At 58.2% G+C, this 115,343-nt stretch carries 100 protein-coding genes and 1 riboswitch (1 of these 101 running past the window's edge); of the genes, 57 read left to right on the top strand and 43 right to left on the bottom strand.

Annotated elements, in window-relative coordinates:
• From ASF69_RS16235 to ASF69_RS16180, 12 genes are all read left to right on the top strand, one after another.
• On the top strand, positions 1–990 hold the 3' portion of the coding sequence (locus ASF69_RS16235) for a sugar ABC transporter ATP-binding protein (RefSeq protein ID WP_156462091.1). The gene continues 561 nt to the left of window position 1, outside the view; the window shows 990 of its 1,551 coding nt (coding positions 562–1,551); the start codon falls outside the window, past its left edge; the stop codon is at positions 988–990.
• The gene (locus ASF69_RS16230) at positions 980–2,002 is read left to right on the top strand and encodes an ABC transporter permease (RefSeq protein ID WP_062589239.1); all 1,023 of its coding nucleotides are present in this window, start codon (positions 980–982) and stop codon (positions 2,000–2,002) included. The genes ASF69_RS16235 and ASF69_RS16230 overlap by 11 nt, the downstream gene beginning before the upstream one ends.
• Before the next feature lie 125 nt (positions 2,003–2,127).
• Positions 2,128–3,069, top strand: coding sequence for an ABC transporter substrate-binding protein (locus ASF69_RS16225; protein ID WP_062589320.1), 942 nt, complete (start codon positions 2,128–2,130; stop codon positions 3,067–3,069).
• 67 nt (positions 3,070–3,136) lie between these two features.
• Positions 3,137–4,156, top strand: coding sequence for an aldo/keto reductase (locus ASF69_RS16220; protein ID WP_062589238.1), 1,020 nt, complete (start codon positions 3,137–3,139; stop codon positions 4,154–4,156).
• Complete coding sequence (locus ASF69_RS16215) at positions 4,153–4,974, top strand: amidohydrolase (RefSeq protein WP_062589237.1); 822 nt, start codon at positions 4,153–4,155, stop codon at positions 4,972–4,974. The genes ASF69_RS16220 and ASF69_RS16215 overlap by 4 nt, the downstream gene beginning before the upstream one ends.
• 3 nt (positions 4,975–4,977) lie before the next feature.
• The gene (locus tag ASF69_RS16210) at positions 4,978–5,988 is read left to right on the top strand and encodes a zinc-binding alcohol dehydrogenase family protein (protein ID WP_062589236.1); all 1,011 of its coding nucleotides are present in this window, start codon (positions 4,978–4,980) and stop codon (positions 5,986–5,988) included.
• 60 nt (positions 5,989–6,048) lie between these two features.
• Entirely contained in the window at positions 6,049–7,326 is a 1,278-nt protein-coding gene (locus ASF69_RS16205) for an L-fuconate dehydratase (RefSeq protein WP_062589235.1), read from the top strand.
• A 127-nt stretch (positions 7,327–7,453) separates the two neighbouring features.
• Positions 7,454–8,356 (top strand): diaminopimelate epimerase, encoded by a 903-nt coding sequence (gene dapF, locus ASF69_RS16200; protein ID WP_062589234.1) that lies wholly within the window; start codon positions 7,454–7,456, stop codon positions 8,354–8,356.
• Positions 8,353–9,627: a tRNA (N(6)-L-threonylcarbamoyladenosine(37)-C(2))-methylthiotransferase MtaB gene (mtaB, locus tag ASF69_RS16195; RefSeq protein ID WP_062589233.1), complete on the top strand. Its 1,275-nt coding sequence runs from the start codon at positions 8,353–8,355 to the stop codon at positions 9,625–9,627. The genes dapF and mtaB overlap by 4 nt, the downstream gene beginning before the upstream one ends.
• Before the next feature lie 20 nt (positions 9,628–9,647).
• Positions 9,648–11,093: a signal recognition particle-docking protein FtsY gene (ftsY, locus tag ASF69_RS16190; protein ID WP_062589319.1), complete on the top strand. Its 1,446-nt coding sequence runs from the start codon at positions 9,648–9,650 to the stop codon at positions 11,091–11,093.
• A 2-nt stretch (positions 11,094–11,095) separates the two neighbouring features.
• Positions 11,096–11,746 carry a septation protein A gene (locus tag ASF69_RS16185; protein WP_062589232.1) on the top strand — a complete coding sequence of 217 codons (651 nt, stop codon included), beginning with the start codon at positions 11,096–11,098 and terminating at the stop codon, positions 11,744–11,746.
• Positions 11,743–12,330, top strand: coding sequence for a DUF2585 domain-containing protein (locus ASF69_RS16180; RefSeq protein ID WP_062589231.1), 588 nt, complete (start codon positions 11,743–11,745; stop codon positions 12,328–12,330). Before ASF69_RS16185 ends, ASF69_RS16180 begins: the two co-directional genes overlap by 4 nt.
• Positions 12,331–12,378: 48 nt before the next feature.
• Here ASF69_RS16180 and ASF69_RS16175 read toward each other — a convergent pair whose 3' ends face one another.
• The 5 genes from ASF69_RS16175 to ccmA all read right to left on the bottom strand — a co-directional run bounded on the left by ASF69_RS16175 (position 12,379) and on the right by ccmA (position 15,347).
• Positions 12,379–12,981 carry a DsbE family thiol:disulfide interchange protein gene (locus ASF69_RS16175; RefSeq protein WP_062589230.1) on the bottom strand — a complete coding sequence of 201 codons (603 nt, stop codon included), beginning with the start codon at positions 12,979–12,981 and terminating at the stop codon, positions 12,379–12,381.
• A complete protein-coding gene (gene ccmD, locus ASF69_RS16170) occupies positions 12,978–13,151 on the bottom strand; it encodes a heme exporter protein CcmD (protein ID WP_062589229.1) in 174 nt (57 codons plus the stop codon). Before ccmD ends, ASF69_RS16175 begins: the two co-directional genes overlap by 4 nt.
• Positions 13,148–13,918 (bottom strand): heme ABC transporter permease, encoded by a 771-nt coding sequence (locus tag ASF69_RS16165; protein ID WP_062589228.1) that lies wholly within the window; start codon positions 13,916–13,918, stop codon positions 13,148–13,150. The genes ccmD and ASF69_RS16165 overlap by 4 nt, the downstream gene beginning before the upstream one ends.
• A gap of 45 nt (positions 13,919–13,963) precedes the next feature.
• Positions 13,964–14,623 carry a heme exporter protein CcmB gene (ccmB, locus tag ASF69_RS16160; protein ID WP_062589227.1) on the bottom strand — a complete coding sequence of 220 codons (660 nt, stop codon included), beginning with the start codon at positions 14,621–14,623 and terminating at the stop codon, positions 13,964–13,966.
• Between the two features lie 82 nt (positions 14,624–14,705).
• Complete coding sequence (ccmA, locus tag ASF69_RS16155; protein ID WP_062589226.1) at positions 14,706–15,347, bottom strand: heme ABC exporter ATP-binding protein CcmA; 642 nt, start codon at positions 15,345–15,347, stop codon at positions 14,706–14,708.
• Positions 15,348–15,618: 271 nt separating this feature from the next.
• Here ccmA and acnA point away from each other — a divergent pair, with 271 nt between their 5' ends.
• From acnA to ASF69_RS16140, 3 genes are all read left to right on the top strand, one after another.
• Complete coding sequence (gene acnA / locus ASF69_RS16150) at positions 15,619–18,312, top strand: aconitate hydratase AcnA (protein ID WP_062589224.1); 2,694 nt, start codon at positions 15,619–15,621, stop codon at positions 18,310–18,312.
• 257 nt (positions 18,313–18,569) lie between these two features.
• Positions 18,570–19,259, top strand: a complete 690-nt coding sequence (locus ASF69_RS16145) for a thioredoxin family protein (RefSeq protein WP_062589318.1) — start codon at positions 18,570–18,572, stop codon at positions 19,257–19,259.
• A gap of 293 nt (positions 19,260–19,552) precedes the next feature.
• Positions 19,553–19,945 carry a DUF2794 domain-containing protein gene (locus tag ASF69_RS16140; protein WP_062589223.1) on the top strand — a complete coding sequence of 131 codons (393 nt, stop codon included), beginning with the start codon at positions 19,553–19,555 and terminating at the stop codon, positions 19,943–19,945.
• 76 nt (positions 19,946–20,021) lie between these two features.
• On the opposite strand, the gene ASF69_RS16135 is transcribed toward ASF69_RS16140, so the two are convergent.
• The 3 genes from ASF69_RS16135 to ASF69_RS16125 form a co-directional block, all read right to left on the bottom strand.
• Complete coding sequence (locus ASF69_RS16135) at positions 20,022–20,759, bottom strand: Bax inhibitor-1/YccA family protein (protein WP_062589221.1); 738 nt, start codon at positions 20,757–20,759, stop codon at positions 20,022–20,024.
• A gap of 310 nt (positions 20,760–21,069) precedes the next feature.
• Positions 21,070–23,628 (bottom strand): ABC transporter permease, encoded by a 2,559-nt coding sequence (locus ASF69_RS16130; protein WP_062589220.1) that lies wholly within the window; start codon positions 23,626–23,628, stop codon positions 21,070–21,072.
• Positions 23,625–24,335 (bottom strand): ABC transporter ATP-binding protein, encoded by a 711-nt coding sequence (locus ASF69_RS16125; RefSeq protein WP_062589219.1) that lies wholly within the window; start codon positions 24,333–24,335, stop codon positions 23,625–23,627. Before ASF69_RS16125 ends, ASF69_RS16130 begins: the two co-directional genes overlap by 4 nt.
• A gap of 107 nt (positions 24,336–24,442) precedes the next feature.
• Between ASF69_RS16125 and ASF69_RS16120 the strand changes: the two genes are divergently transcribed.
• The 9 genes from ASF69_RS16120 to ASF69_RS16080 all read left to right on the top strand — a co-directional run bounded on the left by ASF69_RS16120 (position 24,443) and on the right by ASF69_RS16080 (position 31,846).
• Positions 24,443–25,087, top strand: a complete 645-nt coding sequence (locus ASF69_RS16120) for an arylesterase (protein WP_062589218.1) — start codon at positions 24,443–24,445, stop codon at positions 25,085–25,087.
• Between the two features lie 74 nt (positions 25,088–25,161).
• Positions 25,162–25,755: an RNA 2',3'-cyclic phosphodiesterase gene (gene thpR / locus ASF69_RS16115; protein WP_062589217.1), complete on the top strand. Its 594-nt coding sequence runs from the start codon at positions 25,162–25,164 to the stop codon at positions 25,753–25,755.
• Positions 25,756–25,956: 201 nt separating this feature from the next.
• Positions 25,957–26,259, top strand: coding sequence for a 4a-hydroxytetrahydrobiopterin dehydratase (locus tag ASF69_RS16110; RefSeq protein ID WP_062589216.1), 303 nt, complete (start codon positions 25,957–25,959; stop codon positions 26,257–26,259).
• 55 nt (positions 26,260–26,314) lie between these two features.
• On the top strand, positions 26,315–26,692 hold the full coding sequence (locus tag ASF69_RS16105) for a YkvA family protein (RefSeq protein ID WP_062589215.1): 378 nt from the start codon (positions 26,315–26,317) through the stop codon (positions 26,690–26,692).
• Positions 26,693–26,972: 280 nt separating this feature from the next.
• Positions 26,973–27,476 (top strand): invasion associated locus B family protein, encoded by a 504-nt coding sequence (locus ASF69_RS16100; RefSeq protein ID WP_062589214.1) that lies wholly within the window; start codon positions 26,973–26,975, stop codon positions 27,474–27,476.
• Between the two features lie 268 nt (positions 27,477–27,744).
• Positions 27,745–28,920 carry a 23S rRNA (adenine(2503)-C(2))-methyltransferase RlmN gene (gene rlmN, locus ASF69_RS16095; protein ID WP_112964585.1) on the top strand — a complete coding sequence of 392 codons (1,176 nt, stop codon included), beginning with the start codon at positions 27,745–27,747 and terminating at the stop codon, positions 28,918–28,920.
• A gap of 99 nt (positions 28,921–29,019) precedes the next feature.
• Positions 29,020–29,973, top strand: a complete 954-nt coding sequence (locus tag ASF69_RS16090) for an ABC transporter substrate-binding protein (RefSeq protein ID WP_062589212.1) — start codon at positions 29,020–29,022, stop codon at positions 29,971–29,973.
• Between the two features lie 200 nt (positions 29,974–30,173).
• A complete protein-coding gene (locus ASF69_RS16085; protein WP_062589317.1) occupies positions 30,174–31,055 on the top strand; it encodes an ABC transporter permease in 882 nt (293 codons plus the stop codon).
• On the top strand, positions 31,052–31,846 hold the full coding sequence (locus ASF69_RS16080; protein ID WP_062589211.1) for an ABC transporter ATP-binding protein: 795 nt from the start codon (positions 31,052–31,054) through the stop codon (positions 31,844–31,846). The genes ASF69_RS16085 and ASF69_RS16080 overlap by 4 nt, the downstream gene beginning before the upstream one ends.
• 26 nt (positions 31,847–31,872) lie before the next feature.
• On the opposite strand, the gene ASF69_RS16075 is transcribed toward ASF69_RS16080, so the two are convergent.
• Positions 31,873–32,520 (bottom strand): LysE family translocator, encoded by a 648-nt coding sequence (locus ASF69_RS16075; RefSeq protein ID WP_062589210.1) that lies wholly within the window; start codon positions 32,518–32,520, stop codon positions 31,873–31,875.
• 101 nt (positions 32,521–32,621) lie between these two features.
• Positions 32,622–33,476: an SDR family NAD(P)-dependent oxidoreductase gene (locus tag ASF69_RS16070; RefSeq protein WP_062589209.1), complete on the bottom strand. Its 855-nt coding sequence runs from the start codon at positions 33,474–33,476 to the stop codon at positions 32,622–32,624.
• 241 nt (positions 33,477–33,717) lie between these two features.
• On the opposite strand from ASF69_RS16070, the gene ASF69_RS16065 reads away from it, so the two are divergent.
• Positions 33,718–34,941, top strand: coding sequence for an argininosuccinate synthase (locus ASF69_RS16065; protein ID WP_062589316.1), 1,224 nt, complete (start codon positions 33,718–33,720; stop codon positions 34,939–34,941).
• Between the two features lie 42 nt (positions 34,942–34,983).
• Here ASF69_RS16065 and ASF69_RS16060 read toward each other — a convergent pair whose 3' ends face one another.
• Positions 34,984–35,448: a MarR family winged helix-turn-helix transcriptional regulator gene (locus tag ASF69_RS16060; protein WP_062589208.1), complete on the bottom strand. Its 465-nt coding sequence runs from the start codon at positions 35,446–35,448 to the stop codon at positions 34,984–34,986.
• A gap of 159 nt (positions 35,449–35,607) precedes the next feature.
• Between ASF69_RS16060 and ASF69_RS16055 the strand changes: the two genes are divergently transcribed.
• From ASF69_RS16055 to leuB, 5 genes are all read left to right on the top strand, one after another.
• Positions 35,608–37,668 (top strand): M3 family metallopeptidase, encoded by a 2,061-nt coding sequence (locus ASF69_RS16055; protein ID WP_062589207.1) that lies wholly within the window; start codon positions 35,608–35,610, stop codon positions 37,666–37,668.
• Positions 37,669–37,861: 193 nt separating this feature from the next.
• A complete protein-coding gene (gene typA, locus ASF69_RS16050; protein ID WP_062589206.1) occupies positions 37,862–39,682 on the top strand; it encodes a translational GTPase TypA in 1,821 nt (606 codons plus the stop codon).
• Positions 39,683–39,920: 238 nt separating this feature from the next.
• On the top strand, positions 39,921–40,427 hold the full coding sequence (locus ASF69_RS16045) for a GNAT family N-acetyltransferase (protein ID WP_062589205.1): 507 nt from the start codon (positions 39,921–39,923) through the stop codon (positions 40,425–40,427).
• A 153-nt stretch (positions 40,428–40,580) separates the two neighbouring features.
• Positions 40,581–41,186, top strand: a complete 606-nt coding sequence (gene leuD, locus ASF69_RS16040) for a 3-isopropylmalate dehydratase small subunit (RefSeq protein ID WP_062589203.1) — start codon at positions 40,581–40,583, stop codon at positions 41,184–41,186.
• Positions 41,187–41,462: 276 nt separating this feature from the next.
• Entirely contained in the window at positions 41,463–42,575 is a 1,113-nt protein-coding gene (gene leuB / locus ASF69_RS16035) for a 3-isopropylmalate dehydrogenase (protein ID WP_062589201.1), read from the top strand.
• On the opposite strand, the gene ASF69_RS16030 is transcribed toward leuB, so the two are convergent.
• From ASF69_RS16030 to ASF69_RS16015, 4 genes are all read right to left on the bottom strand, one after another.
• Positions 42,556–43,794, bottom strand: coding sequence for a cytochrome-c peroxidase (locus tag ASF69_RS16030; RefSeq protein WP_062589199.1), 1,239 nt, complete (start codon positions 43,792–43,794; stop codon positions 42,556–42,558). The genes leuB and ASF69_RS16030 overlap by 20 nt on opposite strands.
• 102 nt (positions 43,795–43,896) lie before the next feature.
• A complete protein-coding gene (locus ASF69_RS16025) occupies positions 43,897–44,277 on the bottom strand; it encodes a hypothetical protein (protein ID WP_062589197.1) in 381 nt (126 codons plus the stop codon).
• Between the two features lie 10 nt (positions 44,278–44,287).
• Positions 44,288–45,184: a glutathione-dependent disulfide-bond oxidoreductase gene (yghU, locus tag ASF69_RS16020; RefSeq protein WP_062589195.1), complete on the bottom strand. Its 897-nt coding sequence runs from the start codon at positions 45,182–45,184 to the stop codon at positions 44,288–44,290.
• Between the two features lie 104 nt (positions 45,185–45,288).
• A complete protein-coding gene (locus ASF69_RS16015) occupies positions 45,289–46,602 on the bottom strand; it encodes a cobyrinate a,c-diamide synthase (RefSeq protein WP_062589193.1) in 1,314 nt (437 codons plus the stop codon).
• A gap of 112 nt (positions 46,603–46,714) precedes the next feature.
• Between ASF69_RS16015 and ASF69_RS16010 the strand changes: the two genes are divergently transcribed.
• On the top strand, positions 46,715–47,845 hold the full coding sequence (locus ASF69_RS16010) for a cobalt-precorrin-5B (C(1))-methyltransferase (protein ID WP_062589191.1): 1,131 nt from the start codon (positions 46,715–46,717) through the stop codon (positions 47,843–47,845).
• On the opposite strand, the gene cobM is transcribed toward ASF69_RS16010, so the two are convergent.
• Genes cobM through ASF69_RS15995 form a run of 3 tightly spaced genes read right to left on the bottom strand, consistent with a single transcriptional unit; the run spans position 47,800 to position 50,200 of the window.
• The gene (gene cobM, locus ASF69_RS16005) at positions 47,800–48,573 is read right to left on the bottom strand and encodes a precorrin-4 C(11)-methyltransferase (protein ID WP_062589189.1); all 774 of its coding nucleotides are present in this window, start codon (positions 48,571–48,573) and stop codon (positions 47,800–47,802) included. The two genes, ASF69_RS16010 and cobM, sit on opposite strands and share 46 nt — an antisense overlap.
• Complete coding sequence (locus ASF69_RS16000) at positions 48,570–48,965, bottom strand: cobalamin biosynthesis protein (protein WP_062589187.1); 396 nt, start codon at positions 48,963–48,965, stop codon at positions 48,570–48,572. Before ASF69_RS16000 ends, cobM begins: the two co-directional genes overlap by 4 nt.
• Positions 48,944–50,200 carry a bifunctional cobalt-precorrin-7 (C(5))-methyltransferase/cobalt-precorrin-6B (C(15))-methyltransferase gene (locus ASF69_RS15995; protein ID WP_062589185.1) on the bottom strand — a complete coding sequence of 419 codons (1,257 nt, stop codon included), beginning with the start codon at positions 50,198–50,200 and terminating at the stop codon, positions 48,944–48,946. The genes ASF69_RS16000 and ASF69_RS15995 overlap by 22 nt, the downstream gene beginning before the upstream one ends.
• Between ASF69_RS15995 and ASF69_RS15990 the strand changes: the two genes are divergently transcribed.
• Entirely contained in the window at positions 50,199–50,966 is a 768-nt protein-coding gene (locus ASF69_RS15990) for a cobalt-precorrin-6A reductase (RefSeq protein ID WP_062589183.1), read from the top strand. The genes ASF69_RS15995 and ASF69_RS15990 overlap by 2 nt on opposite strands.
• Here ASF69_RS15990 and ASF69_RS15985 read toward each other — a convergent pair.
• From ASF69_RS15985 to ASF69_RS15955, 7 genes are read right to left on the bottom strand one after another with little or no spacing between them, the layout of a single operon-like run.
• Positions 50,933–51,694, bottom strand: coding sequence for a precorrin-3B C(17)-methyltransferase (locus ASF69_RS15985; protein ID WP_062589182.1), 762 nt, complete (start codon positions 51,692–51,694; stop codon positions 50,933–50,935). The genes ASF69_RS15990 and ASF69_RS15985 overlap by 34 nt on opposite strands.
• Positions 51,691–52,473, bottom strand: a complete 783-nt coding sequence (locus ASF69_RS15980) for a precorrin-2 C(20)-methyltransferase (protein WP_062589180.1) — start codon at positions 52,471–52,473, stop codon at positions 51,691–51,693. Before ASF69_RS15980 ends, ASF69_RS15985 begins: the two co-directional genes overlap by 4 nt.
• Positions 52,470–53,102 carry a precorrin-8X methylmutase gene (locus ASF69_RS15975; RefSeq protein WP_062589179.1) on the bottom strand — a complete coding sequence of 211 codons (633 nt, stop codon included), beginning with the start codon at positions 53,100–53,102 and terminating at the stop codon, positions 52,470–52,472. The genes ASF69_RS15980 and ASF69_RS15975 overlap by 4 nt, the downstream gene beginning before the upstream one ends.
• Positions 53,099–54,460 carry a precorrin-3B synthase gene (gene cobG, locus ASF69_RS15970; RefSeq protein WP_062589177.1) on the bottom strand — a complete coding sequence of 454 codons (1,362 nt, stop codon included), beginning with the start codon at positions 54,458–54,460 and terminating at the stop codon, positions 53,099–53,101. The genes ASF69_RS15975 and cobG overlap by 4 nt, the downstream gene beginning before the upstream one ends.
• Positions 54,457–57,804 carry a cobaltochelatase subunit CobN gene (cobN, locus tag ASF69_RS15965; RefSeq protein WP_062589175.1) on the bottom strand — a complete coding sequence of 1,116 codons (3,348 nt, stop codon included), beginning with the start codon at positions 57,802–57,804 and terminating at the stop codon, positions 54,457–54,459. Before cobN ends, cobG begins: the two co-directional genes overlap by 4 nt.
• Positions 57,805–57,807: 3 nt before the next feature.
• The gene (cobW, locus tag ASF69_RS15960) at positions 57,808–58,842 is read right to left on the bottom strand and encodes a cobalamin biosynthesis protein CobW (RefSeq protein ID WP_062589174.1); all 1,035 of its coding nucleotides are present in this window, start codon (positions 58,840–58,842) and stop codon (positions 57,808–57,810) included.
• Positions 58,839–59,258, bottom strand: coding sequence for a DUF1636 family protein (locus ASF69_RS15955; RefSeq protein ID WP_062589172.1), 420 nt, complete (start codon positions 59,256–59,258; stop codon positions 58,839–58,841). The genes cobW and ASF69_RS15955 overlap by 4 nt, the downstream gene beginning before the upstream one ends.
• A gap of 118 nt (positions 59,259–59,376) precedes the next feature.
• Positions 59,377–59,586: riboswitch (cobalamin riboswitch) on the bottom strand.
• A 106-nt stretch (positions 59,587–59,692) separates the two neighbouring features.
• On the opposite strand from ASF69_RS15955, the gene cobO reads away from it, so the two are divergent.
• Together cobO and ASF69_RS15945 are read left to right on the top strand one after the other, a co-directional pair.
• A complete protein-coding gene (gene cobO, locus ASF69_RS15950) occupies positions 59,693–60,310 on the top strand; it encodes a cob(I)yrinic acid a,c-diamide adenosyltransferase (protein ID WP_062589170.1) in 618 nt (205 codons plus the stop codon).
• A gap of 4 nt (positions 60,311–60,314) precedes the next feature.
• Positions 60,315–61,772, top strand: coding sequence for a cobyric acid synthase (locus tag ASF69_RS15945; RefSeq protein WP_062589169.1), 1,458 nt, complete (start codon positions 60,315–60,317; stop codon positions 61,770–61,772).
• Here the strand turns inward: ASF69_RS15945 and cbiB are convergent.
• Entirely contained in the window at positions 61,759–62,724 is a 966-nt protein-coding gene (gene cbiB / locus ASF69_RS15940) for an adenosylcobinamide-phosphate synthase CbiB (RefSeq protein ID WP_062589167.1), read from the bottom strand. The genes ASF69_RS15945 and cbiB overlap by 14 nt on opposite strands.
• On the opposite strand from cbiB, the gene cobD reads away from it, so the two are divergent.
• A complete protein-coding gene (cobD, locus tag ASF69_RS15935; protein ID WP_062589166.1) occupies positions 62,723–63,775 on the top strand; it encodes a threonine-phosphate decarboxylase CobD in 1,053 nt (350 codons plus the stop codon). The two genes, cbiB and cobD, sit on opposite strands and share 2 nt — an antisense overlap.
• Here the strand turns inward: cobD and ASF69_RS15930 are convergent.
• Entirely contained in the window at positions 63,772–64,848 is a 1,077-nt protein-coding gene (locus tag ASF69_RS15930; protein ID WP_062589163.1) for an MBL fold metallo-hydrolase, read from the bottom strand. The genes cobD and ASF69_RS15930 overlap by 4 nt on opposite strands.
• 318 nt (positions 64,849–65,166) lie before the next feature.
• On the opposite strand from ASF69_RS15930, the gene ffh reads away from it, so the two are divergent.
• From ffh to trmD, 5 genes are all read left to right on the top strand, one after another.
• On the top strand, positions 65,167–66,735 hold the full coding sequence (gene ffh, locus ASF69_RS15925; RefSeq protein ID WP_062589162.1) for a signal recognition particle protein: 1,569 nt from the start codon (positions 65,167–65,169) through the stop codon (positions 66,733–66,735).
• A gap of 8 nt (positions 66,736–66,743) precedes the next feature.
• The gene (locus ASF69_RS15920) at positions 66,744–67,061 is read left to right on the top strand and encodes a chorismate mutase (RefSeq protein WP_062589160.1); all 318 of its coding nucleotides are present in this window, start codon (positions 66,744–66,746) and stop codon (positions 67,059–67,061) included.
• 31 nt (positions 67,062–67,092) lie between these two features.
• The gene (gene rpsP / locus ASF69_RS15915; protein ID WP_062589159.1) at positions 67,093–67,470 is read left to right on the top strand and encodes a 30S ribosomal protein S16; all 378 of its coding nucleotides are present in this window, start codon (positions 67,093–67,095) and stop codon (positions 67,468–67,470) included.
• 119 nt (positions 67,471–67,589) lie between these two features.
• Complete coding sequence (gene rimM / locus ASF69_RS15910; RefSeq protein ID WP_062589157.1) at positions 67,590–68,162, top strand: ribosome maturation factor RimM; 573 nt, start codon at positions 67,590–67,592, stop codon at positions 68,160–68,162.
• A 1-nt stretch (position 68,163) separates the two neighbouring features.
• Positions 68,164–68,865, top strand: a complete 702-nt coding sequence (trmD, locus tag ASF69_RS15905) for a tRNA (guanosine(37)-N1)-methyltransferase TrmD (RefSeq protein ID WP_062589155.1) — start codon at positions 68,164–68,166, stop codon at positions 68,863–68,865.
• On the opposite strand, the gene ASF69_RS15900 is transcribed toward trmD, so the two are convergent.
• A complete protein-coding gene (locus tag ASF69_RS15900; RefSeq protein WP_062589153.1) occupies positions 68,847–69,593 on the bottom strand; it encodes a sulfite exporter TauE/SafE family protein in 747 nt (248 codons plus the stop codon). The genes trmD and ASF69_RS15900 overlap by 19 nt on opposite strands.
• 272 nt (positions 69,594–69,865) lie before the next feature.
• Here ASF69_RS15900 and rplS point away from each other — a divergent pair, with 272 nt between their 5' ends.
• The 7 genes from rplS (at position 69,866) to leuC (ending at position 78,911) form a co-directional block, all read left to right on the top strand.
• Positions 69,866–70,411 carry a 50S ribosomal protein L19 gene (gene rplS, locus ASF69_RS15895; RefSeq protein ID WP_062589152.1) on the top strand — a complete coding sequence of 182 codons (546 nt, stop codon included), beginning with the start codon at positions 69,866–69,868 and terminating at the stop codon, positions 70,409–70,411.
• Positions 70,412–70,658: 247 nt separating this feature from the next.
• Positions 70,659–71,411 carry a transporter substrate-binding domain-containing protein gene (locus ASF69_RS15890; RefSeq protein ID WP_162238092.1) on the top strand — a complete coding sequence of 251 codons (753 nt, stop codon included), beginning with the start codon at positions 70,659–70,661 and terminating at the stop codon, positions 71,409–71,411.
• A gap of 18 nt (positions 71,412–71,429) precedes the next feature.
• Positions 71,430–72,254, top strand: a complete 825-nt coding sequence (locus tag ASF69_RS15885) for an amino acid ABC transporter permease (protein WP_062589150.1) — start codon at positions 71,430–71,432, stop codon at positions 72,252–72,254.
• 121 nt (positions 72,255–72,375) lie between these two features.
• Complete coding sequence (locus tag ASF69_RS15880; RefSeq protein ID WP_244475502.1) at positions 72,376–73,404, top strand: HlyD family efflux transporter periplasmic adaptor subunit; 1,029 nt, start codon at positions 72,376–72,378, stop codon at positions 73,402–73,404.
• Positions 73,401–76,118 carry a ribosome-associated ATPase/putative transporter RbbA gene (rbbA, locus tag ASF69_RS15875; RefSeq protein ID WP_062589144.1) on the top strand — a complete coding sequence of 906 codons (2,718 nt, stop codon included), beginning with the start codon at positions 73,401–73,403 and terminating at the stop codon, positions 76,116–76,118. Before ASF69_RS15880 ends, rbbA begins: the two co-directional genes overlap by 4 nt.
• 1 nt (position 76,119) lies before the next feature.
• Positions 76,120–77,241 (top strand): ABC transporter permease, encoded by a 1,122-nt coding sequence (locus ASF69_RS15870; protein ID WP_062589142.1) that lies wholly within the window; start codon positions 76,120–76,122, stop codon positions 77,239–77,241.
• A gap of 260 nt (positions 77,242–77,501) precedes the next feature.
• Positions 77,502–78,911 (top strand): 3-isopropylmalate dehydratase large subunit, encoded by a 1,410-nt coding sequence (gene leuC / locus ASF69_RS15865; protein WP_062589313.1) that lies wholly within the window; start codon positions 77,502–77,504, stop codon positions 78,909–78,911.
• A gap of 58 nt (positions 78,912–78,969) precedes the next feature.
• On the opposite strand, the gene ASF69_RS15860 is transcribed toward leuC, so the two are convergent.
• Entirely contained in the window at positions 78,970–79,518 is a 549-nt protein-coding gene (locus ASF69_RS15860; protein WP_200939100.1) for a L,D-transpeptidase family protein, read from the bottom strand.
• 191 nt (positions 79,519–79,709) lie between these two features.
• Between ASF69_RS15860 and ASF69_RS15855 the strand changes: the two genes are divergently transcribed.
• Positions 79,710–80,393, top strand: coding sequence for a response regulator transcription factor (locus tag ASF69_RS15855; RefSeq protein WP_062589139.1), 684 nt, complete (start codon positions 79,710–79,712; stop codon positions 80,391–80,393).
• Positions 80,394–80,506: 113 nt separating this feature from the next.
• On the top strand, positions 80,507–80,962 hold the full coding sequence (locus ASF69_RS15850) for a cyclic nucleotide-binding domain-containing protein (protein ID WP_062589137.1): 456 nt from the start codon (positions 80,507–80,509) through the stop codon (positions 80,960–80,962).
• A gap of 2 nt (positions 80,963–80,964) precedes the next feature.
• Here the strand turns inward: ASF69_RS15850 and ASF69_RS15845 are convergent, their stop codons facing one another.
• The 6 genes from ASF69_RS15845 to tesB form a co-directional block, all read right to left on the bottom strand.
• A complete protein-coding gene (locus ASF69_RS15845; RefSeq protein WP_062589136.1) occupies positions 80,965–81,768 on the bottom strand; it encodes an exodeoxyribonuclease III in 804 nt (267 codons plus the stop codon).
• Positions 81,769–81,910: 142 nt separating this feature from the next.
• Positions 81,911–82,576 (bottom strand): outer membrane lipoprotein carrier protein LolA, encoded by a 666-nt coding sequence (locus ASF69_RS15840; RefSeq protein WP_244475501.1) that lies wholly within the window; start codon positions 82,574–82,576, stop codon positions 81,911–81,913.
• A gap of 142 nt (positions 82,577–82,718) precedes the next feature.
• The gene (locus ASF69_RS15835; RefSeq protein ID WP_156462090.1) at positions 82,719–85,343 is read right to left on the bottom strand and encodes a DNA translocase FtsK; all 2,625 of its coding nucleotides are present in this window, start codon (positions 85,341–85,343) and stop codon (positions 82,719–82,721) included.
• Between the two features lie 195 nt (positions 85,344–85,538).
• On the bottom strand, positions 85,539–86,960 hold the full coding sequence (locus ASF69_RS15830; RefSeq protein WP_062589134.1) for an ammonium transporter: 1,422 nt from the start codon (positions 86,958–86,960) through the stop codon (positions 85,539–85,541).
• 28 nt (positions 86,961–86,988) lie between these two features.
• Complete coding sequence (locus tag ASF69_RS15825; protein WP_062589132.1) at positions 86,989–87,339, bottom strand: P-II family nitrogen regulator; 351 nt, start codon at positions 87,337–87,339, stop codon at positions 86,989–86,991.
• Positions 87,340–87,551: 212 nt separating this feature from the next.
• Positions 87,552–88,436, bottom strand: a complete 885-nt coding sequence (tesB, locus tag ASF69_RS15820) for an acyl-CoA thioesterase II (protein ID WP_062589130.1) — start codon at positions 88,434–88,436, stop codon at positions 87,552–87,554.
• A gap of 59 nt (positions 88,437–88,495) precedes the next feature.
• Here tesB and ASF69_RS15815 point away from each other — a divergent pair, with 59 nt between their 5' ends.
• The 4 genes from ASF69_RS15815 (at position 88,496) to fdxA (ending at position 94,162) form a co-directional block, all read left to right on the top strand.
• Positions 88,496–89,737 (top strand): ubiquinone biosynthesis hydroxylase, encoded by a 1,242-nt coding sequence (locus ASF69_RS15815; RefSeq protein ID WP_082469759.1) that lies wholly within the window; start codon positions 88,496–88,498, stop codon positions 89,735–89,737.
• Positions 89,738–90,007: 270 nt separating this feature from the next.
• Positions 90,008–93,079: a helicase-related protein gene (locus ASF69_RS15810; protein ID WP_062589127.1), complete on the top strand. Its 3,072-nt coding sequence runs from the start codon at positions 90,008–90,010 to the stop codon at positions 93,077–93,079.
• A gap of 96 nt (positions 93,080–93,175) precedes the next feature.
• Positions 93,176–93,589, top strand: a complete 414-nt coding sequence (locus ASF69_RS15805) for an RNA-binding S4 domain-containing protein (RefSeq protein ID WP_162238091.1) — start codon at positions 93,176–93,178, stop codon at positions 93,587–93,589.
• Between the two features lie 234 nt (positions 93,590–93,823).
• Entirely contained in the window at positions 93,824–94,162 is a 339-nt protein-coding gene (fdxA, locus tag ASF69_RS15800; protein WP_062589308.1) for a ferredoxin FdxA, read from the top strand.
• A 202-nt stretch (positions 94,163–94,364) separates the two neighbouring features.
• Here fdxA and holA read toward each other — a convergent pair whose 3' ends face one another.
• Genes holA through leuS form a run of 3 tightly spaced genes read right to left on the bottom strand, consistent with a single transcriptional unit; the run spans position 94,365 to position 98,581 of the window.
• A complete protein-coding gene (holA, locus tag ASF69_RS15795; RefSeq protein WP_062589125.1) occupies positions 94,365–95,402 on the bottom strand; it encodes a DNA polymerase III subunit delta in 1,038 nt (345 codons plus the stop codon).
• A gap of 10 nt (positions 95,403–95,412) precedes the next feature.
• Positions 95,413–95,961: a hypothetical protein gene (locus ASF69_RS15790; RefSeq protein ID WP_244475500.1), complete on the bottom strand. Its 549-nt coding sequence runs from the start codon at positions 95,959–95,961 to the stop codon at positions 95,413–95,415.
• On the bottom strand, positions 95,951–98,581 hold the full coding sequence (gene leuS / locus ASF69_RS15785) for a leucine--tRNA ligase (RefSeq protein WP_062589122.1): 2,631 nt from the start codon (positions 98,579–98,581) through the stop codon (positions 95,951–95,953). The genes ASF69_RS15790 and leuS overlap by 11 nt, the downstream gene beginning before the upstream one ends.
• Before the next feature lie 203 nt (positions 98,582–98,784).
• Here leuS and ASF69_RS15780 point away from each other — a divergent pair, with 203 nt between their 5' ends.
• On the top strand, positions 98,785–99,444 hold the full coding sequence (locus tag ASF69_RS15780; RefSeq protein WP_062589120.1) for a YggS family pyridoxal phosphate-dependent enzyme: 660 nt from the start codon (positions 98,785–98,787) through the stop codon (positions 99,442–99,444).
• Positions 99,445–99,609: 165 nt separating this feature from the next.
• On the opposite strand, the gene ASF69_RS15775 is transcribed toward ASF69_RS15780, so the two are convergent.
• Positions 99,610–108,102, bottom strand: coding sequence for a glucoamylase family protein (locus ASF69_RS15775; protein ID WP_062589118.1), 8,493 nt, complete (start codon positions 108,100–108,102; stop codon positions 99,610–99,612).
• Positions 108,103–108,166: 64 nt separating this feature from the next.
• Between ASF69_RS15775 and ASF69_RS23140 the strand changes: the two genes are divergently transcribed.
• Positions 108,167–108,502, top strand: coding sequence for a hypothetical protein (locus tag ASF69_RS23140; RefSeq protein WP_156462085.1), 336 nt, complete (start codon positions 108,167–108,169; stop codon positions 108,500–108,502).
• A gap of 168 nt (positions 108,503–108,670) precedes the next feature.
• Positions 108,671–109,858: a M20 aminoacylase family protein gene (locus ASF69_RS15765; protein WP_062589307.1), complete on the top strand. Its 1,188-nt coding sequence runs from the start codon at positions 108,671–108,673 to the stop codon at positions 109,856–109,858.
• Positions 109,859–109,930: 72 nt separating this feature from the next.
• On the opposite strand, the gene ASF69_RS23395 is transcribed toward ASF69_RS15765, so the two are convergent.
• Positions 109,931–110,074: a hypothetical protein gene (locus tag ASF69_RS23395; RefSeq protein WP_162928033.1), complete on the bottom strand. Its 144-nt coding sequence runs from the start codon at positions 110,072–110,074 to the stop codon at positions 109,931–109,933.
• 227 nt (positions 110,075–110,301) lie between these two features.
• Between ASF69_RS23395 and ASF69_RS15760 the strand changes: the two genes are divergently transcribed.
• Positions 110,302–111,402 carry an NAD(P)/FAD-dependent oxidoreductase gene (locus tag ASF69_RS15760; RefSeq protein WP_062589306.1) on the top strand — a complete coding sequence of 367 codons (1,101 nt, stop codon included), beginning with the start codon at positions 110,302–110,304 and terminating at the stop codon, positions 111,400–111,402.
• On the opposite strand, the gene ASF69_RS15755 is transcribed toward ASF69_RS15760, so the two are convergent.
• From ASF69_RS15755 to ASF69_RS15745, 3 genes are all read right to left on the bottom strand, one after another.
• Positions 111,399–112,376 carry a threonine/serine dehydratase gene (locus ASF69_RS15755; RefSeq protein ID WP_062589115.1) on the bottom strand — a complete coding sequence of 326 codons (978 nt, stop codon included), beginning with the start codon at positions 112,374–112,376 and terminating at the stop codon, positions 111,399–111,401. The genes ASF69_RS15760 and ASF69_RS15755 overlap by 4 nt on opposite strands.
• 102 nt (positions 112,377–112,478) lie before the next feature.
• Complete coding sequence (locus tag ASF69_RS15750) at positions 112,479–113,912, bottom strand: aldehyde dehydrogenase family protein (RefSeq protein ID WP_062589113.1); 1,434 nt, start codon at positions 113,910–113,912, stop codon at positions 112,479–112,481.
• A gap of 196 nt (positions 113,913–114,108) precedes the next feature.
• Entirely contained in the window at positions 114,109–114,999 is an 891-nt protein-coding gene (locus ASF69_RS15745; RefSeq protein WP_062589112.1) for an NAD(P)-dependent oxidoreductase, read from the bottom strand.
• Positions 115,000–115,343 lie beyond the last annotated feature (344 nt).

Genomic DNA, 115,343 nt, shown 5'->3' with positions numbered 1-115,343 from the left:
GAAACCCGGCTCCTTTTCAAGGTCATCAGGGACCTCAAGGCCTCAGGCGTCGGCATCGTCTATATCTCGCACCGCCTTGATGAAATGGCAGAGATCGTTGACCGGGTTACCATCTTGCGGGATGGCCGTTATATTTCGACGGACGATTTTTCGGCAGTGACGGTGGACAATATCGTGACGCGCATGGTGGGGCGTTCGCTTGAAGAGAAATTCCCGGAGCGGATGTCGAAACCGACGGATGAGGTAATATTTTCGGTAAAGGGTCTGAGCCGGAAGGGCGTGTTCCACGATATCAGCTTCGATCTGAGGCGCGGAGAAATTCTTGGCTTCGCCGGATTGATGGGCGCGGGCCGTACGGAGGTGGCAAGGGCTATCTTCGGTGCAGATGGATTTGATGCCGGCACAATTACATTCGAAGGTCGTGAGCTTGCCATCTCATCACCGCAGGACGCCATCGCCGAAGGAATCGCCTATCTTTCGGAGGATCGCAAAAGCGATGGTCTTGCCATCAAAATGTCGGTGGCCGCCAACACGTCGCTCGCCAACATGGATGCAGTCTCCAACCGCTTCGGCCTTATCGATTTCAAGAAACACGATGATGCGGCCAGGCGTTATGTCGATCTTCTCAACATCCGGACCCCGTCGATAAAGCAGACTGTCCGGCTGTTGTCGGGTGGCAACCAGCAGAAGATCATCATCGGCAAATGGCTGTTTCGGCAATCACGCATCCTGTTTTTCGATGAACCGACCCGCGGCATCGATGTCGGCGCCAAGTTCGCAATCTACAAGATCATGGACGAACTTGCCGCCAAAGGCATCGGCGTCATTCTCATCAGTTCGGAGTTGCCGGAAGTGCTTGGCCTCACGGACCGCATTGCCGTTTTTCACGAGGGCCGAATTACCGGCATCGTTGAAACGGCCAGGACCAATCAGGAAGAAATCATGCGCTATGCCTCCGGCTATAGCAGCGGAGACAGACATGTCAGATAATACGCCCGCGCCAAAGAGCTTTTCCTTCAGCGACCGGCAGAAGGATATCATCCAGAAATTTGCGGCCCTTGGCAGTCTTGTCGTGCTGACAATGGTGTTTTCCGCCACAAGCGATGCGTTTTTTACCGTCAACAACGCTATGACGATAGCGCTGCAGGTAACGTCGATTGCCCTTCTTGGTATCGGTGCGACATGCGTCATCATTACCGGAGGGATCGATCTCTCGGTTGGTTCGGTTCTGGCATTGGCGGGTGTCGTTGCGGCGCTGGCGGTCAAGGAACTGGGGATGCCGGTTCCCGTCGGCATGTTCTTTGGTATCCTGACCGGTTCCCTGTGTGGCCTGATCAACGGAGTGCTGGTCACGCGCTTCAAGCTGCCACCCTTTATCGCCACTCTTGGCATGATGCTGATTGCACGTGGCGTTGCCCTGCAGATCACCGGCGCCCGCGCTGTGTCCGGCCTTGGAGAATCCTTTGGCGAACTCGGCAACGGTTCACTTTTCAAAGTGGTGACCATTGGTGATGATGGTTTCCCGAATGTCGTCTTTCCCGGCATTCCCTACCCGGTCATATTGATGATCGTCATCGCCATTGCGGTGGCCTTCATGCTCAACCGATCCGTGCTGGGGCGTCACATCTATGCGGTTGGCTCGAATGCCGAAGCGGCGCGTCTGTCGGGTGTCAATGTTGCCCGTGTGACCAACTTCACCTACGTGCTTTCCGGCACGCTTGCCGGGCTGACGGGCTGCGTTCTGATGTCGCGCCTTGTCACCGCCCAGCCCAATGAGGGTGTCATGTACGAGCTCGACGCGATTGCCAGTGCCGTAATCGGCGGCACCTCGCTGATTGGCGGTGTGGGTACCATTTCCGGTACGGCAATCGGCGCTTTCGTTATCGGCATCCTGCGCAATGGCCTTAATATGAACGGCGTTTCCGCCTTCACACAGCAGATCATCATCGGTCTCGTCATTCTCGGTACGGTCTGGATCGACCAGCTCCGTAACCGCCGCTGACGCAGTTTTGATGGCGTATGGTCTCTTTCGCGAGAAGAGAAACATATGAGAGGGTGCGGACCCATTCCGCGGGATGACCGGCGCGCGACGAGGAGATATCGCCTGCCGGTACTATGGAGGACATCATGAAAAGACTGACAACTGCCCTTTTGACGTCGGTTATCGCTCTGTGGAGCGTCTCGACGGTACAGGCTGGCGAAATCGCCGTCATCGTCAAGACCGTCAATTCCACCTTCTGGCAGAACGTCCAGAAGGGCGCAGATGCGGCGATGAAAAACTCATCCGGCAATACCATGACCTTCCAGGGCCCGGCGTCGGAATCCGCCATCGCAGATCAGGTCAATATGGTCGAAAATGCCGTCAACCGAAAGGTGTCCGGCATCGTGCTTGCCCCTTCTGATCCAGACGCACTTGTCCCAGCCGTCAAGAAGGCGTGGGAAGCCCGCATCCCTGTTGTGATTGTCGACTCGCAGCTCGCCAAGGGTGCCGAGCAGTATTACCAGTCATTTCTGGCCACCGACAACAAGAAGGCGGGTGAACTGGCGGCCCAGGCACTGATCGAGAAGGTTGGCAAGGAAGGCAAGATTGCCGTCATGTCCTATGTCGCCGGTGCTGGCTCTGAAATCGGCCGCGTTGGCGGTTTCACTGACTATATCAAGGCCAATTCCAAGCTTGAGATTGTTGGCCCCTACTACTCGCAGTCGCAGATGGCCACCGCCCTGAACCAGACGACAGACGTTCTCGCCGCCAATGCTGATCTCAAGGGCATCTTTGGCGCAAACGAGCCGACGGCCATCGGTGTCGGTCGCGCTCTGGCGCAATCCGGAAAGGCAGGAAAAGTCGTTGCCATGGGCTTCGACGGCAATCAGGATCTGCAGGGCTTCGTCAAGGACGGAACGTTGGCTGGCATCGTCGTTCAGGGCTCGTACCAGATGGGCGAAAAGGGCGTGGAAACCGTCACCAAGCTCATCAAAAAGGAAAAGGTCGAGAAGTTCGTCGATACCGGCGTCGTCGTTGTCACGAAGGACAATATCGACAAGCCGGAAGCCAAGAACGTCCTTTACTAAACAACAAACCTTGGGAGGGCGACTGCGGTCGCTCTCCCTGCCCTGATCCAGATGTGAGAGTAGCGCGATGAAAGTCTCCGAAAAACGTAAAATTCCGCGCCGGGATGTGGATGTCACAGTCATGGGCCTTGGTTGCGCGCAAATGGGAAACCTGTACCGCGTCACGCCCTATGAAGAATCGAAAGGTGCTTTCGATACGGCCTGGGAACACGGGATACGATATTTCGATACCGCTCCCTTTTACGGCTACACGCGCTCGGAGCGCCGCCTCGGCACCATGGTGACGGAGCATGAGCGTTCAGACTATACGCTGAGCACCAAGGTTGGACGTGTCATGGTGCCGGATGATACCGTAGGTCCGGAGGAAGATGCCTATGTCGCCCCCCTGCCCTTCCGTCCGGTCTATGATTATTCCTACGACGGAATTCTTCGGTCCTTTGAGGCCAGTCAGCAGCGTCTTGGTATTCTGAAGCCGGATATTCTCTACATTCACGACATCGGTACCGTCACACATGGGGACAGGCACGCGCATTACTGGGACCAGTTGACGAGTGGCGGAGGTTTCAAGGCGCTTGCGAAACTTCGGGATGAAGGCTCCACCGGAGCCGTCGGGTTGGGCGTCAACGAATGGGAAGTCGTCCGCGATGCTTTGGAGATTTTCGATATCGACGTGGCGATGCTTGCCGGTCGCTATACGCTGCTGGAGCAGGATAGCCTGGCTTTCATGGATACCTGTGCAGCGCGGGGCGTCGCCATCGTCGCAGCCGGTGCCTTCAATTCCGGGATTCTCGCGGGAAATCGCAAGTTCAACTATGCCGATGCGCCCTCCGATATCCTTGCAAAGGTCGATGCCCTGCATGACGCCTGCGATGAAATGGGGGTTTCGCTGCAAGCTGCCGCATTGCAATTCCCGTTGGCGCACCCTGCCTGCGTTACGGTTGTCTCCGGCGCGCGCAACGCGGCCCAGCTCTCCTCAAACATTGAATGGTTTGAGCAGGACATTCCCGCCGAGTTCTGGAGCGAACTGGAGAAGCGGGGATTGATTGCCGAAGGGGCACCCGTACCACGGGCCAGGGCGTCATCATGATCATCGATGCCCACCAGCATTTCTGGCGTCTTAAGGACCGTGATGGCCAATGGCCGCCCGCGTCTCTGGACGCGATCTATCGTGACTTTCTGCCCGACGACCTCCTGCCGCTGATCGGAAAGGCCGGGGTGGATGGAACGGTGCTGGTGCAGACAATGGAGACGGATGCCGACACCGACTTTATGCTGGACCTGGCGGACGGCCATAGCTTCATCAAGGCTGTTGTCGGCTGGGTAGACCTGAAGGCCGAGGATGCGCCGGAGCAGATAGCGCACCGTTCGTCCCATCCGGCCTTCAAGGGTGTTCGACCCATGCTGCAGGACATTGCAGACATAGGCTGGATCTGTGACGCTGCGTTGGAACCTGCCATCACGGCCCTGATCAAGAGCAATCTTGTCTTCGATGCACTGGTTCGCCCGGCGCAGCTGGAAGACCTCCTCCGCTTTGCCCGCCGTTACCCAGCGCTGCCGGTCGTTATCGACCACGGCGCCAAGCCCCTGATTGCAAGCGGGCATTATAGCGCCTGGCGTTGCGATATGGCGGCGCTTGCAAGTCTTCCCAACGTTTACTGCAAGCTTTCAGGGTTATTGACGGAACGGGGAGAACAAAAGCTTGAGGCCGTACGTCCTTACGCTGAAACCATTCTGGATCTTTTCGGCCCGCAGCGTGTGATCTTCGGGAGTGACTGGCCGGTGTTGCGTCTGGCTGGCGACTATCAGGACTGGCTGAATTTCTGCCGGGACATCATTCCCCCTATCCATCACGAAGCAATTTTTGGCGCAAATGCCGTTCGATTTTATTCTCTTTCTGACAGGTGACCTATGCTGGCGATTTTTTGCGATAAACCCGGACTGCTTTGCGCGAAGGAACTGCCAAAGCCCCATCGTGGCGAAGGTGAGGTTCTCGTGCGCATCCGCCGCATCGGCGTTTGCGGAACAGATCTGCACATTTTCACCGGCAACCAGCCTTACCTCTCCTACCCGCGCATCATGGGGCACGAACTCTCCGGCACGGTAGAGGAAGCTCCACAGGGTAGCGCGCTATCTTCAGGTGATGTCGTCACCATCATGCCCTACATTTCTTGCGGAACGTGCAGCGCCTGCATCAAGGGCAAGAGCAATTGCTGCCGCAATATCGGTGTCCTGGGTGTCCACCGTGACGGCGGCATGGTGGAATATCTGAGTGTACCCCAGCAATTCGTCCTCAAGGCTGAAGGCCTCAGTCTCGATCAGGCAGCGATGACCGAGTTCCTTGCCATTGGCGCGCATGCGGTGCGGCGTGCGTCGGTGGAAAGGGATCAGTCCGTTCTTATCGTCGGTGCTGGCCCCATTGGCATGGCGGTTGCGGTCTTTGCCGTGCTGAACGGCGGTGTTGTGACCATGATCGACAGTCGCAGCGACCGGCTGGACTTCTGCAAGGAACAGTTGGGTGTCGCCCATATCGTCCAGCTGGGCGATGGCGACAGGGACGCGCTTTCCGATATCACCGGTGGAGATTTCTTCGACGTGGTTTTCGATGCCACGGGCAATCCGAAGGCCATGGAACGCGGCTTCTCCTTTGTTGGCCATGGTGGCTCCTATGTGCTTGTGTCCATCGTCGCCAGCGACATCACCTTCAACGACCCGGAATTCCACAAGCGCGAAACGACGCTGCTTGGAAGTCGCAATGCGACGATCGAGGACTTTCAGACAGTGCTCGCGGCGCAGCGTGCGGGCAACGTGCCCGAGAGCTTGATTACCCACCGCATGGCGCTTGCCGATGTTCCCTCCCGTTTTGCTGACCTGACGAACCCGAAAGCTGGCGTCATCAAGGGCATGGTTGAAGTGGCCTGATCCATTCACCCTGCCTGCCAGGCATCAGAATTATGACCTCCAGACCGCGAGTAAACGGCCATGACCAAAATCACAGACCTGCGCGTTTTTGACTTGCGCTTTCCCACCTCACAAAGCCTCGATGGTTCCGATGCGATGAACCCGGACCCCGATTATTCGGCGGCCTATGTCATTCTGGATACGGACGACGAGACCCTGAAGGGTCATGGCCTGACATTTACCATCGGACGCGGGAACGACATCTGCTGCATGGCTATCGAGGCGATGCGTCATCTCGTGGTCGGCACCGAGCTCTCAACGGTGCTCGACAATCCCGGCCAATATTGGCGGCACCTGACCAGCGACAGCCAGCTTCGCTGGATTGGACCGGACAAGGGCGCAATGCATCTGGCGACAGGCGCGGTTGTGAATGCGGTGTGGGATCTCTTGGCAAAAAGCGCCGGCAAGCCGGTGTGGCAACTGGTAGCCGACATGGGCCCGGAAGAGATCGCCGATATCGTTGATTACCGTTACCTCACGGATGTGCTGACGCGGGATGAGGCTGTTGCCATCCTCCGCAAGGCTGAGGGCGGCAAGGCGCAACGTGTTGAAACCCTCAAAAACGAAGGTTATGCCTGCTATACGACCTCTGCCGGTTGGCTGGGCTATGATGACGAGAAGCTGCGTCGTCTCTGCCAGGAGGCGATTGATGCCGGATTCAACCACGTCAAGATGAAGGTCGGCCGGGATCTGGCCGACGACATCCGCCGGCTGACCATCGCGCGCGAGGTCATCGGGCCGGACCGGTATCTGATGATCGACGCCAATCAGGTTTGGGAAGTCGATCAGGCCATTGAGTGGGTCAACCAGCTTGCCTTTGCAAAGCCCTTTTTCATAGAGGAGCCGACCAGCCCCGACGACATTGCCGGTCACCGCAAGATCCGCCAGTCCATTGGAGATGTGAAGGTCGCAACCGGTGAAATGTGCCAGAACCGCATCATGTTCAAGCAATTCATAGCCGAGGGCGCTATCGATGTTGTCCAGATCGATTCCTGCCGCATGGGTGGACTGAATGAAGTGTTGGCAGTGCTGCTGATCGCCGCCAAGTATGATCTCCCCGTCTGGCCACATGCAGGCGGCGTTGGGCTTTGTGAATATGTCCAGCACCTGTCGATGATAGATTACCTCGTCATCTCGGGAACCAAGCAGGGACGCGTCATCGAATATGTCGATCACCTGCATGAGCATTTTCTGGAGCCCTGCGACATTAGGGATGCCGCCTATATGCCACCGAAACGTCCCGGATTTTCCATCGAAATGAAGCCGGAGTCGATCACGGCCTATACCTTTGCGGGATAGCGCTGGCCGCTCGAATTCCGGCATGGACAGGATCGTCGCCGCGCACTGGTAATTTACCGCCATTTCCGCCATATAGAGGCAATTGCGCCAGCCAGACTGCGCACTTGCCCCTTACAGGTTCAGGATGATGGTAAACACGGTAGAATTTGCGAAGATGAACGGTCTTGGAAACAAGATCCTGGTCATTGACATGCGCGGACGCAAGGATCTGGTCACGCCAGAGGCTGCGATTGCGCTGGCCGCCGATGCCGAAACCGCCTTCGATCAGATCATGGCAATCCACGACCCGAAACTTGAGGGAACGGATGCCTATATCGATATCTTGAATTGCGATGGCACGAAGGCGCAGGCCTGTGGCAACGGGACGCGCTGTGTTGTCCAGGCGCTGGCGTCCGAAACAGGCAGGAAGGCTTTCACATTCCAGACGGTCGCTGGCATTCTCAACGCGTCCGAGCATGAAGACGGAATGATATCCGTCGATATGGGATTGCCGCGCTTTCGCTGGAACGACATTCCCCTGGCGGAAGAGTTTCACGATACCAGCCGCATCGAACTGCAGATTGGACCGATCGACGATCCGATCCTGCACTCGCCCGCCGCCATGTCCATGGGCAACCCGCATGCGGTATTCTGGGTTGATCGCGATCCGATGACCTTTGATCTGGAACGCTTTGGCCCTCTCCTTGAGAGCCATCCAATGTTTCCTGAAAAGGCCAATATCACCTTGGCGCAGGTCATATCCGAAGGCGCGTTGCGCACCCGTACCTTCGAGCGCGGCGCAGGCTTAACGCTCGCATGTGGCTCTGCTGCCTGTGCTGCCGCCGTTTCAGCAGCCCGCACGGGGCGAACCGGTCGCACCGTCGAAATCGATGTCGCCTCCAGTCCGGTGCGCATCCCGCTTAAAATCGAGTGGCGCGAGGACAACCATGTCGTGATGACCGGACCTGCGGAATGGGAGTGGTCCGGAACGGTGGATCCGAAAACGGGGACGTGGCAGCGCGACGTGGGCGGCGAAAAGGCGGCCCTATGAGCGGCGTCGAGGTCATAACCTTGGGCTGCCGCCTCAACACCTATGAATCGGAAGTGATGCGGGCAGAGGCCGAGAAGGCGGGGCTGAACAATGCCGTGCTGGTCAACACCTGCGCCGTGACAGGCGAAGCAGTGCGTCAGGCGCGCTCCGCCATTCGCCGTGCACGGCGCGAAAATCCCCACGCTCGTATCATCGTCACCGGCTGTGCCGCGCAGACGGAGAAGGAAACCTTCGCCGAGATGCCGGAAGTCGATGCTGTGCTCGGAAATGAGGAAAAGCTGAAGAGCGCTTCCTACCGCGCCCTTCCCGATTTCGGCGTATCGGCGGAAGAAAAGCTGCGCGTCAACGATATCATGAGCGTGCGCGCCACCGCGCCGCAGATGATCAAGCATATTGACGGGCACGTGCGCGCCTTCATTCAGGTGCAGAATGGCTGCGATCACCGCTGCACCTTCTGCGTCATTCCTTACGGGCGTGGCAATTCCCGCTCGGTGCCGATGGGTGCCGTGGTGGATCAGGCCCGCAAGCTGACGGAAAACGGCTATCGAGAGGTCGTGCTGACCGGCGTCGATGCGACTAGCTATGGTGCCGACCTGCCGGGAGAACCGACGCTCGGCTATCTCGCAAAGACGCTGTTGAAGCAGGTGCCGGAAATCCTGCGTCTCAGATTGTCGTCTATCGACAGCATCGAGGCCGACCGGCATTTGCTGGATCTGATCGCCGACGAGCCCCGCTTCATGCCGCATCTTCATCTGTCTCTCCAGCATGGTGATGACATGATCCTCAAGCGAATGAAGCGTCGGCACATGCGCAGCGACGCCATCCGCTTCTGTCGCGACGTGAGGGCACTCAGGCCCGATATTGCCTTTGGCGCGGATATGATCGCCGGTTTCCCGACCGAAACCGAGGAAATGTTTGAGAATGCGGCAAGTCTGGCCGAGGAATGCGGCCTGTCCAGCCTGCATGTGTTTCCCTATAGTCCGCGTCCCGGCACGCCTGCAGCCCGTATGCCACAACTCGATCGCTCCGTGATCAAGGAAAGAGCTGCGCGGCTTCGCCAGCGCGCCGAGGTGTTGCGGTCTGCTCATATGGATGGAATGGTCGATAGTCACCAGACCATCCTTGTCGAGAATAACGGCTTTGCCCATACCGACAATTTCACCCTTGTCGCGGCGCCCCAACTTGCGCCACGCACCCTTGCGCAGGTGGTGATTACGGGGCACAACGGAAACCATCTAGAGATGAAATGTCTGGCGGCGCAAGCTGCGTGAATGAGAGATGCGGAAACGTCATGGCCCTTGGCTTCATCAAAAAAGTTTTTTCGTTCGGCAAGGAAAAGGCTGAGACGGACAGACCGGACAGCGACGTCACGCCTGAGGGTGTCAGCGAAGCCTCATCATTCGAGCAGGTGCTTGTAGAAGCCGAAGCGCACGCGCCTTTGGCAGAAGATCCCGTTTTACCCGTCGAAATGGAGACTGCAGGAGGCCCTTCTCCTGATGAGCAAGACGCCAGCGACGGCCCAGATAGCAACGGCGAAGAGGAAGACGCGCCGCTTCTGCCCGGGCCGGAACAAGTCGGCGATATGGGCATGGTACCATTGTCTCTGCTGCAAGCTGAAGCGCAAGCGCTGGATGAAGGCGCTGACCTCAACGAGCCAGTGCCAGCAGCCGACGCGCCGCTGGATGATGCAGCGATGGACAGGCTGCTCGATGAGGCAGAAGACGCGACGGCCACTGACGACATTCCAACCCCTGCCGTTCTTCCGAAGGGCTTCAGCACCGCAAGTGAGCGGATCGAGCCGGTAGAGCCGGAACCCGAGCAGAAGTTGACCTGGTTCCAGCGCCTGCGCGCCGGGCTTTCCCGGACATCGCTGCAACTCACCAGCCAGATCTCGGCTCTTTTTACCAAGCGCAAGCTGGATGAAGATACGCTGGATGAGCTGGAAGACCTGCTGATTCAATCCGATCTCGGTGTCGAGACAGCCATGCGCATCACCGGCGCATTGTCGTTAGAACGTTATGGCAAGGATGTCAGCGGTGAAGATGTCGCCCGGATCATGGCGGGCGAAATTACCAAGGTTCTTGCACCGGTGGCCAAACCACTTGAGCTTGATCTTTCGCACAAGCCGCATGTCATCCTCGTCGTCGGCGTCAATGGTACGGGCAAGACGACGACCATCGGCAAGCTGGCCGCCAAGCTTTCCGGCTCTGGCCTGAAGGTCATGCTTGCGGCAGGCGATACATTCCGCGCTGCGGCCATCGAACAGCTGAAAATCTGGGCGGATCGCACCGGCTCGGAATTCGTCGGAACCAAGCTCGGTGCCGATGCTGCGGGCCTCGCCTACGATGCCTATGAGCAGGCGCGCGCCAGGAAAAGCGACGTCCTCATCATCGATACGGCCGGTCGCTTACAAAACAAGACGGAATTGATGGCTGAGCTCGAGAAGATCGTTCGAGTGCTTGGCAAGCTCGATCCCGACGCACCGCATACGGTGCTGCAGACGTTGGACGCGACCACGGGGCAAAACGCAATGAACCAGGTGGAGATATTCCGGAATGTCGCGGGTGTCTCCGGCCTGATTATGACAAAATTGGATGGCACGGCCCGAGGTGGCATTCTGGTTGCTATTGCTGCAAAGCATAAGCTGCCGGTGTATTTCATCGGCGTTGGCGAAGGCGTGGACGATCTGGAGCCCTTCGAGGCGGAAGATTTCGCCAAAGCGATTGCAGGAGTTTGACAATGGATGTGGAAAGCAATCAGCGCGAAAGCGAAAAAATGGTCCGCGAGATCAGCCCGCTGCTCAAGTTCGTGCTGGAGCTCGGCCCGCTGCTGGTATTTTTCTTCGCAAACTCACGTGGGGAGTGGCTGGCGAAGACCTTCCCTGTCTTGACGGAGTTCGGCGGTCCGATATTCATCGCGACCGGCCTTTTCATGTGCGCGACAGCCTTGGCGCTGACGGTGTCCTGGCTTCTTACGCGTACGCTGCCCATGATGCCGTTGATTTCGGGTCTGGTCGTTCTGGTCTTCGGCGCGCTGACGCTCTACCTCCAGAACGACACCTTCATCAAGATGAAGCCGACCATCGTCAATGCGCTCTTTGGCGTCATTCTCCTGGGTGGGTTACTGTTTGGCCAGTCTTTGCTCGGTTATGTCTTCAACTCCGCGTTCAAGCTGAATGACGAAGGTTGGCGCAAGTTGACCATTCGCTGGGGATTTTTCTTTTTGTTTCTAGCCGTTCTCAATGAGGTTGTCTGGCGCGGCTTCTCTACGGATACATGGGTTGCCTTCAAGGTTTGGGGAACCATGCCGATCACCATCATTTTCACGATGGCGCAGATGCCCCTCATCATGCGGCACTCCGTTGAGCCGCTGAACAAGGACAAGCCATGACGCTCGCCGGGACGTCTCCCTCTCGCTCCTCGTCGCACAAGTGGTATGTCGTGGCAGCAGCGTTGCTTCTGGTACAAGTCCTTGTCCTGTACCTCATGGGGCGTCTTCCCATCTGCGAGTGCGGTTACGTCAAGTTGTTTGAGCCGGGCGTAAACACGCCAGGCAATTCCCAGCACCTCGCCGACTGGTACACGCCATCCCACATCATACACGGCTTCCTGTTCTACTGGTTCGCCTGGCTGTTGCTGCGTCAGAAGCCCTTGTCCATGAGGCTCTCGCTTGCTGTTCTCATTGAGGCAGCGTGGGAAATTCTGGAAAACTCACCTGTTATCATCGATCGATATCGCACAGCGACCATGGCGCTCGGCTACGCCGGTGACAGTATCCTCAATTCCGCGATGGACACCGTTTTCATGGTGCTTGGCTTTTTCTTCGCCGCTCGCGTGCCGGTCTGGCTGACAATTCTCGTCGCCATCTTCTTCGAGATACTGACCGCCTGGCTGATCCGGGACAATCTGACGCTGAATGTCCTGATGCTCGTCGCTCCCATCGAATCCATCAAGACGTGGCAAAACGCGTTGTGATGGGCTGAAGCGTTTCCATCTACCAAGGGAAATCTCTAAAATCCGGCCTCAATCGCCCGCGACAGCCTTTTCTATCGCTGGGATGATGTCGCGTTCATAGGTTGCGGCGTCTATCGGGCCAACCTTCTTGTAGACGATGATGCCGTTCCTATCGACCAGATAGGTTTCCGGAATGCCATAGACACCCCAATCGATGGCAGCTTTGCCGTTTGGATCGGTGCCGATTGCAGCATAGGGGTTCCCAAGCTCACCTAAGAACCGCAGTGCGTTTTCGGTTTTGTCCTTGTAATTTATGCCGACCACATTCAGTCGCTCGTCTTTGGACATCTCCTTCAACATCGGGTGCTCCTGCCGGCATGGCACGCACCAGGATGCAAAGACGTTCACGAGGGTGACCTTGCCCTTTATGGCCGCATCATCCAGGGCTGGCAGGCCGGAACCATCGAGCGGCGGCAGGGCCAGTTTGGGTGCCTGTGTATTGATCAGGGCAGAGGGAATTGCGCTGACATCGAGGCCGTTGACGTCTTGCTCATACAGCATCTTAGCGGCGATGGCGGCGAAACCTGCAAAGGCAACCAGCGGCAGGAAGGCCAAAAATATCCGCGCCTTTTTACCCGTTGCAGCGGTCGCAGGCTCACTTTTATCTGTCATGCTTTGGCTTCCGGAGAATTGCGACGAGACCGACGCCGGATGCCCGATGCCTCAAGCTGTGCAAGCTCCTTGCGGCGGGCGCGGCCATCCAGCCATACCCAGGCAATCAGGGCGAACGTGATCAGCCCTGTCAGGGCGTAGGACATGCCAATGTAGAATGCATGGCTCATGGCTGGCTTGCCTCCCTGCTTGCCATGCGTGCTGCGAGGCGTCGTTGAGCAGCGATGCGCCTGCGCAGGATTTCGTTGCGCATGGCGGCGATATGGAGCGTAAAGAAAAGAAGCGTGAAGCCCAGCGCCATGACAAGCAGTGGCCAGAGGAACTCAGGCGCAATCGCCGGCCCGCTCATTCTGATGACGCTTGCCGGCTGGTGCAGCGTATTCCACCACTCGACCGAGAACTTGATGATGGGGATATTCACGAAACCGACGAGAATGAGGACAGCGCTCACGCGGGCGGCCTTTGACGGATCATCCATCGCCTTGTTGAAGGCGATAAGGCCCAGATACATCAAAAAGAGAATGAAGACCGAGGTCAGGCGCGCGTCCCAAACCCACCAGGTTCCCCACATCGGCTTTCCCCAAAGCGAACCCGTCACCAGTGCAATCAGCGTAAAGGCCGCGCCGATGGGTGCTGCGGCCCGATGGCTGACATCCGCCAGGGGGTGACGCCAGACCAGCGTGCCGATGGCCGACGCCGCCATGACGGTGTAGCACATCATCGATAGCCAGGCTGCAGGCACATGGACATACATGATGCGGACAGTATTGCCCTGTTGATAATCGCTATCCGTCGTGAATGACAGATAGAGCCCAATGGCCAGACAGAGCGCCGACAGCGCTGAAAGCCAGGGCAGAACACGTGCCACCAGTGCCAGAAACCGAGTGGGATTGGCAAGATCGCTGAATTTGGTGATTGCAAGGCTCGTATCGTTCATGGCGTCTTTCTACAGCGAGACCGGGATTGCCGCAATTGATCCTTATCAATCCATGGAACTGCGCAACGCCAAAGCTGCGAAGAACGGACCGACGACTGATGAAAATAGCGTGATTGCCGCAAGGATAAGCAGGGGTGGCATGAAGGGCGCTGGATCCTCAACTGCCGCATAGGACGCGCTCACGCCGAAGATCAATACGGGAATGGCGAGCGGCAGCACGAGGATCGATACCAGCAAACCGCCGCGCGGCAAGGCTACGGCCACCGCAGCGCCCACTGCACCAATGAAAGTGAGTGCAGGGGAGCCAAGCAGCAAGGTCAACATCACCGCACCGATGGCAATTTCGCTCATATTCATGAAAAGGCCGAGCAGTGGCGAGGCAATCACCAGCGGCAGGCTGGTTGCCGTCCAATGCGCAAGGCATTTCACCGCAACCGTGAGCACCAGCGGCGTCTCCTGCATCAGGATGATGTCGAGTGATCCGTCATCGCGTTCTGCCTGAAACAGGCGGTCAAGACCGAGCAGAGCCGCCAGAAGCGCGCCAATCCAGATAATGGCGGGGCCGATGCGTGACAGGAGATTGAGGTCAGGCCCAACCCCGAAGGGAATAACGGCGACGACAGTCATGAAGAACAGCACGCCGATCAGCGCCCCGCCGCCAGCGCGGATTGAAAGCTTGAGATCGCGCAGGAAAATCGCGGTCATGACAGAGTGACCTCTTGTCTTGAGACGTCACCACATCGCATCGCGGGCACCTGGCGTTTCTGCGGTTGCAGGACTGAGTTTCTCACCACGCTTCTTCCACTCCTGCAAAGCCGCTCATCTGCAGTTGATGGGCATCGTGCAAGCCAAGCGGCTGATGCGTGGCGGCGAGAACGATCCCTCCCCGCTCAAGATGAGCTGTAATCAACCCGGCAAAGATGGCATCGGCGTGCGAATCAAGCGCTGCGGTCGGTTCATCCAATATCCAGACGGGTCGCCATGCCACGAGCAACTTCGCCATTGCAAAGCGTCTTTGCTGGCCCGCCGAGAGATAGCCGAAGGGAAGATGGGTGATCCCCGAGAGGCCAACCATGTCTGCGGCCTCATCGATCCCGAAGGCTTCACCCTGGTTGAAATTTCCCAGGAAGCTCTTCCAGAACTGGAGGTTTTCCAGAACGGTCAGTTCCTGTTTCATCGCGTTTTTGTGGCCCAGATAATGAGCCGCTTCGCAAGCAGGGATATCATCAGCAATTCCTTTGCCGGCTATCTTTACCGCACCCGTTTCAGGGCGGAGCAGACCTGCCACGACCCGCAGCAAGGTCGATTTTCCCGAACCATTCGGCCCGGTCAACACCAGCGCCTCTCCATTCGTTAACTTGAAGGAAATATTCATGAATATCAGGTCTTCCCCCCGTCTTGCGGAGAGATTTTCTGCTGTCAGCAGCATCTGGCGACCTCGGTTAAGATTTTAATCATCTCGATGCAAAAAAATCGATTTAGGTGTTTTTCCGGTCTGGCACGTTTCGACGAAATTATCTATATGACTTTCAACCACGCCAGCGGTCGGCGTGATCATCATATAGCGCCGGACCTGAAGGTTGTGAAAACAGTCTTCTCGTGCGGACAGCGGAAATGACCGTACCCGCATCCTGATGTGCATGAGTGCATAGGTGTCCGCACGCGCGTGTTGGCTATCAGAGGAAGCGGGGTTTTTATCCGTGGCTAAATCTCTCGACAGTTTCAATTGTCGCTCTATTCTTACCGTTGACGGTAAGGATTATGTTTATTTCAGCCTGCCGAAGGCGGAAGCGAACGGTCTTGCCGGTGTTTCCAAACTTCCATATTCGATGAAGGTTCTGCTTGAGAACCTGCTGCGTTTTGAAGACGGCCAGACCGTTACCAAAGATCATATTCTTGCTGTTGCAGAGTGGCTCAACAACAAGGGCCGTGTTGAAAACGAGATTGCCTACCGCCCTGCCCGCGTTCTGATGCAGGACTTTACCGGCGTTCCCGCAGTCGTCGATCTGGCTGCCATGCGTGATGCGATGGTTGCTCTCGGTGGCGATCCCGAGAAGATCAATCCGCTGGTTCCGGTCGATCTGGTCATCGACCACTCGGTCATCGTTGACGAATTCGGCACGCCAAATGCCTTCGCCCGCAACGTCGAGCTGGAATATCAGCGCAATGGCGAGCGTTACCGCTTCCTCAAGTGGGGCCAGCAGGCGTTCCAGAACTTCCGCGTTGTTCCTCCTGGCACAGGCATCTGTCACCAGGTCAACCTCGAATATCTCGGCCAGACGGTCTGGACCAAGGAAGAAGACGGCGAGACCATCGCTTACCCCGACACATGCGTCGGCACCGACAGCCACACGACCATGATCAACGGTCTGGGCGTTCTGGGCTGGGGCGTTGGCGGTATCGAAGCTGAAGCGGCCATGCTTGGCCAGCCGGTTTCCATGCTTCTGCCTGAAGTCATCGGCTTCAAGCTGACGGGCAAGGTCAAGGAAGGCGTTACCGCGACCGACCTCGTGCTGACAGTCGTTCAGATGCTGCGCAAGAAGGGCGTGGTTTCCAAGTTCGTTGAATTCTTCGGCCCCGGCCTTGATTCGATGACGCTGGCCGACCGTGCGACCATCGGCAACATGGGCCCTGAATACGGCGCGACATGCGGCTTCTTCCCGGTTGACGGCGAAACCATCAACTACCTCACCATGTCTGGCCGCACCAAGGACCGCATCGCGTTGGTCGAGGCCTATTCCAGGGCGCAGGACATGTGGCGTACCGGCGATGGTGCCGATCTCGTCTTCACCGACACGCTGGAACTCGACCTCGGCGACGTTGTGCCATCCATGGCTGGCCCGAAGCGTCCGGAAGGCCGTCTGCCGCTCGAAACCATTGCACCTAATTTCGCAACGGCGCTCGAAAACGACTATAAGAAGCCCGGCCAGCTCGACACGCGCTATGCGGTTGAAGGCGAGGACTTCGATCTGGGCCATGGCGACGTCGCCATCGCTGCGATCACGTCCTGCACCAACACGTCAAACCCATCGGTTCTGATCGCCGCTGGTCTTCTGGCCCGCAACGCCGTTGCAAAGGGTCTGACATCCAAGCCTTGGGTCAAGACATCGCTTGCACCTGGATCTCAGGTCGTTGGTGAATATCTTGCAAAATCCGGTCTGCAGAAGGACCTGGACGCCATCGGCTTCAACCTTGTTGGCTTTGGCTGCACGACCTGCATCGGTAACTCCGGTCCGCTGCCATCACCGATCTCAAAGACCATCAACGACAAGGGTCTGATTACCGCGGGCGTCCTCTCCGGCAACCGTAACTTTGAAGGCCGTATCTCGCCCGACGTTCAGGCGAACTACCTCGCTTCGCCTCCGCTCGTCGTTGCCTACGCGCTGGCCGGTACGGTCCAGAAGGATCTGACCAAGGAGCCGATCGGCACGGGTTCTGACGGACAGCCTGTTTTCCTGAAGGATATCTGGCCGACATCGGCAGAAATCCAGGAATTCATCCTGAAATATGTCACGCGTGAACTCTACGAGTCCAAGTACGCGGACGTCTTCAAGGGTGATGAAAACTGGCAGGCCGTTCAGGTTCCTCCGGGCCAGACCTATGCGTGGGACGACAAGTCGACCTATGTCCAGAACCCTCCTTACTTCGTGGGCATGGGCAAGACCGGCACAGGCCTGAAGAACATCAAGGGTGCGCGCGTTCTCGGTCTCTTCGGCGACAAGATCACCACCGACCATATTTCTCCGGCCGGTTCGATCAAGGCAGCATCCCCTGCAGGTGCCTACCTCACCGGAAACGGCGTGGCGGTTGCAGACTTCAACCAGTACGGTACGCGCCGTGGTAACCACGAAGTGATGATGCGCGGCACCTTCGCCAACATCCGTATCCGCAACCATATGCTTGGGCCAAACGGCAAGGAAGGTGGCTACACCATCCATTATCCGTCCAAGGAAGAAATGTCGATTTACGATGCGGCCATGCAGTATAAGGCTGAGGGCGTTCCGCTCGTCATCTTTGCCGGTGTGGAATATGGTAACGGCTCCTCGCGTGACTGGGCTGCCAAGGGTACCAACCTTTTGGGCGTGAAGGCCGTGATTGCGCAGTCGTTCGAGCGTATTCACCGCTCCAACCTCGTCGGAATGGGCGTTGTGCCGTTCGTCTTCGAAGAAGGCACGACATGGGCGAGCCTCAACCTCAAGGGCGATGAAACCGTGGAGATCGACGGTCTCGAAGGCGATATCAAGCCACGCGAGAAAAAGATTGCCAAGATCACCTACGGTGACGGCAGCGTGAAGGAAGTTCCGCTTCTTTGCCGCATCGATACGCTGGATGAAGTGATCTACATGAACAATGGTGGCATTCTGCAGACCGTTCTTCGCGATCTGGCCGCCTAAGGCGCACGCCTGATGAAGTTTGAACGCCGGGAGCAATCCCGGCGTTTTTGCGTGAAAGGTAGTGCGATGGTCGTGCTGACTATTGCCTCACCCCATCGTGACTTTCCATTGAAGAGGCTTAGGCGTTATTTTCGCCATCGGCTTCCCGACATGAATTGATTGCATCAATAGTCTGGAAAAATGTCCAGGCAAGGGTTCTCGCAATGTCTCTCAAATACGGGTCTCTGAATTTCGGTCTTTCGGTCTTCGCCTTGAGTATGCTTGCTTCCGTCTCGGTCCAGGCGCAGGAGCAGGTGAAAGGCGTTGTCGAATTGTTCACGTCGCAGGGATGCGCGTCCTGCCCGCCTGCTGATGAGGCCTTGCGCAAGCTCATCCAGAAGGGTGATGTGGTTGGACTGTCTTACCATGTCGATTACTGGAATTATCTTGGCTGGGCAGATTCGCTGGCTTCCAAGGAAAATACAGAGCGTCAGTATGGTTATGCCAGAGCGCTCGGCCGCAACAATGTTTATACCCCTCAAGCGGTCGTCAATGGCCGCGACCACGTCAAAGGGGCGGATGTGCAGGCCATTTATGGCCGCCTGGACGCTTTCACTCGCGCTGGCGAAGGCTTGAGTGTGCCAGTCAAAGCCTCGCGTGTGGCAGATGAGATCGCCATCGATATCGGAGAGGGGAAGGGCAAGGCCGACGTGGTGGTCGCTTACTTCAACCGAGAGCAAGTGGTCGACGTACAGAAGGGTGAGAACCAGGGAAAGAAGATATCATACTGGCATAGCGTTTATGACGTGCAAACGGTTGGAATGTGGGACGGAAAGTCCATGTCCGTTAAACTTCCCGCCAGCATCCTCAGCAAGGCCAAAAACGGCGGCTGTGCGGTGTTGCTGCAGACGTCCGATGCGCAGGGAAATCCGGCAGCCATCGTCGGGGCGAGTGTCTTGCTGCAGTAAGGGGAAGCAGCTCAGGGGGCTGAGGGAGATCCGATCCGGGCATTGGGGGCTGGGGGTAAAGGGTCAATGCACCGGACCGGGTCATCTTGGTGCCTAGGCATCAATTGACAATAGCTATATTCCACTCAATTCAGGCCATGGTTTGACCGAAATAGGGCATTTGCTAATGCACTTCCTGCCCAAATCCTTACCGGGTAAAGCCGGCCAGCCTGACCAGAACGAAGCTTGCAATTTCGCCGACAGAGCGGCAGACTGTCTTGAAATTGTCATTTGCCGTCGAGCGGGGTTACCTGATGACCGATCAGCCGGATGCGCAGCGCGCAGCTTCTTTTCACAGAGACAGTTCACCCGTTATCGATCTTCGCGAGTACAAGCAGAGCAAGGACCCCTTGCCGATTACCTTCCACCGGCGTGAACTGGACGCCATCCTGCGCATCTACGGACGCATGGTGGGAGAAGGTGAGTGGCGGGACTATGCCATCGACCATCTGAAAGACAAGGCGGTGTTCTCGGTCTTCAAGCGGTCAGGGGAAATGCCTCTGTTTCGTATCGAGAAGAACCCGAAGCTCGCCGCAAAACAGGGCGCTTTCAGCGTCGTCAATGTCGATGGCCGCATCCTCAAACGCGGACATGAGCTGTCGCAGGTCCTCAAAGTGTTTGACAAGGTACTGCGACTGATCGAGTGACTGCTCATCTTCGTTGAGCCGAAAGCATAAAAAAAGGCGGCCAGAGAGCCGCCTTTCTTGATTCAAGTCTGATCGGTTACTCGTCGCGGTTACCAAGAAACTGCAGAAGGAACGTGAACAGGTTGATGAAGTCGAGGTAGAGCGTCAGTGCACCCATGATAGCCTTGCGACCAGCAACGGCCACATCGTCACCGTCGAAATACATTTCCTTGATCTTCTGCGTGTCATATGCGGTCAGGCCAGCAAAGATCAGCACGCCGATGGCGGAGATCGCAAAGCCCATTGCTGATGAATGCAGGAAGATGTTGACGATGGACGCGATGATCAGGCCGAACAGGCCCATGATCAGGAACGAGCCGAGGCCGGACAGGTCTTTCTTGGTCGTGTAGCCGTAAAGCGACAGGGCGCCAAAGGAAGCAGCTGTCACGAAGAACGTCTGTACGATGCTCTCGCCAGTAAAGACGATGAAGATCGACGAAAGGGAGACGCCCATCAGCGCAGCGTAGGCCCAGAAGGTGGCCTGTGCAGCAGGTACGCTCATCTTCTCAATACGGAAGCTCAGGAAGAACACCAGCGCGAGCGGTGCGAACATGATAACCCAGCGCAGCGGCGATGTGTAAAGCAGCTGTGCGAAGGCCGGATTTGAAACCGCCAGAGTGTAGGTGCCAAACGAAGCCACGCCGGTAATGACCAGCGCAAGAGCCATCAGGTTGTAAACCTTCAGCATGTATGTGCGAAGACCTTCATCGATCATCGCACCAGACTGGGCACGGCCTTGGGCCATGCGGTTCTGGTAGTTGTTGAAATCAGCCATTGTTTCCTCTTTTGAGCTCCGAAGTTCCTACGGTGTCGGGATATGACCGTACTCGGGATCATAACCCAGGCGCCGCTGCGGAGCTACAGCAAGCCTACCGAAGAATATGAGGATATCCCATTTCAGTTACAAGAGCTTTCAATGTCGAAAAAACACCGTATGCGCGAAAACCGATAACGTTTTGGAGATCAAACTTCCCGATTAATCGCAAAGGTTAAGTTGCGCGCAATTTTCTAGCGCCACGCTATGCATGTGGCCACCCGAAATATTCATTCTCCGCTCAGGCAATTTATCTCACAAGACATGAGAGCTACTCGCCAGTCTGACGCAGCACGGGCGCTGCCTTCTGGCCGAGGATCCGCCATGTCCCGATAAGGCCAATGCCAACCGTCATCACCAAGGCGATAAGGATGGTTGCGATCGCAACATCCGGCAGGAAGCTGGATGGCAGCTTCATGATCCGGGCAACGACAAACCATGCGGAGACCCCACCTGCGAGGAGTGCGAATACCGCAGTGGCCAGACCAAGCATCATATATTCATACGAGAAAGCGCGGATTAGCATGGCACGGGTGCCACCGAGCGTTTTGAGAATGACAGCGTCGTGGGTCCGTGCCCGGTTTCCAGCCGCCAAGGCACCTGCGAGAACCAGGACAGACGCAATCAGGGCAACAGCCGCTGCGGCCCTGATCGCCGTCGCCAACTGTTCAACCAGACTGTTGACCAGATCGAGCGCGTCCTTGACCCTGACCGTGGTAATGGTGGGGTAGCTCGCGGTGACCTTTCTCAATATCTCGCCTTCCTGGGCGGCAGTCGCGCTTGGGTCTGCAAGGGTTGCCAGCCAGGAGTGAGGTGCGCCGCGGAACGTGTTGGGTGAAAAGACCATGACGAAGTTGAGCGAGAGCGACTCCCACTGCACGTCGCGCAGGTTGGCAATTTTTGCGGTGATGTTACGTCCCAATACGTTGACGGTTACGCTGTCGCCGATCTTCAGACCCAGTTCGCCCGCCTCTTCCGCCGCAAAGGAAACGAGAGGCTCGCCGGTATAATCGCCGCTCCACCAGGTGCCCTCTGTGAGCTTGGCATTGTCGGGCATGGTTTGGGCATAGGTGATGCCACGATCTCCGCGCAGGACCCATCGGCCAGCAGCAGGCACTTCCATCTTGGTCACGTCCTGGCCGTTGAGAGCAAGGATGCGACCCCGCAGCATGGGCACCTCCGTCAACGTACCCTCCGGCGCTTCTTTCTGGACAAGCGCCTTGAACCCATCCCGGTCGGCACCTTGAATGTCGACAAAGAAGAAATTCGGTGCCCGCTCTGGCAGACTGCCGGTGAGTTCCCGTCTAAGATTGCCGTCGATCAGCGTTAACGCGACCAGCAGGGTCAGACCGAGCCCCAGAGACAAGACCACGGAGGGCGTCAAAGCCCCGGGGCGATGAATATTGCCGATCGCCAGCCGCAGTGCTGCGGAATGGACGCGAGGGCTTCTCTTGGCAACGGCCCTGATGCCCCAGGCCACAAGCCTGAGAACGATAAAAGCGAAAGCGACCGCTCCCAAAAAGACCGACGCGATATATCTCTGTTCAGCCGAATAGATCGCCATGCCGGCCAACAGGGCAAGAAGCAAGCCAGTGGCGGCCAGATAGGGCCATGACGGCAATCGGTTGGCTTCAAATCCCTGTTCGCGAAACAATGCGGTGGCGGGGACTTCGCGAGCCTGACCCAATGGCAAGATCGCAAAGGCGAGTGTCGTCAACAGCCCGAACAGGGCGGCCATGAACAGCGCGCCGGGGTAGATCGCCAATTCGTCCGGAACAGGCAGGACACCTTCGAGAAAGCGCATGGCCACGAGCGGAGTAACCGCCCCCAACGCCAGTCCGATTGCGATACCGATGATGGCAATGAAGGCGATCTGGAAGAGATAGGTTAGTGTCACGACGCTGGCCGGTGCGCCGAGGCATTTGAGTGCCGCTATGGTGGTGCGCTTGGAGTCGAGGAAGGCGCGTACCGCGTTGGCAACCCCGACGCCGCCAACGATCAGTGCTGTAAGCCCGACCAGTGTCAGGAATTGAGAGAAACGGTTGACGTTTTCCGTGAGCGACGGTGCCGCCCGGTCGCTCGTTCGGATCGACCAGCCGGCACTTGGAAACTCACGATTGGCCTCTTCGGTGATCCCGCCTCGCTTGGCTGCGTCGTTCAAGCGGATCTTGTAGGCGTGTTCCACAAGGCTGCCATTCTGGATGAGCCCGGAGGTTGCGAGCGCTTCGCGGCTGATCAGAAGCCGCGGCGCAAATCCAAAACCATCCGATAGCGCGTCGGGCTCAGTAACCAGCGTCGCTGAGATTTTTAGCCGGACGTTGCCCAGCAGGACCTCATCGCCCCGTTTGATGCCCAGCCGCTCCAGAAAAAGCGGAGCGACGACTGCGCCATAGGCTTCGCCCTGCCTGGCCAGCAGTTGGGGAAGTAGCATTGCGGGGTCTGACTCCAGCTTGCCATAGAGCGGATAGGCCCCGTCGACAGCCTTTACCTCGGCAAGGGTCTGCTGCGACCCATCGGCGAGCCTTGCCATCGACCGCAGACCAGTAGAGACAGCAACAGTCCCCAGATTGTCGAGATAGGCCAATTCATCCGGCGAGGCTTCGCGGTTGCGCAGCTCGAAACGAATATCGCCCGCCAGAATGGATTGCCCCTGCGTTGCGATGGAACTGGTTATGGCGCGGGAGACGGAATTGACTGCAGCAATGGCGCCTGTACCGAGCGCGATGCAGGCAAGGAAAATGTAAAAGCCGCTGAGGCCGCCGCGTATTTCACGTCTTGCCAGACGCAGCGCATTGCCAAGGCGAAAGAAAAAAAGCGACCTGACCTTCATACCGACGCTGCCTGTCTGGCAACTGAGGTGGCGCTGTCACTTTCTATTTGACCTGACCTGACCTTGATCTGGCGAGAGCAGCGCGCGGCAAGCGACACATCATGGGTAACCAAAATCATTGTCATGCGGCGCTCCATCTGTTTGGAAAACAGAAGGTCGGCAATCTGCTTGCCGGTATCGGTATCGAGGTTGCCTGTCGGCTCGTCGGCAATCAGGACCGCAGGGGAAGGCGCCAGCGCGCGTGCAATGGCAACGCGCTGCTGTTCGCCCCCGGACAGCTGCCCCGGATAGTGGTTGAGCCTTTCACCCAGGCCCACTGCGACGAGTTCCTTGCGCGCGATATCAAAGGGATTGGCTACATTCGCCAATTCCAGTGGCACGGCAACATTTTCAATGGCTGTCATGTTGGCAATGAGGTGGAACGATTGGAAGACGATGCCGACATTGCGGCCGCGAAACTCGGCCAAGGCGTCTTCGCCCAATTTATGAAGCTCCGTTCCCGCAATTGTGATCTCACCGCTGTCAAGCCGCTCCAACCCGGCAAGAACCATCAGCAGGGTCGACTTTCCTGAGCCGGAAGGGCCGACAATTCCAACCGCTTCGCCTTCATTGATGACGAGGTCGATGCTCTTGAGAACGTGGACGGACGCGGCGGCATTACCGAGGGTTAGATCAGCCTTATTCAGATCTATGATGCTTTTCGTCACAATTCGCGTTCCTATATGTAAGAGACATTGGCAGCTCGATAGCGATCTTGGGCAGCCCGAAAGACATCAAATGTTTCGGCATTGCCAGACAAATTAGGGAGGCCGATATGGGTTTTAAAGCTGCTACCGCTCAATTCATCGTCATATGCGCAGCATTGCTGCCAGCAGGGGTAGTGTATTCGCAGTCAAAGCCGGTCGAACTGGTCGGCTTTGGCGACAGCCTGATGGCGGGATATCAGCTGCCGCCGACGGAAAGCTACACGGCTCAACTGGAAGCGGCGCTTCGAAAGAAGGGCATGAACGTTGCCGTTGCCAATGCCGGTGTTTCAGGAGACACGACCGCCGGCGGTCTGGCGCGGGCGGACTGGTCTGTGCCTGACGGAACCGACGGCGTCATTCTCGAACTCGGTGCCAACGATGCTCTTCGCGGTGTTTCGCCTGATGAGACCGAGAAAAATCTCGACCAGATCATTGCCGGTTTCAAGAAACGCAACATCCCTGTTTTGCTCATCGGCATCATGGCTCCTCCCAACATGGGTGGAGATTTTGCGGCCCGGTTCAACGAGATTCATCCGCGGCTTGCCAAAAAATACGATCTGCCGCTCTACCCGTTTTTCCTCGATGGCGTGGTGCTCGATCAGACACTTCAGCTGGAGGACAGGATGCACCCCAATGCAAAGGGCGTGGGCATCATGGTGGAAAGAACGCTTCCGGTTGTTGAGAACTTTGTAAACGCTATTGGTGCTCAATAGAAATAAGCGCTTGCGCTGCGCTGCGTTGCATGATTCGCTAGACTTGTTCTGCCAAGAGATTCGGGGAGCTCGCCATGCCGAGACTGTTTACCGCCCTCGAAATTCCGCGCAATGCGGCCATGAGCCTCTCATTGTTGCGCGGTGGTCTGCCGGGTGCCCGGTGGATTGACGTGGAGAATTACCACATCACATTACGGTTCATCGGGGATATCGATGGTCGAACGGCAGACGAGGTGGTCAATCGCCTGGACCGGATCGACCGCCCCGAATTTGAAGTCAACCTCACGGGCATCGGTTCTTTCGGTTCGAAAAAACCACATTCCATCTGGGCGGGCGTCTCGCAATCTCCAGAAATGACGGCTTTGCAGGGCGAAATCGAAAGGATTTGTCAGCGGCTTGGCCTGCCGCCGGACCCGCGCAAATTTACGCCGCATGTGACACTCGCGAGGCTTCGGAATTCAAGACTGGACGACGTCGTGCACTATCTCTCCGGGCGCGGGGACTTCAGAACGACGACATTCAAGGTCGGCCGCTTCGTTCTCATGTCGTCCAAGGAATCGGTGGGGGGCGGCCCTTACATCGTTGAAGAAGCGTTTCCGCTTCAAGAGGCTTGGCCGATATCGAATTTCTCCGGCGCTGAACTACATCCTTCGAAGGGAATGGTTTAGGCGACCCCTGTCTATTCGCAGATCAACGCCCTCGTTGTAGAGGGCTCCTGAAACGCCGATAATAACATTCAAGCAGCGCTGCGACGCGTCGAGACGGTTGCGAATGAGCCGCGCTGTGTTGCAAACAGGCGCAAAACTCCCATGCAAACAAAAGAAGCGTTGTGCGTTTGACAAGACGGCAGCGAGCAAAGAGGCAAGGCAATGAAATTTCCCAAACTCGAACAGGCAGCCATAGAGAGCGAACTTGCAAAACTCGACGGCTGGACATTGCGCGACGATGGTCTAGCCATCCTCAAATCGTTCAAGTTTTCAAACTTTGCCGAGGCTTTCGGTTTTATGACGGAGTGCGCCATTGTTGCGGAAAAACTCAATCATCATCCCGAATGGTCAAATGTCTATTCCCGGGTCAAGGTCTGTCTCACCACCCATGATTCCCAAGGAATAACCGAAAGAGATTTCCTTCTGGCCAATGCGATGCAGAAGGCCGCTGCGGGCAGGGGATGATTGAAGTGCTTTCGTCTCGTCCTATATAGTTGGCATGACCAGAGGACCTACGACCATGGATGATGTGAAAATCGGCGAGATACTTCTGCCGGGCGATCCTGACACCCAGGAAAGTCGTGAGCAGCAGGTCCGGGCAAAGTTCTGGCCCAAAATGAAGCGTGTCATCAGCAAGGTGCCATTCGCGCGCGATGCGGCAGCCGCATATTACTGCGCGGTGGACAAAAACACGCCGTTTCGCGCCAAGGGCGTTCTTTTTGCGGCTTTGGGCTATTTCATTTTGCCGATGGACGCCATTCCCGATATTTTTGCTGTCGTCGGGTTCACAGACGACATAGCCGTCTTGACGGCGGCGCTGGCAATGATCCGTGCTCACATCAAGATGGAGCATTATGATGCTGCCGATGCGGCGATAGAGGCTATGAAGCAAGAGTAACGCCTCTGTGATTGCCCGTATGAGGCCGCGCTAAAAGCTGACAAATTCTTGCCTGAATTCTTGTGTCATTGCTGATGACGCAGGCTTTTCTCTCGCCTGCTTCGCTGGCGCTTGGAGTGACCAATCTGTAACACGCCGATGCAACCCTCTATTTTTAGCATTGGTGTTGACGGTTTGGTAACCGATCTTTAGCCAATATCAGGATGACGGACTTCACCTAGCATCGGCCCGGCGCAGCCGTTCGGCCAACTGGAAGACAATAAACCCGGCAGGAAATTCAATGTTTGTAAGAAGTGTAGCAACCGCAGTCGCCATTTTGCTGGCCAGCATCAATGTAGCCTCTGCACAGTCGCCCACGCGCATCCAGCAGTTCAATGCATGGGGTGCCTATTCGTACAAGTCGGGTAACAGCACCGTTTGCTATGTTCTTTCCATCCCCACCGCCAAGGAACCTGCAAGTGTTGATCACGGTGATATCTTCTTCATCGTTTCGCAGCGCCCCGGCCAGAACATTTCCTATGAGCCGCAGGCAATGGTCGGCTACACCCTGAAGGAAGGCTCGAAGGTCAATGTGACCATCGACAACAAGAACTTCGTGATGTTCACCAAGGACAAGGCTGCCTGGGTTGAAAATGCTGCAGAAGAGCCAGCGCTTGTTGCCGCCATGAAGGGTGGCAAGTCGATGACGGTCAAGGCCACGTCTGCCCGTGGCACGGCAACATCCTATTCCTATTCTCTCTCGGGCATTTCTGCTGCCTTCAAGCAGATCGAAAGCTGCAAGTAAGCTCAGCCTGCACATGGTTTTTGAGTGGCCGGTCGTCGACCGGCCATTTGCGTTTTGGCGATTTTGATGCTAAAGGCCGCGCTAACACTGACGAGTGTCTGCGCAACAGGCGCATTACACTTGATTTTTCTCGACATGCAGACGCTTTCAACCTTTCTCTAGAGGGTGATGCAGCGCTGTATGGGATGATGGGATAGGGACGATGTCCACACTGGAAGCCACTGCTGGTCTTGCAATCAAAGCCCCTCTGATCGCCAATAGCGATCTCATGTCCGGCAAGCCGTCTTTGATCGGCCTGACGCGTGAGGATATGGCCGAGGCTTTGCTGGATGCCGGCGTGCCGCAAAAGCAGGTCAAGATGCGCGTGAGTCAGTTGTGGAACTGGCTCTATGTGCGCGGCGTCTCGGATTTCGACCATATGACCAATGTGGCGAAGGATCTGCGCGAGACGCTGAAGGCGAAGTTCACCATCGCCCGGCCCGAAATCGTCGAGGAGCAGGTCTCCAATGACGGCACCCGCAAATGGCTGATGCGCTTCCCGCCCCGTGGCGCCGGTCGTCCGGTTGAGATCGAAACGGTCTATATTCCCGAAGAAGGTCGCGGCACGCTGTGCATTTCCAGCCAGGTCGGCTGTTCGCTGACCTGCTCCTTCTGCCATACCGGCACGCAGCGTCTGGTTCGCAACCTGACTGCCGAAGAAATTCTGGCGCAGCTTCTTGTGGCGCGTGATCGCCTCGGTGATTTTCCGGACCGCGAAGCACCGCAGGGAACCATCATGCCCGCGGAAGGCCGCAAGGTCTCCAATATCGTGATGATGGGCATGGGCGAGCCGCTCTACAATTTCGACCATGTGAAGACCGCCCTTTTGATTGCCACCGATGGCGATGGCCTGTCGCTTTCCAAGCGACGTGTGACGCTGTCGACCTCGGGCGTGGTGCCGGAAATCTTCCGCACCGGCGACGAAATCGGCGTGATGCTGGCCATCTCGCTTCATGCCGTGCGTGACGAGTTGCGCGACATGCTGGTGCCTATCAACAAGAAATATCCGCTGAAAGAACTGATCGAGGCCTGCCGCAACTATCCCGGCCTTTCGAATGCCCGTCGCATCACCTTCGAATATGTGATGCTCAAAGACGTCAATGACAGTCTGGAAGACGCCAAGATGCTCACGCAGCTTCTGAAAGGCGTTCCGGCCAAGATCAACCTCATCCCGTTCAACCCATGGCCGGGTACGAATTACCAGTGCTCGGACTGGGCGCAGATCGAGAAATTCGCCGATTTCATCAATCAGGCAGGCTATGCTTCTCCGATCCGCACCCCCAGAGGACGCGATATCCTTGCGGCCTGCGGCCAGCTCAAGTCGGAATCGGAGCGGATGCGCAAGACAGAGCGCATGGCATTCGAAGCCATGATGATCGCCAATCACGGTGCGGATGACGACTAAGAAGAAGAATTGATGGGTGACTCTTGGCTTGCGCGATTGATTTCGTTTTAACCCTTTCCTAAAGAAGGCGGCAACAACGAAACAATCGGAGGAATTTCTATGCGCACACTCATTCTGGCGCTTGCCGCTGCCACAGCTCTCATCGTGCCCGCAAAGGCCGAGGACGTGACCGTCGCCGTTACGGCCATCGTTGAGCATCCGGCGCTGGATGCTGCGCGTGATGGCGTAAAGGCCGCACTGGCCGAGGCTGGCTACAAGGAAGGCGAAAACCTGAAATTCGTCTACCAGTCGGCACAGGGAAATCCTGCGACGGCTTCACAGATTGCCCGCCAGTTCGTGGGTGACGCGCCCTCTGTCATCGTGCCGATCTCCACGCCTTCGGCGCAGGCCGTTGTCGGCGCCACGCGTGATATTCCCGTCGTCTTTACGGCTGTCTCCGATCCGGTCGGTGCGCAGCTGGTCAAGAGCATGGAAAAGCCGGGCCGCAACGTGACCGGCCTTTCGGATATGTTGCCGGTTGCCGAGCATCTGGCACTGATCAAGGAAATCACGCCGTCGGCAAAGACCATCGGCTACATCTACAATTCCGCAGAGGCAAATTCCGTTTCTACATTGGAGCTTCTGAAGACCGAGGCTGAAAAGGCCGGCCTGAAGGTCGTGGAATCCGTGGCGACGAAATCGGCAGAAGTTCAGGGGGCGACCCGCGCCCTGGTGGGCAAGGCCGATGTGATCTACGTCCCAACCGACAACACGATCGTTTCCGCCTTCGAGGCCGCTGCCGGTGTTGCTGCCGAGGCAAAAATTCCGCTTTACGCCGCCGATACGGATTCCGTTGCCCGTGGTGCGATTGCCGCTCTGGGCTTCAACTATTTCGACGTTGGCAAGCAGACGGGCGCTGTCGTCGTTCGCATCCTCAAGGGTGAAAAGCCCGGTGACATTCCGGCAACCGTTGCTGTCGGTACCGATCTCGTTCTCAACAAGAAGGCTGCCGAGAAAGCCGGCGTGACCTTCCCGCAGAGCGTGACGAAGCGCGCGACGAAGATTATCGACTGATCCTATCCGTCTTTCGGCCTTGAGCCGGAACCCAGCAGCGCCGCGTCTGCGGTGCAAGAACCTCTTGCGATCAAGGAATTGATCGCGCTGGACCCCGGCTCAAGTCGGGGATGACGGAAGAGAGACGGCACGACTGGCAGTCTATGACTGTTTCAATTGCAGCCCGTCCGATGGTGGCGGGCAAACCAAGGAATTCTACCGTGAGCCAAATCGCCTTCTGGGGCGCCGTTGAACTAGGGCTGGTCTTTGCCTTCGTTGCTATTGGCGTTTATCTCGCATTTCGCGTTCTCGACTTCCCCGATCTGACCGTCGATGGGTCGTTTCCGCTGGGCGCTGCCGTGGCAGCGGTCATGATTGTTGCGGGCTTCAATCCGTGGCTGGCAACGGGCGTTGCCATGGTTGCCGGTGCTGCGGCTGGTATGGTCACGGCGGTTTTGAACGTCCGCTTCAAGATCCTCAATCTTCTCGCCTCCATCCTGACCTTGATTGCGTTGTTTTCCGTGAACCTGCGGGTCATGGGCAAGCCGAATGTCGCGCTGCTCAATCAGGAAACGGTGCTCGAGCCCTTCTATGGAATGGGCGTTCCCGAGTATCTCCTGCGTCCTCTTTTCGTGGGCGTCCTGGTGGTGATCGCGGTCATCCTCGTTTGGCGCTTTCTGGAAAGCGATGCGGGTCTTGCCATGCGTGCAACCGGTGCCAATGCGCGGATGGCGCGGGCGCAGGGCGTCAAGACGGGCAATCAGATCTATCTCGGAATGGCTCTCTCCAATGCTCTGGTGGCATTGGGAGGTGCATTGTTTGCGCAGACCAACGGTTTTGCCGATGTTACTTCCGGCGTTGGCACGATTGTCGTCGGTCTTGCCGCCGTCATCATCGGTGAAACCTTGTTCGGCTCACGGGGGATATTGGTTGCCCTTATCGGCTGCATACTGGGCTCGATCGCCTATCGTCTCGCCATTCAGCTGGCACTTTCCAGCGATGTGCTAGGACTGAAGGCCTCTGACCTCAATTTCGTGACCGCTGCGCTGGTTGCCGTGGCGCTGATTTTGCCACGCCTGCGTCGTGGGGGAGCCGCATCATGATTTCGCTTTCGGATATCCAGGTCGTCTTCGGGCGAGGAACGCCTTTGCAGAAGCAGGCTTTGGCCAAGATAGACCTGACCATCGAGGACGGTTCTTTTGTCACCGTCATCGGATCCAATGGTGCGGGAAAGTCCACGCTTCTCGGTGTTCTGGCGGGCGATGTGCTTCCCACGGCAGGCAAGGTGATCATCGGTGGTGTGGATGTCACCCGCAAGCCGACTGCGAGCAGGGCAGGGCAGGTAGCCCGTGTTTTCCAGGACCCTCTGGCGGGCAGCTGCGGGGCTCTGACCATTGAAGAAAATCTCGCGCTCGCAGCTGCGCGCGGTAAAGCCCGCGGTCTCCTGCCGGCGCTCGGCGGCGGACGACGGGTGTTTTTTCAGGACCGTATCGCTTCCCTCAACCTGGGACTGGAAAACAGACTGAAAGATCGAATGGACCTGTTGTCGGGCGGTCAGCGGCAAGCGGTCTCGCTTGTGATGGCGACGCTTGCGGGGTCGGATGTCCTGCTGCTCGATGAGCATACCGCTGCTCTGGATCCAGGCATGGCCGAGTTCGTCATGGATTTGACGCGCAAGGTCGTGGCAGATCGAAAGCTGACCACCCTGATGGTGACGCACTCCATGCGCCAGGCCCTTGATTACGGCGACCGCACCATCATGCTGCACGCAGGAGAAATCGTGCTGGACGTGGCTGGCGAAAGCCGAAAAGACCTGCAGGTCGAAGATCTGATAGAGATGTTCCGCAATATTCGCGGCCAGACCTTGGATGATGATGAGCTGCTGATCGGCTGATGCGGGCGGCTCGCTGCCCGAGCCGTCTACCTGGCTTGCACGAGGAAGATTTTCACCGCAAACAGCGAGAAAACCCCGGCGATCGTATAATCGAGCCCGCGCAAAACCTTCCGGTTCTGCTGCAACCAGGCAGAGAGCTTGTCCGCTCCAACGACGATTCCGATTCCGATCGGAAGCGCAACGATGATGGACCACAGGCCAAGAAAAATGAGTTTTCCGGTTACATGCGGGTCGGATGCACTCACGAACTGCGGCAGGAAGGTCATGAAAAAGATGATGATCTTCGGGTTCAGCAAATTGACCCAAAGGCCATTGAGCAAGGCAGACTTCTTGGACGATCTGGTCTTCTGTTCATCCGGGCGCTCGACCGCAAAATTCGACCCTTTCCGAATGGCCATGATGGCCAGCCAAACGAGGTAGGCGGCACCACCTGTTTTCAGCACCATGAAAGCAGTTGGCGAGGCCACAATCAGTGCCGCTACGCCAAATGCAACAAGCATCGTATGCACTGTAATGCCGAGATTGGTACCGACGAGCGTCATGAAGCCTGATACGCGGCCATCGCGCAATGAACGGCTTATCCAGAGCGTCATGTCGGGACCAGGGGTCACCGCCAGAAGCAGAATAGCAATTGTGAATCCAATCAATGTCGGCAGGCTGGGTAGCATTTCCATGGGACATCACTCGCGGGATCTGATCCACTTGCTTACCGCCATTTTACAGAACTGCCAACTGCCGGATTAGGTATGCCGCACCTAAGGGTGCGGCACCCGTGTCAACTGTTCAGGAAAGACTTGAACTCATTGCTGTATTCTTCATGCCATCGCGACAGTGGCGGCCTGTTTTCGATGATGTCATTTGCGGCCCAGAGAATACGCTTCTCGTCGGTTTTACGATCCACTTCTCCATCAGGGCAGAGAATGTAGAAATCACCTCTTCCGATGCTGTCGATCATGAAATCAATCGTCTGGTCCGGCGTCCATGCGCCGGTTGGTTTTTCAGTGCGGCCGTTGGCGGTGAGACCCGTAAAAACAAAACCCGGAATCAGCAGGTGGGATGAGACGCGGCCATTTGGGGCGTTTCTCAGCTCGTACTCAAGTGCCTCCGTAAAGGCCTTCACGCCAGCCTTGGACACGTTATAGGCGGGGTCGCCGGGCGGTGTGGTGATGCCCTGTTTCGATCCCGTGTTGATGATCAGCCCCGGTTCGCCGTGGGCGAGCATTCCGGAACCGAAGACCCGGCTGCCATTTACGACGCCCATGAGGTTCACGCCCAGCACGTTGTCCCAATTTGCCTGCGGTCCGAAGATCGCACTTCCGGGCTGCACTCCGGCATTGTTCATCAAAACATGGACGCGGCCGAACCTCTGAATGACGGCGCTCTCGAGGGAAACGAGTTCATCCAGTTTCGAGACATCGGTGGGTATAGAGACGACGTCAGTCGTGCCGTCCCTAGCAAGCGCGGCGACTTCCAGCTGGGCTGCCGCTAGTTTTTCTCCGTCGAGATCCACCAGCACGACGCTCATTCCGAAACCGGCGAATTTCCGGGCGGCTGCCAAGCCTATGCCCGATGCCGCACCGGTGATGACGGCGACATTGTCCTGTGCAAATGCGTTGTGAAGGGTCGTCATAGGTTTCTCCTTTTTCGTTGCCGCATGTCATCGCGACAAAACGTTTCCTGGAACCTTGCGCTTTACAAACGCGACGGGAGCTTAGTGTTTTTATCGTAGCAAGTCACATGACAATGAATATGCTCCGTGCCTTCACGCCACTGCATTTTTGTTGCACGGGAAGATAAACTCGCTAAAAGTGCCGAAATCCCAAGGAAATGGCGACATCCCAATCTCGCCTGCACGCAAATGGATTTCACTGATGGCTCTTCCGAAAGACGTAAAGAAAGTCGTTCTCGCCTATTCCGGCGGCCTCGATACCTCGATTATCCTCAAATGGCTTCAGACGGAGCTTGGCGCAGAGGTGGTAACATTTACCGCTGATCTGGGGCAGGGCGAAGAGCTTGAGCCTGCACGCAAGAAAGCCGAGATGCTGGGCATCAAGGAGATTTTCGTCGAGGATGTCCGCGAAGAGTTCGTGCGCGACTTCGTCTTTCCAATGTTCCGTGCCAATGCCGTTTATGAAGGCGTCTATCTGCTCGGCACCTCCATTGCCCGTCCGCTGATCTCCAAGCACCTGATCGATATCGCCAAGAAGACCGGAGCTGATGCCATTGCTCATGGCGCGACCGGAAAAGGCAATGACCAAGTTCGCTTCGAACTTTCGGCCTATGCGCTGAACCCCGACATCAAGATCATTGCGCCATGGCGCGACTGGACCTTCAAGAGCCGTACCGATCTTCTCAACTTTGCCGAACAGCACCAGATCCCTGTTGCCAAGGACAAGAAGGGCGAGGCGCCGTTCTCCGTCGACGCCAACCTGCTTCACTCTTCTTCTGAAGGAAAGGTCCTCGAAGACCCCTCCGTCGAAGCGCCGGAATACGTTCACATGCGGACGATTTCGCCGGAAGCTGCACCGGACAAGGCCACCGTCATCAAGGTCGGCTTCCGCAAGGGTGACGCTGTCTCCATCAACGGTGTCGAAATGTCTCCTGCGACCCTGCTGGCCGCGCTCAACGATTACGGTCGGGACAACGGTATCGGTCGCCTCGATCTAGTCGAAAACCGCTTCGTGGGCATGAAGAGCCGTGGCGTTTACGAAACGCCTGGCGGCACCATTCTGCTTGCCGCCCACCGCGCCATCGAATCCATCACGCTTGACCGTGGTGCCGCCCATCTGAAGGATGAGATCATGCCGCGCTATGCGGAACTCATCTATTACGGCTTCTGGTTCTCTCCAGAGCGCGAAATGCTTCAGGCGCTGATCGACAAGAGCCAGGAACACGTCGAGGGTGAAGTCACGTTGAAGCTCTACAAGGGCAACGTCATGGTGACCGGCCGTGAGAGCGACAAGTCGCTCTACTCCGACACCCTCGTCACGTTCGAGGACGACCAGGGCGCCTACGACCAGAAGGATGCAGCGGGCTTCATCAAGCTGAATGCATTGCGTCTGCGCACCCTTGCCAAGCGCAATCTCGGCAAGTAAATTTTCGGCTATGACGTCAAAAGCCCCGCTTGCGGGGCTTTTTTATGTCTGCCTGCCTCTGTCGCTCGCGGCTGCCTGCAGATTTCGTTGCAGCAGTTTAAGCATCTCGTAAAAGCGCGACAGGTCGGCTTCACTGCAACCTTCCGTAGCCTGGCCGATAACGCTGTCCACCTCACGCCGTACGGCAATCAGGAGATCGGACGAAGCGTCGGTGAGGAAGATGCATTTGGAGCGGCGGTCATCGGGATTGGGCCTGCGTTCGACCAGGCCGAGAGACTCCAGCTTGTCGAGGTAGGTGCAGACCGTCATCGGTTCCAGCCCTATCCTGCCGGCTATATCGGCCTGCTTGCTGCCATCGATGGCTGCCACGGTCAAAAGAGCACGCGCTTCACCTGGTGTCAGCCCCAGCCCAGCTTCGCTGATGCGTCGCTCAAACACACTGTTGAGAAACCGCGTGCTGCTGTTGAGGAGGAATGCCAAGGACTCTTTTTCGATCGACGTCGTCATGATGCGCCTTTTTCGTAAGGCTCTCTTATTAAAAATTCCCGTGTGACTGGCAAGCCTCCCGACATGGGTGCGACGGATCGGTTGATGAAAGAAGCGTATTGAAACCGGGCTTGCACCGTGCCCATATGGCGCAAATCGCATTTGCATGAGGACGAACCCATGACATCCACCACCGCGCTCTACGCTTCTCTTACTCACTGGGACGGGAAAAACGGTCTCCCGAGGTTCGAGAATGTCCGCGACGAAGATTTTGCCGGCGCCTTCGATGCTGCCCTCGTCGCCCACGATGCGGAAATTGACACAATCGCGCAGGCCGGTGAAGAGCCGAGTTTCGCAAACACCATCACAGCGCTCGAAATCGCCGGTGACGAGCTCTCGCGGGTTTCGGCACTGTTCTGGAACAAGGCAGGCGCACATACCAACCCGGCCATTCAGGCGCTGGAACGCGAGATCGCGCCGAAGATGTCCAGGCATTATTCCAGGATCAGCATGAATGAAGCGCTGTTCAGGCGGATTGACAGCCTCTGGGAACAGCGTGAGGCGCTGGGTTTGAGCGGCGAAGAACTGCGCGTTCTGGAGCGTCATTGGAAGGGCTTCGTGCGATCCGGCGCAAAGCTGCCAAAGGATAGCCAGGAGAGGCTTGCTGCCATCAACGAGGAGCTTGCAGGGCTCGGTGCGAAGTTTGGACAGAATGTTCTGGCCGACGAAAAGAGTTGGAAGCTCGTTCTTTCCACCGAGGAGGAACTTGCAGGCGTGCCGGACTTCCTGCGCGATGCGATGAAGGGTGCCGCACGCGAGCATGGCGATGAGGGTGCTTATGCGATCACGCTGTCGCGCTCGATCATTGAGCCTTTTCTGACGTTTTCAGAGCGCCGCGACTTGCGCGAACAGGCATTCAAGGCTTGGGTTTCCCGGGGCGCCAACGGCGGAGAAACCGATAATCGCGCCACGGTCAAACGGACGCTTGAATTGCGCGATGAAAAGGCGAAGCTTCTGGGTTACGCCAATTTCGCCGCCTACAAGCTGGACAATACCATGGCGAAAACGCCGGAAGCGGTCAATGATCTGCTGACGCGCGTCTGGACCAAGGCTGTTGAGCGCGCTGGTGAGGAGGAAGCCGAACTGGCCGCCCTGATGCGTGAAGAGGGTAACAACCACGATGTCATGCCGTGGGACTGGCGTCACTACGCCGAAAAACTGCGGGCAATCAAATTCAATTTCTCCGAGGCCGAACTGAAGCCATATCTGCAACTGGACAAGATTCTCGAGGCCTGCTTCGAGGTTGCCCATAGACTTTTCGGCATCCGTGCACTCGAAGTCACCGACGTCATCGCCTACCACCCGGACGTGAGAACATTCGAGATCCAGGACGGTAACGGTAAGATCGTTGCGGTGTTTCTTGCCGACTTTTTTGCCCGGCCTTCGAAACGGTCTGGCGCATGGATGAGCTCGTTCCAGTCTCAGCACAAGCTGCGCCTCAAGAACGGCAGGGAGGGCGAGCTGCCGATCATCTACAATGTCTGCAACTTCGCCAAGCCTTCGCAGGGAAAGCCAGCACTTCTTTCACTGGACGACGCCCGCACCCTGTTCCATGAATTCGGGCACGCTTTGCATGGTATGCTATCCAACGTCACCTATCCATCTGTTTCAGGAACCGGTGTCTCACGTGATTTCGTGGAGTTGCCGTCGCAGTTGTACGAACATTGGCTGACGGTCCCGCAGATTCTCGAGACCTACGCGCTGCATTACGAGACCGGCGAGCCGATGCCGAAGGCCTTGCTGGACAAGGTTCTGGCCGCGCAGACCTTCAACGCCGGTTTCAACACGGTTGAATATACCTCATCCGCCCTGGTGGATATGGCGTTCCACACGCGTGGTGTTGTTGAAGATCCGATGGCTGTCCAAAGCGACGTTCTGGCTTCGCTGGGAATGCCGAAATCCATGGTCATGCGGCACGCAACTCCGCATTTTCAGCACATATTCTCCGGTGACGGGTATTCGGCAGGCTACTATTCCTACATGTGGTCGGAGGTTCTGGACGCAGACGCGTTTGAGGCGTTCGAAGAAACGGGCAATCCATTCAACCCCGATGTGGCACGCAGGTTGAGGGACAATGTCTATTCTGTCGGCGGCTCTGTCGATGCCGAAGAAACCTACAAGGCGTTCCGTGGCAAGATGCCGAGCCCGGACGCAATGATGAGGAAACGCGGTCTGGTTTGACATCAGGCGGTCAGGTCCGGAAAATCCCGGTTTTGACCACCTCAAAACTGTCATATAAGCCTGTTACGGCATTTTCGCAGGGGGCTTATGTTACAGGCCCCCCTTTCGCATTTGCAAAAAAAAGGTTATGAGCCCGCCAAACTAAATTGGCGCACACCCGTTTGATAGCGCCCAACCTCAGAGATCTTGAACAATGGCACTTCGCAACATCGCGATTATCGCGCACGTTGACCATGGCAAAACGACGCTCGTTGACGAGCTTCTGAAACAGTCCGGCTCGTTCCGCGAAAACCAGCGCGTTGCAGAACGCGTCATGGATTCGAACGACCTCGAAAAAGAACGCGGCATTACCATTCTCGCCAAGGCGACTTCGGTTGAGTGGAAGGGTGTTCGCATCAACATCGTCGACACCCCCGGCCACGCCGACTTCGGCGGTGAAGTTGAGCGTATCCTTTCGATGGTGGATGGCGCGATCGTTCTGGTCGACTCGTCCGAAGGTCCGATGCCACAGACCAAGTTCGTCGTGTCCAAGGCGCTCAAGGTTGGTCTTCGCCCAATCGTTGCGATCAACAAGATCGACCGTCCCGATGGCCGCCATGAGGAAGTCATCAACGAAGTGTTCGACCTTTTCGCGAACCTCGACGCGACCGACGAGCAGCTCGACTTCCCGATCCTTTACGGTTCCGGTCGCGATGGCTGGATGAACGTCAATCCCGAGGGACCGAAGGACGAAGGTCTGGCACCGCTTCTCGATCTGGTTCTCAAGCACGTTCCTGAGCCAACGGTTGAAGAAGGCCCGTTCCGTTTGATCGGTACGATCCTTGAAGCCAACCCCTTCCTCGGCCGCATCATCACCGGTCGTATTGCTTCCGGTTCGATCAAGCCGAACCAGGCCGTCAAGGTTCTGGGCCAGGATGGCAAAACCATCGAAACCGGTCGTATCTCCAAGATCCTCGCTTTCCGCGGCATCGAGCGTACAGCAATCGAAGAAGCCCATGCGGGCGACATCGTTGCTATCGCCGGTCTGTCCAAGGGCACCGTTGCCGACACCTTCTGTGATCCCTCGGTCAACGAAGCGATGACGGCGCAGCCGATCGACCCGCCAACCGTTACCATGTCCTTCATCGTCAATGACAGCCCGCTGGCTGGCACCGAAGGTGACAAGGTTACGTCGCGCGTCATCCGCGACCGCCTGTTCAAGGAAGCCGAAGGCAACGTCGCGCTCAAGATCGAAGAAGCCGAAGGCAAGGATTCGTTCTTCGTTTCCGGCCGTGGCGAATTGCAGCTTGCCGTTCTGATCGAAACCATGCGCCGCGAAGGCTTCGAACTTGCCGTCTCGCGTCCACGCGTCGTCATGCACAAGGACGAAAACGGCCAGACCATGGAGCCGATCGAGGAAGTCGTCATCGACGTCGATGAAGAACATTCCGGTATCGTCGTCCAGAAGATGTCTGAGCGTAAGGCTGAAATGACCGAGCTTCGCCCATCCGGTGGCAATCGCGTTCGTCTCAAGTTCCTGGCTCCGACCCGTGGCCTCATCGGCTACCAGTCCGAACTGCTGACAGACACACGCGGCACGGCGATCATGAACCGCCTGTTCCACGACTACCAGCCCTTCAAGGGTGCCATTGGCGGTCGCGTCAACGGCGTTCTCTTGTCGAACGGCGCTGGTGAAGCAGTTGCCTACGCCATGTTCAACCTGGAAGATCGCGGCCCGATGATGATCGAGCCCGGCGAAAAGGTTTATGCTGGCATGATCATCGGCATTCACACGCGTGACAACGACCTTGAAGTCAACGTTCTCAAGGGCAAGCAGCTGACCAACATCCGCGCTGCGGGCAAGGACGAAGCCGTCAAGCTGACGCCGCCGATCCGCATGACGCTCGACCGCGCGCTCTCCTGGATTCAGGACGACGAGCTGATGGAAGTGACGCCGAAGTCGATCCGTCTTCGCAAGATGTATCTGGACGCCAACGACCGCAAGCGCTTCGAAAAGGCTAAGCTTGCTGGCTGATTTTCAGCGTCTAACTTGTGATTTCGAAAAACCCGGCCTTCGCGCCGGGTTTTTTGTTTTCCTGGCAGCGTTAACCCTGTCTCCGTTTTGTTTGGGGGCAAAGCACCATGCTGCTTGCCTCAATGGTAAATTTAGCGTTAATTTTTACCCTTAATCCACATGAATAGGCTGTGGGTAAGCTTCACGCCGTTAACCTTTGCGGCTGGTAAGTTCGCTCCGCTGGGGTCAGAAACGCGTTATGAAAACGTTATCCATAGATATTCGCCGTGCAGAGTCCGACGATGCGTATGCCATTTCAGATGTGCACAGATCATCGTGGCAGCAGGCCTATGGGGGATTGATACCGCACAAGCCGCTGCGGCAAATGCTGGATCGGCGCAATGAGAACTGGTGGCGCAAGGCGACCCGCGGTTCAGCCACCATGCTCGTGGTGGAAGTTGCAGGCGTGATTGCCGGCTACGCAACGCTCGGGCTTAATCGTGCCCGTGGATTGCCCTATGATGGCGAAGTCTATGAGATTTACCTGCGCCCGGAATATCAGGGCATGGGCCTCGGCTCGGTTCTGTTTACCGAGAGCCGTCGGCTTCTAAAGTCGCTGGGCTGCAGGGGTCTCGTCGTCTGGTGCCTTGAAGACAGCGATGTTGCCAGTCGCTTCTTTCGCTCTCACGGAGGCGAGGACGTCGTGGAAGGCATGGAGGATTTCGCCGGGACGCAATTGCGCAAACTTGGCTTTGTTTGGCACTGAAACAGCGCACGGTAACCGAGACGCTTTCGCAGTTGTTTTCACGACTGTACCGCCTTTGCCCGCTTTGGCCTTCAAATATTCCTGATTTTACGCTATTGCGGGAAAAAGCTGGCTTTCGGCCGCGCTGCAATTCGCAACATTTCGGAGTGAGAGATGGATAAGTTCACCAAGCTGACGGGCGTTGCCGCTCCTATGCCGGTCGTCAATGTCGATACCGACATGATCATTCCGAAGGATTACCTCAAAACCATCAAGCGCACCGGACTTGGCAAGGGCCTGTTTGCGGAATCGCGATATCTGGAAGACGGGTCTGACAATCCGGATTTCGTGCTGAACAAGCCAGCCTATCGGAATGCGAAGATCCTTGTCGCCGGGGATAATTTCGGCTGCGGCTCCTCGCGCGAGCACGCCCCATGGGCGCTTCTCGATTTCGGCATTCGTTGCGTCATCTCCACCAGCTTCGCCGATATCTTCTACAACAACTGTTTCAAGAACGGCATTCTGCCCATCATCGTCAGCCCGGAAAATCTGGAGAAGCTGATGGATGATGCATCGCGCGGCTCCAACGCCGTCGTCACCGTCGACCTTGAAAAACTGGAAATCAGCGGACCCGATGGGGGAACGATCGGTTTTGAACTCGACGAATTCAAGCGTCATTGCATGTTGAACGGCCTCGACGACATTGGCCTGACGCTGGAACATGCAGGTGCCATCAAGGGCTTTGAAAAGTCCAACGCCTCTTCCCGCCCCTGGGCTTGAGGTCAACTCATATTCCGCCATCCCTGACCTGATCCGGTATGGCGGATTTGTCGCAGCGGTACTCGCCAGCTGAACGTTCTTGCAATGTCGTTTCGAAATCGCTCCATTTCTGCGCGACGTACCAAATCGGCTTTTGCGTTCCTTGAAATGAACCATCGCCAAGGCTAAGAAGCCCGCAAGCTGCAGCGACTGACGTTGCAGACATACGGATTTTTAGATGTGCCCCGCCGTTTTTGAAACCACCAAGGTTTCATGGTGTGGCCAAGGAGGGTTTTCATGACGACGCGCACGCTCTTCCTGTTGCCGGGTGATGGCATCGGCCCCGAGGCCATGGCGGAAGTCCGCAAGTTGATCGATTATCTCAACAGCGAAAAGGCCGCAGGCTTCAAGACAGAAGACGGTCTTGTCGGCGGCAGCGCCTATGACGCCCATGGCGTGGCGATCTCCGATGCTGACATGGAGAAGGCGCTGGCCGCCGATGCCATTCTGTTTGGCGCAGTCGGCGGTCCGAAGTGGGACGGTGTTCCCTATGAGGTTCGACCGGAAGCCGGCCTCCTGCGCCTGCGCAAGGACCTGGAGCTTTTCGCCAACCTGCGCCCTGCCATCTGCTACCCGGCCCTGGCGGCAGCATCGTCACTGAAGCCGGAGCTTGTCGAAGGGCTCGATATTCTGATTGTCCGCGAATTGACCGGCGGCGTCTATTTCGGCGAGCCAAAGCAGATCATCGATCTCGGCAATGGACAAAAGCGCGGTATCGATACGCAGATCTATGACACGTTCGAAATTGAACGCATCGCCAGCGTTGCTTTCGAACTGGCGCGCACCCGCGACAACCGCGTCTGCTCCATGGAAAAGCGCAACGTCATGAAGTCGGGCGTATTGTGGAATCAGGTCGTTACCGAAACGCACGCAGCCAAGTACAAGGACGTTGTGCTTGAGCATATGCTGGCGGATGCCGGTGGCATGCAGTTGGTGCGCAAGCCAAAGCAGTTCGACGTCATCGTCACCGACAACCTGTTCGGCGATATGCTGTCCGACGTGGCGGCCATGCTGACCGGCTCGCTTGGAATGCTGCCTTCCGCTTCACTCGGCGCCCCGGATGCCAAGACCGGCAAGCGCAAGGCCATGTACGAGCCCGTTCACGGCTCGGCGCCTGATATCGCCGGTAAGGGCATTGCGAACCCGATCGCGATGATCGCTTCCTTTGCGATGTGCCTGCGCTACTCCTTCAACATGGTCGATGAAGCCACGAAGCTGGAAGCGGCCATCGCCAACGTTCTCGACAAGGGTATCCGCACCGCCGACATCATGGCTGATGGTTGCCGTCAGGTCAGCACGTCTGAAATGGGCGATGCGGTTCTTGCGCAATTCAAGGCGCTGTCGGCCTGATCGATACGGTCTGGGCAGGCGGCGTCGCTGTCTGCCCACCATCCTGCTCCGTCAGGAGGTGCTCGTAGCGCCTGTCGGTCAGCGTTTTCAGGAAGGCCACAATGGCGTCCACCCGCTTGTCGTCAAGCGCAGGCGCTGCGGTCAGTTCTTCAAATGCGATATTCTCCGGCACTTCCGGCGCATCCCACCTTTCGCCAGTTTCCGGATTGATCTGGCGGCTGGGCTTCTTGCTTTTATATTTCACATAAAACAGCACGACCGTGCGCAAATCCTTGAACACGCCATTGTGCATATAAGGACCTGTCACCGCCACATTGCGCAGGGTCGGCACCTTGAACTTGCCGCGCTGGGCCGGATCGCCCGCGACGGCGGGGTTCTGGTAAAGGCCGAGATCGACGGCATCAGGCTTTGAGCCATTTGCCGCCCTGACCGACTTATTGGCGGGAACGCCGATATTGAAATATTTGTGGTTGGTGAAGACACCGTCGGAGAGACCGCTCTCACCTCTGATTTCATGGCAGGTGTTGCAGTTGGTAAACTGGCTGGACGACATCAGGACGCGGCCCAGTTCTTCCTGGTCGGTAAGCTTTTCCTCGCCACGCAGGAAGCGGTCATATTTGGAATCGAAGGTCGAAAACTCGTCCGAGCGTTCGAAGGCGGCCAGCGCCTTCGTCATCGCCGCAAAGGCGGCATCGTCGCTCTTGAAGACATCTCCACCGAACTGCGTGCCGAAGGCTACCGCATAATCCGGGTTTTCCTTGAGACGCTTGGCGATGGTCGCCTTGTCGGGCATTCCCATCTCAACCGGGTTCAAAGGCGGGCCGCCGGCCTGCTCTTCCAAGGTCGATGCACGCCCGTCCCAGAAATGGCCGCCGACATATTCCCCTGCGGCATTCCTGCCGAATGGCGGCGAGAATTTCGCGTAAGCGGCACTCGGCGCATTGCGGTCACCCAGAGAGGCGCCATCATCGCCCAGAGAGACATCATGACCGACCTTGTCGCTCTCTCGCGCATCGGTAAAGCCCGCCGCTTCCATGTGGCAGGTGGAGCAGGACATGGTGCGGTTCATGGACAGATTGGTGTCGTGGAAGAGCGCTGCGCCGAGCTTTTCCAGCGTCGCATAGTCGCCGCCGCCATGGGCAATGTCGCCCGCGCCGGTACCGGCAGGCAGCAGGAGACACGCACTTGCAGTGATGACGCAGAGAATATGCCTGAACATGGCAGACGCCGAAATGGATGAAACTGCGCGCTCTATATCATTTCAGATCGGCAAAGCACAGAATCTTTCTGCCCCCGCTCCACTTTGTCGCAGAGACGGTTTTCAGTCGATCTGAAAATAGTTCTCGAAGGATTCGGGGAAATTCTGCCGTGCAACCCGCTCATCGATGACGAGCATCGCCTCATAGGATGTGGGATCGAAATTCTTCTCAGCAGGTACGACTTCCCGCCCGAACAGCAGACTGAGGCGCGCTGCATCGAGATTGCCACGTTCGAAGGGCTCATTGCCGAAGTGGTGCCACAGAGCGTGCAGGAATGCCGCATCTACCTTGTGTTCAGGCGAGTCGTTCCGGGCGCGCCGGGGAATGTACTTGATGGGCGTTACGCCGCGCGGATTGGCGCGGCGTATGGTGAACTGGATACCCGTGCTCGGCATGCCGGATGGAAAACCGCGATGTTTGGTCATGTCGGGCAGGTTAGCCATTCTCTTCTCCTTAGGCCTTGCCGATTTTGTCCTGTGTCTTCGTGTCGAAGTCGGACGCATCGTGGCGTTCATGCAATTGTTCTGAAGGATCGCCATTGGCCTTGTTGACCATGCGACCTCTTTTCACCGCAGGACGTGCTGCAATGTCTGCTGCCCAGCGCTGAAGGTTCTTGTAGCTTTTCACATCAAGGAAGACATCGGCCTTCGGATAGGACTGCCCGAGCGCCAGATTGCCATACCATGGCCAGACGGCAATATCCGCAATCGAATATTCCGAACCGGCCAGATACTGGTTCTCTGCCAGATGACGGTCCAGCACGTCAAGCTGACGCTTGGCTTCCATGGCGAAACGGTCGATGGCATATTTGATATGAATCGGCGCATAGGCGTAGAAATGGCCGAAACCGCCGCCGAGATAGGGGCCGGATGCCATCTGCCAGAACAGCCAGTTGATCGCTTCCGTGCGCGACTTGTGATCCTTGGGGAGGAACGCGCCGAATTTTTCCGCGAGATAGAGCAGGATCGAACCGCTTTCGAAAACGCGCGTCGGCTCTGTCGTGGAGTGATCGATGAGAGCGGGGATCTTGGAGTTCGGATTGGCCTTGACGAAACCGGAGCCGAACTGGTCGCCATCGCCGATCTTGATCATCCAGGCGTCGTATTCGGCACCCGTATGGCCTGCGGCCAGCAACTCTTCCAGCATGATGCCGACCTTCTGACCGTTCGGCGTTGCGAGCGAATAGAGCTGCAGCGGATGTTTGCCAACCGGCAGTTCCTTGTCATGCGTCGGACCTGCGATCGGGCGGTTGATATTGGCGAACTGACCGCCATTGCCCTTTTCCCATTCCCAGACGTCGGCTGGTTCGTAACCGGCGGGAAAATTATTCTCGGGGGATTTCTCGGTCATGAAAATCTGTCCTTGTTCAACGGATCAAGCGCCAGCGTTCGGCACTCGAAAGCAATATAGGCATCACCGGGGATTTCCTCCACCGCATCATCGATGAGAAAAATTCAACCTTTGGCGATGGCGTGAAAAAACGTACCAGTCACAAAGCCGCGTCTGCCACCGGATGCTCCAAGCGGTTTTCCCTGTCCATCGGCAATCTGCGCGAAGGGCTCGTCGTGACCCTGATCGGTCACTCGCGCGTAGTGAAATTCATGGCCGCGCAGGACATCGCCACGCCGTCCCAGTGCTCCATCGGTGGCAATCGTCGCCTGCCGATAGCCGAGGTTCATCTTGCGCTGGGCAAAGCTCGTGGAATGGGAAAGAAGCCCGGTCATGTCATGCGTGACACCGTCAGCATCTTCCAGCGTTTCGCCCAGAACCATATAGCCCCCGCACTCCCCGTGGACCGGCTTTGTCTCGCTGAAACGCCTGAGCGCGGCCTTGAAGCCGTTTGCGGAGGCGATCCGGCCCGCATGGAGTTCGGGATAGCCGCCCGGCAGCCAGCAGACATCGCAGGATGGGTCCGGCCCTTGATCGGAAAGCGGTGAGAAAGGCATGATCTCGGCACCCGCTTCACGCCAATGCCGGTGCAGGTGGGGATAGAGAAAGGTAAAGGCGGCATCTTGCGCCAGTGCAATACGTTGCCCCGGTGGGGCGATTGCCGCAAGGATGGAGCCGGGCGAGAGATCGACAGGCATGGCCGCGGAATACAGCGCGTCGAGATCAATCGCCTTTTCCATGGCGTCTGCCAGGCGTTCGATATGCGCGTCGATTTCAGGATGTTCGCTGGCTTGCACCAGCCCCAGATGTCGTTCCGGCAGCACAAGGGATGGATCACGCATCACGCAGCCTGCAACGGGCAAGCCGATCCTTTCAATGGCGTCGGTGCAAAGTGTGCGGTGCCTTTCGCTTCCTGCTCGATTGAGGACCACGGCAGACATCTTCACTGCCGGATCATAATGCGCAAAACCATGGGCGATGGCCGCAGCGGTCTGCGACTGGCCGGAAACATCCAGCACCAGAAGCACGGGAATAGCGAACAGCCGCGCCAGATCGGCCGCAGAGCCGGTGCGATGATCGGGCACCACAATGCCGTCGAACAGGCCCATGGCGCTCTCGATCAGCAACAGCTCGGCATCCTGCGACTGCTGGGCGAACAGGTGTCTCAGCAGGTCCGGCTCCATCGCCCAGCTATCGAGGTTCAGCCCATTGCTTCGCGCAGCCAGCGTATGAAAACCCGGATCGATGTAGTCCGGTCCGGTCTTGATGCCCCGAACCTTCACGCCTCGCCGGGCAAATGCGCGCAACAGGCCGATGGTGACGCTGGTTTTGCCTGAACCGGAACGGGGTGCCCCTATGATGATTGCTCTTGGTGTCATTTGCGCGGTCCGTTCGGTTGGTCCTGATTGATCGTTTTCACTCACAGGAGGCCCAACCCTTCTATTGTTGTTTCCCGATGACGGGCAGTTCCGTAACCGCTATAGACATGGAATGGAAACGGATGGAAAAAATCTGCGTCGCGGCTGGACGACCGGAAGTTGCGCCACGGCAGCGGCAAAAGCCGCCTGCAGCGCGCTGCTGACCGGTGAGTTTCCATACCCTGTCGAGATCGAACTTCCAAGCGGCAAGCGCGTCAGCTTTTCCCTGGCAACGAGCAAGCTGGGTGAGGGCATCGCTTCGGCTGGTGTCATCAAGGATGCCGGAGATGATCCCGATGTCACGCATGGCGCCATCGTGGAAAGCACGGTGCGGCCAGGTAAGCCCGGCACCGGGGTTACGTTCAAGGCGGGTCGCGGCGTTGGCATCGTCACCCGGCCGGGCCTTCCCCTTGCCGTAGGCGAACCCGCCATCAATCCTGTACCACGCAAGATGATCACGAAGGCTTTGCATGAGGTGGCCGGCGATAATGCTGATTTCGAAGTCGAAATTTCGGTCGAGAATGGCGAAAAAATCGCTGAGAGAACCCTGAATGGCAGGCTCGGGATTGTCGGGGGGCTTTCCATCCTCGGTACCACGGGAGTGGTCATTCCGTTCTCGTGCTCATCATGGATACATTCCATTTGGCGCGGCATCGACGTAGCCCGCGCCGAAGGCTTGACCCATATTCTGGGCGCTACGGGAAATGCTTCAGAAAAAGCCGGGCAGGCCTTGCATGGCTTGCCGGAAACCGCGCTGATCGACATGGGCGACTTTGTCGGGGGCATGTTGAAATATCTGAAGACGCATCCCATCGAGAGGCTGACCATTGCCGGTGGCGTTGCCAAGATGACCAAGCTTGCGCAAGGAATGCTGGACGTCCACTCCAAGCGCGGCCTGGCTGATCTCGATGCCTTGGCCAAGCTTGCGCTGGAGGCGGGCGCGAATGAAGCCTTGGTTGACAGCATTCGTCATGCCAACACCGTTTCTCATGCCTTCACCATGGCAGACGCTGACGGCATAGATCTGGGTGATGTGGTTGCCGCGCGGGCATGGAGGACAGCAGCAGATGCGCTCAACACGCCCGAAACGCAGCTTGAAATTCTGGTCTTCGACAGGGAGGGGGTGTTGAAGGGGCGTTTCGGCTTCGCCCCGTCCCATCACGTGCCGGCTTTTCCCTCGGGAGAACGGAACCGGCGGACATAATCGGCGCTGTAGAGTGCGCTTTCGCGGAAATCCTCAGATTGCAGTCCTTTGCCGACGAAGATCAGGGCCGTTCTCTCAACCGGTTCGGCAGCCAGCTTCGTTTCGATGTCGCCGAGGGTGCCTTTGATGATGCGCTCTTCCGGCCAGGATGCGCGCACGACGATCACGACCGGGCAATCGGCTCCATAGAGCGGCGAAAGATCCTCTACCACCTTGGCGATTGCGTGAATTGCAAGATGGATGGCCAGTGTTGCACCCGTTGCGCCGAAGGCCTTCAATGTTTCTGTTTCCGGCATCTTTGATGCACGTCCGGATACGCGTGTCAGGACGAGGCTCTGCGCCACTTCCGGCACTGTCAACTCACGCTTAAGCGTCGCTGCCGCTGCCGCAAAGGAGGGAACGCCGGGCGTGACCGTGTAAGGCAGCCCCAGACGCTCCAGACGGCGGATTTGCTCGCCCATGGCGCTCCAGACGGAAAGATCGCCGGAGTGCAGCCGCGCCACATCGTGGCCCTTTTGTGCCGCTGCCACGAACTCTGCTTCGATCTCGTCCAGGGAGAGTGCTGCGGTGTCGATGATACGGGCGCCGGGCGGGCAATAATCCAGCAGCGCTTTGGGCACCAAAGATCCCGCATACAAGCAGACAGGGCTGGCCGCAATCAAATCGCGTCCTCGAACGGTGATGAGATCTGCTGCGCCGGGGCCCGCGCCGATAAAGTGGACTGTCATTCGTCATCTCCAGAGGCGGCGATTGCCACCGTAATGTCACCCATCACCATACGCGGCGCAATGAGTGTTGATCCGGGCCCAAGTGCTGCTAGAGCTGACGCTTCGCACAGGCATGGGGAGCCGGAATGTTTGAGGCTTGTTTCTGAGCGGGTCATGGTGCGCGGCGCGGCGCTCTCGAAGTCCGCCTGGGCCACGACGACAAGAGCTATGTCGAGCCGCGTCGCTGCCTCCAGCAAGCCCGGCTCCTGCGCCTTGATCGGAGCGGTCGCGATAAAGTCGAACTTGACCCCATGCTTGCGGGACGCATCCTGCAGTGCCGTCAGCACTGCTTCGACGGTCGTATCCTTCCGACATCCTATCCCGGCAACGATCACGGCTTTACCCACGTCCATTGCGTGACTGGCATTGCTGGACGCCAGCCCTGCATCGACCCGACTGGCGACGCACGCGACACATCCAGCCGAATCAGCGATCCACCGAGGCGCGCTTGTGCTGCCAGCAAGATTGCTTCCATCTCCAGCGTTACCGCATTGGCGACCAGACGGCCGCCGGATTTCAGGGCCGTTATAGCGCCCTCCATGACGCCCGGCCTGCTGCCGCCGCCACCGATGAAAATCGCGTCAGGGGTCGGCAGTCCTTCGAAGGCGTCCGGTGCCGTTCCAATGACGATTTCAAGCGATGGTACGCCGAAAGCCTCGGCATTGCGGACCGCCCGTTGCGCCCGTTCCATATCCTGTTCTATTCCGATTGCGCGAAGGGAAGGATGGGCGAGCATCCATTCTATGCCAATGGAACCGGAGCCAGCGCCAATATCCCAGAGCAACTCACCGTGGCGTGGTGCAAGCGACGACAGGCTGACTGCGCGGATTTCCCGCTTCGTCATCTGGCCGTCATGCTCAAACAATGCATCGTTCAGCCCTTGCGAGAAGGGCAATATCCTGGCCTTTTCATCCGCGACGACCTCGATTGCCACCACATTCAACGGGTCGATATCGGTCAGGCAAAATTGATCTGCTCTTATATGACGCACCTTCTCGTCAGGGCCACCCAGTGCCTCAAGCAGGATGAAGTTCGAAGTCCCAAATCCTGTCTCTGCAAGGAGCCTGGCCAGGAGGGATGGGGCTTTTTCGTCCGATGTCAGGGCTATCAATCTTGCGCCGGGATGCAGATGCCGTCGCACGAGATCAATGGAGCGGCCATGCAACGAGATACAATCCACCTCCTGCAGAGCCCAGCCAAGGTGCGAGGCAGCCAGGGAAAAGGTAGAGGGAGACGGAAAAGACATCACCTCGTTTGCAGGGATATGGCGCAGCAGCGTCACGCCGACGCCACAGAAAAACGGATCGCCCGACGCCAGAACGCAAACCTTGCGGCCCCTCAAGGCCACGACGTCGGTCATCGCCACATCGAATGGCGCGGGCCAGGGCCGTGCCTGGCCCTTGATCGCGGCGGCTGCCAGCGAAAGGTGTCGCCTGCCCCCGAAGACGAAATCCGCATTCTCTATAGCTTGCAGCGCATTCGTACCCAGTCCCGCCAGTCCGTCTTCGCCGATGCCGACGATGGAAAGCCATGGTTGCGATGTCTTTTCACTGGATGCCCCCTGATTTCCGGCATATTCAGAGGTCATGACACGCTCCATACTCATTCTCGGTGGCACGGCGGATGCCCGTATTCTGGCTGGCAAGCTTGCCGACAAAACCGGATGCCGGATTCTTTTGTCGATGGCCGGACGCACGCGCGAACCGGTCCAGCAACCGGTGCCGATGCGCACGGGAGGCTTTGGCGGCGCCAGCGGTCTGGCTGAGTTCATTACCCAGCATGGGTTCGATCTTCTGGTGGACGCAACGCACCCCTATGCGTCGCGCATCTCTCCCAACGCACGTCAGGCGGCGCAACAGGTCAATATTCCGCTGGTCGCGCTTGAACGACCCGCATGGGAGCGTCATCCGTCTGACAGGTGGGTAAGTGTGGCCGATGTCGAGAGTGCCGTTGTGGCATTGGGTCGTCATGGCACAAGGGTTTTTCTGGCGCTCGGACGTCAGGAGCTTTTGCCCTTCGAGGCCGCGCCGCATCATGACTACCTTATTCGCAGTGTCGACCCGGTCGAGCCGCCGCTCAATCTTCCCCGCGCGCGTTACATCACCGCAAGGGGGCCTTTCACCGTCGAGGATGAGCTTTCCCTGCTCTCGGAAAACCGGATTACGCACATTGTGTCCAAGAATTCCGGCGGCGCAGCGGCCTATGCGAAGATCCAGGCGGCGCGCGAGCTTGGCATCGGCGTTGTGATGATTGATCGCCCGGTCCGAGGGGAGGGTGCGACGGTGCCAAGTATCGATGCTGCTTTGGCGGCCATTGACCATCAGCTCTCCCTTTTGGAAGAACGTGGTGAGTAGACGATCGGCGCTTGTCCGGCCCGGTCGATCAGCCTGGTTTCCACCGAACCGATGATGATGCAGGTAGCCATATCCGCCATGTCGGATGAGGCCTCCGACAGGGGGACGACCTTGATGCGCTCGTCAACGCGTCCAGCCGCACGCCCGAATATAACCGGGACGGTGCCTGGAAGATGCGCGCGCAAGACATCAAAGGCGGTGGTCAGTTGATGCGGGCGCGCCTTGCTGACGGGATTGTAGAAGGCCATGACAAAGCCCGCATCCGCAGCCGCAATCAGACGTTTTTCGATCAGCGACCAGGGCTTGAGGTTGTCGGAAAGGGAAATGGCGCAGAAATCATGTCCCAGCGGCGCACCCGCCTTGGCGGCAACAGCCAGCATGGCCGTTACGCCAGGCACAACGCGGAGATCGATCTGCCGCCAGTGCTCCGGACCGTTTTCAATCGCCTCGCAGACAGCTGCGGCCATTGCAAAGACTCCGGGGTCACCGCCGGAGACGACGCAGACCTTGCCGCCCGCCGCTGCGATTGTCAGGGCCGCCTCAGCTCGCGAGATTTCCTCCCTGTTGTCGGATGCGTGGCGGCGCTGATGGGGTGCCAGCGAAAGCCGGTCGAGATAGGGGATGTAGCCGAAAAAATCATCCGCCTCGCTGACGGCGTCCAGTGCTTCGGGCGTGACTTGTCCAGCATTTCCCGGGCCAAGGCCGACGACGGTGAGGCGTCCGTTCATTGGGCGTCTCCGCCTGCGGGTCTGTCCTTCCAGCCGGGTACCAGGACGAGCGAGAAATAGGGTGCGGGAGAGCCATCACGCTCCACCAGCCGCATGGCATGACCGTTTTCCATGGTGCCGCGCTCGACATAAAGAGCGCTTTGCAGCTTTCCAACCCTTTCCAGAGCCCGGCGAATTTTTGGCAGGTTGCGGCCAACCTTCATGATGACGGCACCATCAGTGCCGGAAAGGCGCTCGGCGAGCGTTTCCTCACCCAGCGTGCCCGGCAGAACGCTCAGGATGTCATCGCCCTGGACAAGTGGAAGACCGGCCATGGACCAGCAGCCGGACATGGCGGTAATACCCGCCACGACCTCTGCCGGATAGGATGGCGCAAGCCGTAAATGCAGATGCATGTAGGAGCCGTAAAACAGCGGATCGCCTTCCGAGAGCACGGCGACGCTGCGCCCGGCATCCAGATGCACGGCAATGTCCTTGGCGGACTGATCGAAAAAGGAAGCGATGGCCTGACGGTAGTCGTCGCCGTTCTTGTCGCTTTCGACCGTGACCGGATAAACAAGGGGCATTTCGAGCGTGCCCGGCCGGATGAAGCTTTCCACAATGCCGCGTCCGTTACCCTTGCTGCCCCTTTTGCAGAAAAAAGCGAGGACGTCAGCATTTTCAATGGCGCGCACGGCTTTGAGAGTCAGAAGTTCCGGATCGCCTGGACCGGTTCCGACGCCAATCAGCTTGCCTTTCAGCGCAGTTCCCGGTGCTGGATCGAACAATGCGGCGCTCATAGGCCGGGCCTCGCGACGGCGTTGATGGCAGCCGCAGTCATCGCCGAACCGCCGAGACGACCCTTGACGATGGCATAGGGGATACGAAGCGGGCTTTCGGCGAGTGCGTCCTTGGATTCCATCGCGCCGACAAACCCCACCGGCATACCGATGATGGCGGAGGGACGGGGTGCCCCGCTTTCCAGCAATTCAAGCAGATAGAACAACGCCGTCGGTGCGTTACCAATCGCGACGACCGCGCCATCTAGCTTTTCGGCCCACAGATTGAGTGCGGCAGCGGAGCGGGTATTGCCTATGGTCTTTGCGATCTCAGGCGTGCGGGGATCGCGGAGGGTGCAGATAACCTCATTGCGGGCGGGCAAACGTGCGCGGGTCACACCGTGGGCTACCATTTCAGCATCGCACAGCACGGGCTTGCCCGCCTCCAGTGCACCGCGTGCGGCGGTGACGAAATCCGGTGAGAACCGAAAATGCTGCGCTGCCTCGACCTGTCCGCAGGCATGGATCATGCGAATGGCGATTTCAGCCTGGTCGGGCGTAAAGCCGGAAAGATCGGCCTCTTCCCGCACCATCGCGAAGGAGCGTTCATAGATCGCGTTGCCGTCGCGAATATAGTCGTATTCAGTCATCGATCATCCTGTCGGAGCGCCGCGACAATCCTTTGTTTGCCGAGGCGGGCAAGCAGGGCGCGGGCATTTTCTCCGGGCTTATGTTCTTTTTCGTATAATCGGGCAAGCCGCGAAAGTGCGGCCCGTTGATCGTTGCGTGGCAAAATCGCATCCGCAACGCCGGAAACACTCCCGGAATGGAAGAACGCCAGCCCTTCTTCGTGGCCCGAAAAGGCCAGCGATGCAGCACCGGGATGGGCGCAACCCTTGCCGCAACCGGAAAGGTGAAGCGTCAACGAGCCGTCAAGCAAATCGCCGCACTCCGCTGCCGCATGGCTCGCCAGTTCGCGTGTTGCGATGTGGGCCGACGCGCAGCCCGGCTGTCCGGCACAGGCCGCGATGCTGGACCTTGGGTCGCTGGCGATGGTGATGAACTCGTTCTCACGCGCATAGCCAAGAAGCGCGTCGCAGGCTGCTTCGTCGCCAATAAAGAAGAGGGCGTGTGCCGGTCCCGGTCTGACGCTTGTCATGCCAAGGCTGGACGCGAAGGCGCATAGCAAGGACAGTCTTGCAGCGGGTGTCTGGCCGAATGCAGGAGCAAGGACGGCAGCGAAGCGATTGTTTGAGAGATGCCGCAAGCCGTAAGGTGATGCTGCGGTTCCAACTTGCATTTCTATCCCGGGACCGGCAACCAGCCGGTCACCGCAAATCGCGCGAACCTGTGAGAGAGCAAGGTCGCGTCCACGCGTATTCGGACCGAGGTCGGCAAGATGTGACAGAAGATCGATCACAACGGTGGCCGCGTCCTCTGTCTCAACAAAACCGGCCCGCAACGCCTTGTCTTCAGTACCCCCAAGCATCAACTGCCACATGGAGGCTTTGCCGACGCGTGCAGCCTTCAAACGAATATCCGCCAGCAGATCTGCCATGGCGACGTGGCCGCCGCCATCGATGATGACGGACATTTTGGCGGCCAATTTGTCGTGCAGGGCAAGAGCGGCGGCTGCTTCGCTTATCCGGCTCACTATTTCGCGAGGATCGCAGATTGCCGTGTCGTCCATTCCAGCGAGCGGAGAGGTTTCCACGGCCAGTCCCTGTCGCAACGGCAGGCCAAGCGCGAGCACGTCACGTTCCAGATTTGCGGCGCTTTCTAATGTCAGGCCACGAAACTGCAGGCCGCCACGGGCGGTTATATCCAGCAGTCCATTGCCGTGCCGGATTGCGAGAGCGCAGAGTGCATGGAGGTCGTCAGGGGGGCAATCTTTCGTAAACGCAATGCGGGATAACAGGCCGTCCCCCGTCTGCATGGGCGCAGACAAGGCCGGGCAGAAGCCGCGGCGTGCAAAGGGTTGAACAGGGACGGAAGACGATGCGCTCATGCCTCCATCCTCCTGGATCGAGGCAGGATCAGCATTTCGAGTTCAGCGTCAACCGCATTGCGCCGCGTGTGCCAGAGGCCCCGGTTGCGGGCGGAGATGAAACGTCTTGCCATGACCTCCGCTGCCTGCGGATTCTCCCTCAAGATGAAATCGCGAACATCCTCATTTCCGAAATAGGCGTCGTAGAGAGCCTCTATCAGGGACGAGGCGACAGCGTTCGTCGTTTCGGCAAAGGCAATCAGCCTGTCGACGGTTTCGGCGAACTCCGAGGCTCCGCGTGGTCCGTGTCGCATCTGCCCGGAGATAAAGCGTGGGTTGATTGCACGGGCCCGCACCACGCGCGCAACGGCCTGCGCCATTGAGCGGGCTCTGGGGCGGGCAGGGTCTGTCGTGTCCAGCGCGACGATATCCGCTGACAGACCAAGCGCTGCCTTTGCCGCTGCATAGCCTCCCATGAAGGCGACGTCGGATGAGCCATCGAGCAAATCCCGTCCGGGATCGTCGCCGGTGTGAACCAGCAGATCGGCCTTGGCTACCTGTATGGCAAAGCCATTATCGACGGTGACGTCGAGGCCGTCCGCTCCACCGAAGGAATGATTTGCCGTCTTAAGGTAGGCCTGACCGAGCTCATCTCGGTCGTTCCAATCTCCGTCCGCCAGTTTTTCCTCGATGCCTGCACCATAGGTTCCGGGCGCTGAGCCGAAAATGCGCGAAGGTATGTGGCCAAGCCTGTCTGCTTCTTCTGAAAGGGGATTATCCCCCGGCGATTCCGTGCGGCGCGCAATGGCCTTGGCGGCGGCATCCAGCAGCGCGATGAGCGCCGGGAACATGTCGCGGAACAGGCCTGAGATACGAAACGTCACATCCACCCGTGGGCGCCCGAGAGCCGCTGGCGGGAGGATCTCGACGCCGGTCACGCGACCGGTGCTGCGATCATGGATCGGCCTGGCACCCATCAGATGCAGGGCCTGCCCGACATCCTCACCACCATTGCGCAGGGATGCGGAGCCCCAGAGATCGAAAACGAGGTTCCTGGGCCAGTCGCCATGACTTTGCAGATAATGGCGCAGCACCTCCTCGCCTGCCGCTCGTCCCAGTTCGAAGGCGGTTGGCGTCGGCATTGTGCGCGGATCTGCTGCATAGAGATTTCGGCCCGTGGGAAGCACGTCCAGTCTTCCCCGCGCGGGAGCACCGGAGGGACCGGGGCGGATGTGGTGTCCATCAAGTGCTGCCAGCAAGGCTGCCTTTTCGGCGATGGCGCTTTCCCGTCTCAACGGGTCTGTTTCCTCCTCCGCACAGCGTGCGAAGACATGCTGCCCATCCTTGATCGCGAAATCCTTGAGATCACACAGAAATGCATCGATCTGCGACAGCGCCGTGTCGGCATCGTCACCGGCAGCCACTCCTGCCTCCGATGCCAGTCCCGTTTCCTGCGCCTTATCCACGATCAGCTTTGCCAGCCGGTCACGGCGGCGGCGATCAAGCCCATCGGCCTGCGCATACTCATCAACGAGCTGCTCCAGTTCCATCTGCTCGGGAGAAAGCCCTGCCTCCATAAGGACGGGAGGAATATGTCCGATGGTGACGGCGGCGATGCGTCTTTTCGCTACCGCGGCTTCACCGGGATTGGACACGATAAAGGGATAGATGACGGGTAGGGCGCCTGTGACGATTTCCGGAAAACAGCTCTCCGACAGCGCCACGGTCTTCCCGGGCAACCATTCCAATGTGCCGTGAGCACCGACATGGATGACGGCGTGAGCATCCAGATGAAGCCGCATCCAGGCGCCGAAAGCGACAAGTGCATGGCGCGGCGGCAAGGCGGGATCATGGTAATCGACGCGTCGGTCTGCGTTGCGGCCGCGATCCGGAGCGAGCGCAACCACCACGGACCCAAACTGCGCAGCACGAAACCGGAAGGCGTCGTCTTCTACCGCCTCATCATGGTCAGCCTCGCCCCATGTCTGGCTCAGGGCCGAATTGGCAGCTTCCGGCAATGTTGTTCTGAAGCTTGCGTATTCGCGAAGTCCGAAACGCGCGGTCTCGGTTTCGATCCGGTCCATCAGCGCCCGAGCCGAGGCGGGAATGTCGTCGACAGCGTAGCCTGCGTCACGCAGATCGTGCAGCATTTCCAATACGCTTTGTGGCACGTCGAGCCCGACGGCGTAACCGGTGCGTCCAGGTGCTGCACCGGGATAATCTGGCATGAGTATGACGAGGCGACGCTTGCGCGGTGGCGTGTTCTTGAGCCTCAAGAATGCGCAGAGACGATCGGCGACCTGCGCGACACGGTCCATTTCCGGCGTGTGGACAAGGCCACGTCCACCGGCGGGGTCTGGCTGCTTGAAGGAAATCGCGCCGGAGAGGATGCGACCATCCAGTTCCGGCAGGACCACATGCATGGCAAGGTCGGATGGGTTGAGGCCGCGCATATTTTCGGCCCAGCCCAATCGCTGCGTGGTGGCCATGATGACCTGGAATGTAGCGACGCCCAGCCTGTCGAAAAGCGTCATGCCTGAAGCATCAGACTGGCTTGCGAAAGATGTGGCTGTCACCATCGCCGATGGATTTAACCGGCTTAGTGTCTCGGTCAAAAAATGGATCGCGTCTTCGTCTTTCAGGCCGGAGACGAAGATTGGAAGCGGTGAAATTCCGCGCTGATGCAGCGCTTCGTAAAGGGTGTCGATGGGTGCAACGTCACCTGCCATCAGCATCGAGCGATAGAAAAGGACAGGTACGAGCGGCGCGTCCGCAGCAAAGCCTGTCCGTGCTTGTTCAAGCTCGACGACGCCTTGTCCGGGCCTGTAGAACCCGGTTTTTGGCAGCGGTTCTGCAGAAAGGTCAGGCCATTCGCCTTTTGAAAAAGTCGCAAGACCCCGGGCGGCCCTGTCCATGTTTTCGGGGCCTCCCTCGCGGAAGAAGGAAAGAATGGAAGACAGCGTCGGCAAATCGACCGTGGACGCCGCTTCCAGCTTTTCATCGCGTTCGGAGCATTCGCCCGGCAAAAGAACGAGCTTGATGCCTCGCCGCTTTGCCATGCGCGAAACCTCTTCGACCCCGTATCGCCAGCGGTCAGCGCCGCCGAGGATCCGGATAAGGATCAGTTTGGCATGTTCCGCCGTCTTTTCGATCCAGAGATCGACTGACATCGGGTGACGAAGATCGGTCAGATTCGCTGAAACAAGCGAAACCGATCCGTCCGTTGTCCGCTGCCATGCGCGTTCAAGCCCACCGAGGTCGCTGGCTGAAAATGACAGCACCACCACATCTGCCCGGCCGAGGTTGAGATCAACCGGCTCTGCCAGATCGTCCAGGGACGAGGATGTGGTGGCGAGAATGTGCATGGATCAGGCCGCCAGCATCCGCTCGATCTTTGCACGGTCCAGACCCTTCTCGCCGATGACGACGAGACGGCTGCGACGAACCTCTCCAGCGGCCCAGGGGCGGTCGAAATAGTGATTGACCCTTGAGCCAACCGCTTGAACCTGAAGCCGCATCGGTTTTGCCGAAACGTCGACAAAGCCCTTGATGCGCAGAACGTTTTCGGAGGCTGCCGTTTGCGAGATACGCTCTGCAAGGGCGTCCGGGTCGCTCACGGCGTCAAGCTCCACGACAAAGCTGTCGAACTCGTCGTGATCGTGGTCCTCTTCTTCGTCGTGATGGGTGTGGCGGTTCTCGATGTCGTCTTCGACGGCAAGTCCGAGGCCGATCAGCACGGCTGGATCGATGGCGCCATTGGAGGCGACAACAATCTTCGCAGCTTTTGGCAGATGGGCGTTGATATGGGCCTTGGCGCGCTCCAGACCTTCGGCATCCAGAAGGTCGCCCTTGGTGAGAACGATGAGGTCGGCACAGGCGATCTGGTCCTCGAATACTTCCTCGACCGGATCGTCATGGTCCAGGGCCTCATCATTCTGGCGCTGGGCAGCAAGGGCTTCGAGATCGTGCGACACCATGCCTTCGGCAAGAGCTGCACCATCGGCCACGGCTACAACAGCATCGACGGTCACGCGACTTTTGATCGCGGGCCACTGAAATGCCTGTACGAGCGGCTTGGGCAAAGCAAGACCGGATGTCTCGATCAGAATATGCTCGACGCGCGGCTCACGGCTGAGAATCTGTTCCAGCGCTGGCTGAAAGTCGTCCGCAACCGTGCAGCAGATGCAGCCATTCGCCAGCTCCACAATGTTTTCTTCCGGGCAGCTTTCGATGCCGCAACCCTTGAGAATCTCTCCGTCGATGCCGACATCGCCGAACTCGTTGACGATGATGGCCAGTCGCTTGCCTTCCAGCTTTTCGAGAAGACCTCTCAGCAATGTGGTCTTGCCCGCGCCCAGAAAGCCGGTAACGATGGTGCAGGGAACGCGATTGAGCGTGGTCATGGTGTCTCCTCGGTGTGATGCAAAGCGGGAATGCGGGCAACCATGCCGCGCTTCAAACTGTCGGGCCGTCCACGCCAGGGCATGAGCCCGTCCGGCGCGTTTTCCAGCAGGCGGGCGCCGACCAAAAGATCTGCGGCATCGTCCTGTGCGAGGCCACCGAAAATGTAGGACCAGCCGTCCTGGGTGCGGATCGCAGCGCTCAGGCCGCGCTTGCAGTTTGCAAGGCAATTGACGCTGCGCACGGTCACGCCTTCGTCCTTGCCAAGAGCCGAAACGGTCTGTGCAAGCGTTGCCCCGGCGCGTGGTTCTGCGGTCGGATCGGCCTCCGCGCGGCAACTGCGGCAGACAAACACGACAACGCCTTGAGCCTTGCTCTTATCCGTCACGTCCGTCAGGCTGGGTACTGTTGCTGTCATATCCAAGGGTCTGCTTTCCGCGCCTTCACAATGGTCTCGGGGTGCGGAAATCGAAAATGGCACGCGAAGACGCGCAGCCAGGCCCGAACAACCGACTGACCGGAGCACCCCGCCCGGCAGACGTTTTTCCTGAAACGGCAGGTCTCCTGGCTTGCGGCTTCAGCGCCCTTTCGCTGCCTTCCCGGACATTTCGTCCAGTGGCTTCCAGCGTGGGCTCACCGCTTACAGTTGCGGGGGCAGCCACGGATTTATCCGCAAAGCGGGTTACACCGTGTTCCCTCTTAGCTTTTCCCGTTGCCGGAAAAAGACCGTCAGTGCTTAACCCTTATGCCCTGCCATGCTTTTGTGTCAATGGCGCGCGTCATTGCCCGGCGGGACGTTTTGGGTATAGTCGCCGCTTCGAAAACCAAAAATGCCTGTAAGGATCGACCTGCATGACCCGTGATATCAGCGACAGCGAAGCCGAAAGGCACCGCGCCAAGATGGTCAATCGAAAGGCCGTGCAGGATGCGGAGGTTTCGGAAAAGACCATCGAAAAAGGTCTGCTGATGGTCCATACCGGGCCGGGGAAGGGCAAGTCCACGGCAGCCTTCGGACTGGCCCTGCGTATGCTGGGGACGGGCCGTCGCGTCGGTGTCGTCCAGTTCATCAAGGGCGCCTGGTCAACGGGAGAGCAGCAGGCGCTGGCCCTGTTCGGCGATCGTGTCGCATGGCGCACGATGGGCGAAGGCTTCACCTGGGACACGCAGGATCTCAAGCGTGATGTTGCCGCCGCTTCAAAAGCGTGGGAGGAGGCAAAGCTTTTCATGGCCGATGAGACGATCGGTCTTGTGGTTCTCGATGAGCTTAATATCGCACTGCGCTATGACTATCTCTCTCTCGAGGAAGTCGTGGAAACGCTGCAGGCTCGCCGGCCTGGCTTGCATGTTGTGGTGACCGGGCGAAACGCCAAACAGCCGCTTCTCGACGCTGCCGACATGGTCACAGAGATGACGTTGGTGAAGCATCACTTCAAGGCGGGTGTCAAAGCTCAGTCCGGCATCGAGTTCTAAATCCATGGCAGCGCGTGTCTTGATGTTTCAGGGGACCGGCTCGGATGTCGGAAAGTCGTTGATGGTCGCAGGATTGGCGCGCGCCTTCACGCGCCGGGGTCTTTCCGTCATGCCGTTCAAGCCCCAGAACATGTCGAACAATGCCGCAGTGACCGAGGATGGTGGAGAGATCGGTCGGGCGCAGGCCTTGCAGGCGCGTGCGGCCGGTGTGGCGCTGTCGGTCCATATGAACCCGGTTCTTTTGAAACCGCAAAGCGAGACCGGTGCGCAGATCGTGGTGCAGGGAAAGGTCATCGGCAGCGCAAAGGCAGCCGACTACCAGCACATGAAGGCTTCTCTCATGGGGCATGTGCTGTATAGTTTTAATCACCTCAAAAGCAAGGCAGACCTCGTTCTGGTCGAAGGGGCGGGCAGTGCCTCGGAGATCAATCTGCGGGCCAATGATATCGCCAATATGGGCTTTGCCCGGGCTGCGAACGCACCGGTCATTCTCATCGGCGATATTGATCGCGGAGGGGTCATCGCAAGTCTTGTCGGCACACGCACGGTTCTTGCCGCCGATGACGCAGCCATGATCAAGGGCTTCATCGTCAACCGCTTTCGCGGAGACGCGAGCCTGTTTGACGAAGGGATGCGCATGATCGCGGACATGACCGGCTGGAAAGCGGTTGGTCTTTTGCCGCACTTCGATGATGCGAGCCGCCTGCCAGCTGAAGACGCTCTGGGATTGGTCGGGCCAGGCCATCGTAAAATCGGTGCAAAAATCAGGATTGCGGTACCGGTTCTGCCCCATATTTCCAACTTCGATGATCTCGATCCGCTCGATGCCGAGCCGGATGTCGAGCTTGTCAGGGTGCGACGGGGAGACGTCATTCCGCCGGATTGCGCCATGGTTTTGCTCTGCGGATCCAAATCCACGATTGCCGATCTGAATGCGTTGGAAGCGGCGGGCCTTGATGTGGATATCAAGGCGCATGTGCGCCGGGGTGGTTATGTGCTTGGCCTTTGCGGTGGCTATCAGATGCTTGGCAAAACCATCTCTGACCCAGAGGGGGTAGAAGGCATGCCATCGACCGTTGAGGGACTGGGCCTGCTTGATGTCGACACCGTTCTGACGGGTGACAAGAGGCTGGTTTCCGTCGCGGGCCAGAGCTTCGACGGCAAGTCCTTTGTCGGATATGAAATGCATGTCGGAGTGACCACCGGTCCAGACCGTAGTCGCCCGTTCGCGACTATTGAAAACCATGAGGATGGGGCGTTCTCGGCGGATGGGCGTGTTTTCGGGACATATGTCCACGGTCTTTTTGCCGATGATGGCCAGCGCAGCGCATGGCTGGAACGCTTGGGCGCATCATCCTCTCTTCTGAACTACGAGGAACAGGTCGATGCCGTGCTTGATCGCTTGGCCGACCACATGGAGCGTCATCTGGATCTGGACATGCTTCTGTCTATGGCGCGATAGCAAGCGCAAGCAGGCCGAAAAAGGCGATGAGCATGGCATCAGCGATCCGTGCCAGCCGTATTGCTCTTCGGATATCTGCCGCATTCAAATCACGCCGCCCGCCTTCTCCCATGAAACGGGCCTCGATCATCTGCCCGCCATAGGAGCGTGGCCCCGCGAGCGCAAAACCCAGCGCGCCTGCCATTGCCGCTTCGGGCCAGCCGGCATTGGGGGACCGGTGATGGTGAGCGTCGCGGAAAATCGCGCGCAAGGCTCTGCGGGGGGATGCTTCCTTGATAAAGCAGGCCGCCAGCACGAAGAGCAGTCCGGTCAGGCGGGAGGCTGGCAGGTTTACGAGGTCATCCAGCCGTGCCGACGCCCAGCCAAACGCCTCGTGGCGTGGTGATCGATGGCCAATCATGCTGTCGGCGGTGTTGATTGCCTTGTAGCCTGCGCCGCCTGGAAGGCCCAATAAGCCAAGCCAGAGAGACGGCGCCACGATACCGTCGGAAAAGTTTTCCGCCAGACTCTCGATTGCGGCGCGGCAGACTGCCGCTTCATCCAGTTTTTCCGGGTCGCGGCCAACAATCATCGAAACCGCTTTTCGCCCTCCCGTCACGCCCTCCCGCTCAAGCGCGGTCGCGACTGCCTCGACATGCTGCTCCAGGCTCTTCTGTGCCGGCAAAGATGCACCAAGCAGTGCGACAAGGATCAGACCGAAGGGAAGAGCAAGGAGAAGGGATTGCAGGCCAAGGGCGATCAAAAGCGTGAGGCCAAGAAATATGGCCAGTGCCGCCAGACCCATCGCCTTGCGACGCAAAAATGAATCGTCCTGCCGGTTCCATTTTTTGTCGAGGAGGGCGATAAGCGAACCGATCCAGGTGACTGGATGACCGATGCGTTGAAACAGCCAATCCGGGTAGCCGACTAGGCGTTCGATCAGCAGGGACAGAAAAGCGAGAGCGAAAAACATGAGCGAGACGGTACCAGACAGAGCGCAATCGGCGATCCGGCACGGTGGCGATCTGGGACGTGCGCGCCAGCTTTTTCCTGATGCGCCAGAGCCATGGATCGATCTTTCCACCGGGATCAGCCCTCATTCCTATCCGCATTCGCCCATTCCTGCCAGCGTCTTTGCCCGCCTGCCGGAACCCTGTGCTCTCGATGCTTTGAAAGAGGTCGCGGCAAGGGCCTTTGCGGCACCTTCTCCCGCCCATGTGGTAGCGGCTCCCGGCACGCAGATGCTGATGCCGCTTCTCGCGCAACTGGCCCTGGAGCGTGGCGCAAGGCGAGGTGCCGTTTTGTCTCCCGCCTACGCGGAACATGCCCGCACCGCGCGTATGGCGGGATTGCCCGTCACGGAAGTCTTAGCCGTCGAGGATCTTCAAGCCTGCGACTATGCCGTCGTCATCAATCCGAACAATCCCGATGGTCATGTGACGGAGAGATCGAAGCTTCTGTCACTGGCAGGCATAATGCGCGAAAAGGGTGGCCTTCTCGTCGTTGATGAAGCCTTTATCGAGACGGGTTGCGGTGAAAGTCTCGGTAGCGATGTGGCTTCAGAGGGGCTCGTTGTCCTCAGGTCTTTCGGAAAATTTTATGGCATGGCCGGTATAAGGCTCGGTTTTGCGGTGGCGCATCCAAATCTTGCCGCGGAACTGGAAGCAAGACTTGGCCCCTGGGCCGTTTCGGGTCCCGCTCTGCACATTGCAACGCAAGCCCTTGCCGATGATGAGTGGAAAAATGTCATGAGAGGCCGGTTGAGACAAGACGCCGAGCGGCTGAACGATGCTTTGCGCCGTGCCGGTCTGGCCGTGGTCGGCGGAACGCCCCTGTTTACTCTTGTCCGTAACGAGCGCGCGCCGAATCTCTTCCGCCATCTCGCACAACACGGGATACTGACCCGCATCTTTGACGAAAGACCGGGCGATATTCGATTTGGTCTGCCCGGAACCGAAGATGAATGGCTGCGACTGGGGACTGCGCTCTACAGCTTTGAGGCCGGTGAGGAAATTCGGGCTTAAGCCTGTTCCAGCGGTACGTCGAAGACTTCGCCCGGTCGCATGGGGCGGAAGCGGTCTGGTGCTACGCCGTGTTCGCTCAAGGCAGCTTTCAGGGCGACAACAGGCGCATCGATCGCTTCGTCGGTCAGCTGAACCGTACCCCAATGGTGGCCACAGGCATAGGCGGCGCCGCAGATCTTCATGCCTTCCACGGCTTCAGATGGGTTCTGATGCTGGCCTTTCATGAACCAGCGCGGCTCGTAAGCCCCGAATGGAAGATTGGCGAGGCGGAAGCCCCCGTGCTTCTTGCGGGCCGCATGGTAATTGAGGCCGCTATGAAAGCCGGTGTCTCCGATATGATAAATCTTGCCGCCCGGTGTCTCGATGACGAAGGCTGCCCAGAGCGCCATGCGGCGGTCATTGAGGCCTCTGGCTGACCAATGATGGCACGGCTCGAAGTGTATCTTGATATCCGGTGATAGGCTCAGTTCATCGCCCCAATCGCCGGTCGAAATCCTCGCTGCCTCGACGCGCGTGCGGATCACCACGTCATTGCCCAGCGGCGTGATGAAATGTGGCTTGTGGGCAATGTGCAGCTGGTGGAGCGTTTCCAGGTCAAGATGGTCGTAGTGATTGTGCGTGACGAGCACGAGATCGATGGGCGGCAGATCCTTGAACTGAATCCCCGGCGGGTTGACGCGCTTGGGACCGGCAAAGCTGAAGGGGCTGGTCCGTTCCGACCAGACCGGATCGACCAGAATGTTCAAACCCGCTGTCTGTATAAGAAACGAGGCGTGACCAACGAGAGTGACCCGCAGGTCCTTGCCGTTCACGCGCTTCTCAGGCACGGCGAAAGGGAAGGGGCTTGGATAGGCGTCCGGCCATGTGGCCTTGTTTCCATCGAAACGCCATTTCATCAGGTCGAGAAAGCCGTTTGGCGCTTCGCCGCCCGGATTGAAAAATCGCACGCCATCGAAATGATCCGACAGGGGGCCACTGTAATAAGCGCTTGCTTGGGATTGCCGCGCATAGAGGCCGCCGCCAGCAAGCAGGGCGCTGAGAAAGGAAAGTTTGAAGAGCGTGCGTCTTTTCATTCAACAAGCTATAAGCTGTAGCAAAGCTCTCATCAAGGCGCTGGTGAGACTGCACCCCCCATTCGGTCTGGAAGGGTGCCTGTCGCCAGAATCGCGACTTCGGCTTGACTCTTGCGGCATTTTGCTGTTAACCCGCGCCGATCAGCTGGCAGTTTCATGACTCCGAGCCGCCGACCGGGACCCGCAAGGTATAGAAGATCCCGGAGGCAAACATCCGACAGCGCGATGCGCCCTCGGGTGCTTTTTGGCTATGCGTCTTGTTTTTGACAGCAAAAGCACCGACGTTTCGGAAACCCCGGAACGAAGAAGGATGACGCAATGTTTGAAAACCTCCAGGACCGCCTTGGCTCCATTCTGAATGGACTGACCGGCCGTGGCGCGCTTTCGGAAGCCGATGTGACGGCTGCCCTGCGCGAGGTTCGCCGTGCGCTTCTGGAAGCGGACGTGGCGCTCGAAGTGGTGCGCTCCTTCACCGACAAGGTTCGTGAAAAGGCCGTCGGCGCCTCGGTTCTCAAATCCATCAAGCCCGGCCAGATGGTCGTCAAGATCGTCCATGACGAGCTGGTCGAAATGCTGGGCTCCGAAGGCGTGGCGATCGATCTCCATGCAGCAGCCCCCGTCGTCATCATGATGGTGGGTCTGCAGGGCTCTGGTAAGACGACCACAACAGGCAAAATCGCCAAGCGCCTGACAGATCGCGACAAGAAGAAGGTGCTGATGGCATCTCTCGACACGCGTCGTCCGGCAGCGCAGGAACAGCTGCGCCAGCTCGGCGTCCAGACCGGTGTCGACACGCTGCCGATCATCGCCGGGCAATCGCCGACCGATATTGCTTCGCGCGCCGTGCAGGCGGCCAAGCTCGGCGGTCATGATGTCGTGATTCTCGACACCGCCGGTCGTACCCACATCGACGAGCCGTTGATGATGGAAATGGCCGACATCAAGAAAAACGCCAGGCCGCATGAAATCCTGCTGGTCGCGGACAGCCTGACCGGTCAGGACGCTGTCAATCTGGCGCGTAACTTCGATGAGCGCGTCGGCATCACCGGCCTCGTGCTGACCCGTATGGACGGCGATGGCCGTGGCGGTGCTGCCCTTTCGATGCGCGCCGTCACCGGCAAGCCGATCAAGCTGATCGGTACCGGCGAGCGCATGGGCGAGCTGGACGAGTTCCACCCCCGCCGTATTGCCGACCGTATTCTCGGCATGGGCGACATTGTTTCGCTGGTTGAAAAGGCTGCTGAAAACATCGATGCGGAAAAAGCCGCAGCGATGGCCAAGAAGATGCAGTCCGGCAAGTTCGATCTCAACGATCTCGCCGATCAGCTGGCGCAGATGAAGAAAATGGGCGGCATGGGCGGCATCATGGGTCTGATGCCCGGCATGGCTGGCATGAAGGACAAGATGGCGGCGTCGGGCCTCAATGACAAGATGTTCGATCGCCAGATCGCCATCATCTCGTCCATGACCAAGGCCGAGCGCGCCAATCCTGACATTCTGAAGCACAGCCGCAAGAAGCGCATTGCTGCCGGTTCCGGCACGGATGCTGCCGAAATTAACAAGCTGCTCAAGATGCATCGCGGCATGGCCGACATGATGAAAGCCATGGGCGGTAAGGGCAAGGGCGGCATCATGAAACAGATGATGGGCGGCCTTGCGGGCAAGATGGGTCTGGGCGGCGGAATGGGCGGCATGCCCGATCTGGCCAATATGGATCCTAAGCAGCTGGAAGCGCTTCAAAAACAGGCTGAGGCCGCAGGTCTCGGTAAACCGGGTGGCATGCCACCGGGTCTGGGCGGCATGGGCGGTATGCCTGGTCTTCCCGGTCTGGGTGGACCAAAGCTGCCGGGCCTACCCGGCCTGCCTGGTTTCGGCAAGAAGAAGTGAGGGTGGCGATGACCAGTGAAGACGTAAGGGCGCAGCTGTGGCAATATCGCCAGTCCATCGACAATATCGATGCGGCGCTGGTGCACATGCTGGCGGAACGGTTTCAGCGCACCAAGGCTGTTGGCATCCTCAAGGCCACCCACGAATTGCCGCCGGCGGACCCGGCGCGCGAAGAATTTCAGATCGAACGCCTGCGCCGCCTGGCAAAGGACGCCAATCTGGACCCGGATTTTGCCGAGAAGTTCTTGAACTTCATCATCAAGGAAGTCATCCGGCATCATGAAGCAATCGCCGCTGAACACAACGGCACAGAAAAGTCCGTCTGACGACGGGAAGTCATCCTAAGGAGTATATGACATGGCACTGAAAATTCGTCTCGCACGCGGTGGTTCCAAGAAGCGCCCGTACTATCAGATCGTCGTTGCTGACGCCCGTTCGCCACGCGACGGCCGTTTCCTCGAGAAGCTGGGTTCCTGGAACCCGATGCTTGCCAAGGACAATGCTGACCGCATCCAGATCAATGGCGACCTCGTCAAGGAATGGATTGCAAAGGGCGCACAGCCAACAGACCGCGTTCTGCGCTTCCTCGCAGAAGCTGGCATCGCAACGCGCGACGCACGCAGCAACCCTGAAAAGGCAAAGCCAGGCAAGAAGGCTCTCGAGCGTATCGCCGAGAAGAAGCAGAAGGCTGACGACGCTGCTGCCGCTGCTGCTGAAGCTTCTGCTGCCGAATAATTCCGGTTCGCATTCTGACAAAACGGGTGGCGTGGATTTCCGCGCCACCCGTTTATGTTTCTTTCGGCAGTAATTTGTCGTAAAAATTCCCGACACGACAACCAGAAGACGGACCACCTATGGCAAAGCTCGAAAATCCCATTCTCATGGCCAAGATTGGCGCGGCGCAGGGTCTGCGTGGCGAGGTGCGGGTGAGCTCCTATACCGAGGATCCAACGGCCCTCGGCGATTACGGAAACCTCGTCGCCGCTGACGGCCGTGTTTTTGAAATCCTTGAGGTTCGTGAAGGCAAGAACGTCGTCATCGTCCGCTTTCGTGGCATCAATGATCGCAATGCCGCAGAAAGCCTGAACGGGATTGAGCTTTTCATCGACCGCGACAATCTGCCGGATGACGATCTCGACGAAGACGAATTCTATTATACCGATCTCGAAGGGCTGGAAGCGGTTGATGCGGAAGGCAAGAGCTATGGTTCTGTGACTGCCGTGCACGATTTCGGTGCTGGCGATCTTCTCGAATTGAAGGGTGCAGGGCGTCGCCCGGCGCTCATTCCCTTTTCCGAAGCAGCGGTGCTTGAAATCGATCTCGAAGGTGGAAAAATCCTGATCGATCCGTTCGCTGCCGGTCTGATCGATAATCCCGAAGACGGCAAGGACGATCCGGATCACCCGATTTTCGGCAAGAAGCAGTAAGATGGCATTCAAGGCGACGGTGTTGACGCTGTACCCGGATATGTTTCCGGGTCATCTCGGATATTCGCTGGCGGGCAAGGCGCTTGAGCGCGGTCAATGGGTAATCGAGCCGGTACAGATCAGAGATTTCGCGCTCGACAAGCACCGCAGCGTCGACGATACGCCAGCCGGTGGCGGCGCTGGCATGGTGCTGAAGCCCGATGTTCTCGCAGCCGCCATCGATTCAGTTTCGACCGACGATACCCGTCCTCGCCTGTTGATGAGCCCGCGTGGCAAACCTTTGACGCAGAAACGCGTGCGCCAACTGGCCGAGGGCGACGGCGTGGTCATTATTTGCGGTCGTTTCGAGGGCGTGGACCAGCGGGTGATCGATGCACGCGGTCTCGAAGAGGTTTGCATAGGTGACTATATCCTTTCCGGCGGAGAACCGGCAGCGCTGACGCTTCTGGATGCCGTCGTGCGTATTCTGCCGGGCGTCATGGGCAACGACCTCTCGGGCGTGCATGAAAGCTTCGAGGGCGGATTGCTGGAGCATCCGCATTACACACGCCCACAGGTGTGGGAAGAGCGCGACATTCCCGCCGTCCTCACCTCAGGCAACCACAAGGCCATCGATGCCTGGCGGCACGAGCAGGCGCTGGCTTTGACCAGGGAGCGCCGCCCCGACCTTCTGCCGAAAGCGGCTCAGCCCGAGACGAAATAATAGGCCGACAGCAGCAGCCCCACGGAAATGACGAGCGCGCGGACGATCCATTGCGGTACGCGGCGGGCGATATAGACGCCGCTATAGCCGCCAATGGCCGATGCCGGGATCATGATCAGAGCCGCAGGCCACGTCACGACACCGCCCCCGACGAAGACGACGATGGCAACGGCGGCGATAACGACCGCCAGCAGGTTTTTCAGCGCGTTGAGATGGTGATAGGTGCCGCCAGCCGTCAGCCCCAGCACGGCGAGCATCATGATGCCCATGCCAGCCCCGAAGAAGCCACCATAGATGGAGGTGAGGAATTGGCCGATGAGGCTTGCGGCATTGCCGGGGGAACGCTCGGCGCTTGTGCGCGGGCGCAGCCACGGACCGGCGGCGAAAAGCAGCGTTGCGGCAAGCAGCAGCCATGGAACGAGCTGGCGGAAGGCGGGATTGTCCAGCGACAACAGCAGGAATGCGCCAGCCGTCGATCCGGCGATGGAGAGCAGGGCGAGGAACACCGCCCCTTTCCAATGGGTGCGAATTTCCGGCCAGTAGGCGATGACGGATGTGACATAGCCGGGAAACTGCACGATGGAAGAGGTGGCATTGGCCGAAATCGGCGCGATACCCGCCACCGTCATGGCCCCGAAGGTGAGAAATGTGCCGCCGCCCGCGATGGCATTGACCGCACCGGACAGAAAACCGCTCGCAAAGAGCAGCGAAATAATGAAGAATGACATGGCCCCTCCCGGCGCGTCTTGCGGCGCCTGGACAGTGCATAGCCGTTGACAGCAGTGGCGACAATCCGGCGACGACCGACAAAATAATGTCACAAGAGGGATGACAAATGCGTCATCTTGCTGTAATGGCCCGCGTGGAACTGGGGTTTACCCCTTTAACCGCAAGCAAAGAATGGCGAACCCGCTCCTGCCGCAAGGCATGGTCCCGAGACTTGGTTTCAAGGGATGACAGTTGAGCGCTCTGGCTGTTTCAGAAGAAATCAGAGGTTAACATGACCAACATTATCGCACAGCTGGAAGCCGAACAGGCTGCCAAGATCGAAGCAAAGCGTACGCTTCCTGAATTTTCCCCGGGTGATACCGTTCGCGTCAACGTGCGCGTTACAGAAGGTAACCGTACCCGCGTACAGGCTTACGAAGGCGTTGTAATCGCCCGTTCCGGCGGTGGCATCAACGAGAGCTTCACCGTTCGCAAGATTTCCTACGGCGAAGGCGTAGAGCGCGTATTCCCGGTTTACTCGCCGCTGGTTGAAGGCGTTGAAATCGTTCGCCGCGGTAAGGTTCGCCGCGCGAAGCTCTACTACCTGCGCGACCGTCGCGGTAAGTCTGCTCGTATCGTTGAAGACACCGGCGTTCGCGCTCGCAAGCTCAACGACGCTGAGCGTCAGGCCGCTGCCGAAGAAAAGGCACGCATCGAAGCTGAAAAGGTTGCAGCAGCACAGGCTCTGGCCGCCGAAAAGGCAGCAGCAGAAGCCGCTGAAGCCAAGGCAGCCGAAGAAGCTGCAGCAGCAAAGGCTGCTGAAGGCGCAGCTGAATAAGCTTTCCCTTTGGGATTATTTGAAAAGGCGGTCTTCGGGCCGCCTTTTTCTTTGACCGCCTGTTGGCGGACATGAGCACGACGAAGGTTGCGGATAGCCATAACCCAAAATCCCCTGTCTTTTGGTAGGCGATACCTTGCCCGCCTCTGCCAAACCATGGCATTTTCGACTATTGCCAGCAGGAGAAGCCATATTGTTCCGACGTTCATTTTTCGCTGCCCTCGCCCTCGCCCTTGCCGCCGCGACCCTGTCGCCTGCGCTGACCTCAGCCGCCGATCTGCCTGATCTCAAGGGGCGCAAGGTGGTCGTGGTCACCGAGAATGCCTATCCGCCACTGCAATTTGTTGACCCTTCCTCGGGCACGGCAATCGGCTGGGAATATGATGCCGTCAACGAAATGGCCAAGCGGCTGAACTTCAAGGTCGAGTATCAGAACGCCTCCTGGGATGCGATGCTGCAGGCGGTGTCGGACCGGCAGTATGACTTCGGCATGACCGGAATTACCATCAAGGAAGAGCGCAAGGAAAAGGTGGACTTTTCCGATCCCTATATGCGCTCGCAACAGGTGATGCTGGTGCGCGGCGATGAAACCCGCTTTACCGATGCCAAGAGCTTCAAAGCATTTGAAAAGGGCCTCATCGGCGCGCAGCCGGGCACCAGCCCGTTTTACACCTCCGTCTATGAAGTGCTCGATGGCAATGAGCAGAACCCGCGCATCAAGCTGATGGAAACCTTTGGGGCAACCATGCAGGCCCTCAAGACCGGTGACGTCGATCTGGTGCTGAGCGACAGCTTTGCCGGAAAAGCCTATGTGGAAGCCTCCAATGGCGGGCTGAAAATCATTGGTGAGCCGATGGGTGCTGAAGATTTCGGCTTCGTTTTTCCCAAAGGCTCGGACCTGATCCCGCCAATCAATGCAGCCATTGCCGCCATGAAGGCCGATGGCACGATGGACGCGCTGAACCAGAAATGGTTCGTCACCTACAAGATGGGCCAGTAAGCGTCAGGACCTGATATTATGGGACTGCAGACATCGCCGGGCAGCAAGACGGATGATTATCCCTGGTGGCTGGTGGCGCTTGGCCTTATTGCGTTGGCGCTGGCCATTCTCATTGCCGTCAACAACGTCTATCGGCAGGTGTTCGAAACCGTCGCCAACGGCATTGGTATCACCATCTTCGTTACCATCGTCAGCTTTGCACTGGCCTCCCTGCTGGGCCTGCTGATTGCGCTGGCGGGCATGGCTGACAGCATCGTCCTGCGGCAGGTGTCCCGATTCTATATCGAGGTCATTCGCGGTATTCCGGTTCTGATCCTGCTGTTCTACATCGCATTCGTGGGCGCCCCCGGCTTTGTGACGCTCTATAATGCGATCATCGCCCCGCTGGTGCAGGCAGGCTTGGCAGAGCCGCTGCTGGTGCGGGATGTCTCCTTGATGTGGCGGGCGATCATTGCGCTGAGCATCGGATATTCAGCCTTCGTTGCAGAAGTTTTCCGTGCAGGCATCCAGTCGGTCGACAAGGGGCAGACCGAGGCTGCCAAATCGCTCGGCCTCAATCGCTTTCAGCGCTTTCGCCTCATCGTGTTGCCGCAGGCGATCAAGGTGATCTTTCCGCCGCTTTCCAATGATTTTGTCGCCATCGTCAAGGATAGCTCGCTCGTCTCGGTTCTCGGCGTTGCCGACATCAGTCAGGCGGGCAAGATTTACGCCTCCGGCAGCTTCCGCTTCTTCGAGACCTATTCCATCGTTGCCTATATCTATCTCTTTCTGACCATTGGCCTGTCCCTGCTGTTAAGGCGCATCGAAAAGCGGATGCGTGCCCGGGACCATTCCAGCCACTGAATAAAAGTGTCATCACGACACCATCGTCACTTTGACACATGTCAAAGCAAGCTCAGCGAAACCGCGACATGTTTGCGCATCGTCCATTCTCGCAACGATTTAACCCAATCGGAGATTTGCTTTGATCAAGACGCACAAACACCTTCTGGTCACGGCCATGCTTGCAGTGGCTCTTGCCCAGCCGAGCGCGGCAGCTGAGAACGACAAGGCGCTGAAAAGCCGCTTCGAAGCCCTGTGGAGCCGATTGTCCGGTCAGAAAATCTCGCCCGATATTGCCACATCGAACGGACGGATCGAGGCACAGCAGATCCTCGTTTCCGCCAAGCTTGCCGGCCGAGTAGCGGAAATCTTCGTCGAAGAAGGCAAGAGCGTCGATGCGGGCACGGTGCTGGCGCGCATGGACACGGCCGATCTGAATGCGGAACTTGCCGGCGACAAGGCCAAGGTGCGCCAGAGCATGACCAATGAGGTGGAAGCCGATGCGACCATTGCCCAGCGGCAAAGCGAACTTGTGCTTGCCAGGCAGGAATATGAGCGCGCAAAGGCCCTGAGTGAGAAAGGCAGCGGCACGCTTCAGCAGCGCGATACCCGCGAAAGCCAGTTGCGGGTTGCCGAAGCCGCGCTGAAATCGGCCATTGCCAGCCGCGCCGATGCGGCGGCGGCATCCGAGGCGGCGCAGGCCGAAGTGGCGCGCATCCAGTCCCAGATCGACGATTCCGTTCTCAAGGCCCCCACTCGGGGGCGCATCGAATACAAGCTGGTGCAGAAGGGCGAAGTGGTATCCGCAGGCGCACCGATTGCCACGATGCTCGACCTGACCGATGTGACCATGACCATTTTCGTTCCGGCAAAGGCTGCGGGGCAGCTGGCCATTGGCGACGATGCTCGCATCATTCTCGATCCCATCCCGCAATATGTCATCCCGGCCACCGTCTCCTTCGTTGCCTCAGAGGCGCAGTTCACGCCCAAGACCGTGGAGACCGCCGACGAGCGCGAAAAGCTGATGTTCCGCGTCAAGCTCAAGATCGCGCCCGAGCTGTTGAAGGACTATGAAAGCCGGATCAAGACCGGTATTCGCGGCATTGGTTATGTCCGCACCAATCCGGCAACAGTCTGGCCTGGCGAATTGCAGGCAAAGTTGCCGCAATGACAGACTTTGTCGCACGCATCCAATCCGTCACCCACCGCTATGGTGAGGTGACGGCCCTCGATGGGATCGATCTGGAAATTCCGGCAGGCTGCATGGTGGGTCTGATTGGCCCTGATGGCGTCGGGAAGTCCACACTTCTTGGCATCATAGCGGGCGTGACGCGTATCCAGCAGGGCAAGGTTGAGGTGCTCGACGGCGATATGGCCGATTCCAGCCATCGCCGCACGGTTTGCGCCCGTCTGGCCTATATGCCGCAAGGGTTGGGCCGCAATCTCTATCCGACCTTGAGCGTGGCCGAAAATCTCGATTTTTTCGGCAGGCTTTTCGGGCAGGACCAGGAGCAGCGCCGCACACGCATGGACGAGCTGCTGCTCGTCACCGGGCTTGCACCCTACCGCGACCGCCCGGCGGGCAAGCTTTCCGGCGGGATGAAGCAGAAGCTCGGCATTTGCGCCTCCCTGCTGCATGATCCCGATCTGCTCATTCTGGATGAGCCGACCACCGGCATCGATCCTTTGTCGCGCCGTCAGTTCTGGCAGTTGATCGAGCGTATCCGCGCCCGGCGGCCGCGCATGAGCGTGATCGTCGCTACCGCCTACATGGAGGAGGCAGAGGGCTTTGACTGGCTCGCTGCGCTTCACGCAGGGCGGATTTTGGGTACGGGAAGCCCCGGTGATATAAAGAAGCTGGCTGGCAAATCCACCCTGGATGAAGCCTTCGCCGAATTGATGCCCGTTGCGCAAAAATCGGAGCCGCTGGTCGCCCTGCCTGCGCGCGTATTTGCCGATGGGCCGCCTGCCATTGAAGCGGAAGGGCTCACGCGCCGCTTCGGTGATTTCAAGGCTGTCGACAATGTCAGCTTTCGCATTCCAAAAGGCGAAATTTTCGGCTTCCTCGGATCGAATGGCAGCGGCAAGAGCACGACCATGAAAATGCTGACGGGCCTTTTGCCTGCCAGCGAAGGTGTGGCCAAGTTATTCGGCCAGCCGCTTCTGGCAAGCGACATGGAAACGCGAAAACGCATTGGCTATATGTCGCAAGCATTTTCGCTCTATGGCGAATTGACGGTCCGGCAAAATCTAACGCTCCACGCGCAGCTATACGATTTGCCCCCGCAGGATGTTGGGCCTCGGGTCGACAAGATGCTGGACGAGTACGACCTCGTCGAGGTGGCGGAAAAACGCCCCGACGACCTGCCTCTTGGTATTCGCCAAAGACTGCAATTGGCGGCGGCGGTCATTCACCAGCCGGAAGTGCTCATTCTGGATGAGCCGACCTCAGGTGTCGATCCTGTTGCACGCGACTCGTTCTGGCGTTCCCTGATGACGCTGTCGCGGACCGATGGCGTCACGATCTTTCTCTCCACCCACTTCATGAATGAAGCTGCTCGATGCGACCGGATCTCGCTGATGCATCAGGGACGGGTTCTGGCCGTTGGCCAACCCGAGGCGTTGTGCAGGCAGCGGCAAAAGGACAGCCTTGAAGAAACCTTCATCGATGTTCTTACCGAAGCGGGCATGGGGGCCGACAGTATCAAGGATACAACAGAGACAATCGAGCACGAGCAGCAGCCTGCACCGTTGCGCAGCTTTGCACCCGGAAGGCTCTGGGCTTACGCGCGGCGAGAAATGCTGGAGGTTCTGCGGGATCGCGCCCGTCTGGTCTTTGCCCTCCTGGGACCTGCCATCCTCCTTCTGACCTTCGGATATGGTGTTTCCTTCGACGTGGAACATCTGCCATTTGCCGTTTACGATCAGGACCAGTCCGCAGAAAGCCGGCAATTGATTGAAAGTCTCCAGGGCTCCCGATATTTCACGGAACGTGCGCCGATTACCTCCTCCCGGGAATTGCAGGAGCGACTGCAGGACGGAAGCCTGAGCGTGGCGGTCGAGATACCGCCGGATTTCGGCCGGGATCTCGAAAGGAACACGACGCCGGAGGTTTCGGTCTGGCTTGATGCAGCCATGCCGTTTCGTGCCGAAACAGCGCGTGGCTATATCACCGGGCTGGTCAACAGCTATCTCGCTGACTTGCAAGCCCGGCACACCGGCAAATACACGTCCTCAGCCGTGGTTCAGATCAGCAGCCGCTATCGCTACAACCAGAGTTTTGAAAGCGCCAATGCCATTGTGCCGAGCGTGATTGTTCTGGTGCTCATTCTCATTCCGGCAATCATGTCGGCGCTGGGCATCGTGAAGGAGAAGGAAACCGGCTCTATCGCCAATTTTCAGGCAACTCCCGTGACGCGGCTGGAATTTCTGCTCGGCAAGCAACTGCCCTATGTCGCCATTTCCTTTGCCAGCTTCATTATTCTGCTGTTGATCACCCGTTTCATCTTCGAGGTGCATATCAAGGGATCGCTTATCATGCTCGTCCTGTCTTCGCTGGTCTATGTGTTTGCCGCAACCGGGTTCGGTCTGGTCGTCTCCAGCTTCGTGCGCAGTCAGGTGGCGGCGATCTTCGCGACCTCCATCATTGCGATGATCCCCGCCGTCAACTTCTCCGGCCTGCTGGTCCCCGTGTCATCCCTGTCGGGTGGTGGACGCCTGATGGGGCTCGTCTTTCCCTCGGCATGGTATCAGCCCATCAGCGTCGGCATCATCACCAAAGGGCTTGGATTTGCCGAACTCTGGACCAATCTCTTGATGCTTTCGGGCTTTGGCATCGGCTTCATCGCTATGGCGCTTGTGGCCTTGCGCAAGCGGAGTGCATGACATGAGACAAAGTCTTTCCCGAATTCTGCGCCTCGGCATCAAGGAGCTTTATAGTCTCCGGGCCGATTCCGTCATGCTGGTGCTGATCGTCTATACCTTCACCATTGCCATTTACACCGTGGCGACTGGTGCCAATATGGAGGTCAGGAACGCCTCTGTCGCTGTGGTGGATGAGGATCGCTCCAGATTGTCGGAGCGGCTTCGCGATGGCCTGATCGCGCCTTTCTTCAAGGAGCCGGCACTGATCGACGCCACGGATGTCGATGCCGCGATGGACAAAGGCAAGTATGTCTTCGTTCTGGAAATCCCACCCGGCTTCGAGCAGGACACGATCAAGGGTCTCAAGCCCACGGTTCAGATCGATATCGATGCGACAGCCATGTCCCAGGCGGGCAATGGTGCCGCCTATATCCAGAGCATTGTCCAGCAGGAGGTGGCTGCCGCCTTGCCACAGACGGAGACCTCCTCGCCCATCAATCTGGTGGTCAGCGCCCGTTTCAATCCCAACCTGCTGTCGATGTGGTTTTCCGCCGTCATGCAGGTCATCAATAACGTCACCATGCTGTCGGTGATTTTGACCGGTGCTGCGCTCATTCGTGAACGTGAACGGGGAACCATCGAGCATCTTCTGGTCATGCCTGTCAGCCCTGGAGAGATCATGTTCGCGAAAATCTGGTCGAATGGCACTGTTATCGTGGTTGCGGCAATCTTATCGCTGGTGGTCGTGGTGGGCCAAGTGTTGAAGGTGCCAGTGGCGGGGTCGCTCGGCCTCTTCATCCTGGCGGCCGTCCTCTACCAGTTCTCGGTAACGTCGCTTGGCATCCTCATCGCCACGGCCTCGACCTCCATGGCGCAGTTCGGCCTCATCGCCATTCCGGTGCTGATTGCCATGAACCTGCTGTCAGGCAGCACCACGCCAATGGAAAGTATGCCGGACTGGCTGCGCTATGTCATGCAGCTATCACCCTCGACGCAATTCGTCGCATTGTCGCAGGCCATCCTGTATCGTGGCGCCGGGTTCCCGCTCGTGTGGCATCTTATGGCAGCATTGGTACTGATCGGTGTAGCGTTCTTTACCATCGCGCTGTTCCGCTTCCGCCGCACACTGATGTCTGCGGCTTGATGGACATTCTCCGGTCGGCGTCTGGCAATGTTTGAATTGCCGACGCCCGCGGAAACTGCTAAAAGCGGTGTCATGGGATCGAAATTCGGATGTCTGGCGCAAAACATTTTCGTGCTGCAGGACCACAAGCGTCTGCCGGCACGCTTTTTCGCGGATATTTCCGGGGCGCTTAATACGCGACTTACGTTCGCCTGATAGCCACGCGCTATCAGCCTTTTCGCGAACCCAAATCCTTTTTCAGAAATTCGATGGATATAGCCATGAGCGCACCTCGCACCCTGTATGATAAAATCTGGGACGATCACGTCGTCAACCGCGACCCTGATGGAACCTGTCTTCTCTACATCGACCGTCACCTCGTGCATGAGGTGACGAGCCCACAGGCCTTTGAAGGCCTGCGCATGGCCGGTCGCCCGGTTCATTCGCCCAAGCGCACGCTGGCGGTGGTGGACCATAACATACCGACCACGTCCGACCGTCTTGAAGGCATCAAGAACGAGGAAAGCCGCATTCAGGTCGAAGCTCTGGCCCAGAATGCTGCAGAGTTCGGTGTCGAATATTATTCCGAGCGCGACAAGCGCCAGGGCATCGTTCACATCGTCGGTCCTGAACAGGGCTTTACGCTTCCCGGCATGACAATCGTCTGCGGCGATAGCCATACATCGACGCACGGGGCCTTCGGTGCCCTCGCGCATGGTATCGGCACGTCCGAGGTGGAACATGTTCTTGCAACGCAGACGCTCATCCAGAAGAAGGCCAAGAACATGCTGGTGCGTGTGGATGGCAAAATTCCGGACGGCGTTACCGCCAAGGATATCATCCTGGCCATCATCGGTGAAATCGGCACCGCGGGCGGCACCGGCCACGTCATCGAGTTTGCCGGTGAAGCAATCCGTTCTCTTTCCATGGAAGGTCGCATGACGGTCTGCAACATGACCATCGAAGGCGGCGCGCGCGCTGGCCTGATCGCGCCTGACGAAACCACCTTCGACTACATCAAGGACAAGCCGCGCGCGCCCAAGGGTGAAGTGCTGGAGCAGGCGATCGCCTATTGGAAGACATTGAAGTCAGACGAAGGCGCGCATTACGACAAGGTCGTGGTGCTGGACGCCGCCAACCTGCCGCCGATCGTATCGTGGGGATCGTCACCTGAAGACGTGGTGTCGGTGCAGGGCACCGTGCCTGACCCGAATGAAATTGCCGACGAGAACAAGCGCAACTCCAAGCATCGCGCGCTGGAATATATGGGCCTCAAGCCCGGCACCAGGATGACGGACATTGCCATTGACCGCGTCTTCATTGGTTCCTGCACCAACGGTCGTATCGAGGATTTGCGCGCAGCCGCCAAGGTCGTGGAAGGCCGCAAGGTGGCCCCGACCGTGTCAGCCATGATCGTTCCGGGTTCAGGCCTCGTGAAGGAGCAGGCTGAGAAGGAAGGTCTGGACAAGATTTTCCTTGAGGCCGGTTTCGAATGGCGTGAGCCGGGCTGCTCGATGTGTCTTGCCATGAACGATGACCGTCTGGCTCCGGGCGAGCGTTGCGCTTCGACCTCGAACCGGAACTTCGAAGGCCGCCAGGGGTATAAAAGCCGGACCCATCTCGTGTCTCCGGCCATGGCTGCGGCTGCCGCTGTGGCCGGTCACTTCGTCGATATTCGCGAGTGGCAGTAGGCGAAAAAGCTCATGGCCGGGACCATCAGACAAGTCCCGGCCATTCCATATCGAGTGCCTAGAGCACTCTGATTTTCCTGCCCTTGCAGAGATAGGGCAGCACGCGGCGCATGTCGCGGGGATGAAGTGCTATGCAGCCAGCCGTCGGCTCATAGCCCGGCCGGATCATATGCATGAAGATGGCCGAACCGGCATTGCGACGCCGCGAGGTGACGTTCCAGTCCAGAACGAGGCAAACGTCGTAAAGTCCATCCTGTCTCAGCATCTCCTCGTGGCTGCTTTTGAACGGGGCTTTGACTAGCCGATTGTAACTCGGGCTTGAAGGCGCATCGCACCACAACATGGTCTTCTGAATACGATGCATCGTCAGCGATGTTTTGGCCATCGATCCCTTATCGCCGCGATAGAAGCCGCTCAGTATCGGCAAGGTCGCAATCGGAGTTTTTCCGTCTCCCTCGCGTTTGTTGGCTGTTCGTCCGTTGCGGCCGATGGAAACCGGAATGGTGATGTGGCCAAGTTGAAGCAAAGCCCTGCTTTGCTTGCGCGGGGCGGGGCGAACCAAGAGTGCCGATTTTGATTTTTGTGGTTTTGTTGGGCGAGTAACCATCATTCTCACGAGATTTTGCTTTGCAGGTGTGCCAACGTGACTCCATAGCTCGGCGTTATAAGGTGGCGGAGGGTTGACGCAGCGGCGCCAAACCGCTGAATTAGCTCACGAAAGCATAGTTATGTCTATAATGCGTGCATCAATGCCCTGAGTGAGGCATATTTGACGATATAAGGAAAGGCTGAGACCATATGACGGCCCGTACACTTCTGCTGGTGGATGATGATGACGACCTGCGCGAAACGCTCGCTGAGCAGTTGTCGCCCTATGAGGAATTCTCTCTTCTGACCGGTGCCAATGCCAATGCCGCTATCCAGACTGCCAAATCCACGCAGGTCGATCTTTTGATCATGGATGTCGGTCTTCCCGATATGGATGGCCGTGAAGCGGTCAAGCTGATGCGCAAGAATGGATTCAAGTCGCCTATCATCATGCTGACCGGGCATGATACCGACTCCGACACCATTCTGGGCCTCGAAGCTGGCGCCAATGATTATGTCACGAAGCCGTTTCGTTTTGCCGTGCTGCTTGCCCGCATTCGCGCGCAGTTGCGCCAGTATGAGCAAAGCGAGGACGCCGTCTTTACGGTCGGACCCTATCAGTTCAAGCCCAGTCAGAAATTGCTGACGACCGAGGACGGGAAGAAGATCCGGCTGACTGAAAAGGAAGCGGCGATCATCCGTTACCTCTATCGTGCCGGAAACGCCGTGGTCACGCGCGATGTGCTGCTGGAAGAAGTGTGGGGCTATAATTCAGGCGTTACGACCCATACGCTGGAAACCCATGTTTATCGCCTCCGGCAGAAGATCGAACGCGACCCCTCCAACGCCGAGTTGCTGGTAACGGAGAATGGCGGCTACAAGATCGTTCCCTAAAGTTCAGTAACTTGCACAGGTGCCGGCCGAGCAATATCTCGGTGCGGCACTTGTCTTGACGGCATTTTTGTTCGAAACCGTTGAGACTGCGGGACTTCAGGACGTGAAACGCGATGGCACTTAACGACGACATTCAGCTTCTGGCGAAAGTGCCATTGTTTCAGGGACTCTCCGACGATCAGCTGCGGCTGATCGCATTCGGCGCAGAGCGAAGAAGGATAAACGAGGGTCAGGCTTTATTTCGTGAGCACTCTCCCGCGGAATGCGCTTTCGTCATCGCCCGTGGCGGCTTCTCTCTCTACAGCTCCGGACGCGGCGGGCAGCCCGAGCTTCAGGCAACGACCTCCGCCGGCACGATGCTGTCGGAACTTGCCTTGTTTACGCTCTGCGAGCGCAAATACACGGCGGTTGCGGTAGAGGATTCAGAGGTGATCCGCATAACACGGATCCTTTTCCATCGCATGATTGAAGAATTCCCCGACGTCGCCAATGTCGTTATGGCTCGCCTTCGTGACAACATCGCTGCGCTTGCGGCAGGCGCGACAGCACTGCAGGGACGTTTTTCCTGAACCTAGAACTTGAAGTGAGCGGTGACCGGCACGTGGTCGGAGGGGCGGTTCCAGCCACGCGCTTCCTTTAGAATATCGACGCGGTCAAGCGCCGGTCCAAGATCGTGTGACGACCAGATATGGTCAAGGCGTCGACCGCGATCGGCAGCTTCCCAATCCTTGGCGCGGTAACTCCACCACGTGTAGATTTTCTCGCTTTCGGGAACCTTCAGGCGCATGAGGTCCAGCCAGTTGCCTTCTTCCATAATTTTCAGCAATCCATCGGTCTCGACCGGCGTATGGCTGACGATCTTCAAGAGTTGCTTGTGAGACCAGACATCGTTTTCGAGTGGTGCGATGTTGAGGTCGCCGACGAGAATGGATGAGGTGCCTGGTACCGTGTCGGCCTTGAGAGCCCTCATCTCTTCAATGAAATCCAGCTTGTGACCGAACTTCGGATTTATCGAGCGGTCCGGCTCATCGCCACCTGCTGGAACGTAGAAATTATGAAGGCGTATGCGGCGTGCGCCGACCTGAACGATGCCGGATATGTGCCGCGCGTCGCCAATGCCGCAATAGTCCTGTCGGTGATCTTCAACGATCGGAAGTTTGGAAGCGATCGCAACGCCATGATATCCCTTCTGACCATGGATGATGACGTGCTCATAACCCAAAGCTTTCAGCGGCTTGAGGGGGAATTCACCGTTCGGGCATTTGGTTTCCTGAAGGCAGATGACATCCGGCTGGTAACGCACAAGAAACTGCTCGACAATCGGCATACGGAGCCTGACCGAGTTGATGTTCCAGGTCGTTATCGAAAAGGTCATGCCTGCGTTCCATTCTTCACGGGGAAAGATGGCGCAGGCTTATATCATCGGTAGGGAAACGGGAATCCCTTTCTCCCGACGTTCACGCCGAAAGAGCAGCGTTGGTCGACTACGTTCGGCCTCACAGCGGACGATACGTCGATCAGCCCCTGCCGCGAACCTCTTCGTAGTTGATCGCAAACACTTTGTCGTCCAAGGCCATACCGGTCTGAACGTTAAAGATCATCACCGTCGTGTCCTTGTTCTGGGCATCGGTCGTGGTCCATTGGCGCAGATCGAAGGTCTTGGGGTCAAACATCAAGGTGATGGTCGAATCGCCAAATATGCTCTTGTCGCCCAGCACGATGGTCGTCAGATCGGATTCTTCCTTGACGTCGCGAACCTTCTGGTTGTTGAGGTCGATCTTGTCGGCAAGAAGCAGGCTCAGAGGTGTCTTCGACAAAGGATAAAGATCCCAGGTCTTCAGCTTGTTATTGCCGATGACGACGTTTTTTCCGTCGGAAATCACCCGCATCGGCGAGGGATCTTCGTAGTTGAAACGCAGTTTTCCAGGGCGGGCGATATAGAATTTGCCACCGGTCTGTTCACCGCGTGGGCCGAACTGAACGAACTCGCCCATCATGGTTTTCACAGAAGAGAAATGATTTGCAATTTTTTGTGCCGTGGCATCGCCCTGTGCCAAGGCAGAAAAGGGCTGCATTGCTGCAAATGCGGCCGTTGCCGAAAACAAGGTCAGTGCGCCACGTCGCGTCATGTGGCCTTCAAGGCCAGAGGACCGTGCGGAAACGACCGGAATAGTCTTTTTCATTCTTTTCTCCTTCATCGTTTTCTCAATGCCCAAAAAACGCGGCGGCTTCATGACATCAGGGGTTTGCTATAACGCCGAAAGCTTGGCTTGGTTGCCGACATCAGACGGGTAGCGGGTGGTACCCCGCAACCGATGCCATTCGTCAGTCCTGTTCGGTAGGAACCAGGATCTCACGCTTGCCCGCATGATTTGCGGGGCCGATTATGCCTTCCTGCTCCATGCGTTCGATAAGCGATGCCGCACGGTTATAGCCAATGCCGAGGCGGCGTTGGACGTAGGAGGTCGAAGCCTTTCCATCGCGCAATACCACTGCGACGGCCTGATCGTAGGGATCGTCAGATTCGGCCATGTTGCCTGTCCCGGCGGGGCCGCCGCCATCTTCGTCCTCATCCTCTTCGGTGATGGATTCGAGATATTCCGGTGACCCTTGAGTCTTCAGGTAGGCAACGATGTCTTCAACCTCGTTGTCGGCCACGAATGGACCGTGCACACGCTGGATGCGCCCGCCACCCGCCATGTAGAGCATGTCGCCCATGCCGAGAAGCTGTTCGGCACCCTGTTCGCCGAGGATCGTGCGGCTGTCGATCTTGGAGGTGACCTGGAAGGAAATGCGGGTCGGGAAGTTGGCCTTGATCGTTCCGGTGATCACGTCGACGGACGGACGCTGCGTGGCCATGATGACGTGGATGCCCGCAGCACGCGCCATCTGCGCCAACCGCTGGACGGCGCCTTCGATGTCCTTGCCCGCCACCATCATCAGGTCGGCCATTTCATCGATGATAACAACGATGTAGGGCAGGGGCTTCAGGTCGAATTCTTCCGTCTCATACATGGCTTCGCCGGTCTGGCGGTCGAAACCGGTCTGCACCGTACGCGTCAGTACTTCGCCCTTGTCCAGCGCCTGCTGAACGCGGGTGTTGAAGCCATCGATGTTGCGCACGCCGATCTTCGACATTTTCTTGTAGCGCTCTTCCATCTCGCGCACTGTCCATTTTAGCGCAACAACGGCCTTCTTAGGATCGGTGACGACGGGAGACAGCAGATGCGGGATGCCGTCATAGACGGACAATTCCAGCATTTTTGGATCGATCATGATGAGGCGGCACTGCTCCGGCGTCATGCGGTAGAGCAGCGACAGGATCATGGTGTTGATGGCGACCGATTTACCCGAGCCGGTGGTGCCGGCCACCAGCAGATGCGGCATCTTGGCAAGGTCTGCAATGACAGCTTCGCCGCCGATCGTCTTGCCGAGCGACATAGGAAGCTTGGCCTTGTTGTTCTCGAAATCACGCGATGCGATCAATTCCCGCAAATAGACGGTTTCGCGAATTTTGTTGGGCAACTCGATGCCGATGGCGTTGCGGCCAGGGACCACGGCGACACGTGCGGCAATCGCGCTCATCGAGCGGGCGATATCATCGGCCAGACCGATGACGCGCGAAGACTTGATGCCTGGCGCGGGTTCCAGCTCGTACATGGTGACGACCGGACCGGGGCGCACATGGATGATCTCTCCCTTGACGCCGAAATCTTCCAGAACACCCTCAAGTCTGCGGGCATTCTGTTCCAGAACGTCAGCGTTCAGGGTGGCATCACGTACGACGCTTTTCGGCTCTGCGAGAAGATGTACAGACGGAAGCTGGAAGCCGTCGGAGGCAATGAAGGAAGCCTGGGCATCGCGCGCAACCCGCTCGCTCGGTTTGGGCCGGGCAGAGGGGGCGGTGATCCGCGTCTGTCCTGCGGGCGGTCGGGCGGAGAACTTCGCTTCGCCAGACTGGACGCTGGACAAATCGCTCTCGTCATCCTCATCATCATCGTGGCCCATGGAGATCGGCGGCGGAGACATTTCGCCGCGTGCACGGGCTTCCGCGCGCTCTTCAAAGGAGGGCTCGGCCCGATCCAGCCTGTTGATGGCTGTCTTGAGGCGCGATGGTTCGTTTAGCGTGCCAAATTCGTAATCATTGAAATCATAGGGCTGCTCGAACTCATTTCGCATGGATTTCGGTTTCATGCCAAACAGCCGACGGAACCGCGCCTGGGTAATGTACCAATAGTGGGTTACTGCGCCAATCGCCAGGAAGTTGCTGAGGAAGCCTTCGGAATCGTCTTCATCCTCATCGGCAGGTGTCTGACCCTTTTTGACCCTTGCGGGCACCGAGGCTTGCGCCAAGGCGAATTCATCCTCTTCATCCGGGTGGCCGAGAAGACCTGCCGCAAACAGCATGAGCCAGGCAGCCGGGGCTGCAAATGCGATGCCCAGGACGGTTGCGAAAGTGCCCGTAGGATAGGCGCCGATGAAAAGGGCAGGAAAGCGCAGGATCATGTCGCCGACAACGCCGCCAATGCCGTTCGGCAGAGGCCACGTCAGCGGAGCCGGAAAGCAGCCAAGGGATGCCGAGGCAATGACCGCACCGCTGATCCATGCGACGAGGCGGGCAGGAATACGGTTAAACCTGCGGCCCGAAATGAGCGCGAAGGCCCATGCGAGGATTGGAAGCATGGCAATCAGAGCTGAAAGGCCGAGAAACTGCATCATCAGGTCGGCGAAGATGGCTCCTCCGTGACCCAGCAGATTGGTGGGCTCGTTACCGGTCGCATAGGACAGGCTCGGGTCTGCGACATTCCATGTAGCCAAGGCCGTCATACCGAGCGCCAGAGCGGCAAGGATGCCGAAACCACACAGGGCCATGACCTGGCGCATTACAAATGCCGTCAGCACGAAGCGGTTATCACGACCGTGGAACGTCGCTGAATTCACTCTGTCCATATCTGAACCTGTCATTCTTTCGTTGCTTCCGAGATCCGCGCCATAGGTCACGCGGACGGGGATGACAGGCTAAGGTACCGGTGCGGTGGTTAATATGCCATTAACCATGCAAATTCAGATGCTGTAACAGGTTCCAAAAATGTGAAAGCCCGGCGGTGGCCGGGCTTTCGTGTCTGAGACGGTGTCTCTGTCTGCTTAGGAGTGGTAGGCCGCTTCGCCGTGGGTGGCGAGGTCGAGACCTTCGCGTTCTGCCTCGACAGGGACACGCAGACCAACGACGAGGTCTACAATCTTGTAGAGGATGATCGAGCCGATACCCGACCATGCGATGGTGACGAGAACGCCCTTGAGCTGTGCCCAGACCTGCGTTGCCGTGCCAGCGTAGCTAGCAGCGAAGTCAGCTGTCGAATAATCGACGATGCCAGCGCCACCGAGCGCCGGGTTGACGAACACGCCAGTGAGCAGAGCACCGATGATGCCGCCGACGCCGTGCACGCCGAATACGTCTGCCGTGTCATCGTAGCCGAACTTGTTTTTCACAGTCGAAACGAAGAAGTAGCAGACCGGCGAAACGATCAGACCCATGACGATTGCGCCCATTGGACCGACGAAACCGGCTGCCGGGGTGATGACGACGAGGCCTGCAACAGCACCCGAAGCAGCACCAAGCATGGATGCTTTTCCGCGTGTGAAGTTTTCGACCAGTGCCCAGGACACGACGGCAGCCGCCGTTGCAACAAAAGTGTTGATCATGGCAAGAGCGGCATAGGCGTTGGATTCCAGGTTGGAACCGGCGTTGAAGCCGAACCAGCCCACCCACAGAAGGGCAGCGCCGACCATGGTCAGCGTCATGGAGTGAGGAGCCATCATGTCCTTGCCGAAGCCGGTACGCTTGCCAACCATGATTGCGCCGACGAGACCCGCAACACCTGCGTTGATGTGAACCACGGTGCCGCCAGCGAAGTCGATTGCGCCGAAGCTGAAGATCAGGCCGGTTGGGCCATCATAGGCGCTTGGGCCGCCCCAGAACCAGACCATGTGAGCGATCGGGAAGTAGACGAATGTCAGCCAGAGGATCGTGAACAGGATGACGGCAGAGAACTTGATGCGTTCAGCAAATGCACCGACGATCAGCGCGGGCGTAATGGCCGCAAAGGTCATCTGGAAGCAGACGAAAACGAGCTCAGGAATGGCTGCACCCTTGGTGAAGCTTTCCGACAGCGTCGTCGTATCGACGCCTGCCAGGAACATTTTGGAGAAGCCGCCAACGAAGCTGTTGAGCGAACCGCCATCAGTAAAGGCAAGCGAATAGCCGTATGTGACCCAGACGATCATCGCGACCGCCGCAATCATCATGACCTGCATCAGGACAGACAGCATGTTCTTGGTGCGAACGAGACCGCCGTAAAACAGTGCGAGACCGGGAACGATCATCAACAGAACCAGGATGGTCGAAATCATCATCCAGGTCGTGTCACCCTTGTCGACCGTCATTGCCGGTGCAGCCGCGGCAACCGCAGGCGCTGCGGCATCCTGGGCAAATGCAAGCGCCGGGGCAAAGAGAGCCGCCGTGCCAGCGCCGAGCCGACCAAGTGTTGAAAGCTTGTTTAATTGCATGATTGGAAAACTCCCCTGTCAGCCGTGCTTAGAGCGCTTCTGTGTTGGTTTCGCCGGTACGGATGCGCACGGCCTGTTCAATCGAGTAAACGAAAATCTTGCCGTCACCGATCTGCCCAGTCTTCGCGGAGGAGGCGATAGCATCGACGGCCTTCTCCACCAGATCGGACGCAACCGCGATCTCGATCTTGAGCTTGGGAAGAAAGCTCACGGCATATTCGGTGCCGCGATAAATCTCGGTATGTCCCTTCTGGCGTCCGTAACCCTTCACTTCTGTCACGGTCAGGCCCTGGATACCGACTGCAGTCAGCGCCTCGCGCACCTCATCCAGCTTGAACGGCTTGATTATGGCCATCACAATTTTCATCTGGTTTCCCATCCTTTGTTTGCCTCGGCATGAAGCCGGCTCTCCTCGACGCTGGCAGATCAGTAACAGCGACTGATCTCCTACATTCAAGGCGCGTGCCAGTTTGGATGGTTGCGCGTAACTAACTGAAAAATATCGTTTAATTTATAAAAGATCGGAAAATAGGCACGCGCCTTCGCGCAAAAGGCGCAATAACTATGCAGAATCGAAAAAATGCCTAGTATTTAATCATTTGCCAGTTTGCGGATCAGGCCTTCCTGCGCCATCGATGCGACAAGAACGCCGTCCCTTGTAAACAGGCTGCCTCGTGTCAGGCCACGCGCGCCCGATGCGCTTGGGCTGTCCTGTGTGTAGAGCAGCCAGTCATCGAGTTTGCACGGGCGGTGAAACCACATGGCGTGATCGAGACTTGCCGCCTGAACCGCCGGATCAAAGATCGTGGTGCCGTGGGCGTAAAGCGACGTATCAAGCAACGTCATGTCCGAGAGATAGGCGAGAATCGCTGCCTGATAATGGCGATCGTCTGGAACGTCGCCGGTGGCTCTGACCCAGATGTCCTGCTGGGGATCCAGCTTTTCCTTGGAAATATAATGGGTCAGAGAAACCGGCCGAATTTCAATGGGGCGTCTGTTTTCCCAGTATTTCCTTATGGCAGGCGGCGCCTTGGCGAGAAACGCATCGCGCATCTGATCTTCACTGAGGAGTTCCTCGGGTTGCGGCACCTGGGGAATGCGAGCCTGATGGTCAAAGCCGCCTTCGTCGATCTGGAAGGACGCCGACATGGAGAATATTGCATGGCCATGCTGGATCGCCACGATGCGGCGCGTCGCAAAGCTTGATCCATCCCTGATGCGATCGACCTGATAGATGATCGGTACTGCAGGGTCGCCCGGGCGCATGAAATAGGCGTGAAGCGAGTGGACGAAGCGGTTGTCAGGCACCGTCCTTTGTGCGGCCATGAGCGCCTGGGCGATAACCTGGCCACCAAAAACGCGCTGCCATCCAACCTGGGGGCTCGTTCCCCGATAAAGGTTTTCCTCAAGTTTTTCGAGGTCAAGCGTTGAGATCAGCTTCTGGAGTGGCTCGGTGTTTTCGATAGGGCGCGACATTTTCGACATGCTCCGGCAGTAGGAAGACCTGTGCCTATGGTCTATAGTGCGTGCATGAGATGCACAAGAATGCAGGAGAAGGCGTTATGCTTGACGTGGTTGTAGCGGGCGGCGGATATGTCGGTCTGGGCGTTGCGGTGGCAATCAAACAGGCGGCACCGCATCTGGCCGTCGAAGTCATCGAGGCGGCACCGGAGGGCGTCTGGAAAAACGACATGCGTGCCTCCGCCATCATTGCCGCGGCCACGCGGATGCTCGACGTCTTCGGTATATGGGATGAACTGCTGCCGCAGGCGCAGCCCATCAACAAGATGATCGTTACCGATTCCAGGACCTCCGATCCCGTGCGTCCCGTCTTCCTGACCTTCGACGGCGAGGTCGCGGAAGATCAGCCTTTTGCTCACATGATCCCGAATGTGGCGATGGTCGGCGCTTTGCGCGGAGTGTGCGAGCGGCTTGGCGTGACGATCCGACATGGTTTGAGTGTTTCAGGCTTCGACGCTGGCAACCGCAGCAACCAGGTAACACTTTCGGACGGCTCAACGCTTGAGGCCCGGCTTCTGGTGGCGTGCGACGGTGTTCGCTCAGCCCTGCGCAGCATGGCGGGCATCAAGACCGTTCACTGGAATTACGACCAGTCCGGCATTGTCACGACAGTGGAGCATGATCGACCCCACAACGGCTGTGCGGAAGAGCATTTCCTTCCCTCGGGCCCCTTTGCCATCCTGCCGCTGCCAGGAAATCGGTCTTCTCTTGTCTGGACGGAGCGCACGGCGGATGCCGACCGTCTCGTGGCCTCCGACGATCTTGTCTTCGAGGAGGAGCTGGAGCGCAGGTTCGGTCACAAGCTTGGTCCCGTGCGCCCGGTTGGCCCACGGCGCGCCTTTCCGCTGGGGCTGACGCTGGCTCGCGCCTTCGTGGCGCCGCGTCTGGCGCTTGCGGGTGATGCCGCCCATGGAATTCACCCGATTTCGGGGCAGGGCCTCAATCTCGGCTTCAAGGACGTGGCCGCCCTTGCGGAAACAATCGTTGAGGCGGATCGCCTCGGCCTCGATATCGGATCTCTCAATGTGCTTGAGCGCTATCAGTCTTGGCGCCGGTTCGACACCGTGCGAATGGGGGTCACAACAGATGTGCTCAACCGCCTGTTTTCCAATGATATCGCACCGATCCGCATTGCCCGTGATTTCGGGTTGGGGCTGGTCGACAGAATTCCAGCTCTCAAATCCTATTTCATCGGTCAGGCTGCGGGCACCGCCGATCCGAACGGCCCACGGCTTCTTGCCGGACAGCCTCTCTGAACCAGTCATGGTGAGCTAGACGGGAGAGAACAAAAGACGAATTGCTGGATTAAGCGATTCGTCTCCGATTCGTTCGCTGACTGTTCCGCACCCGGTCCGTTTCACTATTCATGTAAAACGAACGGCTTTTGCAGCTTTTGTGGTTTCTTTCCTTGCCTTTGAGCTGCGCGATTGCCATGTGTGTGGGGCGATGCGGCGGAATCTATTCCGAATGTGTTGTGAAACAATCAGTTAGTCGATTTCACGGATAGTACGTTGAATTTTCGCCCCATGATCTTGAGCGGCCGCGGTGTTACGGCCGTTCTTGGCCCTACCAATACCGGCAAGACGCATTACGCCATCGAGCGGATGGTCGCGCACGGAAGTGGCGTCATCGGATTGCCGTTGCGGCTGCTTGCGCGTGAGGTCTACACCCGGTTAGTAGAGAAGGTCGGCGCACCGAATGTCGCGCTGGTGACCGGCGAAGAGAAGATTTCACCGCCAAAGGCAAAGTATTCCGTTTGTACTGTGGAGGCGATGCCGCGTGAAACGACAGCCGCCTTCGTCGCGATCGATGAGGTGCAGCTGGCCGGCGATCTTGAGCGCGGCCACATCTTCACAGACCGAATTCTGCATCTGCGCGGACGTGAGGAAACACTGCTTCTGGGCGCAGGCACGATGCGACCCATCCTTGAAAAGCTTTTGCCGGGCATTGTGGTGGTTGAGCGCCCGCGCCTCTCCCAGCTGTTCTATGCCGGACAAAAAAAGATCACCCGCCTGCCGCAACGCACCGCCATCGTCGCCTTTTCCGCTGACGAGGTCTATGCGATTGCCGAGCTGGTGCGCCGCCAGCGCGGCGGTGCCGCTGTGGTGCTGGGCGCGCTTTCTCCCCGCACCCGCAATGCGCAGGTCGGCCTTTACCAAAACGGAGACGTTGAATATCTGGTCGCGACCGATGCGATCGGCATGGGCCTCAACCTCGATGTCGACCATGTCGCCTTTGCGCAGGACCGCAAATTCGACGGCTATCAGTTCCGCAATCTCAATCCCGGCGAAATGGGCCAGATTGCCGGTCGCGCCGGTCGCCATCTGCGCGATGGCACATTTGGCGTCACGGGTCGGGTCGATCCGCTGGACGATGAACTTGTCGAACGTGTCGAGTCGCACCAGTTCGATGCGGTCAAGGTTCTCCAATGGCGCACGAAGAATTTCGATTTTTCTTCCATTGCCAATTTGCGTGGCAGTCTGGATGCGGCGCCGACCGTGCAGGGACTATCCCGGGCACTGCCCGCCATCGACCAGCAGGCGCTGGAATATCTTTCGCGCTATCCGGAGATCATCGACGTTACCACCAATGCCGAGCGTGTGGAGAAACTGTGGGAAGCCTGCGCGCTGCCGGATTATCGCCGCATCGCTCCTGCACAACATGCCGACCTGATCTCAACGCTCTATTTCGATCTGGTCAAACGCGGCGCCGTGAACGAGGATTTCATGGCGGAACAGGTGCGCAGAGCAGACCGTACAGATGGCGAAATCGATACGTTGTCTGCAAGGATTGCACAGATCAGAACATGGACGTATGTATCAAACCGCCCAGGATGGCTTGCCGATCCGACACACTGGCAAGAAAAGACGCGGGAAATCGAAGATCGATTGTCCGATGCTCTACATGAAAGGTTGACGAAACGCTTTGTTGATCGCAGGACATCTGTGCTCATGAGGCGCCTAAGAGAGAATGCGATGCTTGAAGCTGAAATCAGTGTGAATGGTGATGTCTTCGTTGAAGGACATCATGTCGGCCAATTGGCGGGTTTCCGGTTTACACCGGTGGCCGGAGCTGAAGGGCCAGATGCCAAGGCTGTGCAAGGCGCAGCGCAGAAGGCGCTTGCGCTGGAATATGAGGCGCGCGCCGCGCGGCTTCATGCCAGCGGGAATGGCGACCTCGCGCTGAGCTCGGATGGTCTCGTCCGCTGGTTGGGTGAGCCTGTCGCTCGCCTTGCAGCCGGTGACAACATCATGAAGCCGCGTGTCATCATGCTGGCCGACGAGCAGCTGAGCGGAAATGCGCGCGACCACGCCGTCGCCCGCATCGAGCGCTTCGTCAATCATCAGATCGCGACCGTGCTGAAGCCGCTGGACGATATCTCCCGTGCGGAAGATCTTCAGGGCCTGGCGAAAGGTCTGGCGTTTCAGCTCGTGGAAAACCTGGGCGTACTCTTCCGTCGCGACGTGACCGAAGAGGTCAAGACGCTGGATCAGGATGCGCGCGCCTCGATGCGCCGTTATGGCATCCGCTTTGGTGCCTATCACGTATTCCTGCCCGCTTTGTTGAAGCCAGCTCCGGCTGAGCTCGTGACGCTGCTCTGGGCCTTGAAGAATGACGGTCTCGGAAAGCCCGGCTATGGCGATCTTATTCCGGTATTGGCGGCTGGACGCACGTCCGTTGTAACCGATCCTAGTTTCGAGCGCATGTTCTACAAGCTTGCAGGCTTCCGTTTCCTCGGCAAGCGCGCGGTTCGTATCGACATTCTGGAACGTCTTGCCGATCTCATCCGTCCACTGTTGCAGTGGAAGCCGGGCACACAGCCGCGTCCGGAAGGTGCCTATGACGGCCGTCGCTTCACCACGACGACAGCCATGCTTTCCATCCTCGGCGCCACGCTCGATGACATGGAAGAAATCCTCAAGGGTCTCGGCTATCGTGCGGATCAGGTCAGCGCCGAAGAGGCTGCTGCTTTCCTCGGCGGTCAATCGGCTGATGCTGCCAAGGCAAGTGCCGATGCTGGCGAGACCGTGGCTGAGGCTGCTGGCACGCAAGAGGCCGCTGCTGAGGAAACGTCTCAGGACGATGCCGACGCGCAACCAGCTTCCGAAGAGGCCGCAGCACCTGCCGAAACGCTGGTTGAGGCCAAGGCGGACGATGCGGCTTCGACCGATGCCGTTGCTGCCGAAGCTGCTGAACCGAAGCCTGTTCTTCTGTGGCGTCCCGGTGGCCGCAATGACAACCAGCGCAGCGACAACCGCCGCCCTGCCAACCGCAACCACGGCGAACGCCGTGCAGACGGTGGCGAGGAGCGTCAGGGCCAGCCGCGTGGCAACAACGCCAACCGCGATGGCGACCGCAAGCGTGACGGTGACCGCAAGCGCGAAGGCGCACGTCCGGACCGCAATGGCGGCAACAATAACCGCAATGAGCGCCATGACCGTGGCGAGCGCAAGGACCGCCCCGATCGCAATGACCGCGGTGGCAAGCCGCAGGGTCAACAGCGCTTCGAGGCAAAACCACCGCGCAAGGAGAAGCCGCTGGATCCGGATTCACCTTTCGCAAAGCTGGCTGCTCTCAAGGAACAGCTGAAGAAGTAAGATCAGGGCCTTTTGTTTTCGTGAAAAGCAGAAGGCCTTTTCATTTGCGCCGATGAATGTCCTGCGGGACCCCGCGGCGCAATGTTTCTGGAATGCATGATGGGCGAGAAGCAACCAACACAGGACCAAGGACGCCAGCGTCTCGACAAATGGCTGTTCTTTGCCCGCATGGCAAAATCCCGCTCCCTTGCACAGAGCTATATCCAGTCCGGCAATGTGCGGGTGAATGGCGCGCCGGTTCGCCAGCCAAGCCATATGGTGAAGATCGGCGACAGGCTGGATATCAGCTTCGAACGCATGGATCGCATTCTGGTCGTCAGGGCGTCCGGAGAGCGGCGTGGGCCCTATGAGGAGGCAAAGCTCCTTTATGACGACGAAACCCCTCCACGCCCGCCCGGTGAGCGCCTGACGCTTCTGGAACAGGCGGTCCGGGAACCGGGAAGCGGCAGGCCGACAAAGAAGGAGCGCCGCGCCCTTGATCGGTTGATGCCCGAGAATGGTGACGACTAGGGACGCGGGCTTCCCGATCCGGACGATCTACGCGCCCGCTTATGCCTGAGACTGCGGCAAACTCAACGTGCAGATTGGAATAAACCACCAAGATAGGCCGGTTTTTCAGTATCGTTTATCCTTGCTAAATCTGGTCAAAGGCATTACCTCACTTGCGAAAATGCCCTGTCTGAATTCCGGGCGATCGCTTGTCTTCCAAGCTATTTGATCCGGCCTGCATATCTGGAGTCCATCATGACGTATGTCGTGACCGATAACTGCATTCGGTGCAAATATACCGACTGCGTCGAAGTCTGCCCGGTTGATTGTTTCTATGAGGGTGAGAACTTTCTGGCGATCAATCCCGACGAATGCATCGATTGTGGTGTATGCGAGCCCGAATGTCCTGCCGAGGCCATCAAGCCCGATACAGAGCCGGGCCTCGACAAGTGGCTGAAGCTGAACGCCGAATATGCGGCTATCTGGCCCAACATTACGGTGAAGCGTGATCCGCTGCCGGAAGCCAAGGAAATGGATGGCGTCGAAGGAAAGCTCGATCTCTATTTTTCGGCAGAGCCTGGCAAGGGCGACTGATTGTTCCAATTTGCTTCGTCACCCCGGACTTGATCCGGGGGGCCAGTTCGCTTACATCCGTGATCGAAAAGAACTCTTCCGTGCCTCAGACACGGCGCTGCTGGATTCCGGCTCAAGGCCGGAATCACGGAAAAACCATAATTCCGTATGCTTCAAGGCCTCACGTTTCTACCGTGTAGGCTTTTTTAATTTCTTGAGACGCCTAGCCGGCGCGCCCGGATTGCAAGGTGGTGGACAGCAGCGTCAGCAATGCCGCGCTTTCCTCCAGGCTTTGCCGCTGGCGGCTTTGGAGGATGGCGGCCTGTAGTCGGTTCATTTCACGCGCAATCGCTGCTGGCTGCCATGTACGCAGCGCGCGTTCGATGACCGGCTTGCGACGAAAATGGACGCCTCGTCCCATCGTCTGCATGACCTGACCCGCCTGCAGCTTTTTCTCGTCCATCTCAGCCCGCATCTGATCCAGAAGCTGGAATTGCCGAAGGCATCCTTGCAGGACCAGGAAGATGGGTGTCTTGGACGCGATGATTTTCTGCGTGGCGTGAAAGAAAGCGTTTCGGTCGCCCTTCAATATCGCATCCACGGCATCATCTGCTGACACCATGCTGGCATCGCCGATGATCGACATCACGTCATCCTCTTCGATCACATCGCGACCGCGACAATAGAGCGCCAGCTTGCGCACCTCATTGCGAGAGGCGATGCGATCACCACCCAGCGATTCCGTCAGTCTCTGGCGTGCAGCTGGCGAAATGCGCAGGTTCTCGGTCGATAGCTCCTGATCGATCAACGCATTGATGGCCCTTGCGTCGTCGGCATAGCAGGGGATGGCGGCAATCGCGCGGGACGGCTCCGCGATCTTGCGCAGGCCAGTGCCTTTCTTGAGATCGCCTGCTTCGATGATCAGAAAGCTCGATTCGGGGGGATTGTCCGATAGAACCTGAAGGGCGTCTACAAGTGCCTTCTCATTGGCCGCGCCCTTGACCCAGACAAGCTTTTCGCCGCCAAACAGGCCAATCGAGTTCACCTCGTCAAGCAGTCGACCGGGATCGCCTTGCAGGTCGGACGCCGTCAGCTTGAGCGAGGCAAAGGCATCATTGGGATCGATGCCGGTCTTGGCCGCAATGAGGGAGGCTCGTTCTGAGACCAGACCGCGATCAGGGCCGTAGAGCACGAAAACGCGAAAACGCTCCGCCGGTTTTTCGGCGAAGCGTTCGAATTCATGCGACTTGATTTCCGTCATCAAACGGATCTCAGCGGCTGAGAGTGGCGGCGATGTCCGTGCCGATGATTTCGGCAAGCTCACGGGCGGCACGATTTTCACCATCGCGCACGGCGCGGATATTGGCGAATTGCTGCTGCGGAAGATCGATCATTGCCGTGACGTTGCGCGTTGCCGCGCGCAGAACCTGGCCGTCCGAAATGCGGGTCAGCACGTATGAGCCCTTCATATTGACGCGACCGGGATATGGGCCGTCATAATTGTTCTTGCCGATGGAAAGGCTGGTGTCGTCAGTGACTTCCGTCGAGGTCGCGCTCGAGGACACCGTAATCTTGACCTCGTATTCCTTGCGCGTCGGCTCGCCTGCGCCGCCATAGGCCATGAAGACGAGATGATTACGTACTTCCTGTGAGACGCGACTATTGGCCGAGGCGAAATTCACGGTCTCAAGCTTCTGGCGCGTGCCGGATGCTTCGCCATAAAGCGGTCTCACCTGGCATCCGGCCAGAATGCCGGCAAACAGAATGACGGATAGTGCGGCTGCTACGCGGCCCCATCTGGAATAGGCATCAGACAACAATGTTCACAATCCTTTGTGGAACCACGATGATCTTTTTCGGTTCGGCCCCGGCCAGAGCCGCTTTTACAGCATCCAGTTCGACGACAGCCGCGCGCACGGTATCTTGATCCGCATCGCGTGCGATTGTCAATTCGCCGCGTTTCTTGCCGTTGATCTGGACCGGCATGACTACGTCATTTTCTTCCGTGAGAGCCGGCACGAATGTTGGCCATGCCGTTTGTGCAACAAGCCCTTCATTGCCCAACACCTTCCAGCACTCTTCAGCCAGATGCGGTGTCATTGGCGCGATCATGCGGATCAGGATTTCGGCTGCGTCGCGCGCCGCTGCCCTTTCCTGGGTCGACTTGCCACCGCCTGCTACCTCAGCCAGAGGACCGGCCAATGTGTTTACCAACTCGTAAATGCGAGCAATGGCCTTGTTGAAGGCCAGCTTGTCCAGATCGTCCTGAACAGCCTTCAGCGTCTTGTGCGCAGCCTTCGACATAACGAGGCCCTGCCCGTCATTTGCGGGGGCCGGTGTAACAGTCTTCAACTCTTCAGCAGCTTCGCCGATGATGCGCCAGACACGCTGTACGAAACGATGAGCGCCTTCAACGCCAGCTTCCGACCAGATGACGTCACGATCCGGCGGGCTGTCGGACAGCACGAAGAAGCGGGCGGTATCGGCACCGTAGGAAGCGATGATATCGTCGGGATCGACAACGTTCTTCTTCGACTTCGACATTTTTTCGATCGAGCCGATCTGAACTTCGTCGCCGCCAGACAGCAGGAAAGCGCGGCGCTTGCCGTCGACTTCTTCGATACGGATATCAGCGGGCACGATCCACTGACCGTTCTGGCCTTCGCCCAGACGGTAGGTTTCATGCACCACCATGCCCTGGGTAAAGAGGCCCTTGAAGGGCTCCTTCACGTCCACATGGCCGGTCGCCTTCATCGCACGCGTAAAGAAACGCGAGTAGAGCAAGTGCAGGATCGCGTGCTCGATGCCGCCAATATACTGGTCAACAGGCAGCCAGCGATTGGCGATCTTCGGATCGGTCGGCTGCTCCTCCCACGGCGCGGTAAAGCGGGTGAAATACCAGCTGGAATCGACGAAGGTGTCCATCGTGTCGGTTTCACGGCGGGCATCATGACCGCATTGCGGGCACGACACATGCCGCCAGGTTGGGTGACGGTCCAGCGGATTACCGGGGGTGTCGAAAGTGACATCGTCGGGCAGTTTAACCGGCAAGTCCTTCTTCGGGACAGGGACAACGCCACAGACTTCGCAATGGATGACGGGGATCGGGCAACCCCAATAGCGCTGGCGGGAGATGCCCCAGTCACGCAGACGGAAGTTCACCTTGCGCTCGGCTTGCACAGCACCGCCGAGCATTTGCGACGAGAGCCTGGAAACGACGGCCTCAAAGGCACCCGTCGTTGTCATGCCATTCAGGAACTGCGAATTGATCATGACGCCGTCATCGACAAATGCCGTTTCGCCAATGGCGAATGTGTCTGCATTTTCGCCTTCCGGCATGACGACAGGTACGACCGGCAGGCCGTATTTGCGTGCAAAATCGAGGTCGCGCTGGTCGCCGGAAGGGCAGCCGAAGATGGCGCCCGTGCCATATTCCATCAAGACGAAATTGGCGACGTAGACCGGCAGTTCCATCGAGGAATCGAGGGGGTGGACAACCTTGACGCCCGTATCGAAGCCCCGCTTTTCCGCCGTTTCCAACGCAGCCAGCGATGTTCCCTGACGACGGCATTCGTCACAGAACTCCGCCAGTTCGCTGTTGGACTGGGACAATGCCTTGGCAAGCGGGTGGTCTGCTGCAATAGCAAGGAAAGATGCGCCGAAGAGCGTGTCAGGGCGGGTCGTATAAACCGTGATGTCATCAAAACCGGCGGGCACGGTGGAAGTGACCGTCTGCCAGCGCAACGACAGGCCTTCCGACTTGCCGATCCAGTTCTTCTGCATCAGCCGCACTTTTTCCGGCCATTGGTCCAGAACGTCCAGCTCGTCCAGCAAATCCTGGCTGAAGTCGGTGATGCGGAAGAACCACTGGGTCAGTTCGCGTTGTTCAACCAACGCGCCAGATCGCCAGCCGCGGCCATCGATGACCTGTTCATTGGCCAGAACGGTATGATCGACAGGGTCCCAGTTGACCTTCGACTGCTTGCGATAAACCAGACCCTTTTCCATGAAATCGATGAAAAGTGCCTGCTGCTTGCTGTAATATTCGACATCGCATGTCGCAAATTCACGGGTCCAGTCGAGAGAGAGGCCCATGGATTTCAGCTGTCCACGCATGGTGGCTATGTTCTGGTAGGTCCAGTCTTTCGGATGAACCTTGTTCTGCATGGCGGCGTTTTCAGCCGGCATACCGAAGGCATCCCAGCCCATGGGGTGAAGAACGTTGTATCCCCTTGCACGCTTGTAGCGCGCTACGACATCGCCCATGGCATAGTTGCGCACATGGCCCATGTGAATGCGACCGGACGGATATGGAAACATTTCAAGAACGTAATATTTCTCGCGCGGATCGCTATTGTCTGTCACGAAAACATTGTCTTCGTTCCATTTTTGCTGCCAGCGCGGCTCGGCGTCGCGAGGATTATAACGTTCGATGGCCATACTTCTGAAATCCGGGTATCAAGGGGAAAATTTGCGCTGACCTTCACCACGAAACTGCCTATGCGTCAAGTTTGGCGGGTCAGGTAAGGGCGCAATCTTGGTAACCGCGTTCAAATGGTGACAATCCGTCTTGGCATCAAGGCCGGTGGCGGCTACTGAAACCGGATCCTGATGGATGCAATAGAGAATGTTGAGGTGGTGTGATGGAAATCGAAGCGCGTCTTGAAGATGTCAGGCAGCGTATCGCGTCGGTAGCGGAAAAGGCCGGGCGCGAGGAGAACAGTGTCAGCCTCGTTGCAGTCTCCAAGACATTCGATGCAGCCACGATCCAGCCGGTAATCGATTGCGGCCAGCGGGTCTTCGGCGAAAATCGCGTTCAGGAAGCCCAAGGCAAGTGGCCTGCGCTGAAAGAGCGCAACCAGGGCATAGAATTGCATCTCATCGGGCCATTGCAATCCAACAAGGCTGCCGAGGCCGTGGCGCTGTTCGACGTGATCCAGAGTGTCGATCGGGAAAAGATCGCAAAGGTGCTCGCGGATGAGTGCCGCAAGCAGGGCAGGACGCTACGTTTTTACGTCCAGGTCAATACCGGGCTTGAACCGCAGAAGGCAGGTCTGGACCCGCGCGAGACGGTCGCTTTTGTGGCCATGTGCCGCAACGAGTTGGAGCTTGATGTCGAGGGATTGATGTGTATTCCGCCAGCCGACGAGTATCCGGGCCCGCACTTCGCGCTTTTGGCCAAGCTTGCGAAAGAGTGTGGCGTGCAGAAGCTTTCCATGGGGATGTCGGGGGACTTCGAGACTGCGATTGAATTCGGTGCCACGAGCGTCAGGGTTGGTTCGGCTATTTTTGGCACGCGATAATCCGCAGCCATAACGTAGTTCTTCGCCGCATTTGATCGCTGAGTGACGGCAAACGCCTGTCGCCAATCACGTCAGCGGCTTGACGCTAATACGCAACAAAAAGCCACGGCCTCCATTTGGAGCCGTGGCTTTTTGTTTGGCGGTCGGGGCCGAAGCCCCGGTCGCTTAATCGAACGGTATCGCCCTGTCCATGCCTGTCACCGGCTCTCCGTCGAGGGATACCTCTATATCCGGGCTCCCGGCGGTCCGTTTGACGGCCACTTCGCGCACCTTGCCATCCAGCGTGATCTTGGCGGAGAAGCCATCCCACGCATCAGGAAGCGATGGATCAATGTGCAGAGTACCGTTGACTCGGGTGATCCCGAGAATGCCCTCGACGGCGGCGCGGTACAGCCAACCGGCCGATCCCGTGTACCAGCTCCAGCCGCCGCGACCTGAATAGGCACCAGCACCATAGACGTCCGCCGTTACGACATAGGGCTCGACGCGGTAGGTCTCTGAAGACGGTCTGTCGAGCGCATGATTGACGGGGTTCAGAAGCGAGAAGCACTTCCACGCGTCTTCATGGCGGCCAAGCTTGGCCAGCGCCAGCACGACCCATGTGGCTGCGTGCGTATACTGGCCACCATTCTCGCGAACACCAGGCGGGTAGGCCTTGACGTAGCCTGGATCCTGCGGCGAGCGGGAGAAGGCGGGCGTGAACAGGCGGATGATACCAGCCTCTTCGTCCACCAGTTCCTTCATGACCGCGTCCATTGCCTGGGCCGACCGCTGTTCCTCACCTTCGCCGGAAAGGACGCTCCAGCTCTGGCCGAGCGAATCGATACGGCATTCCTCGCTGGTGATCGAGCCAAGTGGCGTACCGTCATCGAAGTAGCCACGACGGTAGTAGTCGCCGTCCCAGCCCGCCGTTTCCAGCGCAGCACGCAGTTTGTCGCGATGGGTCTTCCATTTCTCGACACGGTCCAGATCGCCACGCTCTTCTGCGATTTCGATGAAATCGCGAAGGGTGCCAGCGAGGAACCAGCCGAGCCACACGCTGGTGCCCTTGCCAGCCACGCCGACACGGTTCATGCCGTCGTTCCAGTCACCGCCAAGGATGAGAGGCAAGCCGTTTTCGCCCGTCCGGTGGATGGCGAGATCGAGTGCAAGTGCTGCATGTTCATACAGGCTTGCCGTCGTTTCGCTGGTTTCCGGCTGGAAGAAGGCGTCGTGCTGGCCAGGGGTCAAGGCCGGTCCCTTGAGGAACGGGATGCTTTCATCAAGGATAGCCTTGTCGCCGGTGGCGGCGATGTACTGGTGGGCGGCGTAAGCCAGCCAGACGACGTCGTCGGAAATCGTGGTTCGTACACCGGCACCCGTCAATGGTAGCCACCAGTGTTGCACGTCGCCTTCCGCAAACTGACGTCCAGCGGCCCGCAGGATCTGCTCGCGGGCAAGTTCCGGCTGGTAGAGCAGGAAAGCGAGCGTGTCTTGCAGCTGGTCTCGGAAGCCAAAAGCACCACTGGACTGATAGAATGCCGTGCGCGCCAGAATGCGGCACGCAAGCGCCTGATAGGGCAGCCAGCTGTTGACCATGTGGTTGAAGCCGGCATCGGGGGTGGAGACCTGAAGCTGTCCGCTGAACCCGCTCCAGAAGCGCTTGTTTGCTTCCAGAACATCATCGAAGTCGCTCTGGCGAATATCCTTCACCAGTGCGCGGGCCTCTTGCGCCGTGTCGGCATCGCCCATGTAGATGAGGACATGCCGCTCTTCACCTGGCTTGAGGTGAATTTCCTGCATGAGCGCAGCACAGGGCGCACCGTCGAGTTCTACGCTTCCGGAAAGGGCAGCGCCTGACAGAACAGCCTGCGGTGCCTGAACCGACCCGTAACGTCCGATGAACTCGCGTTTGCTGGTGGTAAAGCCGCTTGCCGGGCCATCGAGAGACAGGAAGGCCGTGCGGGCATTGTAATCGATGCTGTATGGGTTTGAAGCAAACAGCGCGCCGGTTTCCTCATCATGGTTGCTGAGAATGAACGGCGCCGACTTCTGGGTATTGTTGCCCAGTACCCATTCGACATAGCCGTAGGTTCTGAGACGGCGGTTCTGGGTGCCGACATTTCGAACCGTCAGACGTGACAGCTTTACCGGCTTTTCGCGATCCACCGTCTGGATGACTTCGATATCGAGACCATCGTCGACACTGCGGAAAACCGAATAACCAAGGCCGTGACGGGCTTCGAATACCGCCTCGGGATTTCGCGACAATGCGGCGAAAGGCGAGTGAATCTTGCCGCTGTCGACATCCGACACATAGATCGCTTCACCGGGACGGTTGATGACCGGATCATTGCTCCATGGAGTCAGCTGGTAATCGCGCGAGTTGCGGCTCCATGTGAAACCTGCACCTTCTGCGGAGATGTGGAAACCAAAACGTTCGTTGGAAATCACATTGATCCAAGGCTGCGGCGTGGACTGCCCGCCGTGAAGCCGGACGACATATTCATCGCCGGTTTTTGCGAAACCGCCGAAGCCGTTCCAGAAATCCAGATCATGCGCGTCTTCGACCGGCTCACCCTGTGGGAAGACCGGGGCAGGCAGACGTGCCTGTGCCAGATCGCTTCCTTCCGGCCCACGATGGGCGGCAAAGAGCGAGACGGCGCGGTTGACCTGATCAACGATCTTGCCGTTGCGAACGTGAAGAACGACGCGGGAGGCAGCCAGCAGGGCCGACCATGTTTCCTCATCCATCAGGTCGCGACGGACGGAGAAGACGTGCGGTCTGCCGCCATCGGCCGGATTGATACGGCGCTGTGCTTCGGAAATATAATCCAGCGCGTGCTGCATGTCCTGCGCGTAGGATGCTGCGCGTTCATTGACGATAACGAGATCGAAAATGACGCCACGGGCGCGCAGATATTCATGGGCGCTCAAGGCTTCCTTGGCGATGTCCATGTCCATATCGTCATTGATACGCAGGCTGAAGATCGGGAAGTCGCCCGAAATCGCCAGCGGCCACAGGGACCGTTGCGAACCAAGACCTGTCTTCAGCGTATCGGCGTCTGCGCGCAGATGCATGTCTGGATAGACGAGGTAGCGGGCGAGATGCTGGAAGGCTGCTGCCTGCTGCGAGGTTACGCCCACATGGCGCATCTGCACCTGTGTTCGCGTCCAGGCATGAACGAGTTCATGCGCGAAGGCATCCGGGTGACGGTAACGATCAATCGCCTTGTCGACATCTTCGCGGCTTGGGGCTGCAATCGTCCAGAAGATGACGCTGACCTTCTTGCCGGCGGGCACGCGCACCACGCGTCGCAGCGACAGGATGGGGTCGAGCGTGAAGCCATCGGTGCCGGAAAGTGTGGCACCCGCATCGAAAGCAGCCGCCTCACCGAGAGAACGGCCACGGCCAATGAACTTGGCGCGATCGGTCTCGAATTCGGTCGGACGCGCCGGGCCGGCATTGTCCGCGGCCAGATGCGCGATCACCGTGCTTGGTTCGCTCGGAGACCGCTTGTTGCGCCATGCACGAATGACATCGCCACGCTTGCCGATTTCCGTCTGCACGAACATGCGGGAGAACAAGGGGTGAGCATTGTCATCGTCTTCATTGGCAATGACGGGCTCCATGTAGGACGTCACTTCGATGTAACGATCTTCAGAGCCGACATTGAGAAGGGTCACACGGCGGCCTTCGGCATCATGCTCCGTTGCTACGATGCATTCGACCACGCTTTGAAGATCGCCGACCGTCTTGTGGAATTCGGCCTTGTCGTCGGTAAAGACCGTCTTGGTCTTTTCGCCCAAGGCAACGCGCGGTTCTGCGGTGGCGCTCCACCAGTCGCCCGAAACGGTATCGCGCAGGAACAGGAACGTACCCCAACGATCTTCTGTCGGATCGGCCTTCCAGCGGGAAATCGCCAGACCGTTCCACTTTGAGTAACCGGCACCTGTCGATGTCAGCATCGTGGAATAGTGACCATTCGACAGGAACACGACCTCGCGGTCACGCACGGCAGGATCGGCAATGGTGCGAACTTCTGCGCGCAGCAGGTCGGCCTGTTCCTTGCCGGGTGTCTCCGGCTCGTATTTGGAGCTGACCACAGGAACTTCGCGTGGCGCCTTCTCCTGAAGCAGCAGTTCAGCGGCTTCGATGACTGGGTCGGCGTGGAAGAGTTCACGCAACACACCATCCAGAACCACGTTGGCAACAGCCGCAATCGACATGCCATGGTGGTGGGCATAGTAGTTGTAAACGACAGCGCAGACCTTGCCATCGGGAACGCGGGTCGGTGTGAAATCGACCGCGTCATGGAAGCCGTACTGGCCGAGCGCGCCGAGTTTGCGCAACTTCTGCAGGTTTTCAAGCGCTGCATCCGGGTCATATTGCGATGCCAGGATGGAGGCGTAAGGCGCGATGACGGCATTCTGGCCGAGGCCGCGCTTCAGGCCAAGCGTGGGTACACCGAAGTTGGTGTACTGGTAGTTCATGTTGTGGTCGCGGGCATTGAAGGCTGCTTCCGAGATGCCCCATGGGGTGCCCAGGCGGCGACCGTGATTGACCTGTTCCTTGACGATCAGATTGTTGGTCTGGTTCAGGATACCACCATGACGCTCCTGCATGACAAGCGGCGGCATCAGATATTCGAACATCGAGCCGGACCAGGAAACCAGAGCGCCCTGCGCGCCGATCGGCACGACCTGACGGCCAAGACGATACCAGTGCTCGGTCGGCAGATCGCCCTTTGCGATGGCAAAAAGGCTGGTCAGGCGGCATTCGGAAGCCAGGAGGTCGTAGCAGGCCTCGTCAAGCTCCTTGCTGTCGACGCGGTAACCGATCGACAGAAGACGGCGGTCCTTGCGATAGAGGAAGCCGAAGTCCATCGAGAAGGCGAGGTTGCGGCTGCGGTCGCGCAGCGAGTTCAGCCGGTCACGCAACGGATCGATGGTGGCGAGATCGAAGGCGCTGTCGGAAATATGCGCTTCGCAGCAATCGACCAGCGACTGCGCCCAGCGCGTGACTTCCGCGCTTTGCTCCGACTTGACTTCCAGATTGAGGTTGGAAGCCAGCTTCTGGATGTCGCGGGCCAAGACGGCCAGATTGATGACGCGGATCGAGGCGAACTCATGCTCACGCTTGACAGAGGCAAGGGCGTTGGAGAAGCCGATGATACGCTCTTCCAGGCGGCGATGGAGAGGCCGCAGGTTCTTGCGATCGTCAGGCAGTTCCTTGAGCGTTTCGCGCAGGATGCCAGCGACATCGCCGATACCGTCGAGATTGCCCTGAAGATGCGCAGAGGGTGCTTCCGCCCACTGACGGCAGGCCGACGAGATGGCGATGAGGTGACCGGCAAGGTTACCGCTATCGACCGCAGAAACGTAGCGCGGACCTAGAGTCTGCAGGGTATCGGTGTGGTACCAGTTATAGAGGTGACCACGGTATTTCTCCATCTTCTCGACCGTCTCGATGGTCTTTTCCATCCGCTCGACGGTTTCCGAGAAGCTGATCCAGCCGAATTGACGGGCCGAGATCACCGACAGCAGGTAAACGCCGATATTGGTCGGCGAGGTACGGCTGGCAACGATAGGCTCCGGCGTTTCCTGGAAGTTGTCAGGCGGGAGGTAGTTTTCACCCGATGTGACGAAGGCTTCGTAATAGCGCCATGTGCGACGGGCAATTTTGCGGAGCTCGCTCGAGACATGCTCGGACACGAAGAGACGATCTTCGGTCTCGGCGGACTGGCTGACATACCAGGCAACGGCGGGCGAGAAGACCCACAGAAGTGCGAAGGGAATGCCGACCAGGAACGCGTTATCACCCGGCAGTGAGGCAAACAGCAGGCCGAGCAGCGAAACGACCGGCGCGTGCCACATCTGGCGATAGTAATCGAGAATGCTGCCCTGCGCGCTGGACTGAATGCTGGCGGCGGTGCGCCATTCCAGCATCAGCTTGCCGCTGACGAACAGACGGTAGAGCGAGCGGCCGATGGCATCCGCCATCATGCAGGCACTGTCTGCGATGAAGACGATTCGCAGTGCAACCTGAGCATTGGTGGCGCGGATTTCTGACCACAGCGTATGGAAATGCGCCTGCGGCACGATATCGGTCGAGCGCGGAACGAGGCCCGACAGCAGTGACAGTGTGGGAGCGACGAAGAGCGAGAAGATCAGCAGAATCTGCCAGATCAGCGCGCCGAGCGGGCCCATGAAGTACCAGCCAAGAACGGAGGCGACGAACCAAGCAATCGGGGTGAGAGAACGACGCAGATTGTCGATCATCTTCCAGCGACCAATGGCGGTCACACCGCGTTTTGCCTCCATGATGTAAGGCAGAAGCTGCCAGTCACCACGTGCCCAGCGATGCTGGCGCGAAACTTCGACTTCGTAACGGGTTGGGAAGTCTTCGACAAGCTCGACATCCGTTACCAGCGCGCAACGGGCAAACGAGCCTTCCAAGAGGTCGTGAGAGAGAACTGCATTTTCCTCGATCCGGCCCTTCAGCGCCGTCTCGAATGCATCCACGTCATAAAGACCCTTGCCCGTGAATGTGCCTTCGGAGGTCAGGTCCTGATAGACGTCAGATACGGTGAAGACGTAAGGATCGATACCGCGATTGATGGAGAAGACCCGCTGGAAGACGGAGGCGTCCTTGCCTGTTGTCAGCGATGGTGTCACGCGCGGCTGCAGCAGGCCGTAACCATGGATCACACGACCGGTTACAGGGTCGTGAACCGGACGGTTGATCGGATGGTGCATCTTGCCGACGAGCTTGGTCACGGCATCGCGCATCAGGCGTGTGTCAGCATCCAGCGTCATGACGTATTTGACGTTTTCCGGCACCATATTGGCACCGTTCAGGAATGTCGTGTCCTTGTCGCCGCGAAGCAGCATGTTGAGTTCATGCAGCTTGCCGCGTTTGCGCTCCCAGCCCATCCAGCAATCTTCGGCTGGATTGTATAGACGGCGGCGATGCAGAAGGAAGAAGCGTGTCCTGCCGTCAAACGCATAACGGGCCGACAATGCGGCCACTTCGCGCTTGGCATATTCGAGAATTTCGACATCTTCTGCCGATTGCTCGTATGGGGCATCGCGCCAGTCGCTGATCAGCGCGAAGGAAATCTCTCCATGCGGATTGGCGAGATAATGGACCTCGAGATTGCGGACCATTTCATCGACGCTGTCGCGGCTGGTCAACATGCATGGGACGGCCAGCAGCGTGCGGGCGTCCTCGGGAATGCCCTCCTTGAACTCATATCCGACCAGACGGAACGGCTTGACGAAGAAGGTCACCAGCGTGTTGAAAAGTCCCGTCGCACCTTCGGATGCGGGCAGGGCGAACATCAAAAGGAAGGCCGTGACAACATACCAGGGCATTCCGGCATCGGCCAGGAACCAGCCGACGATGCACATGGCAAGTGCGGTCAGCGCAATTACGGGAACGGCGACCGAGAGCCAGTTGAACTGGCGCATGAAGCGCACGACGCTCTGCGAGATAAGCGGCGTATATCCAATCCGTTTTTCAAGTTCCTCACGGCGCTGGCCGATCAGGAAGCTGCCGACATTCGGCGCGTGGGGGTGCTTTTCATCCGAATTGGCGGTTTCCGTCACCATGTCGACGGCGGCCTGCGCAACTTCGATTTCTGTCTTGGGCGAGCGGCGAGCGAGAAGCTCGACCGTGTTGCGGTAGGTATTGCGGGAGCCGAAATCGAGCGTTTCGTAATCGGTCTGCTCACGCAGGACCTTGTCGATATGGCTGACTTCCTCGAACCAGACAGACCATTCGGTATCGTCGATTTCGCGCAGGCTCTTGACGATGTTGCCCATGGTGACGTTGCCGGAGGCGAGGCGGTTATGTTCCGCCATCATCGTGTTCTCGGCATCGGTGCCAGCGCTTTGCAGACGCTCTTCGAGCCAGTTCAGCGCAAAGCCAGAAGTCTGTGAACCGTTTCGGAGGCGATACAGGAACTGTGTGGAAAATGTGGGGTCGTCGACCAGATTGTCGATCTGCTTGAGAAGAGTGGCAGAGGCTTCGGCATCGTTAAGCCGGATGATCTCGTCCACGACCTCGTTGGCCTTCTGGCGCATCCGGCGAGAGCGTTCGACGCGAATGGAGATCCGCCGCAGATTTTCGATCAGAACGAAACGGAGGATGGAAGGCAACGCCCACAATTCACCGATCTGCAGAGTCTTGGAAGTCTGGTAACCCTCCACCAGCGCGGTCATGCTTTCGCGCGACACCGTGCTGTGGGTATGGGCGACATAGAGCCATGCGAGAGCCATGACGCGCGGGATTTCCGTATTGCCAATCCTGACCGTCGGGAGCTGACGGTAGAACTTTCGCGGAAAGTCGCGCCGGACCTCCTGGATCGCTTCCTCTATCACATAGTGATTGTCGAGCAGCCATTCTGCGGCAGGCGTGATCGTCGCGCCGTTTTCAGAGTCGACGGCGGTCGTTCGATAAACGCGCAGGATTTCCTTTTCGTTTTCACGATGGCGCGCGAAGAAATCGAACTCCATGAAGCCCGGCAAGTCGTCGGCCCCGGTCCTGGAGAGCTCGGCTCCACAGTCCCTCAGCTCATCGATTGTGAAGTAAACGGAGCGTATCGAATCATTGTGATCGATCTGCTTTGCTTCTGAATCACGGGCGGCGGCGGTCGGCGTAATATGAAATGACATCGGCTCGTATTCTGCACTCTGGTGAGGATCTGGCTATTTAACCGGAACTTGTTTCAGATTGCTCTTGGAAATTGAAACAACTTTGGCAGCTTTATTTCTTGCTGATCCTGAACCTTTGCTGAACCATCGCGAACCAGCACACGATGATCGAAGTGAAACTGCTTGCCCATCAACATGGCATTTTTGGGCAGAGCGCGTCACATCTGAAGAAAATCAACTATTTGACACTGGTCTGGCAGATAGAATGCGCCATCGCGCCATGCTTTTCGTGAAACATTTCGCACACTCCCCCAAAGCGAAACCACGTCATGCTGTGCCCCTGTCGCATTTCTTCATCCAACCCCTCGGGCGCGAGCATCTTTCGATACAAAAGAAGCGACCCAATGGAGGGAATGAATAAATGCGATATCAGTTCCATGCCACCTGTCGCGCCTCTGCGCAAGCGCCGAAATCAATGGGCATGATCATGGCAATCTTGGCTTGCCCGTCCCTTACCAGACACTGGCAAAACTGCTAGGCATGAACGACGTTACGCGCTCACATGCAGAATATTCCGGACCTGAAAAAAATGACGATACAGCCAAATAACGCAGCCGCATTCGACAATCACATGCCGGATGTCCGTGCAATCCGTCATCACCTGCATAAAAATCCTGAAATCGGGCTTTCAGAATTCAAAACGTCTGACTTTGTCGCGTCGCAGCTGGAAGCAATGGGATATGACGTGACCCGCGGGCTTGCCGGAACGGGTGTCGTCGCAACCTTGCGCAACGGCAATAGCAGCAAGACGGTGGGTATCCGCGCCGATATGGACGCCCTGCCGATTGTTGAAGAAACCGGTGCCGATTATGCAAGCGTCAATCCCGGCGTCATGCATGCCTGCGGCCATGACGGGCACACCGCGATGTTGCTGGGCGCAGCGCGGATCATCGCAGAGCGGCGCAACTTCGATGGCACCGTCCACCTGATCTTCCAGCCGGCAGAAGAAAATTTCGGTGGCGCCCGCATCATGATTGAGGACGGTCTGTTCGAGCGCTTTCCCTGCGACGCGGTCTTTGCGCTTCACAATGAGCCAAGCCTGCCCTTCGGCCATTTCGTGCTGCGTGAAGGGCCGATCATGGCCGCGGTGGATGAATGCAAGATCACCATCAATGGCTATGGCGGCCACGGTGCGGAGCCGCAAGACGCGCTTGATCCCATCGTTGCCGGTGCCAGCATCATCATGGCGCTACAGACCATTGTCTCGCGCAACATTCACCCCTTGACGCCAACGGTCGTGACGGTCGGCGCGTTTCACGCGGGTGTGGCAAGCAATGTCATTCCTGAAACAGCGGAAATGTTGCTGACCATCAGGTCCTTCGACGCTGCGGCACGCGACGAGCTGGAAAAACGCATTCGTCTGATTGCTGAAGGGCAGGCCGCAAGTTACGGGATGGGTGTCACGCTCGATTACCAGCGTGGCTACAATCCCACGGTCAACCATAAGGCGGAGACCGATTATATCGTCGATCTGGCCACGCGATTTGCTGGCGCCGACAGGGTTATGGAAATGCCTCGGCCTACAATGGGTGCGGAGGATTTCGCCTATATGCTGGAACAGCGCCCCGGCGCTTACTTTTTCCTTGGCACTCAAAGGACCGAAAACGATCCTCCGCTGCATCATCCCAAATTCGATTTCAACGACGATATCCTGCCTGTCGGCACGGCTTTCTGGGTAGAGCTGGTGGAAGATTTCCTCAAGGGAAATAGAGCTTGAGCAGTGAGCAGGGCTTCAACTCGGCCAGCCTTCTGACGAAGTCGTGCTCCTTGTCGTTCAGGCTCTTGAGTCTTAAGGCACCAGCCCAAGGATGACAGCGGCGACGAAGCCGAAGCACAGGCTGATGAGGACCGTGTGAACAACCGGCTGCCAGCCACGCGACGGCGTTGTTGCAGGGGTGAAATCTTTGATTTTTCCGGCTTTGGAATAAGACATAGAACCCTCCCTCGTTGATACACTATCGGCCATGCCGACCTTCATAACTTATGTCGAATATCGCCTTTTATGCTGACGTTCTGTAGAGATGTTTTTCCATATGTTGGCCACATCGGGGAAAATACTGATCGTTACATGCCTCCCAACGCGTAATGATCAACCCTTCTGTGCCAGCATAAACGCGCGGCGTGATTTCCGGTTCAATGTGAAAACCAATGGGAGCTAATTTGGTGGATATCGACGTTGTCGTCGTTGGTGCAGGGGTCATAGGACTGGCAACCGCGAGAGCATTTGCGCAGGCGGGCCTGTCCATCGTCGTTCTGGAACAGGGCGATGATTTCGGCACAGAGACGTCTTCGCGCAACAGCGAGGTCATCCATGCGGGCCTGTATTATCCAACTGGCAGCCTGAAAGCCAGATTGTGCGTCGAGGGCAGGCGGAAGCTTTATGACTTCTGCGAGAGCCACGGAGTTGGGTACAGGCAGTGTGGAAAACTGATCGTTGCGACTGACGACGACGAGGTCCCGCTTCTCGATACATTGCTGGCGCGTGGCAGCCAGAACGGCTGCGACGATCTTCACTTGCTCGATGCGGCTCAGGCGCAAAATCTCGAGCCGTCGCTTTCATGCCTCGCAGCGCTCTTTTCACCATCGACCGGTATCATCGATAGCCATGGCTACATGCTAGCGCTGCTGGGCGATGCCGAGGATGCCGGTGCCGCGATAGCCTATCAAACGCCCTTCATCCGTGCGGATAAAATTGACGGGGGTTTCAATGTGGAAGCCGGTGGTTGCCAACCGATGCGTCTGACCTGTCGCATTCTCATCAATGCGGCAGGGCTCCATGCCCCCCGGCTTGCCGGCGCGATCAACGGACTTCCAGCCAGTCACGTGCCGGTAGCGCGTTTCGCCAAGGGATCATATTTTTCCCTGGCAGCAAGGTCGCCCTTTTCACACCTGATTTATCCGGCCCCGCAAAGTCATGGGCTGGGCGTGCACCTGACGTTCGATCTGGCAGGGCAGGCGCGCTTTGGCCCTGATGTTGAGTGGGTGGAGACCATCGATTATGCCGTCGATCCACGGCGCTCGGAAGGTTTCGACGAAGCCATCCGGCGGTATTGGCCGCGATTGCCTGATAATGCGCTGGTGCCTGCATATTCCGGCATCAGACCCAAGATTTCGGGCCCGGAGGACACCGCGAGGGATTTTCGGATCGACGGCCCGCAAGTCCACGGTGTCGAGGGGCTTGTCAATCTGTTCGGCATCGAGAGCCCCGGGCTGACCGCCTCTCTGGCCATTGCAGAAGAGGTCTATCGAAGGCTTGCCTAACGGCCGAAGCGGGAAAGCGCCTGCGCCATGATTTCGGGATCGACATTGCCGCCGGAGGCGACGGCAACGACCGTATCGCTCTTGAGCTTTGCTCCATGGAAGAGCGCTGCCGCGAGAGCGACGGCACCGCCCGGCTCCACAACCACCTTCAACCGCAAAAACGCCAGCACCATCGCGTGCAATGCCTCATCTTCGGTCACCGCAATGCCCGGGCCGCAATGCTGTGTCATGATTGGAAACGTAATGTTGCCGGGCTGAGGTGTGATGATGGCATCGCAAACCGAGCCGGCCAGTTTCTCATTGCGTTCGATCCTGCCTGAGGCCAGAGAGCGCGCAACATCATCAAACGCCTGCGGCTCGCAGGTCCTGACCGTGTAACCGGGCGCCTTGGCGCTGAGCGCAATGGCGGTGCCGGATGTCAGCCCGCCGCCGCCACAGGGCACGAGAACCTCGGCATTCTCGATGCCGAGTTCGCGGCCCTGTTCAGCGATTTCCAGACCCACCGTGCCCTGACCCGCGATGACCAGAGGCTCGTCATAGGGACGGATGAGCGTGAGGCCACGGTCTTTGGAAAGGGTGGCGCCGATGGCGTCCCTGTCATCTTTTGATCGATCGAACAGAACGACCTCGGCCCCATAGGCTCGGGTGTTTTCGATTTTAATTTTTGGTGCGTCGTCAGGCATGATGATGACAGATGGAATGTCGTGCAGCGCTGCGGCAAGAGCCACGCCTTGTGCATGATTGCCTGAGGAGAAAGCGATGACGCCCCGTTTGCGGATCTCGGGGGCAAGCCCTGAAACGGCTGACCAGCCACCGCGAAACTTGAACGAGCCAGTGCGCTGAAGGCATTCTGCTTTTACCAGAATTCTGCGACCGGCAATGTCGTCCAGAAAGGGTGATGACAGCAAAGGTGTGCGGATTGCTTCAGCGCCGATGCGTTCGCGCGCAGCCTCGATCATGGCGATGTCTGTCATCTCGTCTCCGACTTGCCGACTATATTCTGGAGCTAGGATAAGCAGGCAACGTGCATCTGAAAACCCCGGCCATGGGCCGGGGTTGGTCTTTTTTGTGTCGGATCAGGCGAGTGTGTAAGCCGTCTTTACCGTGGTGAAGAACTCGCTGGCATAACGCCCCTGTTCACGCGGACCGAAGGATGATGCCTTGCGGCCTCCGAAAGGAACATGAAAATCGACCCCTGCCGTTGGCAGGTTGACCATGACCATGCCGGCTTCCGCGTTGCGCTTGAAATGGGTGGCGTGCTTCAGGCTTGTGGTCGCGATGCCGGATGACAGGCCAAAGGGCGTATCATTGGCAACCGCCAGCGCTTCATCATAGTCTTTCACCCGGATGACGGCGGCGACAGGTCCGAAGATTTCTTCCTGCGAGATGCGCATATCGTTGGTCGCTTCGGTAAACAGCGTTGGCTGCAGGAAGAAGCCAGGCGTTTCCCGCTTTACGAGATCGCCACCGAAGGCAACCTTCGCGCCTTCCTTTTTGCCGATTTCGATGTAGTCGGTATCCTGCTTCAGCTGTTTTTCATCAACGACCGGGCCGACATGGGTTTCCTTGTCCATGGCGTGTCCGACATTGATCTTGGCCAGACGCTCCGTCAGGGCCGCAACGAACCGATCGTGAATGCCCTCGGTCACGATGATCCGCGACGATGCGGTGCAGCGCTGGCCGGTGGAATAGAAACCGGAATTGGCCGCAGCCTCCACGGCGACGCCAAGATCGGCATCATCAAGCACGACGAACGGATTTTTGCCGCCCATTTCCAGCTGGAACTTGCGGTTGAAAGGAAGCGATGATGCCGCCACGCGCTGGCCGGTGCCGGTGGAGCCTGTGAAGGTGATGCCTGCAAGGTGCGGGCTGTCGAGCATCGCCTGCCCGACGATAGAGCCGCGGCCCATGACCAGATTGAGGACGCCCTTCGGCAGACCGGCGCGGTGCAGGATATCGACGATGGCCCAGGAGCAGCCGGGAACCAGTTCCGCTGGTTTGAAGACAATCGTGTTGCCGTAGCAAAGGGCCGGGGCAATCTTCCAGGCCGGGATGGCAATCGGGAAGTTCCACGGCGTGATGATGCCGATGACGCCAAGCGGCTCGCGGGTGACTTCGACGCCGATATTGGGACGGGCAGACGGAATGACCTCTCCTGCCAGACGAAGCGCTTCGCCAGCAAAGAAATCGAATATCTGGGCAGCGCGAATGGTTTCACCAATGCCTTCTGCCAGAACCTTGCCTTCCTCTCGGGCCAGGAGCGCGCCAAGCTCGTCCTTGCGCGCCAGGATTTCGTCAGCAGTCTTTTTCAGGATCGCGTGACGTTCCAGGATGCCGGATCGCGACCATGCCGGGAATGCGGCCTTGGCAGCGGCGATGGCGCGCTTCGCATCGTCGGCATTTGCCTGCGCATAGAGGCCCACGATTTCCTTGGTGTCGGACGGATTGATGTTTTCCGACGTCTCGGCACCGATCCATTCGCCGTCGATGAGGTTCTGGTGGATGGTCATGAACTGTTCCCTTTCAAGTGAACCGGGCAGCTACGCGCCACCGTTCTGATGAGATTTGTGGATCGCCGCGTGTCAGATCGCATCCGCCCACGGTCGCTGCGATCTGTGATATGATCTGTTCAAGAAAATTGCCATATAAGAGATGTAACAAATTCTCTCAGGCAATAGAAATAAACCGCGCAGAGTGGTGATGCGATCAGGCTGGACGACTGTTGAGTTTTTCCAGATATAGCAAGATGCCGCTGTGGTCGACGTCGGCACCACCGTCATGAACGAACTCGGCAAATTCCTGGGTGATTTTCTGGGTGAGGGGTAGATCCAGCGATAGATCTTCCGCTGTCGCGAGCACGCCTTTCAGGTCTTTCAGTTGGAACTTCGACGGCCCGCCGGGCTCGAAATCGCGCTTTACCATGCGCTCACCGTGCAATTCCAATATGCGGCTTTCGGCAAATCCGCCGCGTATGGCATTGCGAAACCCTTCCCGCGATGCGCCTCCGGCTTCAACCAGCATCATGGCTTCGGCAACGGCGCCGATGGTGATGGCGACGATCTGCTGGTTGGCAAGCTTGCACAATTGCCCCGCACCCGAGGGGCCGACATAGGTCAGCCGACCCATGGGCGCGAAAACGTCAGACAGAGTTGCGATAAGCTGCTCATCGCCACCGGCCATGATGGCAAGCGTACCCGCTTTCGCCCCGACAACGCCGCCTGAAACCGGGGCGTCGATGTGATGAAGGCCGAGCTCTTCGAGTTTCTTTGCGTGAGCCCGTGCAATAGATGGGGCAATCGAGCTGCTGTCGATAATGATCGCGCCCTTTTCGAGCGCATTTGCCACGCCGGCACCGAACAGAACGTCGCCGACCGCATCGCCATCGCTCAGCATCGTCACGACGATGCTTGCGCCGCTTGCCGCCTCAGCCGCAGATGACGCGATAACCGCTCCTTCAGAGGCAAGTGCCTGGGCTTTTTCGGTGCTGCGGTTCCAGACACGGAGGCTGAAGCCGGCGCCAAGAAGGTTTTTCGCCATTGGCCCGCCCATCAGGCCCGTCCCGATAAAGGCAATTACGCGGCTATTGTCTTTCGTCATGTCAATTCTCCTCCGACTGCTGCCCAATGTGCACAGAAAAAATCACGCCGAAAGTGCAGTTTTTGAAAGGTTGGTTCGAGCAGAATGGAAGCTTGCGGCAAAGCCGGTGTTTTTACCGGGACTCGGTGTCGAAGGGGCAGTCCAGGGATTTCAAAGCCCGGCAGCGGTAAAACCGCCGGGCTTAGGTCTCAGGCGCCTGTCACGCGGCTTCTTGCCTGTTCTGCCTGTTTTCGATGAGGTCATCGACAACGGCTGGGTCTGCAAGGGTCGAGGTATCGCCAAGCGCGCCGAAGTCGTCCTCGGCGATCTTGCGCAGAATGCGGCGCATGATCTTGCCCGAGCGG

The sequence above is a fragment of the Rhizobium sp. Leaf311 genome (genome assembly GCF_001423445.1).
Taxonomy (GTDB): Bacteria; Pseudomonadota; Alphaproteobacteria; order Rhizobiales; family Rhizobiaceae; genus Agrobacterium.
The sequence above is the reverse complement of the archived record's forward strand: the minus strand, read 5'-3'. Positions and strand labels throughout refer to the sequence as shown.

Bases quoted from the DNA above. Each gene is read 5' to 3' on its own strand.
- ASF69_RS23395 (WP_162928033.1), bottom strand. From the start codon at position 110,074: ATGTCTTATTCCAAAGCCGGAAAAATCAAAGATTTCACCCCTGCAACA.
- ASF69_RS16215 (WP_062589237.1), top strand. From the start codon at position 4,153: ATGATCATCGATGCCCACCAGCATTTCTGGCGTCTTAAGGACCGTGAT.
- ASF69_RS15845 (WP_062589136.1), bottom strand. From the start codon at position 81,768: ATGACCTTTTCGATAACGACCTGGAACATCAACTCGGTCAGGCTCCGT.
- ftsY (WP_062589319.1), top strand. From the start codon at position 9,648: ATGGCCCTTGGCTTCATCAAAAAAGTTTTTTCGTTCGGCAAGGAAAAG.
- ASF69_RS15980 (WP_062589180.1), bottom strand. From the start codon at position 52,473: ATGAGCGCCGCATTGTTCGATCCAGCACCGGGAACTGCGCTGAAAGGC.
- ASF69_RS15780 (WP_062589120.1), top strand. From the start codon at position 98,785: ATGGAAATCGAAGCGCGTCTTGAAGATGTCAGGCAGCGTATCGCGTCG.
- ASF69_RS16105 (WP_062589215.1), top strand. From the start codon at position 26,315: ATGGATGATGTGAAAATCGGCGAGATACTTCTGCCGGGCGATCCTGAC.
- ASF69_RS16205 (WP_062589235.1), top strand. From the start codon at position 6,049: ATGACCAAAATCACAGACCTGCGCGTTTTTGACTTGCGCTTTCCCACC.
- ASF69_RS16230 (WP_062589239.1), top strand. From the start codon at position 980: ATGTCAGATAATACGCCCGCGCCAAAGAGCTTTTCCTTCAGCGACCGG.
- ASF69_RS15995 (WP_062589185.1), bottom strand. From the start codon at position 50,200: ATGACCTCTGAATATGCCGGAAATCAGGGGGCATCCAGTGAAAAGACA.
- ASF69_RS16225 (WP_062589320.1), top strand. From the start codon at position 2,128: ATGAAAAGACTGACAACTGCCCTTTTGACGTCGGTTATCGCTCTGTGG.
- tesB (WP_062589130.1), bottom strand. From the start codon at position 88,436: ATGTCGCGCCCTATCGAAAACACCGAGCCACTCCAGAAGCTGATCTCA.
- leuB (WP_062589201.1), top strand. From the start codon at position 41,463: ATGACGACGCGCACGCTCTTCCTGTTGCCGGGTGATGGCATCGGCCCC.
- ASF69_RS16185 (WP_062589232.1), top strand. From the start codon at position 11,096: ATGGATGTGGAAAGCAATCAGCGCGAAAGCGAAAAAATGGTCCGCGAG.
- ASF69_RS15815 (WP_082469759.1), top strand. From the start codon at position 88,496: ATGCACAAGAATGCAGGAGAAGGCGTTATGCTTGACGTGGTTGTAGCG.
- leuD (WP_062589203.1), top strand. From the start codon at position 40,581: ATGGATAAGTTCACCAAGCTGACGGGCGTTGCCGCTCCTATGCCGGTC.
- ASF69_RS16220 (WP_062589238.1), top strand. From the start codon at position 3,137: ATGAAAGTCTCCGAAAAACGTAAAATTCCGCGCCGGGATGTGGATGTC.
- ccmB (WP_062589227.1), bottom strand. From the start codon at position 14,623: ATGACCGCGATTTTCCTGCGCGATCTCAAGCTTTCAATCCGCGCTGGC.
- cobW (WP_062589174.1), bottom strand. From the start codon at position 58,842: ATGACCACGCTCAATCGCGTTCCCTGCACCATCGTTACCGGCTTTCTG.
- dapF (WP_062589234.1), top strand. From the start codon at position 7,454: ATGGTAAACACGGTAGAATTTGCGAAGATGAACGGTCTTGGAAACAAG.
- ASF69_RS15985 (WP_062589182.1), bottom strand. From the start codon at position 51,694: ATGAACGGACGCCTCACCGTCGTCGGCCTTGGCCCGGGAAATGCTGGA.
- ccmA (WP_062589226.1), bottom strand. From the start codon at position 15,347: ATGCTGCTGACAGCAGAAAATCTCTCCGCAAGACGGGGGGAAGACCTG.
- ASF69_RS15945 (WP_062589169.1), top strand. From the start codon at position 60,315: ATGGCAGCGCGTGTCTTGATGTTTCAGGGGACCGGCTCGGATGTCGGA.
- ASF69_RS15745 (WP_062589112.1), bottom strand. From the start codon at position 114,999: ATGACGAAAGACAATAGCCGCGTAATTGCCTTTATCGGGACGGGCCTG.
- holA (WP_062589125.1), bottom strand. From the start codon at position 95,402: ATGACGGAAATCAAGTCGCATGAATTCGAACGCTTCGCCGAAAAACCG.
- ASF69_RS16140 (WP_062589223.1), top strand. From the start codon at position 19,553: ATGACCGATCAGCCGGATGCGCAGCGCGCAGCTTCTTTTCACAGAGAC.
- ASF69_RS16175 (WP_062589230.1), bottom strand. From the start codon at position 12,981: ATGACAGATAAAAGTGAGCCTGCGACCGCTGCAACGGGTAAAAAGGCG.
- ccmD (WP_062589229.1), bottom strand. From the start codon at position 13,151: ATGAGCCATGCATTCTACATTGGCATGTCCTACGCCCTGACAGGGCTG.
- leuS (WP_062589122.1), bottom strand. From the start codon at position 98,581: ATGGCCATCGAACGTTATAATCCTCGCGACGCCGAGCCGCGCTGGCAG.
- ASF69_RS16000 (WP_062589187.1), bottom strand. From the start codon at position 48,965: ATGGACGTGGGTAAAGCCGTGATCGTTGCCGGGATAGGATGTCGGAAG.
- rlmN (WP_112964585.1), top strand. From the start codon at position 27,745: ATGTCCGGCAAGCCGTCTTTGATCGGCCTGACGCGTGAGGATATGGCC.
- ASF69_RS16180 (WP_062589231.1), top strand. From the start codon at position 11,743: ATGACGCTCGCCGGGACGTCTCCCTCTCGCTCCTCGTCGCACAAGTGG.
- ASF69_RS16110 (WP_062589216.1), top strand. From the start codon at position 25,957: ATGAAATTTCCCAAACTCGAACAGGCAGCCATAGAGAGCGAACTTGCA.
- ASF69_RS15855 (WP_062589139.1), top strand. From the start codon at position 79,710: ATGACGGCCCGTACACTTCTGCTGGTGGATGATGATGACGACCTGCGC.
- leuC (WP_062589313.1), top strand. From the start codon at position 77,502: ATGAGCGCACCTCGCACCCTGTATGATAAAATCTGGGACGATCACGTC.
- yghU (WP_062589195.1), bottom strand. From the start codon at position 45,184: ATGACCGAGAAATCCCCCGAGAATAATTTTCCCGCCGGTTACGAACCA.
- ASF69_RS15870 (WP_062589142.1), top strand. From the start codon at position 76,120: ATGAGACAAAGTCTTTCCCGAATTCTGCGCCTCGGCATCAAGGAGCTT.
- ASF69_RS16165 (WP_062589228.1), bottom strand. From the start codon at position 13,918: ATGAACGATACGAGCCTTGCAATCACCAAATTCAGCGATCTTGCCAAT.
- typA (WP_062589206.1), top strand. From the start codon at position 37,862: ATGGCACTTCGCAACATCGCGATTATCGCGCACGTTGACCATGGCAAA.
- mtaB (WP_062589233.1), top strand. From the start codon at position 8,353: ATGAGCGGCGTCGAGGTCATAACCTTGGGCTGCCGCCTCAACACCTAT.
- ffh (WP_062589162.1), top strand. From the start codon at position 65,167: ATGTTTGAAAACCTCCAGGACCGCCTTGGCTCCATTCTGAATGGACTG.
- cobN (WP_062589175.1), bottom strand. From the start codon at position 57,804: ATGCACATTCTCGCCACCACATCCTCGTCCCTGGACGATCTGGCAGAG.
- ASF69_RS16145 (WP_062589318.1), top strand. From the start codon at position 18,570: ATGCTTGCTTCCGTCTCGGTCCAGGCGCAGGAGCAGGTGAAAGGCGTT.
- rpsP (WP_062589159.1), top strand. From the start codon at position 67,093: ATGGCACTGAAAATTCGTCTCGCACGCGGTGGTTCCAAGAAGCGCCCG.
- ASF69_RS15850 (WP_062589137.1), top strand. From the start codon at position 80,507: ATGGCACTTAACGACGACATTCAGCTTCTGGCGAAAGTGCCATTGTTT.
- ASF69_RS16090 (WP_062589212.1), top strand. From the start codon at position 29,020: ATGCGCACACTCATTCTGGCGCTTGCCGCTGCCACAGCTCTCATCGTG.
- ASF69_RS16045 (WP_062589205.1), top strand. From the start codon at position 39,921: ATGAAAACGTTATCCATAGATATTCGCCGTGCAGAGTCCGACGATGCG.
- fdxA (WP_062589308.1), top strand. From the start codon at position 93,824: ATGACGTATGTCGTGACCGATAACTGCATTCGGTGCAAATATACCGAC.
- trmD (WP_062589155.1), top strand. From the start codon at position 68,164: ATGGCATTCAAGGCGACGGTGTTGACGCTGTACCCGGATATGTTTCCG.
- ASF69_RS15900 (WP_062589153.1), bottom strand. From the start codon at position 69,593: ATGTCATTCTTCATTATTTCGCTGCTCTTTGCGAGCGGTTTTCTGTCC.
- ASF69_RS15750 (WP_062589113.1), bottom strand. From the start codon at position 113,912: ATGACCATCCACCAGAACCTCATCGACGGCGAATGGATCGGTGCCGAG.
- rimM (WP_062589157.1), top strand. From the start codon at position 67,590: ATGGCAAAGCTCGAAAATCCCATTCTCATGGCCAAGATTGGCGCGGCG.
- ASF69_RS16060 (WP_062589208.1), bottom strand. From the start codon at position 35,448: ATGACGACGTCGATCGAAAAAGAGTCCTTGGCATTCCTCCTCAACAGC.
- ASF69_RS16025 (WP_062589197.1), bottom strand. From the start codon at position 44,277: ATGGCTAACCTGCCCGACATGACCAAACATCGCGGTTTTCCATCCGGC.
- ASF69_RS15955 (WP_062589172.1), bottom strand. From the start codon at position 59,258: ATGACAGCAACAGTACCCAGCCTGACGGACGTGACGGATAAGAGCAAG.
- ASF69_RS16055 (WP_062589207.1), top strand. From the start codon at position 35,608: ATGACATCCACCACCGCGCTCTACGCTTCTCTTACTCACTGGGACGGG.
- ASF69_RS16075 (WP_062589210.1), bottom strand. From the start codon at position 32,520: ATGGAAATGCTACCCAGCCTGCCGACATTGATTGGATTCACAATTGCT.
- ASF69_RS16030 (WP_062589199.1), bottom strand. From the start codon at position 43,794: ATGTTCAGGCATATTCTCTGCGTCATCACTGCAAGTGCGTGTCTCCTG.
- rplS (WP_062589152.1), top strand. From the start codon at position 69,866: ATGACCAACATTATCGCACAGCTGGAAGCCGAACAGGCTGCCAAGATC.
- thpR (WP_062589217.1), top strand. From the start codon at position 25,162: ATGCCGAGACTGTTTACCGCCCTCGAAATTCCGCGCAATGCGGCCATG.
- rbbA (WP_062589144.1), top strand. From the start codon at position 73,401: ATGACAGACTTTGTCGCACGCATCCAATCCGTCACCCACCGCTATGGT.
- cobD (WP_062589166.1), top strand. From the start codon at position 62,723: ATGAGCGAGACGGTACCAGACAGAGCGCAATCGGCGATCCGGCACGGT.
- ASF69_RS16065 (WP_062589316.1), top strand. From the start codon at position 33,718: ATGGCTCTTCCGAAAGACGTAAAGAAAGTCGTTCTCGCCTATTCCGGC.
- ASF69_RS16100 (WP_062589214.1), top strand. From the start codon at position 26,973: ATGTTTGTAAGAAGTGTAGCAACCGCAGTCGCCATTTTGCTGGCCAGC.
- ASF69_RS15810 (WP_062589127.1), top strand. From the start codon at position 90,008: ATGATCTTGAGCGGCCGCGGTGTTACGGCCGTTCTTGGCCCTACCAAT.
- cobO (WP_062589170.1), top strand. From the start codon at position 59,693: ATGACCCGTGATATCAGCGACAGCGAAGCCGAAAGGCACCGCGCCAAG.
- ASF69_RS15920 (WP_062589160.1), top strand. From the start codon at position 66,744: ATGACCAGTGAAGACGTAAGGGCGCAGCTGTGGCAATATCGCCAGTCC.
- cobM (WP_062589189.1), bottom strand. From the start codon at position 48,573: ATGACAGTCCACTTTATCGGCGCGGGCCCCGGCGCAGCAGATCTCATC.
- ASF69_RS15835 (WP_156462090.1), bottom strand. From the start codon at position 85,343: ATGGACAGAGTGAATTCAGCGACGTTCCACGGTCGTGATAACCGCTTC.
- cobG (WP_062589177.1), bottom strand. From the start codon at position 54,460: ATGAGCGCATCGTCTTCCGTCCCTGTTCAACCCTTTGCACGCCGCGGC.
- ASF69_RS15840 (WP_244475501.1), bottom strand. From the start codon at position 82,576: ATGAAAAAGACTATTCCGGTCGTTTCCGCACGGTCCTCTGGCCTTGAA.
- ASF69_RS16130 (WP_062589220.1), bottom strand. From the start codon at position 23,628: ATGAAGGTCAGGTCGCTTTTTTTCTTTCGCCTTGGCAATGCGCTGCGT.
- ASF69_RS15755 (WP_062589115.1), bottom strand. From the start codon at position 112,376: ATGACAGACATCGCCATGATCGAGGCTGCGCGCGAACGCATCGGCGCT.
- ASF69_RS15885 (WP_062589150.1), top strand. From the start codon at position 71,430: ATGGGACTGCAGACATCGCCGGGCAGCAAGACGGATGATTATCCCTGG.
- ASF69_RS15805 (WP_162238091.1), top strand. From the start codon at position 93,176: ATGATGGGCGAGAAGCAACCAACACAGGACCAAGGACGCCAGCGTCTC.
- ASF69_RS15930 (WP_062589163.1), bottom strand. From the start codon at position 64,848: ATGAAAAGACGCACGCTCTTCAAACTTTCCTTTCTCAGCGCCCTGCTT.
- ASF69_RS16015 (WP_062589193.1), bottom strand. From the start codon at position 46,602: ATGACACCAAGAGCAATCATCATAGGGGCACCCCGTTCCGGTTCAGGC.
- ASF69_RS16010 (WP_062589191.1), top strand. From the start codon at position 46,715: ATGGAAACGGATGGAAAAAATCTGCGTCGCGGCTGGACGACCGGAAGT.
- ASF69_RS15975 (WP_062589179.1), bottom strand. From the start codon at position 53,102: ATGACTGAATACGACTATATTCGCGACGGCAACGCGATCTATGAACGC.
- ASF69_RS15825 (WP_062589132.1), bottom strand. From the start codon at position 87,339: ATGGGAAACCAGATGAAAATTGTGATGGCCATAATCAAGCCGTTCAAG.
- ASF69_RS16070 (WP_062589209.1), bottom strand. From the start codon at position 33,476: ATGACGACCCTTCACAACGCATTTGCACAGGACAATGTCGCCGTCATC.
- ASF69_RS15775 (WP_062589118.1), bottom strand. From the start codon at position 108,102: ATGTCATTTCATATTACGCCGACCGCCGCCGCCCGTGATTCAGAAGCA.
- ASF69_RS16210 (WP_062589236.1), top strand. From the start codon at position 4,978: ATGCTGGCGATTTTTTGCGATAAACCCGGACTGCTTTGCGCGAAGGAA.
- ASF69_RS15765 (WP_062589307.1), top strand. From the start codon at position 108,671: ATGACGATACAGCCAAATAACGCAGCCGCATTCGACAATCACATGCCG.
- cbiB (WP_062589167.1), bottom strand. From the start codon at position 62,724: ATGTTTTTCGCTCTCGCTTTTCTGTCCCTGCTGATCGAACGCCTAGTC.
- ASF69_RS16135 (WP_062589221.1), bottom strand. From the start codon at position 20,759: ATGGCTGATTTCAACAACTACCAGAACCGCATGGCCCAAGGCCGTGCC.
- ASF69_RS15830 (WP_062589134.1), bottom strand. From the start codon at position 86,960: ATGCAATTAAACAAGCTTTCAACACTTGGTCGGCTCGGCGCTGGCACG.
- ASF69_RS16080 (WP_062589211.1), top strand. From the start codon at position 31,052: ATGATTTCGCTTTCGGATATCCAGGTCGTCTTCGGGCGAGGAACGCCT.
- ASF69_RS15990 (WP_062589183.1), top strand. From the start codon at position 50,199: ATGACACGCTCCATACTCATTCTCGGTGGCACGGCGGATGCCCGTATT.
- ASF69_RS16120 (WP_062589218.1), top strand. From the start codon at position 24,443: ATGGGTTTTAAAGCTGCTACCGCTCAATTCATCGTCATATGCGCAGCA.
- ASF69_RS15860 (WP_200939100.1), bottom strand. From the start codon at position 79,518: ATGGTTACTCGCCCAACAAAACCACAAAAATCAAAATCGGCACTCTTG.